105 protein-coding genes and 3 tRNA genes (2 of these 108 only partly in view) are annotated in these 115,343 nt (G+C 52.4%); 93 read left to right on the forward strand and 15 right to left on the reverse strand.

Annotated features, from left to right (window positions below):
* The 4 genes in view from flgK to ACZ481_RS08455 are tightly spaced (at most 28 nt apart) and all read left to right on the forward strand, a layout consistent with a single transcriptional unit that may run on beyond the window.
* On the forward strand, nt 1–710 hold the final stretch of the coding sequence (flgK, locus tag ACZ481_RS08440; RefSeq protein ID WP_464769708.1) for a flagellar hook-associated protein FlgK. The gene continues 739 nt to the left of window position 1, outside the view; 710 of the gene's 1,449 nt are visible here — the last part of the coding sequence; the start codon falls outside the window, past its left edge; its stop codon occupies nt 708–710.
* A gap of 10 nt (nt 711–720) precedes the next feature.
* The gene (flgL, locus tag ACZ481_RS08445; RefSeq protein WP_464769709.1) at nt 721–1,647 is read left to right on the forward strand and encodes a flagellar hook-associated protein FlgL; all 927 of its coding nucleotides are present in this window, start codon (nt 721–723) and stop codon (nt 1,645–1,647) included.
* A gap of 28 nt (nt 1,648–1,675) precedes the next feature.
* A complete protein-coding gene (fliD, locus tag ACZ481_RS08450) occupies nt 1,676–3,580 on the forward strand; it encodes a flagellar filament capping protein FliD (protein WP_464769710.1) in 1,905 nt (634 codons plus the stop codon).
* Between the two features lie 15 nt (nt 3,581–3,595).
* On the forward strand, nt 3,596–4,012 hold the full coding sequence (locus tag ACZ481_RS08455) for a hypothetical protein (RefSeq protein ID WP_464769711.1): 417 nt from the start codon (nt 3,596–3,598) through the stop codon (nt 4,010–4,012).
* 112 nt (nt 4,013–4,124) lie between these two features.
* Here ACZ481_RS08455 and ACZ481_RS08460 read toward each other — a convergent pair whose 3' ends face one another.
* From ACZ481_RS08460 to ACZ481_RS08475, 4 genes are all read right to left on the reverse strand, one after another.
* Nucleotides 4,125–5,942 (reverse strand): flagellin N-terminal helical domain-containing protein, encoded by a 1,818-nt coding sequence (locus tag ACZ481_RS08460; protein ID WP_464769712.1) that lies wholly within the window; start codon nt 5,940–5,942, stop codon nt 4,125–4,127.
* A gap of 241 nt (nt 5,943–6,183) precedes the next feature.
* Nucleotides 6,184–6,870, reverse strand: coding sequence for a response regulator transcription factor (locus ACZ481_RS08465; RefSeq protein ID WP_464769713.1), 687 nt, complete (start codon nt 6,868–6,870; stop codon nt 6,184–6,186).
* Nucleotides 6,871–7,302: 432 nt separating this feature from the next.
* Nucleotides 7,303–7,587: a DUF2325 domain-containing protein gene (locus ACZ481_RS08470; protein WP_211367480.1), complete on the reverse strand. Its 285-nt coding sequence runs from the start codon at nt 7,585–7,587 to the stop codon at nt 7,303–7,305.
* Nucleotides 7,588–7,688: 101 nt separating this feature from the next.
* Nucleotides 7,689–7,961 carry a hypothetical protein gene (locus tag ACZ481_RS08475; protein WP_464769714.1) on the reverse strand — a complete coding sequence of 91 codons (273 nt, stop codon included), beginning with the start codon at nt 7,959–7,961 and terminating at the stop codon, nt 7,689–7,691.
* An 89-nt stretch (nt 7,962–8,050) separates the two neighbouring features.
* Between ACZ481_RS08475 and ACZ481_RS08480 the strand changes: the two genes are divergently transcribed.
* From ACZ481_RS08480 to ACZ481_RS08675, 40 genes are all read left to right on the forward strand, one after another.
* On the forward strand, nt 8,051–8,461 hold the full coding sequence (locus tag ACZ481_RS08480) for an acyl-CoA thioesterase (protein ID WP_464769715.1): 411 nt from the start codon (nt 8,051–8,053) through the stop codon (nt 8,459–8,461).
* 79 nt (nt 8,462–8,540) lie between these two features.
* Entirely contained in the window at nt 8,541–9,371 is an 831-nt protein-coding gene (gene murI / locus ACZ481_RS08485; RefSeq protein WP_464769716.1) for a glutamate racemase, read from the forward strand.
* A 44-nt stretch (nt 9,372–9,415) separates the two neighbouring features.
* Nucleotides 9,416–9,958, forward strand: coding sequence for a hypothetical protein (locus ACZ481_RS08490; RefSeq protein ID WP_464769717.1), 543 nt, complete (start codon nt 9,416–9,418; stop codon nt 9,956–9,958).
* Nucleotides 9,959–9,969: 11 nt separating this feature from the next.
* Nucleotides 9,970–10,641: a coenzyme F420-0:L-glutamate ligase gene (locus tag ACZ481_RS08495; RefSeq protein ID WP_464769718.1), complete on the forward strand. Its 672-nt coding sequence runs from the start codon at nt 9,970–9,972 to the stop codon at nt 10,639–10,641.
* A gap of 123 nt (nt 10,642–10,764) precedes the next feature.
* Entirely contained in the window at nt 10,765–11,760 is a 996-nt protein-coding gene (locus ACZ481_RS08500) for a 2-hydroxyacyl-CoA dehydratase family protein (RefSeq protein ID WP_464769719.1), read from the forward strand.
* A 20-nt stretch (nt 11,761–11,780) separates the two neighbouring features.
* Nucleotides 11,781–12,536 (forward strand): acyl-CoA dehydratase activase, encoded by a 756-nt coding sequence (locus ACZ481_RS08505; protein ID WP_464769720.1) that lies wholly within the window; start codon nt 11,781–11,783, stop codon nt 12,534–12,536.
* A gap of 29 nt (nt 12,537–12,565) precedes the next feature.
* Entirely contained in the window at nt 12,566–14,239 is a 1,674-nt protein-coding gene (locus tag ACZ481_RS08510) for a hydantoinase/oxoprolinase family protein (RefSeq protein WP_464769721.1), read from the forward strand.
* Nucleotides 14,236–15,552 carry a histone deacetylase family protein gene (locus ACZ481_RS08515; protein ID WP_464769722.1) on the forward strand — a complete coding sequence of 439 codons (1,317 nt, stop codon included), beginning with the start codon at nt 14,236–14,238 and terminating at the stop codon, nt 15,550–15,552. Before ACZ481_RS08510 ends, ACZ481_RS08515 begins: the two co-directional genes overlap by 4 nt.
* 29 nt (nt 15,553–15,581) lie before the next feature.
* Nucleotides 15,582–16,325, forward strand: a complete 744-nt coding sequence (gene rph / locus ACZ481_RS08520; protein ID WP_464769723.1) for a ribonuclease PH — start codon at nt 15,582–15,584, stop codon at nt 16,323–16,325.
* 3 nt (nt 16,326–16,328) lie between these two features.
* On the forward strand, nt 16,329–16,937 hold the full coding sequence (locus tag ACZ481_RS08525) for an XTP/dITP diphosphatase (RefSeq protein ID WP_464769724.1): 609 nt from the start codon (nt 16,329–16,331) through the stop codon (nt 16,935–16,937).
* Nucleotides 16,934–17,410, forward strand: coding sequence for a metallophosphoesterase family protein (locus tag ACZ481_RS08530; RefSeq protein WP_464769725.1), 477 nt, complete (start codon nt 16,934–16,936; stop codon nt 17,408–17,410). Before ACZ481_RS08525 ends, ACZ481_RS08530 begins: the two co-directional genes overlap by 4 nt.
* Before the next feature lie 96 nt (nt 17,411–17,506).
* The gene (locus tag ACZ481_RS08535) at nt 17,507–17,881 is read left to right on the forward strand and encodes an RDD family protein (RefSeq protein WP_464769726.1); all 375 of its coding nucleotides are present in this window, start codon (nt 17,507–17,509) and stop codon (nt 17,879–17,881) included.
* A gap of 284 nt (nt 17,882–18,165) precedes the next feature.
* A complete protein-coding gene (locus ACZ481_RS08540) occupies nt 18,166–19,143 on the forward strand; it encodes a GntR family transcriptional regulator (protein WP_464769727.1) in 978 nt (325 codons plus the stop codon).
* Between the two features lie 5 nt (nt 19,144–19,148).
* On the forward strand, nt 19,149–19,559 hold the full coding sequence (gene glmS / locus ACZ481_RS08545; RefSeq protein WP_464769728.1) for a methylaspartate mutase subunit S: 411 nt from the start codon (nt 19,149–19,151) through the stop codon (nt 19,557–19,559).
* A 16-nt stretch (nt 19,560–19,575) separates the two neighbouring features.
* Nucleotides 19,576–20,958, forward strand: coding sequence for a methylaspartate mutase accessory protein GlmL (glmL, locus tag ACZ481_RS08550; protein ID WP_464769729.1), 1,383 nt, complete (start codon nt 19,576–19,578; stop codon nt 20,956–20,958).
* 27 nt (nt 20,959–20,985) lie between these two features.
* Complete coding sequence (locus ACZ481_RS08555; protein WP_464769730.1) at nt 20,986–22,437, forward strand: methylaspartate mutase subunit E; 1,452 nt, start codon at nt 20,986–20,988, stop codon at nt 22,435–22,437.
* A 101-nt stretch (nt 22,438–22,538) separates the two neighbouring features.
* Entirely contained in the window at nt 22,539–23,786 is a 1,248-nt protein-coding gene (locus tag ACZ481_RS08560; protein ID WP_464769731.1) for a methylaspartate ammonia-lyase, read from the forward strand.
* Nucleotides 23,787–23,864: 78 nt separating this feature from the next.
* The gene (locus tag ACZ481_RS08565) at nt 23,865–24,806 is read left to right on the forward strand and encodes an alanine-tRNA synthetase second additional domain-containing protein (RefSeq protein ID WP_464769732.1); all 942 of its coding nucleotides are present in this window, start codon (nt 23,865–23,867) and stop codon (nt 24,804–24,806) included.
* A gap of 199 nt (nt 24,807–25,005) precedes the next feature.
* Entirely contained in the window at nt 25,006–25,296 is a 291-nt protein-coding gene (citD, locus tag ACZ481_RS08570) for a citrate lyase acyl carrier protein (RefSeq protein ID WP_464769733.1), read from the forward strand.
* Nucleotides 25,296–26,171, forward strand: coding sequence for an HpcH/HpaI aldolase/citrate lyase family protein (locus ACZ481_RS08575; RefSeq protein ID WP_464769734.1), 876 nt, complete (start codon nt 25,296–25,298; stop codon nt 26,169–26,171). The genes citD and ACZ481_RS08575 overlap by 1 nt, the downstream gene beginning before the upstream one ends.
* A 5-nt stretch (nt 26,172–26,176) precedes the next feature.
* Nucleotides 26,177–27,715, forward strand: coding sequence for a citrate lyase subunit alpha (citF, locus tag ACZ481_RS08580; protein ID WP_464770598.1), 1,539 nt, complete (start codon nt 26,177–26,179; stop codon nt 27,713–27,715).
* 111 nt (nt 27,716–27,826) lie between these two features.
* On the forward strand, nt 27,827–28,873 hold the full coding sequence (gene citC, locus ACZ481_RS08585) for a [citrate (pro-3S)-lyase] ligase (protein ID WP_464769735.1): 1,047 nt from the start codon (nt 27,827–27,829) through the stop codon (nt 28,871–28,873).
* Nucleotides 28,874–28,993: 120 nt separating this feature from the next.
* The gene (locus ACZ481_RS08590; protein ID WP_464769736.1) at nt 28,994–30,223 is read left to right on the forward strand and encodes an NAD(P)-dependent malic enzyme; all 1,230 of its coding nucleotides are present in this window, start codon (nt 28,994–28,996) and stop codon (nt 30,221–30,223) included.
* Between the two features lie 14 nt (nt 30,224–30,237).
* A complete protein-coding gene (locus ACZ481_RS08595; protein WP_464769737.1) occupies nt 30,238–31,083 on the forward strand; it encodes a fumarate hydratase in 846 nt (281 codons plus the stop codon).
* Nucleotides 31,084–31,096: 13 nt separating this feature from the next.
* On the forward strand, nt 31,097–31,654 hold the full coding sequence (locus ACZ481_RS08600; RefSeq protein WP_464769738.1) for a Fe-S-containing hydro-lyase: 558 nt from the start codon (nt 31,097–31,099) through the stop codon (nt 31,652–31,654).
* A gap of 120 nt (nt 31,655–31,774) precedes the next feature.
* Nucleotides 31,775–31,851: transfer RNA gene (locus tag ACZ481_RS08605), tRNA-Pro, on the forward strand.
* Between the two features lie 9 nt (nt 31,852–31,860).
* Nucleotides 31,861–31,934: transfer RNA gene (locus ACZ481_RS08610), tRNA-Gly, on the forward strand.
* A 25-nt stretch (nt 31,935–31,959) separates the two neighbouring features.
* Nucleotides 31,960–32,035: transfer RNA gene (locus ACZ481_RS08615), tRNA-Arg, on the forward strand.
* Between the two features lie 287 nt (nt 32,036–32,322).
* Complete coding sequence (locus tag ACZ481_RS08620) at nt 32,323–33,090, forward strand: DUF4931 domain-containing protein (RefSeq protein ID WP_464769739.1); 768 nt, start codon at nt 32,323–32,325, stop codon at nt 33,088–33,090.
* Between the two features lie 454 nt (nt 33,091–33,544).
* A complete protein-coding gene (locus ACZ481_RS08625) occupies nt 33,545–34,486 on the forward strand; it encodes a Bug family tripartite tricarboxylate transporter substrate binding protein (RefSeq protein ID WP_464770599.1) in 942 nt (313 codons plus the stop codon).
* Between the two features lie 162 nt (nt 34,487–34,648).
* Nucleotides 34,649–35,596: a Bug family tripartite tricarboxylate transporter substrate binding protein gene (locus tag ACZ481_RS08630; RefSeq protein WP_464770600.1), complete on the forward strand. Its 948-nt coding sequence runs from the start codon at nt 34,649–34,651 to the stop codon at nt 35,594–35,596.
* Nucleotides 35,597–36,416: 820 nt separating this feature from the next.
* Nucleotides 36,417–37,433: an ABC transporter substrate-binding protein gene (locus tag ACZ481_RS08635; protein WP_464769740.1), complete on the forward strand. Its 1,017-nt coding sequence runs from the start codon at nt 36,417–36,419 to the stop codon at nt 37,431–37,433.
* Nucleotides 37,434–37,456: 23 nt separating this feature from the next.
* A complete protein-coding gene (locus tag ACZ481_RS08640) occupies nt 37,457–38,341 on the forward strand; it encodes an ABC transporter ATP-binding protein (RefSeq protein WP_464769741.1) in 885 nt (294 codons plus the stop codon).
* Nucleotides 38,325–39,107 carry an ABC transporter permease gene (locus ACZ481_RS08645; RefSeq protein ID WP_464769742.1) on the forward strand — a complete coding sequence of 261 codons (783 nt, stop codon included), beginning with the start codon at nt 38,325–38,327 and terminating at the stop codon, nt 39,105–39,107. The genes ACZ481_RS08640 and ACZ481_RS08645 overlap by 17 nt, the downstream gene beginning before the upstream one ends.
* A gap of 18 nt (nt 39,108–39,125) precedes the next feature.
* Nucleotides 39,126–41,414, forward strand: coding sequence for a pyruvate formate lyase family protein (locus tag ACZ481_RS08650; RefSeq protein ID WP_464769743.1), 2,289 nt, complete (start codon nt 39,126–39,128; stop codon nt 41,412–41,414).
* Nucleotides 41,415–41,467: 53 nt separating this feature from the next.
* Entirely contained in the window at nt 41,468–41,830 is a 363-nt protein-coding gene (locus ACZ481_RS08655) for a glycine radical domain-containing protein (RefSeq protein WP_464769744.1), read from the forward strand.
* A gap of 1 nt (nt 41,831) precedes the next feature.
* On the forward strand, nt 41,832–42,098 hold the full coding sequence (hpdC, locus tag ACZ481_RS08660; protein WP_464769745.1) for a 4-hydroxyphenylacetate decarboxylase small subunit: 267 nt from the start codon (nt 41,832–41,834) through the stop codon (nt 42,096–42,098).
* Entirely contained in the window at nt 42,074–43,066 is a 993-nt protein-coding gene (gene hpdA / locus ACZ481_RS08665; RefSeq protein WP_464769746.1) for a 4-hydroxyphenylacetate decarboxylase activase, read from the forward strand. Before hpdC ends, hpdA begins: the two co-directional genes overlap by 25 nt.
* A gap of 113 nt (nt 43,067–43,179) precedes the next feature.
* A complete protein-coding gene (locus ACZ481_RS08670) occupies nt 43,180–44,010 on the forward strand; it encodes a 4Fe-4S binding protein (protein ID WP_464769747.1) in 831 nt (276 codons plus the stop codon).
* A gap of 404 nt (nt 44,011–44,414) precedes the next feature.
* Complete coding sequence (locus ACZ481_RS08675) at nt 44,415–45,362, forward strand: Bug family tripartite tricarboxylate transporter substrate binding protein (RefSeq protein WP_464769748.1); 948 nt, start codon at nt 44,415–44,417, stop codon at nt 45,360–45,362.
* Nucleotides 45,363–45,836: 474 nt separating this feature from the next.
* Here ACZ481_RS08675 and ACZ481_RS08680 read toward each other — a convergent pair whose 3' ends face one another.
* Nucleotides 45,837–46,562 (reverse strand): L,D-transpeptidase family protein, encoded by a 726-nt coding sequence (locus ACZ481_RS08680; RefSeq protein WP_464769749.1) that lies wholly within the window; start codon nt 46,560–46,562, stop codon nt 45,837–45,839.
* 555 nt (nt 46,563–47,117) lie between these two features.
* Here ACZ481_RS08680 and ACZ481_RS08685 point away from each other — a divergent pair.
* The 4 genes from ACZ481_RS08685 to ACZ481_RS08700 all read left to right on the forward strand — a co-directional run bounded on the left by ACZ481_RS08685 (nt 47,118) and on the right by ACZ481_RS08700 (nt 49,792).
* Nucleotides 47,118–47,693 (forward strand): gamma-glutamylcyclotransferase family protein, encoded by a 576-nt coding sequence (locus tag ACZ481_RS08685; protein WP_464769750.1) that lies wholly within the window; start codon nt 47,118–47,120, stop codon nt 47,691–47,693.
* Nucleotides 47,694–47,914: 221 nt separating this feature from the next.
* Entirely contained in the window at nt 47,915–48,697 is a 783-nt protein-coding gene (locus tag ACZ481_RS08690) for an epoxyqueuosine reductase (protein WP_464769751.1), read from the forward strand.
* 138 nt (nt 48,698–48,835) lie between these two features.
* On the forward strand, nt 48,836–49,018 hold the full coding sequence (locus tag ACZ481_RS08695; protein WP_464769752.1) for a hypothetical protein: 183 nt from the start codon (nt 48,836–48,838) through the stop codon (nt 49,016–49,018).
* 249 nt (nt 49,019–49,267) lie between these two features.
* Nucleotides 49,268–49,792, forward strand: a complete 525-nt coding sequence (locus ACZ481_RS08700; protein ID WP_464769753.1) for a DUF2284 domain-containing protein — start codon at nt 49,268–49,270, stop codon at nt 49,790–49,792.
* Between the two features lie 310 nt (nt 49,793–50,102).
* Here ACZ481_RS08700 and ACZ481_RS08705 read toward each other — a convergent pair whose 3' ends face one another.
* Complete coding sequence (locus ACZ481_RS08705; RefSeq protein WP_464769754.1) at nt 50,103–50,945, reverse strand: prohibitin family protein; 843 nt, start codon at nt 50,943–50,945, stop codon at nt 50,103–50,105.
* Between the two features lie 384 nt (nt 50,946–51,329).
* Here ACZ481_RS08705 and ACZ481_RS08710 point away from each other — a divergent pair, with 384 nt between their 5' ends.
* On the forward strand, nt 51,330–51,656 hold the full coding sequence (locus ACZ481_RS08710; RefSeq protein ID WP_464769755.1) for a YnfA family protein: 327 nt from the start codon (nt 51,330–51,332) through the stop codon (nt 51,654–51,656).
* A gap of 295 nt (nt 51,657–51,951) precedes the next feature.
* Here ACZ481_RS08710 and ACZ481_RS08715 read toward each other — a convergent pair whose 3' ends face one another.
* Entirely contained in the window at nt 51,952–52,086 is a 135-nt protein-coding gene (locus tag ACZ481_RS08715) for a hypothetical protein (protein WP_464769756.1), read from the reverse strand.
* 641 nt (nt 52,087–52,727) lie between these two features.
* Between ACZ481_RS08715 and ACZ481_RS08720 the strand changes: the two genes are divergently transcribed.
* Nucleotides 52,728–52,886, forward strand: a complete 159-nt coding sequence (locus ACZ481_RS08720) for a hypothetical protein (RefSeq protein ID WP_464769757.1) — start codon at nt 52,728–52,730, stop codon at nt 52,884–52,886.
* Nucleotides 52,887–53,008: 122 nt separating this feature from the next.
* Entirely contained in the window at nt 53,009–53,323 is a 315-nt protein-coding gene (locus ACZ481_RS08725) for a hypothetical protein (protein WP_464769758.1), read from the forward strand.
* Nucleotides 53,324–53,773: 450 nt separating this feature from the next.
* Here ACZ481_RS08725 and ACZ481_RS08730 read toward each other — a convergent pair whose 3' ends face one another.
* Nucleotides 53,774–54,940: a glycerate kinase gene (locus tag ACZ481_RS08730; RefSeq protein WP_464769759.1), complete on the reverse strand. Its 1,167-nt coding sequence runs from the start codon at nt 54,938–54,940 to the stop codon at nt 53,774–53,776.
* Nucleotides 54,941–56,238: 1,298 nt separating this feature from the next.
* Here ACZ481_RS08730 and ACZ481_RS08735 point away from each other — a divergent pair.
* The 8 genes from ACZ481_RS08735 to uraA all read left to right on the forward strand — a co-directional run bounded on the left by ACZ481_RS08735 (nt 56,239) and on the right by uraA (nt 63,448).
* Nucleotides 56,239–56,676: an NUDIX domain-containing protein gene (locus ACZ481_RS08735; protein WP_464769760.1), complete on the forward strand. Its 438-nt coding sequence runs from the start codon at nt 56,239–56,241 to the stop codon at nt 56,674–56,676.
* Between the two features lie 116 nt (nt 56,677–56,792).
* Nucleotides 56,793–57,149 carry a hypothetical protein gene (locus tag ACZ481_RS08740; RefSeq protein ID WP_464769761.1) on the forward strand — a complete coding sequence of 119 codons (357 nt, stop codon included), beginning with the start codon at nt 56,793–56,795 and terminating at the stop codon, nt 57,147–57,149.
* Nucleotides 57,150–57,398: 249 nt separating this feature from the next.
* The gene (locus tag ACZ481_RS08745) at nt 57,399–57,896 is read left to right on the forward strand and encodes a hypothetical protein (protein WP_464769762.1); all 498 of its coding nucleotides are present in this window, start codon (nt 57,399–57,401) and stop codon (nt 57,894–57,896) included.
* Nucleotides 57,880–58,659, forward strand: a complete 780-nt coding sequence (locus tag ACZ481_RS08750; RefSeq protein ID WP_464769763.1) for a 6-carboxyhexanoate--CoA ligase — start codon at nt 57,880–57,882, stop codon at nt 58,657–58,659. Before ACZ481_RS08745 ends, ACZ481_RS08750 begins: the two co-directional genes overlap by 17 nt.
* Entirely contained in the window at nt 58,643–59,815 is a 1,173-nt protein-coding gene (gene bioF, locus ACZ481_RS08755; protein WP_464769764.1) for an 8-amino-7-oxononanoate synthase, read from the forward strand. Before ACZ481_RS08750 ends, bioF begins: the two co-directional genes overlap by 17 nt.
* A complete protein-coding gene (bioD, locus tag ACZ481_RS08760; protein WP_464769765.1) occupies nt 59,808–60,581 on the forward strand; it encodes a dethiobiotin synthase in 774 nt (257 codons plus the stop codon). Before bioF ends, bioD begins: the two co-directional genes overlap by 8 nt.
* On the forward strand, nt 60,556–61,935 hold the full coding sequence (bioA, locus tag ACZ481_RS08765) for an adenosylmethionine--8-amino-7-oxononanoate transaminase (RefSeq protein ID WP_464770601.1): 1,380 nt from the start codon (nt 60,556–60,558) through the stop codon (nt 61,933–61,935). The genes bioD and bioA overlap by 26 nt, the downstream gene beginning before the upstream one ends.
* Before the next feature lie 202 nt (nt 61,936–62,137).
* Nucleotides 62,138–63,448 carry a uracil permease gene (uraA, locus tag ACZ481_RS08770; RefSeq protein ID WP_464769766.1) on the forward strand — a complete coding sequence of 437 codons (1,311 nt, stop codon included), beginning with the start codon at nt 62,138–62,140 and terminating at the stop codon, nt 63,446–63,448.
* Between the two features lie 94 nt (nt 63,449–63,542).
* On the opposite strand, the gene ACZ481_RS08775 is transcribed toward uraA, so the two are convergent.
* Nucleotides 63,543–64,448, reverse strand: a complete 906-nt coding sequence (locus tag ACZ481_RS08775) for an RluA family pseudouridine synthase (RefSeq protein WP_464769767.1) — start codon at nt 64,446–64,448, stop codon at nt 63,543–63,545.
* A 490-nt stretch (nt 64,449–64,938) separates the two neighbouring features.
* Here ACZ481_RS08775 and ACZ481_RS08780 point away from each other — a divergent pair, with 490 nt between their 5' ends.
* The 5 genes from ACZ481_RS08780 to ACZ481_RS08800 all read left to right on the forward strand — a co-directional run bounded on the left by ACZ481_RS08780 (nt 64,939) and on the right by ACZ481_RS08800 (nt 70,986).
* Complete coding sequence (locus ACZ481_RS08780) at nt 64,939–66,921, forward strand: methyl-accepting chemotaxis protein (RefSeq protein WP_464769768.1); 1,983 nt, start codon at nt 64,939–64,941, stop codon at nt 66,919–66,921.
* Between the two features lie 170 nt (nt 66,922–67,091).
* Nucleotides 67,092–68,150, forward strand: a complete 1,059-nt coding sequence (gene mutY, locus ACZ481_RS08785) for an A/G-specific adenine glycosylase (RefSeq protein ID WP_464769769.1) — start codon at nt 67,092–67,094, stop codon at nt 68,148–68,150.
* A gap of 377 nt (nt 68,151–68,527) precedes the next feature.
* Nucleotides 68,528–68,803 carry a FeoA family protein gene (locus tag ACZ481_RS08790; protein ID WP_464769770.1) on the forward strand — a complete coding sequence of 92 codons (276 nt, stop codon included), beginning with the start codon at nt 68,528–68,530 and terminating at the stop codon, nt 68,801–68,803.
* A 3-nt stretch (nt 68,804–68,806) separates the two neighbouring features.
* A complete protein-coding gene (locus tag ACZ481_RS08795) occupies nt 68,807–69,583 on the forward strand; it encodes a FeoB small GTPase domain-containing protein (protein ID WP_464769771.1) in 777 nt (258 codons plus the stop codon).
* Nucleotides 69,580–70,986 (forward strand): nucleoside recognition domain-containing protein, encoded by a 1,407-nt coding sequence (locus ACZ481_RS08800; protein ID WP_464769772.1) that lies wholly within the window; start codon nt 69,580–69,582, stop codon nt 70,984–70,986. Before ACZ481_RS08795 ends, ACZ481_RS08800 begins: the two co-directional genes overlap by 4 nt.
* 33 nt (nt 70,987–71,019) lie before the next feature.
* On the opposite strand, the gene ACZ481_RS08805 is transcribed toward ACZ481_RS08800, so the two are convergent.
* Both ACZ481_RS08805 and ACZ481_RS08810 read right to left on the reverse strand, forming a co-directional pair.
* Nucleotides 71,020–71,451, reverse strand: coding sequence for a metal-dependent transcriptional regulator (locus ACZ481_RS08805; protein WP_464769773.1), 432 nt, complete (start codon nt 71,449–71,451; stop codon nt 71,020–71,022).
* Nucleotides 71,452–71,554: 103 nt separating this feature from the next.
* Nucleotides 71,555–72,304, reverse strand: coding sequence for an SDR family NAD(P)-dependent oxidoreductase (locus ACZ481_RS08810; RefSeq protein WP_464769774.1), 750 nt, complete (start codon nt 72,302–72,304; stop codon nt 71,555–71,557).
* A gap of 386 nt (nt 72,305–72,690) precedes the next feature.
* Here ACZ481_RS08810 and nifJ point away from each other — a divergent pair, with 386 nt between their 5' ends.
* Nucleotides 72,691–76,236 (forward strand): pyruvate:ferredoxin (flavodoxin) oxidoreductase, encoded by a 3,546-nt coding sequence (nifJ, locus tag ACZ481_RS08815; RefSeq protein ID WP_464769775.1) that lies wholly within the window; start codon nt 72,691–72,693, stop codon nt 76,234–76,236.
* A 143-nt stretch (nt 76,237–76,379) separates the two neighbouring features.
* Here the strand turns inward: nifJ and ACZ481_RS08820 are convergent, their stop codons facing one another.
* Complete coding sequence (locus tag ACZ481_RS08820) at nt 76,380–77,000, reverse strand: HutD/Ves family protein (RefSeq protein ID WP_464769776.1); 621 nt, start codon at nt 76,998–77,000, stop codon at nt 76,380–76,382.
* Nucleotides 77,001–77,239: 239 nt separating this feature from the next.
* Between ACZ481_RS08820 and ACZ481_RS08825 the strand changes: the two genes are divergently transcribed.
* From ACZ481_RS08825 to gltS, 8 genes are all read left to right on the forward strand, one after another.
* A complete protein-coding gene (locus tag ACZ481_RS08825) occupies nt 77,240–80,272 on the forward strand; it encodes an AAA family ATPase (RefSeq protein WP_464769777.1) in 3,033 nt (1,010 codons plus the stop codon).
* Between the two features lie 74 nt (nt 80,273–80,346).
* Nucleotides 80,347–82,374: a urocanate hydratase gene (locus ACZ481_RS08830; protein WP_464769778.1), complete on the forward strand. Its 2,028-nt coding sequence runs from the start codon at nt 80,347–80,349 to the stop codon at nt 82,372–82,374.
* A 23-nt stretch (nt 82,375–82,397) separates the two neighbouring features.
* A complete protein-coding gene (gene hutI / locus ACZ481_RS08835; RefSeq protein WP_464769779.1) occupies nt 82,398–83,678 on the forward strand; it encodes an imidazolonepropionase in 1,281 nt (426 codons plus the stop codon).
* A gap of 2 nt (nt 83,679–83,680) precedes the next feature.
* A complete protein-coding gene (gene ftcD, locus ACZ481_RS08840; RefSeq protein WP_464769780.1) occupies nt 83,681–84,571 on the forward strand; it encodes a glutamate formimidoyltransferase in 891 nt (296 codons plus the stop codon).
* A gap of 16 nt (nt 84,572–84,587) precedes the next feature.
* Complete coding sequence (locus ACZ481_RS08845; RefSeq protein ID WP_464769781.1) at nt 84,588–85,214, forward strand: cyclodeaminase/cyclohydrolase family protein; 627 nt, start codon at nt 84,588–84,590, stop codon at nt 85,212–85,214.
* Nucleotides 85,215–85,422: 208 nt separating this feature from the next.
* Nucleotides 85,423–87,021: a transporter substrate-binding domain-containing protein gene (locus ACZ481_RS08850; RefSeq protein ID WP_464769782.1), complete on the forward strand. Its 1,599-nt coding sequence runs from the start codon at nt 85,423–85,425 to the stop codon at nt 87,019–87,021.
* Nucleotides 87,014–88,378 (forward strand): sigma-54-dependent transcriptional regulator, encoded by a 1,365-nt coding sequence (locus ACZ481_RS08855; protein WP_464769783.1) that lies wholly within the window; start codon nt 87,014–87,016, stop codon nt 88,376–88,378. Before ACZ481_RS08850 ends, ACZ481_RS08855 begins: the two co-directional genes overlap by 8 nt.
* Before the next feature lie 221 nt (nt 88,379–88,599).
* Nucleotides 88,600–89,835, forward strand: coding sequence for a sodium/glutamate symporter (gene gltS / locus ACZ481_RS08860; protein WP_464769784.1), 1,236 nt, complete (start codon nt 88,600–88,602; stop codon nt 89,833–89,835).
* Nucleotides 89,836–89,999: 164 nt separating this feature from the next.
* Here gltS and ACZ481_RS08865 read toward each other — a convergent pair whose 3' ends face one another.
* On the reverse strand, nt 90,000–91,388 hold the full coding sequence (locus ACZ481_RS08865) for a sigma-54 interaction domain-containing protein (protein WP_464769785.1): 1,389 nt from the start codon (nt 91,386–91,388) through the stop codon (nt 90,000–90,002).
* Nucleotides 91,389–91,684: 296 nt separating this feature from the next.
* On the opposite strand from ACZ481_RS08865, the gene ACZ481_RS08870 reads away from it, so the two are divergent.
* From ACZ481_RS08870 to ACZ481_RS08960, 19 genes are all read left to right on the forward strand, one after another.
* Nucleotides 91,685–93,202: an HAL/PAL/TAL family ammonia-lyase gene (locus ACZ481_RS08870; protein WP_464769786.1), complete on the forward strand. Its 1,518-nt coding sequence runs from the start codon at nt 91,685–91,687 to the stop codon at nt 93,200–93,202.
* A gap of 93 nt (nt 93,203–93,295) precedes the next feature.
* Nucleotides 93,296–94,942: a BCCT family transporter gene (locus tag ACZ481_RS08875; protein WP_464769787.1), complete on the forward strand. Its 1,647-nt coding sequence runs from the start codon at nt 93,296–93,298 to the stop codon at nt 94,940–94,942.
* Between the two features lie 164 nt (nt 94,943–95,106).
* Nucleotides 95,107–95,586, forward strand: a complete 480-nt coding sequence (locus ACZ481_RS08880) for a (2Fe-2S)-binding protein (RefSeq protein ID WP_464769788.1) — start codon at nt 95,107–95,109, stop codon at nt 95,584–95,586.
* Nucleotides 95,583–96,428: an FAD binding domain-containing protein gene (locus ACZ481_RS08885; RefSeq protein ID WP_464769789.1), complete on the forward strand. Its 846-nt coding sequence runs from the start codon at nt 95,583–95,585 to the stop codon at nt 96,426–96,428. Before ACZ481_RS08880 ends, ACZ481_RS08885 begins: the two co-directional genes overlap by 4 nt.
* 29 nt (nt 96,429–96,457) lie before the next feature.
* Nucleotides 96,458–98,758: a xanthine dehydrogenase family protein molybdopterin-binding subunit gene (locus ACZ481_RS08890; RefSeq protein ID WP_464769790.1), complete on the forward strand. Its 2,301-nt coding sequence runs from the start codon at nt 96,458–96,460 to the stop codon at nt 98,756–98,758.
* A 742-nt stretch (nt 98,759–99,500) separates the two neighbouring features.
* Nucleotides 99,501–99,764, forward strand: coding sequence for a 4Fe-4S dicluster domain-containing protein (locus tag ACZ481_RS08895; RefSeq protein ID WP_464769791.1), 264 nt, complete (start codon nt 99,501–99,503; stop codon nt 99,762–99,764).
* Nucleotides 99,736–100,806: a 3-methyl-2-oxobutanoate dehydrogenase subunit VorB gene (vorB, locus tag ACZ481_RS08900; RefSeq protein ID WP_464769792.1), complete on the forward strand. Its 1,071-nt coding sequence runs from the start codon at nt 99,736–99,738 to the stop codon at nt 100,804–100,806. The genes ACZ481_RS08895 and vorB overlap by 29 nt, the downstream gene beginning before the upstream one ends.
* Before the next feature lie 2 nt (nt 100,807–100,808).
* On the forward strand, nt 100,809–101,561 hold the full coding sequence (locus ACZ481_RS08905; protein WP_464769793.1) for a thiamine pyrophosphate-dependent enzyme: 753 nt from the start codon (nt 100,809–100,811) through the stop codon (nt 101,559–101,561).
* Nucleotides 101,558–102,088 (forward strand): 2-oxoacid:acceptor oxidoreductase family protein, encoded by a 531-nt coding sequence (locus ACZ481_RS08910; protein ID WP_464769794.1) that lies wholly within the window; start codon nt 101,558–101,560, stop codon nt 102,086–102,088. The genes ACZ481_RS08905 and ACZ481_RS08910 overlap by 4 nt, the downstream gene beginning before the upstream one ends.
* Before the next feature lie 189 nt (nt 102,089–102,277).
* The gene (locus ACZ481_RS08915) at nt 102,278–102,991 is read left to right on the forward strand and encodes a YczE/YyaS/YitT family protein (RefSeq protein ID WP_464769795.1); all 714 of its coding nucleotides are present in this window, start codon (nt 102,278–102,280) and stop codon (nt 102,989–102,991) included.
* Nucleotides 102,963–103,901, forward strand: a complete 939-nt coding sequence (gene rarD, locus ACZ481_RS08920) for an EamA family transporter RarD (RefSeq protein WP_464769796.1) — start codon at nt 102,963–102,965, stop codon at nt 103,899–103,901. Before ACZ481_RS08915 ends, rarD begins: the two co-directional genes overlap by 29 nt.
* Nucleotides 103,902–104,020: 119 nt before the next feature.
* The gene (locus ACZ481_RS08925) at nt 104,021–104,329 is read left to right on the forward strand and encodes a 2Fe-2S ferredoxin (RefSeq protein WP_464769797.1); all 309 of its coding nucleotides are present in this window, start codon (nt 104,021–104,023) and stop codon (nt 104,327–104,329) included.
* Between the two features lie 233 nt (nt 104,330–104,562).
* Complete coding sequence (locus ACZ481_RS08930; RefSeq protein WP_464770602.1) at nt 104,563–105,714, forward strand: ABC transporter substrate-binding protein; 1,152 nt, start codon at nt 104,563–104,565, stop codon at nt 105,712–105,714.
* A gap of 66 nt (nt 105,715–105,780) precedes the next feature.
* Nucleotides 105,781–106,653: a branched-chain amino acid ABC transporter permease gene (locus ACZ481_RS08935; RefSeq protein ID WP_464769798.1), complete on the forward strand. Its 873-nt coding sequence runs from the start codon at nt 105,781–105,783 to the stop codon at nt 106,651–106,653.
* A 5-nt stretch (nt 106,654–106,658) separates the two neighbouring features.
* On the forward strand, nt 106,659–107,519 hold the full coding sequence (locus tag ACZ481_RS08940; RefSeq protein ID WP_464769799.1) for a branched-chain amino acid ABC transporter permease: 861 nt from the start codon (nt 106,659–106,661) through the stop codon (nt 107,517–107,519).
* Complete coding sequence (locus tag ACZ481_RS08945) at nt 107,519–108,298, forward strand: ABC transporter ATP-binding protein (protein WP_464769800.1); 780 nt, start codon at nt 107,519–107,521, stop codon at nt 108,296–108,298. Before ACZ481_RS08940 ends, ACZ481_RS08945 begins: the two co-directional genes overlap by 1 nt.
* Entirely contained in the window at nt 108,285–108,992 is a 708-nt protein-coding gene (locus ACZ481_RS08950) for an ABC transporter ATP-binding protein (protein WP_464769801.1), read from the forward strand. The genes ACZ481_RS08945 and ACZ481_RS08950 overlap by 14 nt, the downstream gene beginning before the upstream one ends.
* Before the next feature lie 381 nt (nt 108,993–109,373).
* Nucleotides 109,374–111,560: a DNA topoisomerase III gene (locus ACZ481_RS08955; protein ID WP_464769802.1), complete on the forward strand. Its 2,187-nt coding sequence runs from the start codon at nt 109,374–109,376 to the stop codon at nt 111,558–111,560.
* A gap of 15 nt (nt 111,561–111,575) precedes the next feature.
* Nucleotides 111,576–112,637 carry a glycosyltransferase family 9 protein gene (locus ACZ481_RS08960; protein ID WP_464769803.1) on the forward strand — a complete coding sequence of 354 codons (1,062 nt, stop codon included), beginning with the start codon at nt 111,576–111,578 and terminating at the stop codon, nt 112,635–112,637.
* A gap of 241 nt (nt 112,638–112,878) precedes the next feature.
* Here the strand turns inward: ACZ481_RS08960 and ACZ481_RS08965 are convergent, their stop codons facing one another.
* Together ACZ481_RS08965 and ACZ481_RS08970 are read right to left on the reverse strand one after the other, a co-directional pair.
* On the reverse strand, nt 112,879–114,177 hold the full coding sequence (locus ACZ481_RS08965) for a sensor histidine kinase (protein WP_464769804.1): 1,299 nt from the start codon (nt 114,175–114,177) through the stop codon (nt 112,879–112,881).
* Nucleotides 114,167–114,841, reverse strand: a complete 675-nt coding sequence (locus ACZ481_RS08970) for a response regulator transcription factor (protein WP_464769805.1) — start codon at nt 114,839–114,841, stop codon at nt 114,167–114,169. Before ACZ481_RS08970 ends, ACZ481_RS08965 begins: the two co-directional genes overlap by 11 nt.
* Before the next feature lie 315 nt (nt 114,842–115,156).
* Between ACZ481_RS08970 and ACZ481_RS08975 the strand changes: the two genes are divergently transcribed.
* Nucleotides 115,157–115,343, forward strand: partial view of an outer membrane beta-barrel protein gene (locus ACZ481_RS08975; RefSeq protein WP_464769806.1) — the beginning only. It continues 464 nt past the right edge of the window; only the first 187 of its 651 coding nucleotides appear in the window; the start codon lies at nt 115,157–115,159; its stop codon lies off the right edge, out of view.

The following is a 115,343-nucleotide window of genomic DNA, read 5'->3' on the forward strand; positions in this document are numbered from 1 at the left end:
TCAGCAATGACCAGGCCAAGCAACTGGAATGCTATGAGAACGAAGAAGGGGTGTACAGCATCCGCTGGCAGGATACCGGCGCCGATTTTGAACCGGCAGGCGGCCAGCTAAAAGCCTATTTTGATTTACGGGATGGCGATGGCACCGGCTCCCAGTATAAAGGGATCAGCTATTACAGCAATCTGCTGGATCAATTTGCCGCTACCTTCGCTGAGGCGTTCAATACTGTCCATAGCGGCGGCTATGGCCTGGATGGTTCAACCGGGGTTGCTTTCTTCGCCGCCAGTGATGCCGCCGCCGGTATTACGGCCGCTAACATCTCCATAGCGGCGGCGGTGCTTGCGGATACGGATAAAATTGCCGCTGCTTCCGCGGCTGACGGCGGCACCGATAATAATGAAAACATGAACGCCCTGATCGAATTATGTGAAGAAGGCAAAATGTTTGGCAGCAGTACGGCCGGAGATTTTATCAATTCCATCGTTTCGACCCTGGCAACCGCCAGCGAGCATGCCCAGACCATGACCAGCAAACAGAGTTCTTTTGTTACTAATATTGACACCCGCCGGCAATCGGTGTCAGGTGTTTCCATCAACGAGGAGACGGCCAATCTGACTAAGTATGAAGCGGCGTATAACGCCTCGGCCCAGATGATCAGTGTTTGGCAGGCGATTTATCAAACGACTATCAATATGGTCAATACCGAATAAAGGGAGGGATATGGTGCGTATTACGAACAGTATGATGACAAATGCCTCTGTCCGGAACATTAATAAGAATATGGAACGGCTGAGCAAGGCGCAGACGCAGGTATCGACCCAGTCCAAGATCCAGCAGCCGTCCGATGACCCGGTGGTGGCGTCACGGGCTATCCGCTATCGCAGTTATGTTGCCAGGGTCACCCAGTACCAAAAAAATGTAGACTATGTCACCTCCTGGCAGAAAGTGACTGACAGCGCAATGAGTGACCTGAGCGACATTATGCAGCAAGTCAAGGAATTAGTAGTCAAGGCGTCTTCGACGGGAACGCTTAGCAGCAATGATCTGTCAGCCATTAAGGAGGAGGTTGTCCAGTTGCAGCAGTCGGCGATTGATGCGCTCAATACAACCTATGGCGGGCGGTATGTTTTTGGCGGTTATGCCACCGCTGTGGCCCCTTATTCGCTGGATAGCGATGGCAATGTACTGTTTAAGGGCCAACTTGTCGGTGATTTTACCGACAATGGCGAAGCACAGGCCATCCAGGCCAACATTGGTTACGGCGCCAGTGTCGCTGTCAACATGGAAGGGCAGAATGTAACCGGTACGGGTGAGGACAACCTGTTTGCCACCTTTGCCAATGTCCTTGCCGGGCTGGACAGTGGCGACGCGGAGGAGCTGACAGGCTGCCTGGATGATATTGAGGCTAATTTTGATACCATTCTGGCCGCCCAGGCCGACCTGGGGGCGCGTATGAATTATGTAAATATGGTGGGCAACCGGCTTGATAACGACTATACAACCTATAAAAAACTAATGAGCGATAATGAGGATGCTGATGTAGCCGAGGCCAGTGCTGAATCGGCCACAGCTCAGGTTGTGTATGAAGCATCCTTGTCGGTCGGTGTCAAGGTAATGAGTAAATCGCTGCTGGATTATCTGGCATAAACCGGGCAGCAACAAAGGAGGGAGCTTCATGGCCAGTTCCAGCGGGACTGTCACGACAACCACGGTTAATGGCACAACAAGGCTTACGGGGTTGTCGTCCGGTATTGACGTAGATTCTATTGTTGAGCAGCTTATGACGGCTGAGAAAAGTAAACTAAACCGGCTTAATCAGCAGGCGCAGCTGCTGGAATGGAAACAAGAGGCCTATCGTGAGGTAATCAGTGATATCCAGACTTTCGCCAATACCTATTTTAATGTAACCTCTGCCAGCAGCATTATGCGCAAGAGCACCTTTCAGGCCTTTTCCGTTACCAGCAGCAGCAGTGCCGTTACCGCCGCTTACAGCAGTGACGCGGTTGCCGGTTCGCACTCGGTAACCGTCAGCCAGCTGGCTACGGCGGCGACCAAGCAGACCAGCGGCCGGCTGTCAAAAGACATTGAGGGAACGGCGGCCGCCGATTATACGGCAGCGGCCGGAAAAAGTTTTGTTATGACGGTTGACGGCACAGAGTACACGATTGACCTGGCGGCAACGGCAACGGATGCTGACGGGCTGCAGGCCGCCGTTGATACCGCTGTCGGCACCGGCAAGGTAACGGTCACAGCTGATGCTGACGGCATCCTGACAATCGCTGCGGCTGACAATAGCGGCGTCCAGTCAATCGTTGTCAGTGATGCGGACAGTAACAGCGCTTTAAGTGACCTGGGCCTGACCAGCGGGGCGGCAAACCGGGTTGATACCGCCAGCACGCTGGCGGAGCTGGCCGCCACGATGGCCGGCAGTTTTGCCTTTGACAGTGATGGCCAGGTGGCCTTATCGATTAACGGGGTTAGTTTTACTTTTGATCAGGATGTGACGCTGGCGGAGATGATGACAGAAATCAATGACAGTGATGCCGGCGTAACCATGAAATATGATGAGCTTGCCGATCAACTGGTGCTGACGGCCGATAAGACGGGGGCCGGCAATACCCTGGTAGTGACTGAGACCGGCAGCAGCTTTCTTACTGCTGCTTTGGGCCAGGAAACCGTGGCCGGGGTGGACGCCAAGCTGACGGTGGATGGGGTCAGCCTGACCCGCAGTTCCAATACGGTTACGGTTGACGGCATTACCTATACCCTGAACAAGGTAACGACTGAGGCGGAAGTAGCCACTGTCAATGTGACCCAGGACGTCGATGCGGTTTACAATAACATTACCAGTTTTGTTGATGCCTATAATGAGTTGATCAGCTCGTTAAACAGCCTGCTGTCAGAAACCTATGATTCTGACTATCCGCCGCTGACCGACGACCAAAAGGCGGAAATGTCGGAGGACGAAATAGAAAGCTGGGAGAAAAAGGCCAAGGTAGGATTGCTGGCCGGGGACACAACCATGCGCAGTTTTTTGAGCAATATGCGCAATGCGATCATTAACTCTGTTGCCGGGCTTTCCACCAGTATCACCAGCATTGGCATCACCACCGGCACCTATGATGAGAAGGGTAAGCTGTATGTTGACGAAGACACGCTAAAAAACGCTATTCAGAGTGAGCCGGAGAGTGTAATGACCTTGTTTACGCAAACCTCTGCCAGCTATCCCGGCACCACATCGGTGCGCAAGCTCAATGCCAGTGCCAGGGCGATACGCACCAGTGAAGAAGGGATTGCTTACCGCATCTATGACATCCTCCAGGATAGTATCTCCACAATCAGCGACAGTCGCGGCAATAAAGGGCTGCTGCTGGAGAAAGCGGGCATTGAAAACGACTCCTCCAATAGTGACAATATGCTTACCGAACAGCTGGAAGCGCTGCAGAAGCGGATTACTAAAGAAGAAAACAGACTGGACGATAAGGAAGACCAGCTTTATGCGCAGTATACCACCCTGGAGACCTATATCAACACCATGAATGCTCAGCTGTCGGCTTTGTCTTCCTATCTCTCGTCTTAACAGGAGGCGGACCGGATGCTTTACAAAGACAGCAAAGAGCTATTAGGCAGGAAACTGGCAATTATCAAGAAGCTGAATATCAACGCCGAAACGCAAGGCCGTTTTGTCCGCAGGCGGGAACTGCGGGGGCTGAACCGCCTGCTCAGAGAACGGGCGGTGTTGATTGACGAACTGGTCGCTGTCAGCGACAAGCTGCAAGGCAATAACCACTGGCAGTACTCGGCCGAACTGCAAGCAATGGCGGCGGCTATAGAAACGGAGCAAAAAGCGGCCCTGACTGTTTGTGACCAGGTGCTGAGGGAAGCGCTGGTCGAGCATCGGCAGATTGCGGCTGAACTTAATAATCTCAAGGTACTCCGGCAGGCTAAAGGCCGCTATCTGCATCAGTGGACCGTAATGGCGGCAGGGGCCAATTTTAATGCCAAGGGCTGAACAAAAATCTCACTTCCGCGCGAAGTGAGATTTTTTGTCCGGCCTTTATTTATCTGCCGCAACGGAAAAACTCCCCGCTTCTAAAGAAGGGGGAGTTTCGTGCTGTTACTGTTTATTTCAGGAGCGACAATACTTGCTGGGGCAGCTGATTGGCCTGAGCCAGCATGGCGGTGGCGGCCTGGTTCAGGGTGCTCAGCTTGGTGTACTCGGCCATCTCGGAGGCCATATCCACATCGCGAATGCGGGATTCGGCCGAGGTCAGGTTTTCACTGGAGGTTGTCAGATTGTTGATGGTGTGCTCAAGGCGGTTCTGCACGGCGCCCAGCTTGGAACGCTCAGCCGAAACGGCGCTGGTAGCGGCATCGATAACGCTGATTGCCGCTGTCGCTTTGTCGGCGCTGGAAACGTCAAGGGCATATTCGGTATTGGTATCTGAGGTTCCGTCAGTTACTTCCGATACGGCTTTATATGTGGCGATTACATCATTACCATCATTGTCCTTAACCGTAACCGTGCCGCCGGAGGTGGTCGAAGACACCAGCAGGGCCTGGGAACGCATGTCGTTAATGCTGAGGGACATGGTTTGTCCGGTATTGGCGCCGATCTGGAAGGTTGCTTTGAAGGCTTCCTGCACGCCGCCGTCTTTGACGGTAATGCTGTTGCCGGCTTCCCCCTTATAGTCGCTGCCGGCGGTAATGACCAGGGTGTCGGTGGCAGTAGTGTCCTGACTGAGGACAACACCGTCAATCTCGGTGCCGATCTGGGCGACGATATTTTTGACAAGCTCGTCGGCTTTGTCCGTATACGTGCCGGCGGCCAGGGCTGTGCTGATATTGACGCCGATGGCGCTGCCGGTGTAGGCGCCGTCATCGGCATTGTAGAACTCAATCTGCGTGCCGTTGATGGTCATGCCTGTCCCAACCAGGGCTTTGATGTTGGCATCGGTTGTAGCTGCATCAGTCTCTTCCAGAGAAGAAAAATCAATTGTTTTCGTTGCCTGGGTGTAGGTGGTGGTGCCGACACTGGCGGTGGCACCAGTCAAAGCAATACTACCGGTTGCAGTGGCGGCGGCAATATTGCCTTTGGCGCCGTCCAACGTGCCGCCATCATCAGTTTTCACTGCAGTAATGGTTACAGCATCGCCTGTAACTGAGACGGTGTAATTGCCTTTCAGCGTGCTGTTGGCGTTAATCATTTCCTGTAGAGCGCTGCCTAAACCGGTTGCGGTAGTATCCGCATCGGGCGAAGCATCAATAGCCACACTGGCGCTGTTGGCAGTCACGTCATAGCCGGTATTGTCGGCAGTGCTGGAGCCGCTGGCTGTAAAGGTAACTGTCAATGCCTGGCCGTTGATGGTAAATGTGGCGGTGTCGCCGGCAGCGGCAGCGGTTCCAACTGTAGCTGTCTGGGTTGCCTGCGTATAGACGGTTTCCCCTGCAGTGTTACCGGTTCCCACTCCCAAGGTTCCGTCCGTAACCAGCTTTGTTGACGTCAGATTTGTCTGGCCGTCCCCTTTTAACAGGTTTTTCGTATTAAATTCAGTCGTATTGCCAATGCGGTTCAGTTCTGAGGTTAACTGGGTCATTTCATCCTGCACGGCAGTGCGGTCATCATCGGTTAAGGTGTCAGTCGAAGCCTGGACGGCCAGCTCGCGCATCCGCTGCAGGATACTGGTGGATTCGTCCAGGGCGCCTTCCGCTGTCTGCACTAAGGAGATGGCATCCTGGGCATTGGCGCTGGCCTGATCGAGACCGCGGATCTGGCCGCGCATTTTTTCGGAGATGGCCAGGCCGGCGGCATCATCGGCGGCGCTGTTGATGCGGTAGCCCGAGGACAGTTTCTCCAGGGACGAGTTCATGAGGCTGTTGTTTTTGTTTAACTGATTGTAGGTGTTCAGAGCGGACATGTTGGTGTTGATAACCATTCCCATAATAAAATTCCTCCTTGAATTTTGTGTGTTAGCATCCGTGCCGGTTTAGCAACGGGGGAAAGCGGTGATTCACTCCTTTCGTATTTGTCTGCTATTTACATCGCCCCCGTTTGTTTGGCAAATGTTTATTAATATATTAAAAAAATGTTGGAAAACCGAAAAAGCAGCTTGAGGAAAAAGAAAAAGCCACCGGCGCGGGGCCGGTGGCCTGGAATGATGGTTGGCAGTCAGGGCTGGGGCGTTAATTGGCGGTGCCGGCCGCTTTGTCTTTGGCATATAAGGAATAACCGACACCCCAGATTGTTTTCAGATTAGGCAGGTTAAGCTTTTTGCGCAGATAATGAATATAGAGATTTACGGTGGTAAACTCCGCCTCCGAATAATAGCCCCATACCTTCTGAATAATCTGTTCTTTGGTCACTACCCGATCATAATTGCGGATTAAGAGCTCCAGCAGCTGCGATTCCTTCAGGGTGAGCTGAATCACCTCGCCGGCCTTTACTACCTGGCAGCGCATCGGGTTGAGCACCAGATCGTCGGCAGCCAGCACATTTTCCGTCAGTTCTTTGCCGCGGCGGCGGGAGAGGGCCTGCAGCCTGGCCAGCAGTTCAACCGAAAAAAACGGTTTGATTAAGTAATCGTCGGCGCCGGCATTCAGGCCTTCGGCCCGGTCGTCGGGAGAATCCTTGGCCGTTAGAAAAAGTACCGGCGTATCGTGGCCCAGACTGCGGAACTCTCTCAGGACAGTCAGGCCGTCCTGATAAGGCAGCATCCGGTCCAGGATAATAATGTCATACACCCCCGTGCAGGCCATATCAATCCCTGTCTGGCCGTCCAAAGCCGCATCGACCACATAACCGTTTCTTTTCAATAAATGGGATAACGAGTCTACTAATCTACTCTCATCCTCTACTAACAGCAGTTTCATCCAAAACATCCTTTTCATGCCACAACCTTGTGAATGATTCTCCGTCCCTGGATGTTTTTACTTATTTTGTTACCGGGAAACAGGGCTTTTATTATGCATCAGCAGCAAGCTCATGTAAGACAACTTCCTTTACGGCCACAACCTTGTGAAAGATTTTCCTTCCCTGGATACTCTTGCTAATCCTATTCTCGCAGATATTTATTGGAAATTTGTTTGGTTTCATAAAATATCTCTGTTAAAATAAATAAACAGTTAATATTTATGCCTTTACGGCGGCCGGAAGGAAAAGAAAAAATAAGCGTCTATCCCCGGGGGATAAACGCTTATCACTGACAAGCCATAAAAATATCAACGAATTAATTAAACATTGGCTGCTTACAGACGGCTTGCAAAGGGCAAGACCGCCTACAGTTCATTACGTTGTTGGCCATGCTATTTCACCATATAAGGTTGAATTTTTTCCTGCAGATGGCTCCAGGAGCGTTTGGAGAAGACAACCGGCAAGGAAGCCTCTTTCGCTTTGCGTTTAATTAATTCGGCGATATTATGGGATATGTAATCTGTTATAACCAAGACCAGATCCGTATTTGCCGGTATCTGAATATCCTCAGAAATCCGTTTGCGGCCTTTAAAATGCAGCAGCGTCTTGACACCTGCTTTGGAGAGATTGGAAGGTATATTGCCTAATACATCGGCACCTACGATAAACACTGACATAATATCACTCCTATCAATTGAAAATTATTCTCATTCTCAATTACATTATAGTGGACTTAGAGCCTCACGTCAATAGGACAATAGTGCTATATTAAAAAAATTTAGTCATAGATTTTAGGCAGGGCAGCGGCTGCTGTTGGCTGTTGCGGATTGTCGCTTGTTTGTTCGACGGCCACCAGTTTTACATCTGTCTGATAGGTAAGCGGCAGGACGCTGGCAACTTCAAAATAGGCGTCGGCATAATTGGCGGCAATGACCGGTTCACCGGTTTCCCGGCCGTCGATGATAACGCGGTAGATTGGCATCTGTTTTTTCACCTCCCTTAGTAGTTTGCCCCGTTTAATGGCTAATCCGCCATTGACAAAAATGTCCAAGAAAAGTACAATGAATACGTAAATTCTTCTACCAGCATGCTGATAGCGTGCTTTTTTTCTTATCAATTAATATAGGAACGGGATAACTAATGATTACAGTACGGGAAAAGGTCAGATTTGTTGAAACCGACATGATGGGAGTGGTGCACCATGCCAACTACTTTCGCTGGTTTGAGATGGCGCGGGTGGAGTATTTGCGGCAGGCCGGGGTATTGCTTAACGATCTAATGGCTGAGGATATCGTTTTTCCCATTACCGATGTGGAGTGCAAATATCGCCTGTCAGCCAGGTTTGACGATTATATACTTATTGAAGCGGTACTGGACGAGGTTTCCAAAGTAAAAATGGTGTTTACCTACCGGGTGCTGCGCGAGCATGACGGCGCCCTGCTGGCTACAGGACGCACGCAAAATGCCTTTACCAACAGGCAGGGGAAGATTGTCCGCCTGCCGGACCGCTATTTTAAAAAAATAAGCAGCCTGCTGCCAGCTAAGGGTTGATGATAAGGATGCATCAATCCCCGTCTTTTGCATATTATATATGGCGCCAAGGGAGACTAACTTGATAGGAGGTGGCGTCATGGGCGATAATGCGCCAATCGGGATTTATGATTCCGGGCTAGGCGGGCTGACGGTGGTCAGAGAGGTGCTCAGCCTGCTGCCTGGAGAAGATATAATATATTTTGGCGATACTGCCCGTACCCCTTATGGCTCACGGCCGGCAGCAGAAATTTTGGGGTTTATGCAGGAGATTCTGGCTTTTTTTTCGGCGCAAAAGATCAAAATAGCCATAACGGCCTGTAACACGATGACGGCCCTTGGTCTGGAGCAAGCCCAAAAGAAGTATCCGTTTTTGCTGATCGGAGTGAACAATGGCGCAGCGGCCGCTGTGGCAGCCAGCCGGAACCAGCATATCGGGGTCATTGCCACCGAGGCGACCATCAATAGCGGCAAACATGCCCGGGCCATTAAGGCCGCCGCGCCGGCGGCCCGGGTGGTGGCCCAGTCCTGTCCGCGCTTTGTTCCCCTTATCGAGCAGGAGAAACTATCCGGACCGGAGATAGAAACCGCAGCCCGTACGTATCTTAAGCCCCTTACCGACAGCGGGATTGATGCGCTGATCCTCGGTTGTACCCATTATCCGTTTATCAGCCCACTGATCCGGGAGATTATGGGACCTGGGGTTGTCCTTATCGATCCGGCCCGGGAAACGGCAGCCGAGGCGCGCACTCTGCTGGCCCATAACGACAAGCTCGCTACCCGGGCGCGGGGACGGCTGCGGTTGTGCTTTTCAGCCGACCTGCCGCGGGCGGAACGGGTAGCGGCCTGCGCTATCGGTTTTCCCCGGGCTCCTGGCCAGGTTCCGGATTTTGAACTGGTTCATTTGCAGGATTATTATTCAAAAGTTTAAAATACAAGGGTTTCCTTGCCGATACCCGATGCGGAGGCACTAGTATGGAAGTTTTAGCTGTTTTACTGATTCTTGTGGTAGGTGCAATTGTTGCTATATGGCTGTATATTGCCAAGCAGGGGGATGCTCATTTCCAATTTATTGTTGATCAGCGTACTGATTTTACTCTTACGGAAATTACTCAGGCGGCCGCAACCTTTAAGGCCACGGTGCCATTTGTTAATAATGGCACGCAGGATGGTACATTAATGGATGTTTTTCCCCGTCATTTTTTGCCGTGCGAGCAATTTGACGCCGTCGATACGGATGTCCGGCTGACGCTGGACAGTGCTAACCGCAGTGACGGGTACTGGGAAGCTTACATTGTTCCTTACAATACCGGCGGGGCCGTTATTGTAACCGTAACCTTCACTGCCAAGGACGGCAACATCCGGGAGGCCCTTACGGATATGGTGGATATGCCGATTGATATTATTTTTCAGGTAGTCGCCCGCAGCCCCTGGTATATGGATAAAAACCGGCTGGTTATGACCGCGGCTGAAATTCACAAGGCTCTGGCCGCCGGGCAGCAGGCTGCAGTCAGATAGGGGGAATAGATATGACAGAGCAGGCACTAGAGCTAAGACCGGTGCCAACCCGGATTCTTACAGACAAGGATGATATTGTTGATATAATCGAGCACTATGCACAAGCCGATATTGGCCCCAATGACGTTGTATCGGTGGCGGAAAGTGTTGTGGCGATTACGCAGGGACGGGTTGTGCGGCCGGAAGATATTAAGCCGTCGCTATTAGCCCGGATACTTTGCCGCTTTGTGCCGCAGAAAGGCAGTTTGTCTTCCGTATATGGCATGCAGTCGGCGATGAATGCCGAAGGCAGCTTCCGGGTTGCCTGGGCTATGTTCCTGGGTATGCTGGGCAAACTGGTAGGCAGGCACGGCCTCTTTTATGAGCTGGCCGGGGAGCAGGCGGCCCTGATTGATGATGTGACCGGTACGATGCCGCCCTTTGATAAGCATTTAGTATATGGTCCGGCTGACCCTGACGGTGTGGCTGAAGCCATCAAACAACGTCTGGGCTGTTACGGGGCGGTTGTAGCCGATGTCAATGATCTCAAGCGGGCGGCCGTACTGGGGGCTACCCGGGGACTTGAACCCAAGGAGATTGCCAGGATACTTATCGATAATCCGTTCGGTAATGCCAGTCAAAAGACACCGATTGTGATTATCAAAAACTACGGCTTAGCCGCCCAACAGGCAACAGGACAATAATTTTGGTTTTGACAGTAAACAGAGGGTAGGCAGACTATCCTCTGTTTTAAATATCTGTATGCCAGGCCGGTGCTGGTCCTTGTCACCGGTGGCGCCAACATACCAATAGGAGATGTGATTGTTATGGCCCGCATCGGCATTACGACTACTGTGCCGGTCGAGATTATTCTGGCCGCAGGGCATACCCCGGTTGACTTAAACAATATATTCATTACCAGCCCCGAGGCCGGGCGGATGGTGGAAACAGCCGAAGAGGCCGGTTACCCCCGGAATATTTGCGGCTGGATAAAGGGATTATATGCTGTTGTGGTTAATAAGGAACTAAATGCCGGTTTTGGCGGCATTGACAAGGTGATTGCCGTTACGCAGGGGGACTGCAGCAATACCCATGCGCTGATGGAGACCTATGAACTGGCCGGGGTCGAGACGATTCCCTTTGCCTATCCCTTTGACCGTGATTACGACCTGTTAAAGCTGCAAATGGAGAAACTTATGGCCGTCCTGGGGACAGACTGGGCGGCGGTTAACGCGGTTAAAAAGCAGTTGGATCAGCTCAGGCTGAAGGTGGCAGAGATTGACCGGCTGACCTGGCAGGCCAATACGGTCAGCGGCTTGCATAATCACCTGTATCAGGTGAGCTGCAGTGATTTTAACAGTGATGCCGGCGCTTTTGAACAGGATGTGGACAGGTTTCTGGCTGTGACCGGCAATGCGAGTGAATATGCGGACGAGCTGCGGCTGGGATATATCGGCGTGCCGCCAATTTTTACCGACTTATACCCTTATCTGGAAACGATGGGGGCCCGGGTGGTCTATAATGAGGTGCAGCGGCAGTTTGCCATGCCGTTTGCCGCCGCCGATATTGTGGAGCAATACCGGCTGTACACCTACCCCTATGGTGTATTTGGGCGGATTAAGGATATAGAGGCCGAGATCGAGCGCCGCAACCTGGACGGCATCATTCATTATGTGCAGAGTTTTTGTTTCCGGCAAATTGAGGATATGATCCTGCGGGAGAAACTGGCGGTGCCGATTCTAACAATTGAAGGCGATAAACCGGGGCGGCTTGACGCCCGGACCAGACTCCGGCTTGACAGCTTTCTGGAAATGCTGCGGTAAGCAGGTAAAGGAGGAATAGTATGCGGTGCGGCATAGATTTAGGCAGCCGCAGTGTTAAAGTGGTGGTTATGGCCGACGGCGCGCGGGAACCGGCCGCTGCCACTGTGTATGAGACGGCTGCATTCTACCGTGAGTACGGTCACCGGACGGCCAGCGGTTTGGCGGTGGATTTTGCCGCCCTTGGCCTGCCGGCGGTAACCCGGCTGACGGCCACCGGTTATGGCCGCAATACCATCAATATTGTGGGCGCGACAGTCATTCCGGAGTTGAAAGCGCATATGCTGGGCGCCATTGCCCAAACCGGCCTGAATGATTTTACTTTGCTGGATTTAGGCGGTCAGGACAGCAAGGTGATCAAGGTGCGCAACAGCCGGATGGTGGATTTCCAGACTAACGACAAGTGTGCGGCCAGTACCGGACGCTATCTGGAAAACATGGCGGCGGTGCTGGGGATTGGCCTGGAAGAGCTGGCCGGCTATAGCGAGCAGCCGGTCGAACTCAGCGCCACCTGCGCCATCTTTGGCGAATCCGAGCTGATTGGCCGGATCGTGGAGGGGTTTAGTGTGGCTGAGCTGGCGGCCGGCGTCAATTATACGATCTACAAGCGGATAAAACCGATGCTGAGCGCCCTGAAAAGCGATACCGTCGTTTTTACCGGCGGCGTGGCCTTAGGCGGGGCAATCAAGCGGTTTATTACCCGGGAAATGGGAGTGGAGGTTATCGTGCCGGTCTATCCCCAGCTTAATGGGGCAATTGGCTGTGCTGTGTATAAATAGCCGGCCGCAACGGTTGGGAGGCGAACATTGTGCTGTTGGGAATTGATGTGGGAGGAACCTTTACCGATGCCGTAATTATTGCCGGCGGCCAGATCATGGCGTCAGGCAAAACGCCGACAACGCACCCGGATTTGTTAAGCGGCGTTGTGACTGCTATTGATAAGGTGCTGGCTGGCCTTGGCGGGAGCCGGATCGAACGGGTGGCATTATCGACAACGATTGTGACCAATGCCCTGATCGAGGGGACAACCGACAAAGCGGCCTTGCTGCTTATGGCCGGGCCGGGGCTTAATCTCACCGGTCTGGTGCCGGCAGCGCCTTATTTTCTGTCAGGCTATACCGATCATCGCGGCCGGGAGCAGGCGGCACCTGACCGGGCCGAGGTCGCTGCCGCCTGCCGGGAGTTAAGCGGGACTGCCGCAGCGGCCGTGGCCGGCAAGTTTGCGGTGCGCAACCCGGCGCAGGAACAGCTGGTAGCCGGCTGGGTGGCGGAAGAGCTGAACCCGGCCTGTATATCACTGGGGGCTGAGGTCTCAGGCTCGTTAAATTATCTGCGGCGAATTAATTCGGCTTATTATAATTCAGCCGTATGGCGAATCTTTTCCCGTTTTGCTGCCGCCATTGAAACGGCGCTGGCTGAGCGGGGCGTTACCGCGCCTGTGTACATCCTCAAGGCGGATGGCGGCACGCTGCCGCTGGCGGCTGCCAAAGCCAGGCCGGTCGAGGCTATTTTTACCGGCCCGGCAGCCAGCGTGCTGGGCATTATGGCCCTGGCGGCGCCGGCCGGCCCTGTCCTGTCGCTGGACATCGGCGGCACAACCACCGATATCGCGTTATGGCAGCACGGCGTCCCGCTGCTGGCGCCAGGCGGAGCGGCTGTGAACGGCTATCCCACGGCAGTACGCTCGTTTTGGCTGCGGTCGGTGGGGATTGGCGGCGACAGTTATGTCCGCCGCGAACAGGGCAGCCTGGCGGTCGGACCGATGCGCTGCGGGCCGGCGATGAGCAACGGCGGTCCGGAACCGGCTGTCGCCGATGCATTGCGGGTGGCCGGCCTGATTGACTATGGCGACCCGGCGCTGGCCCGGCAGGCGATGATCCGGGTGGCGGCAGACGGCCAGACACCGGCAGACGCTGCCTGGGAAACACTGCGGGCGGCCACAGGCATTGTGTGCCGGACAATACGGGCGCTGTTGGCTGAACAGGCGGCCAAACCGGTCTATAAAGTGGAGGATATTATGGCCGGCGAAAGCTATCGGCCGGAGCTGGTTATCGGCGTGGGCGGCGCCGCCCTGGGGCTGGCGCCGCTGGTGGCCGAGCAGCTGGAACTGCCGTGGCAGGTGCCGCCGGGATATATGGTGGCTAATGCCGTGGGGGCGGCGGCAGCCCGGTCAACGACGGAAATTACCCTGCGGGCGGATACGGCCCAGGGCTTTTATACTGTGCCCGAGCTGGGCATCAAGCGGCCGGTTGATAAGAGGAATTTTACATTGCAGGCGGCCTGGGCGGCGGCGGCAGTCCATCTGGGCGAACGGGCGGCAGCCGGCGGCATGGCTGAGGCGGCGGTTCACAGTGAGCGGATCTACGAGGAAGAGTTTAATGTGATCCGCGGGTTCGCCACCATTGGCAAGATTATGACCTGCAGGCTGCAGGCAGCACCCGGTGTCTTGATGCCGGTGCGGGCGCGGGAGGCGGGATTATGAGCGGAAAATCGTTAGGACTGGTTTTTTTTCCGGCTTTTGACTGGGCGATAACCCCGGCTCATCCGGAACGGGAAGAGCGCCTGTTGTATACCCGGGACCAGATTGTCGAGGAAGGGCTGCTGGATTTGCCCAATATTAAGGAATTCCGGCCGCAGCTGGCCCGCTTGCAGGATGCCGAGCGGGTCCACATTGGTGTGCCGGGGCTTGCTCAGCTGATTACCGACGCTCACCTGGTGTCGGCCGGTGGGGCCATAACCGCCGCCGAGGCGGTTATGCAGCGGGAAGTAACCAGCGCCTTTGCCCTGGTGCGGCCGCCGGGGCATCACGCCATGCGGGTGGTCCATGGCACACGGGGTTTCTGCACTATCAATATAGAAGCCGTTATGGTAGAATATCTCCGACGCCACTATGGCCTCAACCGAGTGGCGATTGTCGATACTGACGTTCATCACGGTGACGGCACCCAGGATATTTTTTACCATGATCCGGACACACTGTTTATATCCCTGCATCAGGATGGCCGCACGCTGTATCCCGGGACCGGGGCCATGGCTGAGCTTGGCAGCCCCGGCGCCTTCGGCGCCACCGTTAACATCCCGCTGCCGCCGGGCACCACGGACCAGGGGCTGCATGTTGTGCTGGATCAGCTCGTGCTGCCGATGCTGGAAGATTTTAAGCCGGACATAATTATCAACTCAGCCGGTCAGGATAATCATTACAGCGACCCGCTGGCCAATATGGCGATTACCGCCCAGGGTTACGCGCGGCTGACGGAAAAGCTGCACGCCGATATTGCCGTGCTGGAGGGCGGCTATGCCATCGAAGATGCCCTGCCTTATGTAAATACCGGTATTATCCTGGCCATGGCCGGCCTGGACTACAGCCGGGTGGTGGAGCCGGACATTGCCCGCTGCCCGCGCCAGCCGGAAACCAATACCCGGTATATTGCCAAGTTGGTGGACGAATGGCGGGAAATCTGGCAGCGGCGGGCCGAACTGAAGCGTGAGGCTGTTGCCGGCGCCGGAGAATGTTGGCAGCGCCGGCGGAATATCTACTATGACGACAGCGGCATTCAGGAGCAGCAGCTGGAAACCGTACGGCAGTGTCCATTCTGCCAGGGCTATCAGACTGTGGCTACTCAGGCTGCCAGCCGGACCGGCAGCAGGTCGGCTTTTGCCGCCATTATTCCCCGCCACAGCTGCGGCGCCTGCCGGCGCCAGGCTCAGGCCGCCGTCCATAATGCGAAAAAAGACGGCCGGCACGACCACTACTACCTTCAGGATAAAGAGCAGGATACACTGGCAGAAATCTGATAAAATATCTATTCTTTGAGGAGGTCATTATGACCAGAACAGACGGACGGGCAGTGAACGAACTGCGGCAAGTCAACATTACCCGCAATTATTTAAAATATGCCGAAGGCTCGGTGCTGGTGGAGTTTGGTGATACCAAGGTCATCTGTGCCGCAACGATTGAGGATAAAGTGCCGCCCTTTTTAAAGGGATCAGGCGAGGGTTGGGTGAGTGCTGAATATGCGCTTATGCCGCGCTCTACCCAAAGCCGTAATGTGCGGGAGGCCGCCAGGGGCAAGCTGACCGGCCGCACTCATGAAATCCAGCGGTTAATCGGCCGGGCCCTGCGGAGTGTCATTGATCTTAAGGCCCTGGGGGAAAAAACCATATGGCTGGACTGCGATGTTGTGCAGGCCGACGGCGGCACCCGGACAGCAGCTATTACCGGTTCCTTTGTGGCGCTGGTTGACGCTGTCAACAGCATTTGGGGCGAGAGTACCAAGCCTTTTCCGGTGAAGGACTTTTTGGCGGCCGTCAGTGTCGGCATTCTGCCGGCCGGCGTTTATCTGGATTTGTGCTACAGTGAAGACTCCACCGCAATCGTGGACATGAACCTGGTTATGACCGGCAGCGGCCAGTTTGTCGAAGTCCAGGGAACCGGTGAAAAAGGAACCTTTACGCAGGCCCAGTTAAACGAGCTGCTGGCTGTCGGCGGTCAGGGCATCGAGCAACTGTTGGATATCCAGAAGGAAACACTGGGCAAGCTGGCCTGGAAAGTGGGGCGGGAGGGATAACAAATGCCGCAGGCAATCAAAGAAATTGTTGTTGCCAGTAAAAACGTCGGCAAAGTGGCTGAATTTAAGGTGGCGTTAAGCAGCCTGCCCTACCGGGTGATAGCCTTGGCCGAGTTAGGCAGTTTTCCCGAGGCGCCGGAAAACGGTCTGACCTTTGCGGAAAACGCCTGTGCCAAAGCGCAGTTTTACGCCCGGTTGACAGGTAAACTGTGCCTGGCTGACGACTCGGGCTTGGAGGTCGATTACCTAAGGGGGGACCCGGGCGTTTATTCAGCCCGGTATGCCGGCGATCATGCCGGGGATAAGGCTAACAATAACAAGCTGCTTGCCAATCTGGCCGGCGTGCCGGCGGCAAACCGCAGCGGCCGCTTCCGCTGCGTGCTGGCTCTCGCTGATGCCGACAAAGTGATTCTCACCAGCGAAGGGGCAGTGGAAGGCGTTATTCTCGCTGCTCCCCGCGGCACCCAAGGCTTCGGTTACGACCCGCTGTTTTGGCTGCCCGCATATGACCGGACGCTGGCGGAGATGAGCCATGATGAAAAAAATGCCATCAGCCACCGGGGCCGGGCCATCAGAGAATTGGTTAAACAACTGGCGGCGCCGGCAAAATGAGAATCGGCGTTGTCAGTGACAGTCATGGCGACGCCGGGGTGCTGCACCGGGTGATTGGCAGCGCCGGCACGGTTGCGTTTTGGCTGCACGCCGGCGATTACTACCGGGACGGGCAGCGGCTGGCTGAGCTGTCCGGCCTGCCGGTGACCGGGGTGGCGGGTAATTGTGACCGGACCGCTGCCGTACCTGCCGATGAATATATTGAAGCGGCCGGCAAGAAAATCTGGCTGACCCACGGCCACCGGCATGATGTAAAATATGGTGTCGATGAGCTGGTCTGGTGGGGCCGGCAATACGGTGCCGATATCGTGGTTTTTGGCCATACCCATATTCCGTACAATCACCGCCATCGCGACATCCTGCTCTTTAATCCCGGCAGTCCGGGAGCGCCGCGGGGCGGGTCGCCGCCAAGCTACGGCATCTTAGAGATTCATACTGATGGTAGTGTTGAGGGAGTTATCAAAGAATTATAGCCTTGCCGGCCGGCAGGGTTTTCTTTTTGCACTTACCCGACCGCCGCTGCATATAGTAGTACACAGCGGTGCCATAAGTATGGGAGGTGAACGGAGATGGAAGGAGCTGGTGTTGGCATTCGGGCCTTGTCCACCATTGTCGACGGGATTTTGCTGGCGGTGATCGGCGGGGCCGTCGCCGCGGCCCTCGGGGGAGCGCACTATCTATGGTCATTAGTTATCGGCTTTTGTTACTACACCTATTTTGAAAGCAGTTATGGGGCAACTCCCGGCAAAATGCTGTGCGGCCTTAAAGTTGTGAAAGCGGACGGGTCGGCCTGCGATCTGCGGTCGGCAGCTGTCCGTACTGCCTGCAGGCTTATTGACGGTCTGTTTTTCTATTTTATCGGTGCGGTGCTGATCTGGACCTCGGTGAATAATCAGCGTCTGGGGGACCGGCTGGCCGCTACGCTGGTGATTAGAGTACTGTAAATTATCCGCTAAGCCGGCAGCGATAACACGCGAATATATAAGGCATAATAAAGGGCAGAGCGAGTTCTGCCTTTTTATTATGCGTTCTCCCGGTGGCTGCCGCCCGGAGGCGCCGTGACCATGGCAGAAGAATTGGCAGAGAAGAGAGAAAAATACGAATTTTTTCTCTGTGTGATGGATTTTTTGCTAGAATGTTCTTGATTTTTGACACATGCTATGGGATAATAAGAGTGTAAAAGAAAATTGGATTAATCCATTAATCCAATTAATTAGGGATGATGGCTGTGATTGTACAAAAACTTGGCGTACCGATTTACCTGCAAGTGAAAGCGCACATTCTGGACAAAATAAAGACAGGCTGCTACAAACCCGGCGACAAGCTGCCAACAGAACGCCGGTTGTCGGAGCAGCTTGGCATTAGCCGGAATACGGTCAGCGCCGCTTACAAAGAACTGCTGCTGGAGGGGGTGCTTGAGGCCCGGCAGGGGCGGGGAACTTTTGTACGCGAGCAGGCGGCCGATCCCATGACGGCCGGTGCCGATATCGCCGGCAGCAGGCTCGAGCGGGCGCTCAAGGTGATTGATGCGGCTATGGTGCAGGCAGTGGAATTTGGTTTCACGGTGGAGCAGTTTGCGGCGCTTGTCGCTATCCGGGCCAAAGAAAGGGAGTTTGCCGTCAGAGAACTCAGGGTCGCCGTTATCGACTGCACCCTTGAATATGTGGAGCGGTTTGTGGCGCAGCTGGGGCAAGTGGCCAAGGTTCGCTTGGAAGCGCTTACGCTGGCAGAGGTACTGACAGGAGCTGTGAAGCCGGAGTTTCTTGCCGCCTGCGATTTGATCGTGACGACAATGGAGCATCAGGCGGCGGTGGCTGAACGCCTCGGCGGCAGCAATAAACTGATGGCTGTGGCTACTACGCCGAACCTTGAGGCCGTAATCAAGCTGGCCCGTCTACCGGCAGGCACAACCGTGGCTGTTGTTGCCAAAACCCCGGAATTTGTCACCGCCTTAAACCGGCTGCTGGTCAAAATCGGCTGCAGCGGTATTACGCTGAACTCGTGCGTTGGCCGGGTCGGGGAGCAGGTAAAGCAGTGTATTGCGGATCACAGCGTGGTTGTCGCCGCTGACTCGATGCAATCTAGCGTGCGCCAGGCAGCAGGTGCGGCACAGGACATCATCACCTTTTATTATGAAATCGACCAGGGATCACTCCAACAGGTTGTTAGCCGGTTGGTTACTGAGTCCGATAAAGCAAAGGAGTAGTGGAAATGACAAACAAGGTGAAGGTTATATTAGGTGTGATTGGTGCCGACTGTCATGCAGTGGGCAATAAAATCCTCAATCATGCGCTTACCGCTGCCGGATATGAGGTAATTAACCTGGGTGTGCTGGTTCCGCAGGAGGAATTTGTTAACGCCGCCATTGAAACCGACGCAAAAGCCATTCTGGTTGCTTCCCTGTATGGTCATGGCGAGATTGACTGCCGGGGGCTGCGCGACCGCTGCCGGGAAGCCGGCATTGAAGATATCCTGCTTTATGTTGGCGGCAACCTGGTCGTCGGCAAAACAGACTTTAAAGAAGTGGAAAAAAAGTTCCTTGCTATGGGGTATGACAAGGTTTATGAGCCGGGAACACTGCCTGATGTGGTTCTGGCCGACCTGCAAGCGGATTTAACATAAAAAGGGGTCTTGTATTTTGAATAATGTATTGCTCATCGATTTCGGCAGTACTTATACCAAAATCACAGCGGTAGATGTTGAACAAGAACAGGTACTAGGTACTGCCCGGGGGATTACTACTGTTACCACCGATATCATGGACGGTCTTAATCAGGCCCTGGACGCTTTGTTTGCCCGGACCGGCAAACTTGATTTCAGTCAGGTGCTGGGTTGTTCAAGCGCGGCCGGCGGGCTGAAAATGATCGCTGTCGGCTTAGTGCCGGAGATGACGGCCGAGGCTGCCAAGCGGGCGGCATTGGGGGCCGGCGCCAAAGTGCTGAAGGTGTTCAGTCATGAACTAAGTGAATATGAAATTGAAGAAATCGCCGGCTTAAAGCCTGATATCATTCTTCTGGCCGGCGGCACCGACGGCGGCAATCAAAAGGTCATTGTCCATAATGCCAGAATGCTGGCCGGACTGGACCTGGATGTACCGGTGGTGGTAGCCGGCAATAAGTCGGTAACGCCTACGGTTGTAGATATCCTGGCGGCGAAAATGACGGAGGTCCGGCCCACCGAAAACGTAATGCCCAGGCTGGATGAACTTAATATTGAACCGGCCCGGGTTGTTATCCGCGATATATTCCTGAAACGCATTACTGAGGCCAAGGGATTAAACCGGGCCAATAAAATGGTAGACCGGCTGGTTATGCCGACACCGGCCGCCGTGCTGAAAGCCGCCGAGCTGTTAAGCAAGGGCGGGGGCAACGAAAAAGGCCTCGGTGATTTAATGGTAATGGACATCGGCGGGGCCACCACGGATGTGTATTCCATCGCTAAAGGCGATCCCACCGTGGGCGGGGTTTCGTTAAAGGGACTGGCTGAGCCGTTCGGCAAACGCACCGTGGAAGGCGACCTGGGCATGCGCTATAGTGCCGGCGCCCTGTTGAAAGCAGCCGGGGCGGAGCTGATCGCCGGCTATGCCGGTGTGACGCCGGCCGCAGCCGCTGCCTATGTTGCCAAAGTGGAGGCCGATATTGATTATCTGCCGGCGACTGAGGCCGAAGCGGCCATTGAGATTGCGATGGGCAAAGCCTGTGTAAAGCTTAGTGCCGACAGGCATGTGGGGCATCTGGTTATTTACTACACGCCCTTTGGCATCAGCCATGTCCAGAATGGCAAGGATCTGACCAAGGTGGCCACGGTGATCGGCACCGGCGGGGTAATTGTCAACAACCCCAGGCCGGAGGAGATTTTGCAGGGGATATTATTTGACGAAAATAGCCCGGAAGTTCTCAAACCACAGCAACCGGAGTTTTTTATCGACCAGGATTACATTATGGCGTCGATGGGCCTGCTGGGCGAAGAATATCCTGCTACAGCGGTGCGAATGATGAAAAAATACATTATCAAGCAATAGATGAGATAAGAGGAGGCTTTTGTTCACATGGAACTTAAGAATAAAAAGTGGACCCATGACGAGTTTTATGCCATCCGCCAGGAAGTCCTTACCCACTGGCCGACAGGCAAAGAGGTTGATTTTGAAGCAGCGGTTAAATATCATGAAAATATCCCGGCCAAACGTCATTTCGCCAAACGCCTGGTAAAAGCCAAGAAAAACGGTGAAACCCTGACCCAGCCGCGCGCCGGGGTTGCTCTTATTGATGAACATATAAATTTGCTTAATTTCCTCAAGACAGAAGGCGAAGCCGACCTCCTGCCAAGCACTATTGACAGCTATACCCGGCAAAACCAGTACAAAGAGGCCCAGAACGGCATCGAAGAAAGCCTGAAGGCCGGGCGCTCCCTGTTAAACGGCTTCCCGGCCGTCAATCATGGCGTGGCCGGTGTACGCCGGGTGGTGGAGAGTGTGGAAGCGCCGCTGCAGGTCCGCCATGGGACCCCGGATGCCCGCCTACTGGGAGAGATTACGATTGCCGCCGGCTACACCTCTTACGAGGGCGGTGGTATTTCCTACAACATTCCCTATGCGAAAAGCGTGTCGCTGGAAAAAACGATCTACGACTGGCAGTATTGCGACCGGATGATTGGTATTTATGCCGAACACGGTATTGAGATCAACCGGGAACCGTTTGGTCCGCTGACAGGAACCCTGGTGCCGCCCAGTGTATCGCATGCAGTAGCGATTATCGAGGGAATTCTGGCGGCCGAACAGGGTGTAAAAAATATCACCCTTGGCTACGGCCAGTGCGGTAATCTGATTCAGGATATTGCCGCCATTCGCGCCCTGGAGCAGCTTGCCGACGAATATATGAACAAGCATGGCTACAATGACTGCGTACTTACCACGGTGTTCCATCAATGGATGGGGGGCTTCCCGCAGGATGAGGCCAAAGCCTTCGGGGTTATTTCCTGGGGCGCGGCAACGGCAGCCCTGGCTAAAGCCACCAAGGTGATTGTCAAGACCCCCCATGAGGCCTTAGGCATTCCGACCAAGGAAGCCAATGCCCAGGGGCTGCGCACCACCAAACAAATGATTAATATGCTGAAGGACCAGGCATTCCCGATGACCAGTGAGCTGGAGCTGGAAATCAATATTATTAAAGCCGAAACCCGCTGCATCCTTGACAAGGTATTCGCGCTGGGCGGCAGTGATTATGCCGTTGGCGCGGTGCGGGCCTTCGAGGCCGGTGTGCTTGATGTGCCGTTCGCGCCCAGCAAGTTCAGCCTGAACAAAATTCTTCCGGCCCGTGACAACAACGGGGCTGTGCGCCTGTTTGATGTCGGCAACCTGCCGTTCACGCCGGACCTTGTCGCTTTCCATCAGGACAAGATGGCTGAGCGGGCCAAAGCCGAAGGCCGTTCCCCCAGCTTCCAAATGGTTATTGACGATATCTATGCTATCTCTAAAGGCAACCTGGTAGGGCGCCCGCGCTAAGCCGGCCGGCTGCTGAACCGGATGCGGACGGCAGGCGGGTGATCAGCCTGACGCCCGCTTGCCGCTTGCTGTTGTTAATATGAATATTAAGGAGCGATACCATGAAAATAGTTGATGTAGTTTGCGCCAAAGGCCGTACCGGTTTTTACTTTGATGATCAGCGGGCCATTAAGGCCGGGGCCGCTCATGACGGTTTTACTTATATCGGCCAGCCTGTCACTGATGGCTTCAAGGCTGTCCGGCAGGCGGGCGAAGCCGTATCGGTTATGATTATTCTGGAAGACGGCCAGATTGCTTATGGCGACTGCGCGGCTGTGCAATACAGCGGGGCCGGTGGACGGGACCCCTTATTCCTGGCCGAGGATTTTATTCCGGTTATTGAGAAAATGATTAAACCCCGGCTGGTGGGCCGGGAACTGGCCTCTTTCAAACAGCTGGCCGAAGAGATCGACAACCTGAATTACGACAATGGCAAACGGATTCACACGGCTTTGCGTTATGGCGTTACCCAGGCGATTTTGGCTGCGGTGGCCAAAGCGAAAAAGCAGCTGATGTGCGAGGTTATTGCCGACGAATATAACACGCAGGTGAGCGAGCGGGAAATTGCTATCTTTACCCAGTCAGGCGATGACCGGTATAATAATGTTGACAAAATGATTATTAAGCATGCCGAGGTATTACCCCATGGCCTGATCAACAATGTGAAGGAAAAGCTGGGGGAAAACGGCGAACTGCTGCTGGAGTATGTGGGCTGGCTGCGCGACCGTGTGGCCCAGCTCAAGACCACGGCCGACTATGCGCCGGTACTGCATATTGACGTGTATGGCACAATTGGCCTGGCCTTCCACAACAATGTTGACCGGATGGTGGAATTTTTCCGCCAGCTTGAACAGGCGGCAGCGCCGCTGAAGCTCCGCATTGAAGGCCCGGTGGATGTTGAGGACCGGGAAAAGCAGATTGAGGTACTGGCCGAGATCACTTCCCGCCTGCAGGCCGAGCATATTCAGGTTGAGATTGTTGCCGACGAGTGGTGCAATACCTTCGAGGACATTAAGGATTTTGCCGATAAAGGCGCCGGTGATATGCTGCAGATCAAAACCCCGGACCTGGGAGGCATCAATAATATTATCGAAGCTGTCCTGTACTGCAAGCAGAAAGGCGTTGGCGCCTATCAGGGCGGCACCTGCAATGAGACCAACCGCTCGGCCGAGGTATGCGTCCATATCGCGATGGCAACCCAGCCTGTACAAATGCTGGCGAAACCGGGAATGGGCGTAGACGAGGGCTATATGATTGTATATAATGAAATGCAGCGCATTCTTGCAGTGCGCCGGAGTCGTAAACACTAAGAAACTGCTAGAGGGTTCCGGGTGCCGGGCAAAACCAGGACGCTGACAGGGGGTTAGCAGTTCAGAGGGGGACCTGTTATGAAATCCACCAGCACATTAGGTCTTGGCGACCAGCTTATGTATTCCAGCTATTTTGCTCCCCGCGGCCGCAACCGCATGTACATTCTGGGGCAGCAGCTGAGTGAACGCTATTTGTCGCCGCTTGACCGCCTTATCGGGATTATCGGCGATGCCGGCGCCGGCAAATCATCACTGGTCAAGGGAATGTTTCCCGGGCTGGAGCTTACTAACGATGACGACGGTGTCAATATCAGGCCGCTGCCATTGCTTAAGAATATCGACAGGGGATTTTTCTCCAGCCATACTTATCATATCGACATGCGGTTTGAGCTGGCATTTACGCAGATTCATGTCTTGGCGGAGGCTGTCCGGCAGGCCCTGGATCATGATAAACGGGTCATTGTCGAGCACTTTGATCTTCTGTATCCCTTGCTCAAAACCAATGCCGATGTCCTCATCGGCGTTGGCGGCGAGGTCATTGTTGTCAGACCAACCGTGTTTGGTCCTGTACCGCAGGAAATCAGGGATGTTGTTGTAAAAACCCTTCAATACCGGAAAATGGCGCATACCGCCGAAGACCTTACCACCAGTATCCTGGTTAACGACTACGGGGCTATCCTGGAGTTTCGCCATCGCGATGTTCATCACGGCTTTGTGCTGGAATACCCGCTGGAGTTGTCGGCCGCCCTGCCGGACGTGGAACGGAAGGTAAAAAAGCTGATTGATGAAGAGATAAATATCAGTTATTGCGATGAGGGCCATATTAAAATCGGCGATATGACCTGGTCCTGCTCCGGGCCGCGCACGCATGTGCGCAATACGGAAGAGATTGAAAACTTCCGTCTGATGCCGGAATATAAATTTGACCCCAAAACCCGGACCTATCTTATTATCGGCCTTGTCGGTCCCATGTCTGATACGCTTGATGGGTTTACCCTGTTAAACACTGTCAATTGTTAAAGGCTGATTACCTGCTGAGGCTGATCAGCCTTGTTTTTCTTGCACTGGAATTTATCCGATGACTAACCTTCAGATGGGGTTAAAACCCCTCTGAAGCTAAGTCTGCTTTATAAAAAATCTTTACCCTCAGGGGCCACGGCGGTTTTGCCGGCGCCCTGAGGGACTTGGCATAAGCCGGGTTTTCTAAAGGAGGGTTAGTATGAACGAGCTTAAGCCGGCGCAAGCCGGAACCTTGGAATCCAACGATATTATGATAACAGTGGCGCCCGGTGCCCAGGGCAGCGGCATAAGCATTGAACTGGAAAGCATAGTTTTTGCTCAATACGGCCAGGCTATCCAGAAGACAATTCGGGCCGTCATTGTAGAGCAGGACGTCATTGATGTATATATTAAGGCGGTGGACCGGGGGGCGCTGGACTGCACGATCCGGGCCCGGACGCTGACCGCCCTCACCCGGGCCGGCGTTGTGCCGGCAAAGGAGCTGATATAATGGATTTGCGCCGGACGATGTTATTTATGCCGGGCAATAACCCAGGCATGCTGCAAAACGGCGGTATCTTCGGGGCTGATGCCATTATCCTTGATCTGGAAGACGCAGTGGCGCCGCAGGAAAAGGACGCCGCCCGGCTGCTGGTTGCCGAAGCCCTGAGAACAATAGATTACCGGACAAGTGAGAAGGTCGTGCGGATTAATCCGCTGGACACATTTGCCCGGCAGGACATTAAGGCCATTGTGCCTTGCGGCCCTGATGCCATTTTAGTGCCGAAAGTGGAGTGCCCGGACGATATCCGGCAGGCCGCTCAACTGGTGGCTGCTGCCGAAACGCCGGGGCAGGCGCCGGTTAAACTGATTGCCCTGCTGGAAACCCCCAGTGGCATTGCCGAGGCCTATCCCATTGCCAGAGCGGATAAGCGGGTGGCCGGGCTGGCTTTTGGCGCCGAGGATTATACGGCGGCCCTGGGGGCTAAGCGGACTAAAGAAGGCACTGAGATATTCAGCGCCCGGACCATGGTGGTGAACAGCGCCGCCGCTGCCGGCATCCAGTCCATTGACACCCCGTTTACCGATGTCAATGACCGGGAGGGTCTGCTCGCTGATGCTGCTTTGGCCAAACAGCTGGGGTTTAAAGGCAAACTGGCCATTAACCCCCGCCAAATTGATGATATTCACCGCGTATTTGATCCAACCGCCCAGGAGATTGACTGGGCCCGGCGGGTCATAAAAGCGATCCGTAAAGCAGGGGCCGAAGGCTCAGGCGTGGCTTCGCTTGACGGCAAAATGGTCGATGCCCCGATTGTCGCCAGGGCTGAGCGGATTCTGCAGCTGGCCCGTTTACTGGGGCTGGCAGAGGGAGGCTTAGTATGAACCACATAACAAATGTAATCGGCCGCAGCCTGCCGGCCTATGTTGACGGCTACGGGCCGGTACAGCCCTTTGCCGGGGCCTTTGCCACCGTCCCTGATATGCGGCGGCAGGCGCCTAAGGTAAAACGGATTCTGCCGGGCGAGCAAAAGCTGACCGCAGACCTGACCGCAGTGTTCAAGCGTATCCCGGTTACCGACGGGATGACGCTGTCCTTTCATCATCACCTGCGCAACGGCGACGGGGTTGTCAATATGGTGTTGGCCGTGGCGGCCCGGCTGGGACTCAAAAACCTGACTGTTGCCCTGAGCTCGGTTTTTCCCGTCCATGCCCCCCTGGTTGAGCATGTTAAAAATGGCGTGGTAACAGGTCTTGATACCAATTACCTGTCCGGGCCGGTGGCCCAGGCGGTATCGGGCGGTGTGTTCCCCCGGCCGGTGGTGCTGAGAACGCACGGCGGGCGGGCCCGGGCGATTGAGTGCGGCCAACTGAAAATTGACGTTGCCTTTATTGCCGCCCCGGCGGCAGATGAGTATGGCAACCTCAACGGGGTCGAAGGCCCGGCAGCCTGCGGCTCTCTCGGCTATGCGGTTCCCGATGCTCAGTATGCCGACCATGTTGTGGCCATCACCGACCACCTGCGGCCTTTTCCGCTGTCACCGATATCGATTCCGCAAACGCGGGTAGACTATGTTGTGAAGGTGGAATGTATTGGCGACCCGAAAGGGATTGTTTCCGGCACCACCCAGATAACCAGGGATCCGGTCGGTCTGAAAATTGCCGAAACAACCGCCAAAGTAATTAAAGCCACCGGTCTAATCAAAGACGGATTTTCCTTCCAGACCGGCGCCGGCGGTGCGTCACTGGCAGCTGCCTACTACGTCCGGCAGATGATGGAGGAAGCCGGCGTAACCGGTAGTTTTGCCCTGGGGGGAATCACCGGTTACATGGTGGAAATGCTGGAAAGCGGGTTATTTAGCAAACTGATCGATGTTCAGGGGTTTGATCTTGAGGCGGTGCGTTCCTTAGCGGCCAACCCCAACCATCTGGAGGTGGGCGCCGATTTTTATGCCAGCCCGTTTAATCTGGGCGCCGCTGTCAATAACCTGGATGTGGTGGTTCTGGGCGCGACTGAGATTGATACCGGGTTTAATATTAATGTGGTAACAGGCTCGGACGGCGTGGTTATGGGTGGTTCCGGCGGCCACAGTGATGCGGCGGCAGGGGCGAAAGTGACGATTGTTGTTGCCAACCTGCTGCGCGGCCGTCTGCCCATTATTATGGACAAGGTGCTGACAGCGACCACACCGGGGGAGACAGTGGACGTACTGGTCACCGAGCGTGGTGTTGCCGTTAACCCGCGCCGCCGCGATTTATATGAAAAACTGCAGGCCGCAGGCCTGCCGCTGAAAACGGTAACCGAGCTAAAGGCCCTGGCTGAGGAAATTGCCGGCGTGCCTGAGGCTGTGACCACGCAGGCTAAGGTTGTTGCCATTGTTGAGTACCGTGACGGGACCGTAATTGATGTGGTCAGACAGGTCAAATAGATAACAGTAAAAATCGACGCAGCACTACTGTTGCAACCGGCTAGCGATGATCAAGGCGAAGAACTTTCAGCCGGCGGTCATCGCTAGTGCGGCTGAACGGGGAGGTATCGTATGTGGGCTGACTATGAGACAAGAGAGATTAACCTTGACAATAGCAGGGAAGTTGAGGCTGTCCGCACTTTTTTGACCGGTTTTGATCTGACCTATGACGGCAGTGTCGACTATACTGTTGCCTTTTATCAGCAGGAAGAGATGATCGCTACCGGTTCCCTGGCCGGCGAGGTATTGCGCAATATCGCCGTTTCCCCTAAGCTGCAGGGGGAGGGACTGACTGCCAGGGTCGTCAGCCAGCTTATGCAGCAGGCCGGGCAGCGCGGGCTTTACCACTATTTTATCTATACCAAACCTGCTGCCGCGCCGCTGTTTACGGCCTTAGGCTTTAAAGAAGTGGCTCGCTGTGAACCCTTTGCTGTTTTATTGGAGTCCGGACTGGGTTCCATTGAAAGTTACTGCCGGCAGGCGGCAGCTCAGGCCGCCGGCCTGCCGGCCGGAACCAGAGCCGCCCTTGTCGTTAACTGCAATCCCTTTACCTTAGGCCATAAAGCGCTAGTCTCCCGGGCGGCAAGTGAGAATCAGGGGGTTGTTGTCCTGGTTGTCAGTGAAGAAAAATCGCTGTTTCCCTTTGCGGTGCGCCAGCAGTTAGTCCGGGAGGGACTGGCGGAATACCCGAACGTTTTAGTATTGCCGGCCGGAAAATATATTGTTTCCGCAGCGACATTTCCCGGCTATTTTACCCGGGGGGCAGACACCGGGCAGGCACAGACCTGTCTTGATGCCACCATCTTTGCCCGGCATATCGGGCCGGCGCTTGGTGTGACCAGGCGTTATGTGGGCGATGAGCCTTATTGTGCAACCACCAATAGCTATAATCAGGCGTTAGCGGCGATACTGCCCCGGCACGGCATTGAGCTAATCATGATGCCCCGCATCACGGCCGGGGACGAGGCCATCAGCGCCTCGCGGGTGCGGGAGCTGATCCGCCGTCAGGACTGGGCTGCTGTTAAACAACTGGTGCCGGCAACAACCTACCGGTATCTGCTGTCGCCGGCAGCGCAGCCTGTCATTGACCGTATCCAGGCCAGCCGTTCGCGGCATTAACCGGGCGGCCGTTTCAGCACAGCCGCACAGGCTTTCCGGCATCTGTTTACGACCGCCGTTAGTGCCGGCCAATCAACTGGTACTGTCAGTCAAATCCAAATATGTTGAGGGGGGATTTATATGGACGTACGCGAAGCTGCTTTACAACTGCACCGGGCACATCAGGGCAAGCTGGCGGTTGCTCCCAAAGTGCCGCTTTCCACGCGCTATGATCTCAGCCTGGCCTATACTCCCGGCGTTGCCGAGCCCTGCAAAGATATCAAAGACAATAAGGATCTGTCCTTCGCACTCACCTGCCGGGGCAATATGATTGCCGTTGTTTCCGACGGGACGCGGGTGCTGGGGCTTGGCGACATTGGCCCGGAAGCGGCGCTGCCGGTTATGGAAGGCAAAGCGGTATTGTTTAAGGTATTTGGTGATGTGGATGCCGTGCCTATTTGTCTCGGCACCAAAGATCCGGACAAAATTATTGAGACGGTTACCTACCTGCAGCCTACTTTTGCCGGCATTAATCTGGAGGACTTTTCGTCACCCAAGTGTTATGACATAGAGGATCTGCTAAAAGAGAAAATGGATATACCGGTGTTTCATGACGACCAGCACGGCACCGCGATTGCCGGCGTGGCGGCTCTGATCAGTGCTTTGCGCTTTGTAAACAAAGACCTGGCTGCCGCCAAAATTGTCGTTAATGGCGCCGGGGCGGCCGGTACGGCCATTGGCCGTCTGCTTGTCAATGCCGGAGCGAAAAATGTAATCATAGTGGATGTCCACGGTGCCCTCTATCAAGGGATGCCTGGCCTGAACCGGGTTCAGGCCGAGCTTGCCAGAGTTACTAACCTGACAAAGCTGGAAGGTAAGCTCGAAGCTGTGGCCAGCAATGCGGATGCCCTGATCGGGGTGTCGGCGCCAGGTGCCTTTACCCAAGCAATTATTAAACAGATGAATACGGATGCGATTGTTATTGCCATGGCCAATCCTGTGCCGGAGATAAGCTATGCAGACGCAAAAGCTGCCGGGGCCAGAGTTGCCGGCACCGGCCGGTCCGATGCGCCTAACCAGGTAAATAATGTGACTGTGTTCCCCGGCGTATTCCGGGGCGCAATTGATGTAAGGGCCCGTCAAATCAATGAAGCGATGAAACTTGCCGCTGTGTATGCGCTGGCTGACCTGATTCCCCCGTCCGAACTGCGGGAGGATTATATTGTGCCTGATGTCTTTGACCCGCGAGTTGCCCCGGCGGTGGCGGCCGCCGTCGCCAGGGCCGCCATGGAGACCGGGGTGGCCAGGATTCAGGTTGATCCGGAAGACATCCGGAAAAAAACAGCAGCGCGCATTAAGCAGAACCGCTAAGTAAGGAGGAAAGCATGCGTACAATCGACGCCGCACAAATTACAGCCGCTGTCGCCAAACTGGCTGTTGACGCCAACTATTATTTGTCTGACGATATTCGCACAGCCTTAGAGTCAGGCCGCGAACGGGAGGAATCCCCATTAGGCAAAGCGATTCTCGGGCAACTGGTGGAAAACGCCTGTATAGCCCGGGACGAGCAAATGCCTATCTGTCAGGATACCGGTATGGCCGTGATCTTTATGGAGATTGGCCAGGATGTGCACATTGCCGGCGGCAGTCTGGCTGAGGCCGTCAATGCCGGTGTAGCCCGGGGGTATACGGAAGGCTATCTGCGCAAATCCGTTGTCGCCGAACCATTATTTAATCGCAAAAATACCGGCGACAATACGCCGGCTGTGCTGCATACCACCATTGTCGCCGGTGACAAAATAAAAATCATTTTAGCCCCCAAAGGCTTTGGCAGCGAAAACATGAGTACCCTTAAAATGTTCAAGCCGGCAGATGGCTTGCCGGCCATCAGGAAATTCCTTGTTGATACTATTTTTAACGCCGGATCCAATCCCTGCCCGCCCATCGTTGTCGGCATGGGTATTGGCGGCACGATGGAAAAAGCAGCCATTATTGCCAAGCAAGCCCTGCTGCGCCCGATTAATCAGCGTAATCCCCAGCCCGAGTATGCGCAGCTTGAACAGGAATTTTTAGAATTAGTCAATAAGACCGGTGTGGGCCCGCAAGGCCTTGGCGGCCGGGTGACAGCCCTGGCTGTCAATATAGAGTATTATCCTACCCACATTGCCGGGCTGCCTGTGGCGATTAACATCAACTGTCATGCCACCCGCCATGCCGAAGTGGAATTATAAGGGGGACTGGAAGATGGAAGAGGCAATTAAGCTTGTCACCCCGCTGTCGGCTGCCCAAGCGCGTCAGCTTAAAGCCGGAGACTTGGTATTGATTAGCGGTACGATTTATACTGCCCGCGATGCCGCTCACAAACGGATGGTGGAAGCATTGGCTGCCGGCGAACAACTGCCGGTGGATTTTACAGATCAAATTATATACTATGTCGGCCCGGCGCCGGCTAAGCCCGGCCAGGCGATAGGCTCGGCCGGCCCCACTACCAGCGGCCGCATGGATGCCTATACCCCATGCATGCTGGACCAGGGGCTGCGCGGCATGATTGGCAAGGGCTACCGCTCGCCTGAGGTAGTGGCAGCGATGCAGCAGCATGGCGCCGTCTACTTCGCCGCCACCGGCGGGGCTGCCGCCCTGATCGCCAAAACCATTAAGAAATACGAAATCGTAGCCTATGAGGACCTTGGCCCGGAGGCCTTGTCCCGCCTGACGGTCGAAGATTTCCCGGCCATTGTCGTGATCGACAGCGAAGGGCGTAATTATTATACAGAAGGCCAGTCCAAGTACCGCGACCTGTAAAACTGCCGTTGGTGCCGGCCCCTGACAGGGCCGGCACCGGCTTAACACAGAAGGGCAAAAATGGCCAAAATCCTCGCTTGACAAACATTCTAATAATAAGTATAATATATTTTGTGACTACGGGGCGTGGCTCAGTTTGGTAGAGTACCTGGCTTGGGACCAGGGGGCCGCAGGTTCGAATCCTGCCGCTCCGACCACTTAATTTTGCGGGTGTAGCTCAATGGTAGAGCACTAGCCTTCCAAGCTAGCTACGAGGGTTCGATTCCCTTCACCCGCTCCATTTTATTTTCAACAATATAAAAAATGCGCCTGTAGCTCAGAGGATAGAGCAACCGCCTTCTAAGCGGTTGGCCGTAGGTTCGATTCCTACCAGGCGTGCCAGAGAAATTGAGGCTTCCGGGGAATCGGGAGCCTTTTGTTATGTAAAGACGGCCTTATATTGGGCGACAGATGACACTAGAATTTGCGCGTGAATGCCCTTTGCCGGCGCGACCTTGCTGCTTATGAAATTTTTTTTGCAAACTGATAATGGTGTATATTTTTTTCCCGAATCTAATTACTGCCAATGGCGAACCTTCGCCGATAGCCCGAGCATGACCGTCTCAAGAATTTTGCCCGGTATGGTATAATAAGAAAAGCAAAACACTTAGCAGCAAGGAGACTTAGCCATGACCTTAAGGCAGATCCATCTCGTTTTTGACACTGAGATTGGCGGCACCAAACCAGTGACCGTTGTTGATAACGGCCATAAATGCCCCTTTTGCTGCCGTGACGAACTTGAGGCCATCATAGCCGAAGACGGGCCGATACTCCTTATCGCCAATAAATACCCGGTGCTCCGGGACACTTTCCCGACTGTCCTCATCGAAACCGATGACTGCGCAGCCGAACTGTCGTTATATCCAAAGGACCACCTTCACCGGCTCATCCGTTTTGGCAGCAAGAATTGGCTAGACATGATCGCCGGCGGCGAATTCGCTTCGGTCCTGTTCTTTAAAAACCACGGCCCCTGCTCGGGCGGCAGTATTCGCCACCCCCACATGCAGATCATCGGCCTCCGCCACCTCGACTACACCATCAACATCCCCCCGGCCAGCCTCGAAGGAATTATCATCAACCGCGATGGCGGCGTTGAACTTGCCATCGCCGACAAGCCGCTGGTCGGCTTCGTTGAGCTCAACATCAAGCTCGCTGACCTCGAGCAAATTGACCGCCTGGCTGACTACCTGCAAATTTGCGCCCACTACTTCCTCAACCACTTCAACCGCCACTGTAATAGCTACAATATTTTCTTCTACCATATAGGCGGCCAGATAACTGCCAAGATTATGCCCCGGTTCGTTACCTCGCCCATCTACATAGGCTACGCCATCCCCCAGCTGTCCACCCGTATTCCCGACGTCGCTGCTGACCTCAAGCGAATATACGGATTATAATTTCAGTCGCAGTGAGCGCAGCCCCGGGCGGGGCTGTATCGCCTGTTTATTTAAATTAGATGGTGCGGTAGCTGAAATGGCTAATGGTTATATCCTAATCAGAAATACTGTCTTTAGCGGGAGCGCAATTGTGTTGACTTCTGAGGTAGGGGAAAACTCTGCAGATGGTTTTTTGTTTAGCCTGTTGGTGTTGCTGGTGGGAATATGGCTTTATCTGAAGATGAAAACCCCTGTGTATAGATAGACTGTCTGCAAGTGAGCAGGCAGTTTTTTTGTTGCCATGCTCTAAATGACAATTTGTGACATGGAAATTGTCATATAATTTAGTTAATAATTGTCTGAATTGTAATATTTTGCAGAACGAGGAGGCAAGCGAGAAGTGCAAAAAAGAGTACTGGTCTTACTAGCAGTAGCATTCTTGGTAATTTCTATCATAATAGGGGGTTGTGGCGAGGTGGAAAACCTGGCAATACCTGTTCAAAAATATCCCGAGAAGCCTATTACTGTGATTGTTCCCTACAGTCCTGGCGGTGGTCTGGATCTGACGGTACGTTCATTAGAAAAATTCGCTATTAAATATTTAGGACAACCTTTAGTCATTGTTAATAAACCCGGAAGCGCCGGCGCCATTGGCTGGAATGAAGCAGTAGTCGCACCGGCTGATGGCTACACCACGGGCGCAACTGCAATTGATATGCTATTATTGTCACTATACGACACTGGTAAATATAATTACGTAACAGCATTAAGCCCAATTGCCCAAGTCACAGCAGTGCCGATGCTGCTGGCAGTTCAGTCTGGTCAGCTCTATCAAACAACTAATGAGCTAGTTGAATATGTAAAACAACACCCAGGTCAAATAAAATTTGGTAATGCAGGCACCGGCTCATTTGCGCATGTTTTATGCGAGATGCTTAATCATGAGGCCGGAATTAACATTGAGCAAGTTCCTTTTTCTGGCGGGGGTGAGACAATACCTGCCTTATTAGGTGGTCATGTTCAGCTTATATTTATTAATCCCGTATCCATCAAAGAGCATGTAAAAAATGGCACAGTAAGAATTTTGGCCGTAACTGGTGAACACCGGATGACTGACCCGGTATTGGCCCATGTGCCAACTTTAAAAGAACAGGGCTTTGACATCACTATAGACAATTGGCAGGGAATCGCAGTTCCCAAAGAAACGCCGGCTGCAGTTAAAAATAAGCTGTCAGAAGGAATAAAGGCTATTATCAATGACCCTGAATTTAAAGCAAATATGGAGAAAGTCGGGAATCAGGTTGAATATCTAGGACCCGAAGCGTCTGCAGACAAATGGTTTGCTAACAGCCAACGGCTCAAACAAACTCTAGAAGAGTCCGGAATATTAGAGCAGATTAAAACCCAGAAAAAATAATAACTTAGCGACACTAGTCGAATACTCCGCCCTATTAATGATTTGTCTGAGTGGTAGTATTTTGCAGAACGAGGAGGCAAGCGTGTAGTGTGGAAAAGAGTACTGGTCTTACTAGCAGTAGCATCCTTGGTGGTTGCTATCATCATAGGTGGTTGTGGCGAGGTGGAAAAAGTAGCGATACCAGTTCCCCATGAAAACTATCCCGAGAAGCCCATTACTGTTATTGTTCCATTCAGTCCTGGCGGAGGTTTGGACTTGACGGCACGTTCATTAGAAAAATTAGCTATTAAGCATTTAGGACAACCATTGGCCATTATTAATAAGCCCGGTAGTGCTGGAGCACTTGGGTGGAACGAACTAGCAGGATCACCTTCAGATGGATATACCATAGGTGCAACTGCGGGAGAAATGCTATTATTGTCTCATTATGATTCAGGTAAATACAATTACATAACTGCATTAAGCCCGCTGGCGCAAATAACAACAGTGCCGATGCTGCTGGCGGTCAAGGCAGATCAGTCTTATCAAACACTGAATGACTTAGTTGAGTATGCGAAAAAGCATCCAGGGCAACTAAAGTTTGGCAACCATGGCATTGGATCATTTCCACATGTACTATGCGAAATGCTTAATCGTGATGCCGGGATTGATATTACACAAGTCCCTTTTTCCGGCGGGGGTGAGTCAGTACCGGCGTTATTAGGTGGTCATGTTCAACTAATATTTATTAATCCCGTATCTATCAAAGAGCATGTAAAAAATGGTACGGTAAAAATTTTAGCCGTAACCGGTGAACAACGTATGAATGATCCGGTGTTTTCTCAAGTTCCAACTTTTAGCGAACAAGGCTTTGACATTACTTTAACCGGCTGGCATGGAATCGCAGTCCCCAAAGAAACGCCGGTTGCGATAAAAAATAAGCTGGCCGCAGGGATCAAGGCTCTCATAAATGACCCGGAATTTAAGGAGAATATGGAGAGGGTCGGCAATCAGGTCGAATATTTAGGCCCTCAAGAGTCAATCGATAAATGGATTGCTGATAGCAAAAAGCTGCAGAAAATATTACAGGAAAGCGGTATCTTGGAGCAGATTAAAGCCCAGAAAAAATAATATTGTTCTTAGGAACAGCCGAGCGCACCGCTCTCATCCCTTCAGAGAGGGTGGACAGAACGAATGTTTCGTGTTGTACTTAAACGAAATGTATGTTCTGGCGGGGGTGGAAAATGGCAACGCGCTAGAGAGCTTAAGGCAAAAGGGTTTGCAACATGGGAACCGACCAAAGGCCGGACTATTTAATTGGTTAGTCTACGCTAAAAATGCTATTGCAGGATAGAATTTATAATATATCTTGCGGACACTGAGACCGTTGATACCCTGAAGGGCTTTGGCGCAAACCAAGTTCTTTCTTATGTTATCTAGCGTACAACATCCGGTTATGAAGAGCCTCTTAAATTTTGCAACGACATATACTGATTTTTTCAGAAACAAGTGTACTGTTTTCCGGAATTGCCTGCCTTATAAATAGTAAGTGAGGTTGAGACTCGGAACATTTTATGTATACATTATATTGACATCATTAAAACGGTATTATATAGTATATATAGTTATTTATAATCTATATTTTAACTGCTTAGCAAAAGCTTAAGGTTAAAATGATATGAATAGCGTACAGCTATACCTGGTTTGGGCAATTTAATAGTTAATGAATGAATTTAGTTGGTCAGTAGAAAACTGAAGGCTAAAGATGCTTTTTTTGTGCATCTTTAGCCTTTTTTATTTGTCCCTGCAATACAGCAGCGCTATAAAGTACATAGTCAACATAGACAAGCATGTGCCTTACTGTGCGGCAGGACCATGCTGCTGTTTTTATTACCGCTACGGACCGCACCGCATGGTGTGTTTGTAAAAAATATTAAAGGAGATGAGAGGTTTGGCTGAAAAAAAATTAAGAGTAGTAGTATTGTTGGTTGTTATGGTGATTTTTGGCACGCTAATCGCTGGCTGCTCCAATAGCAGTAAGAATACAGCAACTCAAGGTCAGCAGCAGACGGCTGAGAAAAAAGTGGTGGAATTCAATTACCCTGAACTGGTGTATTATGATTATATTTACCTGGCCGATGAATTGGGTTACTTTAAAGACGCCGGCGTACGCCCCAAATATGTGGGGAAAATTGCGACCGGGCAGGTTATTCCATCATTGGTAAGCGGTTCAATTGACGTGGCAACCCGCCATACGCCTGTAGTTATCGCCGCCATTGCCAGCGGTGCAGATATTAAGATTATTGCCGCCGGCAGTAAATCGACGCAACAGTGGCCCCATATGAAATATTTCGTCCGTGCTGATTCTGAAATTAAATCGGTTAATGAATTTGCTGACAAAACAATTGGTTTGAATAGTTTCGGGGCATGTTCTGAATATGTGACAAAAAAATACCTGAAAGACAACGGGGTTGATCCCAGCACGCTTAAATTCAAAACAGCACCGGAAGATCAGCAGGAAATACCTCTGTCCAGAGGCGATACCGATATTGCCATCATCCATCCACCCACTTCGGGACGTACAGCTGAAAGTCCTAATTTTAAAATGTTGTTTAGCGACTGGGATATTGATGGCGGCTTAAGCGGCATGTGCCCCTATTCAGTAAATGGCAAATTCCTTACAGAGCATCCAGAAGCAGTCAAGGAATTAATGGAGATTCTTATCAAGACTTCAAAATGGAATAATGAGCATCCGGAAGAAGCAAGGGCAATTATGGCTAAGCGTTTTAATATCAAGCCAAGTCAGGCAGAAATGTATGAGTTTTATGAAGATCAGCTTGTTCCGGAAAAAGAAGTACAGTATTGGATAGATAGATTAGTTGAAGAAAACAAGTTAAGTCCCGGGCAAGTAAAGCTTGAGCAGATTTATACAAATGAATACAATCCTAACTATGCAAAAGCCAAATAAATAGATGGGAGAGCGAAGTTATAATGATTAAAATACAGGCCAGCCAAGTTCAGCGCGAATTCCAAGTGAAAAACACCTCCGGAAAACAGGAAAAGCTGGTAGTTCTGGATAATTTCAACTTGCAGGTTCGTGAGGGAGAGTTCCTGTCGATATTGGGGCCAAGCGGCTGCGGGAAATCAACCTTTTTAAATATCTTGGCCGGCTTGGATAAGCATGATAATGGGCAGATTTTGGTGGACAATGAGCCGATAAAAGATAGAAGTTTTGATCGCGGCATGGTTTTTCAGGGATATGCCCTGTTGCCCTGGCGCACGGTGTTGGAAAATCTGGAAATAGGGCTTGAAATACGGGGTGTGGGCAAAAAAGAACGTAAGGCCCAGGCACAATACTACTTATCACTGGTAGGTTTATCACCGTTTGCCAATCAGTATCCACATCAATTATCGGGTGGGATGAAGCAGCGTGTTGCTATAGCACGCGTGCTTGCCTACCGGCCCGATCTTTTACTAATGGATGAACCGTTTGCTGCCTTAGATGCTCAAACACGGGAAACGCTGCAAATCGAATTAATCAGAATCTGGGAAGCCGACAAAAAGACCATTGTGTTTATAACCCATAGTATTGATGAGGCTATTTTGTTATCGGACCGTGTAGCGGTAATGACCGCCAGGCCAGGACATATAAAAGAAATTATCGATATTGATCTGCCGCGGCCCCGGACTGAGGAAATTCGTAATTCGTCTGAGTTTGTAAAAATCAGGCAATATGCCTGGAACCTGATCAAAGATGAGGTTACCAAAGCTCAGAAATTACAGCAAAGTACCGAAGTGGCTGTTCCTTTACCGCCAAAAGAGGATATAAACATTGCTTTGCAAAGGACAGGTGAGCGTAGTGAAAAAGTTGGCTGATTTTTTTAGTAACTCATTTGAAAAAACGATTGGCCTTATCCTTTTCATTGCGTTATGGGAGCTGGCGCCGCGCGTGGGTTGGGTAGATTCCACTTATCTCAGTCCGCCTTCAGCCGTATTGAAAGCACTGGCTGCGCTTTTTAAAACAGGGGCTTTGAGTAAACATCTATTGATAAGCCTGCAACGGGCCCTAATCGGTATGCTGGTTGCGGTCGCTTTTGGTACAATATTTGGCTTATTTATCGGATATTTCAAGCGCATAGAAAGCTTTTTGGATGCTTTGTTTCAGTCTTTCAGGCAAATGTCAGCTTTTGCATTGTTCCCTGTTTTTATTTTGTTGTTTGGTGTTGGTGAACTTTCCAAAACCATCATCATTTTTTGGGCATCCCTTTGGCCGATCCTGCTAAATACAATTAGCGGGGTTAAAAATGTAGATAAATTAGTAGTTCAGTCAGTGAAATCCATGGGAGCATCGCAAGGATTCATCTTCCTGAAAGTAATATTGCCTGCTGCTGCACCTGATATTTTTACCGGCATCAGGCTGGGAGGGTCCTACTGTGTAATGGCGCTGGTGGCCGCAGAAATGATTGGAGCCACAGCCGGCCTGGGATATTTAATCATGTACTCCCAGGAAACATTTAATATTGCGGAAATGTACGCAGGTATTGTGGGCTTGGCCGTCATGGGCTTGGGAATTAACTATGTGTTAAGGCTCATTGAAGGGGCGTTTACCACTTGGAAGCAGGGGACTTCGGTCGGAGAGTAAACAGAAAGAAGGAAGACGATGGCTATTAGTAAGAAAGTGCTGGAAGTCTTGCAGGAAAGAGAATCTGCGCATCATAATAAATACGCTGCCAAGCGGCAGGGAATATTCACAGACAGGGAGATAAAAAAGGCGCCGACACCCCGGACTAAAAAGCTGCTGGAGTTATATTACGCCACATTATCTTCTATTGATACTGAATTCTCCTACTGGTACACGCGGAAATGGGATGAACTTGACGGTGATATCCCTACTATAAAAAGGGCGGAGGCATTAAAAAGCGCCTTTTCGCATCTAACCCCTAACATTATTCCGGGAGAAAAACTGGTTATGCAAAAGACTAGTTTTTACCGGGGATCTTTTCCAATGCCCTGGGTTGCGGGCAGCTTTTTGCTGGAGGATGAGACGAAACCGGCAAATGCCAGTGCTGTCAGCAGTGGTGACAAGGTTATGGGTACCGGTGGCGGCAATGTGGTCAGCAATTTTGGCAAAGTCGTGTCGATTGCCGGTAAATTCGGTCTTAGGGAAGAAGAAGTACCGAGTCTGAAAAAGCTTGCCCGGACTTGGGTGGGTAAGTCGGTTGAGGCTTTGGGGCACAAGTATGAAGCCCTCATTCCTGATTATGAACTGAAACAAAAATTATTGAGTACAAAAATTTCGTTTGATGATAATGGTTATACACTGGTGCAGGGCAGAGAAACCATGAATTTTTACTTTCCTCTGCAATACGGCTTGGAAGGGGTTAAGCAATTAGCCATTGAGAGCAAGAATGCGGTAGCTGGCAAGGCCGATGGCGACGGTGTACTCGGGATGGACCGCTTTTACTATTATGAAGCGGTACGGCTGGTGATTGAAGGACTGCAAGCCTGGATATTGAATCATGCCAAACTGGCCAGAAAGCTGGCAGGCCGGACCGAATCGCCCGAACAAAAGCAGGAATATGCTGAAATTGCCGAATGCCTTGAGTGGATTGCCTATAATAAACCCAGGACGTTTAGGGAAGCATTTCAATTGATTCACACCTTGCATATTGGTGCCTCAAATGAAGATCCGATCTGTGGTGCGGCACCCGGCCGCATCGGCCAGGTGCTTTATCCTTGGTTTGAGCAGGATATTGAGGCTGGCCGTACAAATGAAGCGGAAGTTCTTGAACTTCTCCAATTGCACCGGGTTAAGGTGACTTGTATGGATATCTTTGCTTCGCCTAACATTGTTGGGGGCGCTAATTCCGGCAATACCTATAATAATGTTGCCGTTGGCGGCTTGAAAAAAGATGGGGGCTCGGCAGTCAATCGTCTGGAGCATCTTATTGTGGAAGCCGGTATCACCTGCAATACACCGCAGCCTACCTTGACCTGCTTATATGATGAAAAGCTGCCGGAAGATTTTCTGCTGCAATGCGTAGCTTGTAATAAAACCGGCGTAGGATATCCGGCATGGATAAATAACCGCAATTCGATAGATATATTGCTTAAACAGTTTGCTGAGGAAGGCATGACTGTGGATGATGCGCGGGCGATAGCCATTGGCGGCTGCCTGGCGATTGCACCAGGAGGCTTCCAGGAAGTAGAACTGAATGGAAAGAAATATGATATAACCGGCGGTGCAGGACTGACATCTCTAGGGGGAGTGGCTTCATTAGCCAATCCCAAGATTTTGGAATTGGTTTTAAACAACGGATTTGACCATAAAGCAGGAATTCAGGTATATGAACCGCACAATAAAAAATTGGCAACATATGAACAATTATTTGCCCAGTTTCAGGAATACTTCGATAAGACCTGCTCTGTGCTGGTGCGTTTCAACAATATTCATCATGATATTGCCAGAAAAAATAATATGTCCATCCTCAATTCCTTTATGAAACCTGACTGCCTCACCCTAGGGCGGCATAACGGACAGGCCGGCTACCGTTATAATGGCACCATGATGGTGGTGAACTGCGGTACAGGTACGTTAATCAATTCGCTGGCAGCCATCAAAAAGCTGGTGTATGATGAACAAAAATATACGCTGCAGCAATTGACAGCAGCACTTGTAAATAATTTCGGCTTTAAAACCGCCGAGGAGATCGGCAGTTTTTCGCTGACAGAACAACAAAAGCGTGCTGGTGTCGACCAGTATGACGTAATTTACCAGGATTGCCTGAAAGCACCTAAATATGGCAACGATGACTGGTATGTGGATCAAATCTTGGCTGATTATGAAAAATGGCTATGCAAGGCAGTACACAATTATGAGTCGCTGTATGGCCGGAAATTGCAGGCGGGACAGTTTATTACCGCCCATCATGGCCCGCAGGGGATGTAACGCTGGCCACTGCAGACGGCAGGTTGTCAGGAACCACTTATTCTGATGCCTCCATGTCGGCTTATCCTGGCACAGACAAAAATGGTCCTTATGCCCTGTTTAGCTCAGCCACTGTCTGGGACCATAGTGACTCGCAGAGCTCGCAAATGAATTTGAAGCTTCATCCTGCCGCGGTGGCGGGACAGGAAGGTTCCCGCAAACTGCTGGAGCTGACCCGGGCTTATATGCGCAAGGGTGGACAGCATATCCAGTATAATGTAGTTGATTCAGATGTGCTTAAGGATGCACAGCAGCAGCCCGAGAAATACCGGGACTTACTGGTGCGCGTAGCAGGCTTTACCCAGTACTGGTGTGAACTTAGCAAGCCCATTCAGGATGAAGTGGTCGCCAGAACCGAATATGAAGGAGTATCATAGTATGGCAGCGTTATTAGAAAAGCATAATGACTGTGAAAATTTTGCCCCGGTAGACGTTACCAAAGGTATTTGCCGCTTAACAAATGAGTTGGTGCTGATTGATTCCCCGGTTTGCGTAAAGTTTGCGGCCATCCCCAGATGCCGCGGCTGCAGCTTTTTTCGGCATCCTGATAAGGAAGGCATTGGCACCTGCACCGGGCTGCAAAAAGAATATTGGACGGCAGCGAATTATAGTGCAGCCTTATGCCAAGGCTATGTCGGGAAATAGTGCCGCCCGTCTCGTCGTCAGCTCTCGTGGCTAGCCAGGCAGGGTTGGTCTTTGCTATTCAAAGTTATTCGGTGCATGACGGCCCGGGGTGCCGGACTACGGTTTTTCTTGCCGGCTGTTTTTTGCAATGCCCATGGTGCGCAAATCCGGAAAGCTGGGATCTGCAAGAAAAAATAATGTTCGCTAAGTCCAAGTGCCAGTGTCAAAAGGGCTGCAGGCGATGTGCAACGGCTTGTGAAAAACGGGGAATAAGTGCCGCTGAGGCAGGTTATCCAGCAGTAGATTGGCAAAAGTGCCGGCAGTGCACAGATTTTGGATGCGCCGCTGCCTGCCCTGTGGAAGCGTTAAAAGTCTGTGGCAAGCGATATACGCCTAATGAGCTGATGCGCATTATTAATCGGGATAGAAATTTCTGGGGGCCGGCAGGCGGTGTTACTTTTAGCGGCGGCGAACCCTTTTACCAACAGGATTTTTTGGCTGAAATGGTGACAAGGTGCCACGAAGCAAATATCCATACTGCCATTGAAACAACGGCTCATGTGCAGACCGCAGTGTTTCTGAACATAATGAGTTATATTGATTTTGCTTTTATCGATGTTAAAAATATGGATTCGGACCGGCACCGCGAACAGACGGGAGTTGGCAATGGGCTGATCCGGCGCAATATTGCCGCGTTGGTGAAAAATGACTGGCCGGGAAGGCTGGTGCTTAGAATGCCGATCATTCAGGGATTTAACGACAGCATAGGCAACATTACCGCAACTGCCGCGTTCATGGATGAGCTGGGCTTATACGAAATAAACATTTTGCCTTTTCACCGTTTGGGTAATTCTAAATGGGAGCAGTTGGGCAAGCATTACGCCTACAAAGATTATGCGGCTACGCCGCAACAAAAGCTGGAAGAATTGCAAAGTATCTTCTTGAACCGGAAAATTGTTTGTTATATCGGCAGTGATACTGCTTTTTAGGCTATTTATGTATGAAAAAGGGTTAGGATTGCAGGCCGGCACGCTTAATCCCTTTAGCTATACACACGCCAGGCTGCTGTTAAATTTGTAGTATTTATTGTTAGGAAGGTGTTATGATGCAGATTAGCAAACAACAGATTGCCAAATATGCTAAACGTTTGGGAGCTAGTTTGGTTGGTTTCGCTCCGGCATCGCGGTGGGATGAATATAATGAAGTGGAAGAAAATTACCGTCCGGCGTCTATTTGGCCTGAGACAAACACTGTGATTGTTTTGGGTGTGCCTGTGCTGTTGCCGATTATTGAGACGACACCGTCCATCAATTACGTGGAATTATACAGTACCAGTAATATTTTACTTGACCAAATTGCTTATCGCCTGTCAGTTTATTTAACTGAAAAAGGCCATGGATCCATTTTTTTGCCCCGTGATGCTTATGGTGATATTCAGATATTGCTAAAAAAACCAGTAGCAGCTTTTAGTCATGTGTTTGCGGGTAAATACGCCGGCCTGGGTACGATTGGCTATAGTCATGTACTGTTGAATAAACAATATGGACCCCGCGTGCGTTATGTTTCAGTTTTTACAAACTTAGAGCTTAAACCGGACGACGTGCTGGAAAAGGACGTGTGCACTAAATGCCGTGTATGTCAGAAACTTTGTCCGACGCAGGCCTTTACAACTTGCGAAGACCGGATTATTGCTATAATGAATAAGGATGCTTGCGCGCAGCATCATGCGCAGCTGCGGGCGGAACACCGCTACCCCTGTGGCGTATGTGTCAAAGTCTGTCCGGTAGGGGAAGACCGAAAAGTGTTTAACAGCACTGACATCAGTCTGTATTTGCAAGAGAAAGAGGCTATTAGTAACAATCCGGAGCATCCGGACTATAGAAGATGGGTACATATCCGTCAGCATGGTTCGGATGGCGAGCGGATAGTTTGAACAATTCAAAATATGACCTCAGCCTTGCGATATTCCGAGGCTGAGGTCATTATTTTTACCGTGCTGGCCCGCAAGCGGTGATATAACCTGAGTTTTGCAACATAGCAAATTAGCGCAAAGAAAACAATATGCTGCCTCTCTCCGGGAGCATATGGCCGTTTGTTGTCGTTGTCAGCAGCCTGTTTCACGGTCTGCAGGTAGTTCTTAGTAACCTGAATTAATAGGTTTCCATACTCTAAATGACAATTTATTACACGGGAATTAGTATATAATTTGGTTAATGGCTGTCTGAATTGTAGTATTCTGCAGAACGAGGAGGTAAGCGTGGCGTGCGGAAAAGAGTACTGGTCTTACTGGCAGTAGCATCCTTGGTGGTTTCTATCATCATAGGTGGTTGTGGCGAGGTGGAAAAAGTAGCGATACCAGTTCCCCAGGAAAAATATCCCGAGAAGCCCATTACGGTAATTGTTCCATTCAGTCCTGGCGGAGGTTTGGACCTGACGGCACGTTCATTAGAAAAATTAGCTATTAAGCATTTAGGACAACCTCTAGCCATTATTAATAAACCAGGGGCTGCTGGCGCGCTTGGCTGGAACGGACTGGCAGAATCACCGGCAGATGGCTATACCGCAGGTTCGACTTCGGGTGAAATGCTATTATTGTCCCTTTACGGTTCAGGCAAATATAATTATGTAACCGCCTTGAGCCCGATTGCGCAAATATCATCAGTACCTATGCTGCTGGCAGTCCCGGCAGACCAGCCTTATCAAACGCTGGATGACTTAATAGAGTATGCCAAAAAACACCCGAACAAACTAAAGTTTGGCAATGCAGGTACAGGTTCATTTGCGCATATTTTATGCGAGATGCTTAATTATGAGGCCGGAATTAGCATTGAGCAAGTTCCTTTTTCCGGCGGGGGTGAGATGATATCTGCACTGCTAGGCGGCCATGTTCAAATTACATTTATTAATCCTGTATCCATCAAGGAGCATGTAAAAAAAGGCACAGTAAAAATCCTTGCCGTAACGAGTGCACACCGCCTGGCTGATCCGGTATTTGCCCCTGTGCCAACTTTTAAAGAGCTAGGCATTGACATTACTATAGATAACTGGCATGGAATCGCAGTCCCCAAAGAAACGCCGGTTGCGATAAAAAATAAGCTGGCCGCAGGGATCAAGGCTCTCATAAATGACCCGGAATTTAAGGAGAATATGGAGAGGGTCGGCAATCAGGTCGAATATTTAGGCCCCCAAGAGTCAACCGATAAATGGATTGCTGATAGCCAGAAGTTAGAGAAAACATTGCAAGAAAGCGGTATATTGGAGCAGATTAAAGCTCAGAAAAAATAATAGCCTATGGACACTACTCGGATACGCCGCCCTCATCCTTCCGGGTAGGGTGGCTTTTTAATTATACCTTTAATAGGTTTCAGGCCTGCTCAGGCCTGAAATAAAAAACGCCGCCCTGCGATTCGCAGCTTAAAGCCAGCGCCGCAGCGGTAGAAAGCTTAATCCGGCCGCTTAGCAAATTGTAGCTTCGGAAAACCGAGGCTTTTTTATTTTCAAGGCATCAAAAAAGCTCTTTCGTCATAGACTGTAATATTCTTTGTTTTGGAGGGGTAGTATGCTTTTACATTTTGTATATGCCATGATGGCTGTCGGGGTTATTACTTTAGGTTCTTTGATTTATATGTATTATAAGCTGCCTTGAGTTAGCCCCCGGGAACCCGAGGGCTTTTCAAGTAGGGATTTATTCAGGAAAAATTTCTTCAGTGCATATAATTTAGTGAAGCAGGGAATGCCTTGCCATCATTGGCGTGTTGATTATATTTCAGACTTTATTTCCAAAGCCTCAAATATTTTTTTAGTCACTAGACCAGTAGCCTCAAGCCCTTTATCAGCCTGAAATTGCTTTACCGCTTTATCCGTATTGGCTCCAAACAAACCATCAGCCCGGTCGGTTAAATATCCAAGCTCTTTTAGCCTAAGCTGAAGGAGAACCACATCCTGGCCTGCCATATTCTGCTTAAGTGTCCGGGAAAAATTAATCTTGGCCCCCTCAATTTTTACCGTTGTATTGATGGGAACCCATTCAAACAACTCTTCCACATCTTTATTGCGCATCCGAATGCAGCCATGACTGGCAAAAGAGCCGATTGACCAGGGCTTATTGGTCCCATGAATACCATAAGTACCCCAAGGGACATTTAAGCCCATCCAGCGTGAGCCAAATCCTGTTCCCCAGTTATAATCCTTCCAGACAATAGTCCATTCACCGATGGGCGTTGGCGTCTCTTTTTTACCCACAGCCACTCGATATACTTTATACACAGAACCATCATTATATAATTCTAGCATCCGGGAGGCTACATTAATTTTCATGCTGACATTGCCGTTGGGAGGTATTGTCGGCTGATTAGGTAGTGCAGCCAGATCCAATTCATCTATATAATCAAGCACCCAAAAACTGGCCAGCAGAGCTACAAAGATCAGTGAGCTGACTCCCAGGTAAAAGTGTTTTTTCCGTAGAAATAAAGAAATATTCCACACACATACCACACCCCTAGTAATTGATTGAGATATTTTAACTATATGGTAGCAAGTATTAAAACATGTCTATAATGTTACCGCCGGGTTATATCCGAACAAGAGGTAAATAACTCTGAATTTAAGGAAAATAGCGGAAATCAAGCAGAATATTTAGGTTTTCAGTCCGCGGCCAAATGGATTGCTGACAGACAAAAGCTACAGCCAACATTGCCGGCAAGCGACAGGTTAGAACAGATTAAGCCCGGAAAAAATAACTTATCGGCACTAGGCGAATACGCTGCCCTCGTCCTCGCCGGATAGGGTGGCTTTTTCAAAAAAAAAGTAAAAGTGACTCAAAAGAACCGTCCCCGTGAGTCAGCCGGCATATTTTATGTGTTGACTTAGCCTAAGTTATATGATAAGTTTTAGTCATAGATTTAGTAAAATTCTTGAAAGCTTGTCAATAATGTCTAGTGAGGCATAAGCAATGAGGCTGTAATTATTGCTTGTGCTTTTTGTTTTTGGCAAAGGTTGCGGCAGGGAATTCAATGATTTGTCTCGAAAGGAGCGAAGCATATGCAACAAATGGAACGGCCTCTGCTTTATTTTGCTTACGGTATTAACCTCAATTCGCAGCAGCTGCAGCGGAAGTGCTCGTATTTTCAAAAGGTAGCCAATTCTCGGCTGCCAGGCTACAGAATGGATTTTTTTGAGTATTCCCCTGTATGGGACGGCGCTATGGCGACGCTTGTTCCTGATTCGCAGTCAGAGGTATGGGGCGTTCTTTACCGGCTGACCGACTACAGCTGGGATGAACTGGACAATTGTGAGGATGCCCGGCTGGATGGTACGGGCGCCTATTTCCGCTATCCGGTTGAAGTCCTTAGTAATGATGGTATTACCAGGCTGTCGATGCTTTATCTCAAGAGCCGGTTGGGAAAAGCCACACTCGCCAGTGCCGAGTATATGGCGCTGGTGCTGCAAGGGGCAGCGGAGCAGGGCTTGCCCGCTTCGTACCTTGAAAAACTGCAGGCAATCCCGACAAAACCTGCTTCGTATCCGGTGCCAAGGCGGCCCGCTTATGAGCGCAGCGGTTGCAGCCCGACAGGGTGCGAGGCTTGCGGGGCCGGTTGTGACGGCAGTCCTGCCTGATATAGATACAGCCATTGCCGGTCAAGCCGGCCATTTCCTGCAGAACGGGATGGTCGGCTGACGATTGTCAGAGCAGGCGCCGGCAAGTGGCCGTAAATATCTGCGGCGGGCTGCAAGCTGCCCTTCTTCAGGCCAGGCATGGTAAGCCAGTGTAAAAGCGCCTGGTGCACCGGTGTAACCGCTCAGCCGGCTTTTTTTACAAATGGTAAGGAAGTGAATGTATGCAACAATGGATAAGTACGCTTATTAAAGACTATGTAAGTGCGTATTCACGGCAAAACGGCTGCAAAAGCGAGTGGCAGGAGCCGCTGGTCGGGTTCGTCAGTGCTGCTGATGAGCGGTTTGCCGGCCTGAAAGAAAGTGTCAGCCCCACGCATGCATTGCCGGGCGACCTTCTGTCTGATGCCCGCACGGTGATTGTCTATTTTTTACCTTTTGTTGAGCCTATAGTGGCCAGCAATATTCAGGGGACGGCATGTTCCTACGAATGGGCGGCGGCGTACATAGAAACCAACAAGCTCATTTTTGATCTTAACACCTATTTGCACAGGCAGCTGAGCCAGCAAGGCCATGCAAGCTGTATTATTCCGGCCACCCATAATTTTGACAAAGAAAAACTGATCAGCGACTGGTCCCATCGGCATATTGCCAATTTGGCCGGTTTGGGCACATTTGGCCTGAATAATATGCTGATAACGGAAAAAGGCTGCTGCGGACGGGTTGGCAGTCTGATTACCAACGCCGTCGTGGAACCTACGCAGCCGTTTGGCCAGGAAAACTGTCTGTACAAACACGGGGGCCTGTGCCAAAAATGTATCAACCAGTGCCCGGAGCAGGCACTGACCTTAGCCGGGTTTGACCGTCATAAATGTTATTCGGCCAAATGCCTTGAAAATGCTAAAATTTACAGCGAACTGGGTATGGCCGATGCCTGTGGCAAATGCCTGGTTAATGTTCCCTGCTCTAAACGTAATCCGGCCCGGAGACTGTCTAGTATTATTTAATTCATATCAGTTGGACATGTCTGTCGATAGTTTAATTGCCGACCCTTGATACACGGCAACAGATTGGTTATACTGGAATTACAAAGGGGGGATGGCTGGAAGTGGATGGTATTCGCTGTAAATGTCCTACTTTCATCATTGAATATGCAATGGCTTAAAAAGCTCCTGTGGTCTGACTTCACGATGGTTATAGTGGCCGCGCTGTATTTCCTTACCCGCACACCGAGAGAGAGTCAATTGCAGGTTATAGCAGATACGGTAATCGTTGCCGCGTTGCTTGTTATCGGTATAAAATGGGCGCTAAAGAAGGGGCGGCCGTGAATTACTGTTTTTATGACCAAGACGCTCTGCCGGCGTTTAGCGGGAATGGAAATAAGTGGCCCACAAGAACCGGCCCCCTGAGTCTGGAAGATTGACAGCTTAAGCAGTTGGTGCTAATATATTTTTAATAAAAAGCTGATTGGAAAACCAAAGGCTCGATTTTTTTCCCTTGGAAAAAATCGAGCCTTTCTATTTTTAAATCAGCTAAATTTAATTCTATTGCTATTTAAATTAAAGGAGCTGGAGAAAATGACGAGGATTCTAACAAGCGAACAACAGTATTTTTTGGAAAAAGCATTGGCAAAAGGGGCTGAGCATGCTGTCATCTTTGATATCAATGATATTGAATTTGATTCCCGTACGTTTCTGAAATGTCGCTATGGCTGTGCCAAATATGGACATGGTCATTTGTGCCCTTCAGCGGAAAACTTTTTAAAGCCCTGGGAATACGAGCAGATATTCAGAAGGTACAAATGGGGGGTGATTATTCATTCACCTGTGGACAAGATTGCTCAGGATGTTTCCTATGAACTTGAACTGGAAGCCTTTTTCCGGGGCTACCATCTTGCTTTTTCGCTGAGTAATTGTGCTCTTTGTGCCGAATGTCTCGGCTTTCAGAAAAAACCATGTGCCAATACTGTCAAGACCCGGCCGGAATTCCATTCTGTCGGCATTGATGTGTATAAAACCGTGCACAAATTTGGCCTGCCGCTGCAGCCATTGAAAACAACGGCGGAAAAGCCTGATTGGTATTCGGCTGTTTTTGTGGAATAGTACAAAAATCGGGCTGTGCCTGTACCAAGCCTGTTCGGCTGGGCCCAGGCACAGTTGTTTTTTCATGAGTAATTAGCTCCTGCCCGCACTTTCTGAAACTAAGACAATATTCAGGACAACGCACGGCAAGAAGTGACTCAAGAGAACCGTCCCCGTGAGTCACCCGTGAGTCATGCAGGGCAGCACCGTCGCCAACTTTTTTTCAGGGGGAAATCAAAAAGCACATGCGCGATTTTTTATCCTACACATGTGCTTGGCTTGATGGGCTAAATCCCGCTTGTTTCCGGGGATTTGCAAGGAAGCTCAGGGGCTATTTCGTTTGCTTGATATCAATGAACGGGGTTGCTCCCCCTGTGACGGAAGGCATTTTGCCATCCCATTTCTCAATGGCCCGCATTTGTGTTTCTATTCTTCTTAATTCAATCAATTCCTGCGTAACCTCTTGTTTTTGCAGGCGCAGGGATTCAGCCTCCGCTTTGGCCCGTTCAATTGTTTGCTGGGACTCAACTTCGATCCGCTGCAGGTCAAGTTTCGCTTTTAAGGCGTTTTGTTCGGCGATCTGTTTTTGCTCAATGGCATTATTGTATTCTGCACTAAACTTGAACTCGGTAATGTTGATTTCGTCAAGTGCGATATAGTAGGTTGACAGCTTGGCGGCCAGGGTTTCCTTGACCTTGGCGCTGACCTCGGACCGTTTGGAAATCAGTTCTTCCGCGGTGTACTGGGCGGCAACGGCTTTAACGGCTTCGCCGATAGCCGGGGCCACGATGCGGTCTTCATAGGCCAACCCGACATTTTGGTAAAGCTTGTTGACCTCGTCCGGCACCAGGTGAAAGTTTACGGCAATCGTGGTGGTCACAGTTTGCAGGTCCCGGGAAGCGGCAGTCTGATCTGACTGGGCCTTGCCAACCCGCACGTCAACGGGAATCACTTTTTGGACGAACGGCATTTTAAAATGGAGTCCTTCATTCAAGACCAGCGGCTGCACTGCCCCCAGCTGGAGTACGATACCGCGGGTACCGGCTTGGACAATAACAACCGCGTTGAAAGCCAGGAACAGGAGAATAATTCCCGCTAACGCCAGCGGAATTAATACCTTAGTCACCTTTTCGCCAGGTTTGAGATTCATTTTTATTACATTATCTTTGTCCATTATTCAGCCTCCTTAATAAATTTTGTTTCCCCAATTATAACAGCATTATGCAGAATATGCAAAAAGTTCTGCTGTTTTATGCAAAAATTATTCTTGAACACCAATAAGGCAGGCTAAAAATGCATAAACGAGGCTAGCGGCTGTGTTAGGGCCATGCTAAAATAACAATTTTTTACAGTGGGATTGTCCTGTAATGTACATTAGCAGCAGTAGCATTGTGGAAAGTTGGTAAAATATTGCCGAACAGGGGGAGGAAAGATCATGCGGCCGTTTCAGCTGTCACGGTGGGGGCGGTTTTGGCTTATAATCGCCCTTTTCTGCCGGCAACTGCCTTTTAATGCTATAATTAGGGTAAATAAAAGAAATTCTCAATTGGAGGCAGTTATGGAATTATTAAAATCAATGGGGTATTTTGTTCTTGCCGGCTTATTTGAAATTGGCGGCGGCTATTTGATCTGGCTCTGGCTGCGGGAGGGAAAAGGGATTACCTATGCCATTGCGGGGGCGGTGATACTGATTATGTATGGCGTGATTCCCACCCTCCAGCCGGCCAATTTTGGCCGGGTTTACGCCGCCTATGGCGGTGTGTTCGTCGTCCTGTCCATTTTATGGGGCTGGGGTATAGATAAGGTTGCCCCGGATAAATTTGATCTGATCGGCGGCTTTATTTCGTTAATTGGGGTATTGATTATCATGTACTGGCCCCGATAAGTCCGGACAAAAGCTAAGCGGCGATAAGTGAACGCCTGTAAGGAAAATAAAGTCTTTCCAGTAAATCTTTAACAAACCTTTACGTTGCGCCAGCCCGGCTTTGCTATAATTAGTATGACAAATCAATCTGGCAAAGTATTGTTAATATCAAAAATGTCCAAGGCTTAAAGGACGCCGTCGTTTCTGCCTTACGCAATGCAGGCGCCAAAGGAAATTTGGCCTCATACAGTAATTCAGACCGGGATTTATTAGGATAATTAATCCCCCCGGGCCTTCGCCCGGGGGGATTAAGAGGTTAGTCGCGGTCATGGTGCCAGCGATGCATCGTTTTGAACCCGACATACATCAGGGCGCCTACGGCCATGACTTTTAATAATGAGGAGCCTCCCATGTCGCAGCGATGACGGCGTGAATGCTTGTGACAGGACATTATTAACCACCTCCTACGCTAGTTTGCCAATTATCGTGAGAATTTATTGCTGGATGAGCCTGGTTGAAGCTGCAAATGGCAGGCGGCAGCAATTTTATAACCATCATGCCTGGTACTGCATACATTGCAATAAAAAGCAGTCGGTACTGGGAGGGTGACATTATGGCCAGGCTTGTTGACAACGTGTATATTGCAGTGGTAATTGGCGTAATTTCCTACTGTGCGTACGGTTTGGCACAGATGATAAGCGTCTGTGGCGGCTGAGGGCTGCCGGGCAGCAGGGGCGGCCTGGAAAAAAAGTTTTTCTGGTGATTAGAAAGCTGTTTTTTATCGGCAAAATATAGTATAATAGTATTGTTGCAACGGAGTGATGGGGGGCCTGCAAGGTTGTGGAAGGCTTTGCAGGCTGGGTGGAGCTCCGTTGCTCGGATGATAGGCAGGCCTTCGCTTCGGCGGGGGCTTTTTTACATGATCAGAAGTATATCGGTTTCTGATCATAAGTAAGAACGACTAAGGCTTCTGCCGGCGTCCTGCGGGACTTGGCACAAGCCAAGTCTTTTCTTATATTGCCTGCTTTACAAGCCAAAATGACACGGGAGTCATAGTATATATAACTCATCAATAAGCAAGGGGCTGGTTATATGGCGTTCCTTTTTGACAAGTGTAAGGGGGCATTCCCCTGCGATTTCGGCGATTGCCGCTGCCGGTGCCGTCACAATAACGGCCGGACGATTATTATCATTATTGTTGTTGTTTTACTGTTCCGTTGTTTGGAGGACACCTGCAGTCCGGTATGTTAAAAAAAAAAAAACAGGGCTGTGACAAATCAATCCATTATTTCTAAATTTATTCTAAAAATAGAGGGGTATGATTAAGTCAGTTGCTACCGCTATCCAGATAACGGCAAAAAGGAAGGATTATAATGAAGAGTATTGCAAAAAAAATAATTGTTTTTTCCATGGTAGGGCTTATGCAAGTCGGCTTATTTGCCACTGTGGCTGAGGCGGCAAGCCCCAGACAGCCTGAGCGGCCACGTTATGAGCAGCGCCATGATCACCAGCGGCAGGAGCGGGAAAAAGAAAAACAGCGCAAAATCAAGCAGGAAAATGAGCGTCATGAAAAAGAAATGAAGCGGCGCCCGTTTGAATCGCAGAGGAAATGGAAGGAACGTCAAAGAATTGAGATTGAACGCCATAAGCGCGCGATCCATGAAATAATGAAGATGGGCCACAGGTAGCTTACTTTTGTACATAAATCAGCCCCTGGCCAACGCCAGGGGCTGATTGCAGCCTGAGTTTTTGTAAAGATGTGTTTGTAAAAAAAAATTGGATAAAAATAGAAATTTTAATGTAATTTTAAGAAAATAATGGTATAATAATATTAGTTATTTAAGAATTAATGGCAATTAATATAAAAAATATGTTCAGGGGGTGAGAAAAATGCCGTATAATGGTAAAGTGCCGGAGAAGAATTCGTGGCCGGTAAAAGGCAGTATCGCTGTGTTTGCCAGTATATTGTATTTTGTCCTGCTGCTGGTATAATAAGCATGCCGCCGTTGGGGACAAGCCTTAAAAATACTCAGCCGCTCTTTGTGAACAAGAGCGGCTTTTTTTGCTGCTTATGCCTGCGCCGGTTTGCTTATCAATTTTTAAATGCAAAAACAAAGGGACTAAGTGGGATAAGCAATTTATTTACCGCCGGCTTTGGGAGTGCCGCCAATGCGGATGCCCATGTCGACCAGGCGGCATACTCGGGCCGTTGCCGCCTGAATCAGCTCCGCCGCCGCCGCGATACACTCATTGAGGGACATTGGACCGGGAACTATGCTCATCAGGCCTGTGACTCCCTGCTCGAGCACTTGCTCGGCCCCCTGCCCCAGGCCCCCGGACAGACAGACGGTGGGAATGTTATAGCGGCAGGCCACTTTAGCCACCCCGACCGGCGCTTTGCCGCAGGCGGTCTGGAAGTCTGTGGCACCCTCGCCGGTAATCACAAAATCGGCCTGCTGCACAATAGCGGCAAACCCGGTAGCGTCAAGGACAATCTCTACACCCGGCTTTAGCTCCGCCTTGGTAAAGAAAAGCAGGCCTGCCCCCAGTCCGCCTGCTGCGCCTGCCCCTGGCAGCAGGGCCACATCTTTGCCTGTTGCCGTTTTGGCGACAGCAGCAAATTGCGCAAGGGCCTGGTCCAATTCAAGGACCATCGCCGGGGTGGCGCCTTTCTGGGGACCATAAACGGCCGAGGCTCCCTGCGGGCCGCAGAGCGGATTGTCGACATCGCAGGCTACCAGGATGGAAGCCTCAGCCAGACGGCAGTCCAGGCCGGTCAGGTCAATGCTCGCCAGTCCGGCCAGGGCAGCCCCTCCGGGTCCGAGCAGGCTGCCGCCGCTGTCGAGGAAGCGGACGCCTAAGGCCTGGGCCATGCCGGCCCCCCCGTCATTTGTTGCACTGCCGCCAATCCCGATAATGAGCTTGCGGATACCCCGGTCCAGGGCGGCTTGGATGAGCTGGCCGGTGCCATAGGTCGTTGTCGTCCGGGGATCGCGTTTATCTTTGGCTAGTAACGTCAGGCCTGAAGCGGCGGCCATTTCGATTACAGCTGTTTTGCCATCGCCCAATATTCCCCAGCAGGCTTCGACATTGGTGCCCAATGGACCTGTTACCTGCTGTCTGATAATTTGTCCGTTTGTGGCTGTGACTAAGGCCTCCACCGTTCCTTCGCCGCCGTCGGCAATTGGTACTTTAGACACTTTGGCTCCGGGGTAAACAGTAAGAATGCCCTGCTCCATGGCTGCTGCCACGGCAACAGCCGTCAGGCTGCCTTTATAGGAGTCCGGCGCTACGACGATATGCACTTGACCACATCCTTCTTTGGGTTATTAATAATCTACACTCATTGTACTCATTACTGCGTTTTTTTTCAATTAGCTAATTACAGGGCTGGTTTAAGTCAGGCTGAGACTGAACAGCGGATAAAAGAAATATCCCCGGGACGGATACTCGCCGGGGATTGCAAAGGAGAGAGAGAATAGATGTTACCTTACCAGTATGCCCGCCTGCAGACAAAATTAACCTTAGAATATTAAATATTTATAAATAATTAATATTGACAAACTCTAGTAATTGAGGTAGTATTTAGTCAAGAAAGCAAATGCCGCTTTCTCCTCTCCTTCTGAACATACATATTTAAGTTAAACCCTTTGCTGCCTGCAGAGGGTTTCTTTTTGTGCCGGCGACGGCCCAGCACCGCCTGTTAATTAATAGCAAGCCCGGGTAGCAAAATTCCGTACTCCATCATACTATACAATATCTCCCCCTACTATACAGTAAAGGAGGTCTACCTATGGGATTTGGATTTGGTGGCGGTTGTGGTGGCCGCGGTGGTGGCAGTTGGATTATCATTATCATTATCATTATTCTGCTGTTCTGCTGCTTTGAGGATGATTGCAGTCCAACCTGCTGATAAGTGTTCTGTCCGCGTTAAACACGACTAATCTGTAAGTACCGCCCGCGTAGTTATTTAGTTGTGTCAAAAGCCGTCTGCCTGCAGGCAGACGGCTTTTTGCGGCGGCGGCCCGGTTTTCCGGTTTCCTGTTATCCCGGATATGACCAGTGGCAAAATACCGCAGTAGTTCATACTATACAATATCTCATCCTACTACATAATAAAGGAGGGTATATCTATGGGCTTCGGATTTGGTGGCGGTGGCGGCGGCCGTGGTGGCAGCAGCTGGATCATCATCATAATTATTATTATCCTGCTATTTTGCTCATTTGACAATGATTGCAGCCCGACTTGCTAATAAGATAAAGGATTAGCAGACTAATCACGCTGGCCGTCTACCTTGGGTAGGCGGCTTCTGATTTTCCGGCCGGTTCTTAGGCAAAGGGGGCAGATTAGATAGAAATATAGGGCCTGAGGAAATTTGGCAGGATAAATCGGAACAGACAGCCAATACGTATATGAGCATATTCTAATAAATACACCCTGGTCAATGGAGCTGGAAATGGAAAACAATGTACCGGGCCGCCTTTTATCTTGAAAAGCATGCCTGGCACAAGTTGCTGACCGTATATCCTGAAACAAAATAGCTGTTACGGCGCTAAAATGCCGTGAACTGCCGGGAATCTTGAGAATTGCAGGTGGAGTCAGATGAATTTTGTGGTGCATGTCAGTACGCTCATCGAACGCAACGGTAAGATTCTGTTTGTGCGGGAAAAAAAGCCCCAGGCCTATGGCAAATATAATTTGCCAGGCGGGCATCTGGAACTGGGGGAGGAGATCATCGCCGGCGCCAAACGGGAGGTTATGGAAGAGGTTGGCTTTGCGGTCGAGCCGGCCGGTTTTCTGGGGGTTTTTGAGGGGGCCAGTGACAATCATTATATTAACTTTGTCTTTTATGCCCGGGCCCAAGCCGGTGATACGCCACGGCCCCAGGCTGATGAAATTCTCGATTGCCACTGGTTATCGGCTGCCGCCATCGAAGCCATGGCCGATACGGAGTTCCGGAATGCGAGGCGAATAAGGCTGATTGTCCGGGAGTTTCAGCAGGGCAGGATCTATCCTCTGCCGCTACTTCACCGAATTTGATAAGTCCGTACCAGGGATATTTTCCCTGGTACTTTTTTATATAATGTATTCAGAAAATTCAATATATGTAATATAATAAATAAAGAAAGTTTTTTTCACCGACAGGAGGGGCGGATATGCAACTGGAGCAGATCAGGGAAAAAGCCTGCCAATATGCCCGGGAATACTGGGGGCTGGATTTTGATGCCGTCATTGTTGTGAACCCGCAATTCTCACGTATTCTCGGCCAGGTATCGCTGTCCGACCAAGGGTACCGGATAGAATTCTGCCCGGGGTTTATCAACGGAATCTACTCTGAACTGGCTATTGACAAAATTGTTAAGCATGAACTATGTCATTGGGCTTTGATGAAAAAGGGTCTCCCTTATTATGATGGAAATCCGATCTTTGAAGCCGAGCTGGAAAGAATCGGGGCCGGCAGCTGGACCAACCCCCTTAGTGCCAATTGTATCCGGAATTTTATATATGCCTGACGCTTGCACCATATTTTTTTATTAACACACCGGCCGGATAAGATAAAAAGATAAATCTGTTCGGTTTTTATTTACAGAAAGGTCGAAACCATTGTATAATTTCAATGTTAACTGTTTTTTTTGAAAGAGTTAACGAATAGGTAAATGGTTAACTGATTTTTATAATTAGGTTAACAATTTGATTTTGCAAGCTATGCCGGACTGGGTTGGGGTAGGCCGGGCAATAGTTGGGCAAGAGAGGGGACACCGATGCAGAAAAAGGTTGCCTGGATCACAGAAGCCGGTCTGCTGGCTGCTTTTATCACAATTACCGGGACATTTAAATTGCCGGGACTAATACCGGGAACGGAGTTTCAGCTGTCAGCCCCGCTGGCTGTCGCGATTTGCGCGGTGTTCGGGTTTGGCAAATATATGGCGGCCGGGCTGCTGGCCAGCACGGCCGGTCTGATTCTTGGCACTCAGTCATTACTGAATGTGTTTATTGCGATGGTATTCCGGGTGACTGTCGGCTTGATCGTAACACTCTGCGGGCGCTCCTGGCCGGTACTGGCTCTGGCCGGCCCGGCCGGTTCGGCAGTTGCCAGGCTGGCGCTGGGCGGAGTGCTTGGCAAGGCTGCGATACCGCTCCTGCTGGCGGCTGTGCCGGGAATGATTTACACAGCCCTGCTGGCCTGGCCTCTGACAGCCGTGCTCCGCCGGGTGAGAGAACAGAAAGGTAAGGTCACACGTTATGTTGTACAGCGTTAGAATGCGCGCCGCCCAAGGGGGGCCCCATGAACGGGGCGGCAAACATATTTCGGGGGCTGAACGGCTGGTAAGGCCGGCCCTGCTGGCTGCCACAGCGGCAGCCCTGCTGGAGCGGGCCTTGTCACACAGCCGGGGAACTGCCGATTTTGTCAACCTTGTTGTGGAAGCGATCCCGGCCGCGGGTATCCAGGCGGTAAACTGCCTGCCTGTTACTTCGGTGGCCGCCGCCGATGTAAAGGCCGGCCGGGCGCTGGCGCTGGCGGCGCTGCTTAAGGCCGGGGTTACGCCGGCGGCAGCGGCAGCCGGTCTGCAAATATTGCAGACTATGGATACTCTGCGGGGGGCAATGCTGGCCGATGCCTGCACAGGCCGCCGGCTTGATACGAGCGGCGAACGCGGTGTTCGCGTATCACGGATGGACAGTGCCGATCAAGCGGCCTATTGGCGGTGGCTGGAGCGGCAGGGGTATACCAATGCCCACATCCGGGAAGCCCTTATTCTGGCCTCCAAGGTTATGGCGGCACCGGGGATGGTGGCGGAACTGTGCTGGTCGGACGACCCCGAATATACGGCCGGCTATGTGGCCACACCAGCCGGGTACACCCGGTTTACCAAGTTAAAGCCCTACGGCAGTGAGCGGGGCGGCCGGATTTTTTTTGTAAAACAAGATGCCAATGTGGCTGAGCTTATCCGGTACCTGCGGTTGCAGCCGGTACTTGTCAGGGTTCCGGCAAAGGAGGGGGCAGATGCAGTTTCTCGCTGATTATTTGGAGCAGGCAAAAGCAGCCGGGTTATATCGTCAGACCGTAGCCTGCACGCCGGTCAGCGCTGTCCATGCCCGGCTTGACGGACAGACCTGCCTGGTGCTGGCCTCTAACAACTACCTGGGCTTAACCCATAACCCGGCAGTGCAGCAGGCTGCTGCCGACGCCATCAAACTGTATGGCACCGGAGCGGGTGGCGCCAGGCTGACAACCGGGACTTTTCCGCTATATGAACAACTGGAACAGGAACTGGCGGCTTTTAAGGGGGCCGAAGCGGCGCTGGTGTTTAACTCCGGTTATATGGCCAATATCGGTATTATCAGTGCGCTGGCGGGGCCGGCTGATGTTATCTTCAGTGATGAGCTTAATCATGCCAGTTTAATTGACGGGTGCCGGCTGGCCAGGGCCCGGGTCGTTATCTACCGGCATGCGGACATGGACCATCTGGCCTGCTTGCTGCAAATGACAGCCTGTACCGGCAAGCGGCTGATTGTCACCGACGGCGTTTTCAGTATGGATGGCGATATAGCGCCGCTGGCGGCAATTGCCGGCATTGCGGCGCGGCACAAGGCTCTGCTTGTTGTCGATGATGCCCATGCAACCGGCGTGCTTGGCCCGGGCGGCCGGGGTACGGCCGCCTATTGGGGCGTGGCCGATAAAGTACATGTCCAGATTGGCACTCTGAGCAAGGCCCTTGGCGCTGAAGGCGGTTTTGTCACAGGCAGCGGGGAGTTGATCGCTTATCTGAAAAATAAAGCCCGCAGCTTTATTTTCTCAACCGCCCTGGCGCCGGCGACGATAGCGGCGGCGCTGGCGGCGCTGCGGGAGCTGGCAGCCAGGCCGGAGCTTGTCGCTAAATTAAATGAAAATGTGCTGTATGTCCGCACCCTGCTGCAGGCGGCAAAGCTGGCGGTGCCGGCGGGAATAACGCCGATCATCCCGGTAATCGTGGGCGATAGCGGCGCCGCTGTACGGATAACCGCCGCACTACAGCAGCAAGGCCTGATTATTAGCGCGATCAGGCCGCCGACAGTACCGGCAGGCACCAGCCGCCTGCGGCTGACGGTAACCGCTGCCCACACGCGGGAGGAACTGGCGGCTGCTGTTGCTGCTATCAGCCGGACGCTCGCCCAGTTCGGGAACGGAGGTGAGTAAGCTGGAAACAGGTTTATTTATTACGGCCACAGATACAGATACGGGAAAAACCTTTATTACCGGCGCTATTGCGGCGGCATTGAAGGCACGGGGCCTCCGGGTCGGCGTTGTCAAACCGGTGGCGTCAGGCGGCATAACCGATAGCAACGGCAGGCTGGTATCGGCGGATGCCACATTCCTGATGGGGGCAGCCGGTATTGGGGAAGAGCGGCGGCAAGAGGTTAATCCTGTCTGCCTGGCACCGGCCCTGACCCCGGCGGCGGCCGCGGTGGAGAGCGGGGTAACGCTTGATGTTGCTCAGCTTATCGGCATTTCCCGGGCAATGCTGGCCCGCTCGGCCGTTACCCTGATCGAAGGGGCCGGCGGGCTTGCCGCGCCACTCTGGCAGGACTATCTGGTTGCCGATATGATGCTTGAACTCAGGCTGCCGGGGCTGCTTGTCACCAGGCCCGGCCTGGGAACTATTAACCATACCGTGCTGACTGCCGAATATGCCAGCAAGCGGGGGATACCGCTGGCCGGTCTGATTGTCAATTTCTGGCCGGAAGCAGCGGTTACTGTGCTGGAACGGAGCAACCTGGCGTACATGGAACGCCTGACCGGCCTGCCGGTATTGGCCAGATTTCCTGTGGTGCCGGGGGTTATTGACGGCCAGGCGGCAATGGGCCGGCTGGCGGCAATGGCGGAAAAGTATTTGCCGATTGATTATTTAATAAAATTGATGACAGGAGGGGGCAGGCCTGCAGACCGCAATACGGAAAGATAACCAATATGTCTGGCATCCCTTTACGCAGATGCAGGATTGGGTGTCAAGACCGCAAACCATGATTGCCGCTGCCAACGGCATAAAACTTATTGATACGGAAGGCAACGAGTTTTTTGACGGGGTATCGTCGCTCTGGGTCAATCTGCACGGCCATCGCAAAGCCGAGATTGATGAGGCCATAGTCAGGCAGCTTGGTCAGGTAGCGCATACGACCATGCTGGGATTAGCCAATCAGCCGGCTTACGAATTGGCTGAGCAACTGGTCGGCATTACGCCGGCTGGTTTAAATAAAGTGTTTTATTCAGATGATGGTTCAACCGCGGTGGAAGTCGCCCTCAAAATGGCCTTTCAGTACTGGCAGCACCGGGGTAAGCCGGCTAAGCAAAAGTTTATCTCGCTGGAACAGGCTTATCATGGCGACACGGTGGGGACAGTCAGTGTCGGTGGCATTGATTTATTTCACCGGGTGTTCAAGCCGCTGTTGTTTACACCGGTTCACATTCCGGCTCCATCCTGTTATCACTGCCGGCTGGCGGCCGGACCGGCCGGGTGCGGTTTACAATGTGCAGCCCTGCTGGAGCAGGTACTGGCAGAACAGCATGAGGAGATTGCCGGCCTGGTTATCGAACCCCTGGTCCAGGCGGCTGCCGGCATGCTGATGTCGCCGCCGGGCTATCTGGCTGCAGTGCGTGAAATTACCCGCAAATACGATGTTCTACTGATTGCTGATGAAGTGGCGACAGGTTTCGGCCGTACAGGCCGGATGTTTGCCTGCGAGCACGAAGCCGTGGCGCCGGACCTGATGGCCTTGTCCAAAGGCATCACCGGCGGCTATATGCCCTTGGCAGCAACGCTGACTACCGATGAAATCTACAATGCCTTTTTAGGTGATTATGCGGCTAAGAAGACGTTTTATCATGGCCACTCCTATACCGGCAATCCGCTGGCCTGTGCGGCAGCGCTGGCCAATCTGCGGATATTCCGGGAAGAAAATGTTATCGCCGGGCTGGGCCCGAAGATTGCCGCCGCCGCGGAGAGGCTGGCCGGGATTGCCAGCCTGCCCCATGTGGGTGAAGTGCGCCAATGCGGTCTGATCGTCGGTATTGAGTTAATGCAGGATAAAGGCCGCAAGGTTCCTTACCCCTGGGAACAGGCCGCAGGCGCCAGTGTCTGTCTGCAGGCCCGCAAGCACGGACTCATTATCCGGCCGATCGGCGATGTTGTTGTTTTTATGCCGCCGCTGGCCAGCACGGTGGCTGAGATTGATACGATGCTGGCTATTATCAAACAGTCTGTCACTGCGGTTACTGCCGCCGGCTGGGCTGACGGGGGGATTCAGCCTACTGATTTATAGAGCCGTAGGTAAGCAGGGAATTTTGGATAAGCAATTGACAAAGTCAGCAGCGTTTACTATACTGGAGTAAATGAACCTTTAAGACGGTCCAGAGAGGCCGGCAAGGTACGCAATGACAGTCTCTTTATGCGACTTTGCAGCCTCTCGCCTATGCGAGAGGCTTTTGTATTGTGTACCGGGGTGAGAAAAAGGAGGAATTCCCATGTCCAGGCGCATTATTCAGGTTGAAGACAAGCTGCCCCTGCTCCAGTCCATTCCCCTGAGCTTACAGCACTTATTTGCCATGTTTGGCGCCACTGTTTTAGTTCCGTTTTTATTCCAGGTTAATCCTGCTACCTCGCTGCTCATGAATGGTATTGGCACCCTGATTTATCTGTTTGTGTGCAAGGGGCGGATTCCGGCTTATCTTGGCTCCAGCTTTGCTTTTATTTCGCCGGTGTTTCTGATTATGTCACAATATGGCTATGCGGCGGCCCAAAGCGGCTTTATTATGTTTGGCATCTTCTTTATGCTCATGGGCCTGCTTGTGAAAAAAGTAGGCGTCAAATGGATTGACGTCGTCTTTCCGCCTGCCGCCATGGGAGCCATTGTGGCCACGATTGGCCTGGAACTGGCGCCAACTGCCGCCGGGATGGCCGGACTGACCGGCGATTTAATGCAGCAATTAAATATACCTGCCGATAAGGCGGTGATGGTATCGGTCTTTACGCTGGCAGTTACGATCCTGGGGTCGGTTCTGTTTCGCGGCTTCCTGGCCGTTATACCGGTACTGATCGGGGTTCTGGCCGGATATACTTTATCCCTTATCCTTGGCATAGTTGATCTTAACAGCGTTATGAACGCGCCCTGGTTTGAGGTCCCCACCCTCTATACGCCTGAATTCAATCTCCAGGCGATCATTATTATCCTGCCGGCGATGCTGGTGGTACTGGCCGAGCACATCAGCCACCTTGTTGTTACCGGCAATATTGTAGAGCGGGATCTGATAAAGCAGCCCGGCCTTCACCGGTCGTTGTTCGCCGACGGGGTGTCCAATGTCCTGTCAGGGTTTGTCGGTGCCACCCCCAATACCACCTATGGCGAGAATATTGGCGTCATGGCCATTACGCGCGTCTACAGCGTCTGGGTTATTGGCGGCGCTGCCGCCTTTGCGATTGGCCTGTCCTTTGTCGGCAAGCTGGCGGCCCTGATCCGCAGCATCCCGGTGCCGGTCATGGGGGGCGTATGTCTGCTCCTGTTTGGGGTAATCGCCGCAGCCGGCATCCGCATGCTGGTAGAGAAAAAAGTCGATTACACCCAGGCGAAAAACCTGATTCTGACCTCAGTCGTGCTGGTTCTGGGGCTGAGCGGCGCCGCCGTTAAGCTGGGCGCCGTTGAATTGAAAGGCATGGCGCTGGGGACGGTGGTTGCCGTACTGGTCAGCCTGGCCTTTGAACTGTTTGACAAGCTGGGACTCCTGACCGATCAAAGCAAGGCTGGTGCTGGGGACGCTGTTCAGAAAGCCAAAGCCTGATAACAATTCGGCCAACCGGCTTGTGCCGGTTTTTCCGGGATTAAAAAGTGCCGCTGTAACAAGCGGCACTTTTGGTGCTGGCGGGAAAATGGTTTCAGAGTGATACACTGGCGTCAAAGGCTTGGAGAGCCCGGGTAAAATCGGCAGGCAGCGGGGCTTGGACCGTCATCTGCCGGTTATCTTCCAGCCGTTCAAACGTGACCGCAGCGGCATGCAGGGCCTGCCTGGGCATAAGCGGCGAGCGGACCCCGTACATGCGGTCGCCGATAACGGGGTGCCCGAGGTGGGCCAGATGCACACGGATTTGATGGGTCCGGCCGGTATCCAGCATTAGTTCCAGTAAAGCCGCCCCGGAAAAAGAGCGGAGTGTCCGGTAATGTGTCACCGCCGTTTCCCCGGTTGGACTGACTGTCCGGCGATTGGCTAAACCGGGGTGGGGGCCAAGGGGAGCGTTGATTATGCCGGCCGGGGGCGCAATGCTGCCTGTAACCAAGGCCCAATAGGTGCGTTTTAATACCCGGGCCTGCAGTTGTTGTTCAAGCAGGAACTGGCTGCGGGCATCCTTGGCGCAGATGATACAGCCCGATGTATCCCGGTCCAGGCGGTGGACGGCGCGTATGGTGCTGACGATGCCGCGGCCGGCTAAATGGCAGGCCAGATAGTTGGCCAGGGTGCCGCTTGTGGTCCGGCCTGCCGGATGCACAAGTTGGTAAGGGGGCTTGTTTAAGACCAGCAGGTAGTCGTCCTCATACAGAATTTCAATCTGTCCCGGTTCAGGCTGAACGCCGTAAGCCGAGTCTTCTATAACCAGAACCCGCAATGTGTCCTGCGGCTTAAGCGGCTTTTGCAGAAAAGCCGCTTTGCCGTTTAGGTAAATGCCTTTTTGACGGGTTAATTTCTGGATCTTGCGTCCCGAATAATGCAGGACCTGTTTCAGATAGTTTTCGATAGTGAGGCCGCTGTGATCCGGCGTAATTTTATGGGTCTGAAATGATTTCATGAGCTGCCTTCTTTCCTGAGGAGTACAAACTGAGCCTTAAGCAGCGTGCCCGTTGCCTGTTAAAGGCTAATTCCGGGGACGTGCTTTTTCTTGCTAAACTTAATATAGAGGAAAAAGACACAAATGGCAAATTCATTTGCCTTTTATAGTTTGCACAAAATTAATTTAAAGTTAAATTTTGAAAAGAACAGTAATTTGTTGGTGCTGATTATTGACTTTTAAAAGGTAAAATGGTAATATTTTCACAAACACCTAATGTGCTGCCGGGGCTGCTGGTTCAGGGGCAACAGGCCAACTTAATCCAATATATGCAGAGCTTGCCTGCAGGAGGCTTTTTTCGTCTGCCAGAATTATAGATAAATTCAGCGGACATAAGAACGACTATACCCTTAAAGGACACAGGCGGCTTGTGCCGTCGTCCAAAAGGACTTGGCACAAGCCAAGCCTTTTCTTATTTTGACAGGGTTAGCCGGAAAAGGAAGGGAATTTTATGTCATTTAAAGTGTTGTTTAACAGTTTGCAGGGTAAAATGACGGCTGTATGTGTGCTGATGGCGCTTGTGCCGGCGATTATTATCGGGCTTGTTGCCAGCCAGAAGGCGAATGCGTTATTGGACACTTCCGGCAGAATGACCCAGGCCAGCAAGGCGACCCGGGTAGCAGACCGTTTAGACCAGTATTTGCTGGATGGCCAGGCTAATATCAGTGCCCTGGCCAAAACCCCGTTTATCGCCGCCATGGGTTCGGCCGAGCAGGCAAAAACATTGCGGGCTTTTTACGAGGGCAACGGCATGTTTGAATTGCTGTTCTGTGTTGATCCCCAGGGAGTGATCCAGGGAACCTGGCCGCACGCCGACTTTGGCGGCAAGAAGGATTTTTCCGACAGGCAATGGTATAAGGATGTTGTCAATGGTAAGAAAACTATTATTTCCGATACCTATGTGTCGGCCTTTACCCAGCAGGCGACGGCGCCGATTGTGGCCCCAGTTTTTGATGAGCAGGGCCAGCTGCTTGGCTATGTTGGCGGCAATATCAGGCTTGACAATGTAGCAACACTGGCTAAAGAGCTCAACGAGGGCGATACAGGCAAAGCCATTGTCCTTGATAAAAAGTTCTTTTATCTTACCGACAGCCGTGATGAGGACAAAGCGAAAGCCCATGAGTTGTTTCAAAATGAGCAAATTCTGCCGCTCGTGGCCAGCGGCACCGGCCAGGTCACGGTGGTTGGCAATGAGCTGGTCAGTTATGCCCCCATCGGCCAGACCGGCTGGTCGGTGCTAAAGCTGCAGGACACAGCTGAAGCAATGGCCAGTGCCGGCGATTTGCAGAGGTTTATTATCGTGGTGCTGCTGATTTCCGGTTTAGGCATCGGTCTGGCCGGTTTCTACCTGGTAAAACGAATTAGCAGGCCGATTACCGCCATTGCCGCCACGGCCGAACAGATTGCCGCCGGCCGGATTGTTAAGGCCGCTATTGACTATCAGGGCGAGGATGAGTTAAAGCGTCTGATCGACTCTTTCGGCACCATGACGGAAAACCTCCAGTCCTTATTGCAGCAAACAAGCCGGTCGACTGTACTGGTGACTAATGCCACCGGGTTTCTGGCTGCCAATGCCGAGCAGTCGGCCCAGGCTTCCAGCCAGATTGCGGTAGCAATCAGTGAGGTGGCGGCCGGTTCGGAAAAACAGATTTACGCGGTACAGAACACGGTGGATGTTGTGGATGCCATGGCCCAGGGGCTGAACGGGGTGGTTGCCAGCATGAATGAAGTGGCTGCCGCTTCCCGGCAAACGGCTCTGGCGGCTAATGCCGGCAATAAAGAAATTGTTTCGGCCGTCACGCAGATGCAGCATATTGAACATACGGTAACCAATCTCGCCCAGGTCATTGCCAAACTTGGCGAACAGTCCCAGGAAATCGGCCAGATCATCAATACCATTTCCGGTATTGCCAGCCAGACCAACCTGCTGGCCCTTAACGCCGCTATTGAGGCGGCCCGGGCCGGTGAACAGGGGCGGGGGTTTGCCGTTGTTGCCGAAGAGGTGCGCAAGCTGGCAGAACAAGCGGAGGACGCGGCCAAACAAATCGCCACTCTAATCAGGGATGTCCAGCTTGATACGGACAGGGCCGTTGCGGCCATGAGCGACGGCAGTCAGCAGGTGCAGGTCGGCTCAGCGATGGTTAACGCGGCCGGGCAGGTTTTTAATGAGATCGAAACCTTAATTGAAGCGGCTACCGGCAAGATTCATACAGTTGCTGACGAGGCGCGGCAAATGGCCGCCCAGGGCGGTCAGATTGTGGCGTCCGTAAGGGAAATCGAGGCGATCAGCAAGGAGAATGCGATGCATACCCAGTCTGTGTCGGCGGCCACCGAAGAGCAGACGGCGGCTATGGAGGAGGTTGCCTCATCCAGCCAGGGGCTGGAAAACATGGTGCAGGAGCTCAATGCCGTAGTGAAGCGCTTTGAAATCTAGAGCGGTGTCAGCGGGAAGGATAATGGTCAAAGCAGGTATAGCCCGGTCCGGGCTGTACCTGCTTTTGTGCAGCGGCTCTTTTATCTGCTGCTGCAAGTATGGTATGATAAATAAAAGACTTTTGATTTTAGTAGATAATTATTTTCTGAAACAGGGAAAGGAAGAAGAAAATGACGTTGGCGGCCCAATTATTGGCCTGGTATTACAAGCAGGGCCGAGACCTGCCCTGGCGCCGGGACAAGGATGCCTATAAGATCTGGGTTTCCGAGATTATGCTGCAGCAAACGCGGGTAGAGGCTGTAAAAGGCTATTATGCGCGGTGGCTGGACCGGTTTCCGACGCCGGCGGCGCTGGCGTCGGCCTCTGAGCAGGAGGTTCTTACCTATTGGCAGGGGTTGGGCTATTACAGCCGGGCCCGGCATTTACTGGCCGGCGTGCGGGAGGTTTGCGCCGAATATGGCGGCAGGGTGCCTGATGACCCTGCTCTGATTCAACAGCTGCCGGGGGTTGGAGGGTATACGGCCGGGGCGATTGCCAGCATTGCCTATAATCAGGTGGCCCCGGCTGTTGACGGTAATGTGCTGCGAATCTTCAGCCGGCTGTTCTGCCTGGAGGGCGATATTGCCAAGGCGGCCACCAAGCGGGAGGTGGAGCGCCTGGTTATGCAGCATATCCCCAGGCAATGGCCGGGTGATTTTAATCAGGCCCTGATGGATCTGGGCGCCATGGTCTGTATTCCCCGGCGGCCGCGCTGCGAGGTGTGCCCGTTAGCCGCGCTGTGTGAGGCGTACCGGCGGGAGGTCCAGGATATGCTGCCGGTGCGGGCGCCGAAGAAGGCGCCGCAGCGGGTTACCCTGGCGGCGGGGGTTGTGCAGCGGGCCGGGGCTTTCCTGGTGCAGCAGCGGCCGGCAACCGGCCTGTTGGCCGGGATGTGGGAGTTTCCGGCGACAGAAATTGCGGCTGGCGATATGGCGGCTGAGCAGTTGAGGGAAAAATTCCGCAGTGAACTGTTTCAGACTGTGAGTATCGGCGAAAAAATATTTCATTGCCAGCATACGTTCAGCCATCGCCACTGGGATATTGCGTTTTACCGGTGCCGCTGGCTGGCTGGCGCTGAACCCGGGAATCAGGCCTGCTGGCTAAGCAAGACCGCATTGCTCTCTGTACCCTGGGCAGGTCCTCATCATAAAATGGCGCTGGCGCTAGGTGAAAGCCCAGCTAATCAGTAAAAGCTACTCCCTGGTCTGTGATCAGGGAGTAGCTTTTACTAGTACCTTGGGGGTCTGCTAGAAGGGGCTGACGCCGCCATTGGCCATTTTGGCCGTCATCAAACTAACAAGATAATGTGGTCAAGATACCAGGGGAAGGACCGGCTTTGTCCCGGCCCGCAAGCCCCAAGCCGGCGCATTCCTGCCGGGCTGCGCAAAGAATGGCGGCCCCGGAAAAAATAATAGCCGCTGTGTAACCGATAAAGCAGCCCGGTCATAGCATATAGCAGATGGCCTGATTGTTAGCTGAGGCTAAAAGCTATATTGGCCTGTTAGCTGTAGCTAACTTATATTTTTTGTCCATCTGTTAGCTAAGGTTAAGTTGGGGAGGTTTGAATATGGATACACAGCCTATGTCAACAATTGCTCTGTCTGAATTAGCGGTGGGGGCATCCTGCTATGTGGCCAGTGTGGAGTTGGAAGGGTTATTGCGGCGGCGGATCCTGGATTTAGGCATGGTGCCGGGAACAACTGTCCGCTGCGTACGGAAAAGTCCGGCCGGTGATCCGATTGCGTATGCGGTCCGGGGCAGCACAATTGCATTGCGGAATGACGATGCCCGGCTCATCCGGGCGTATGTGGCAGCTACTACCAAGCGGGACGGGAGGGATTAAGCTGTGGCTCAGGCGGCAGATTCGTCTAAACGGGTGTTGCGGGAACATTTCGGGATTTATGCCCAGCCCGGCCAATTCGTTATCGCCCTGGCCGGCAATCCCAATGTTGGTAAAAGCACGGTGTTTAATGCCCTGACCGGCCTGCGCCAGCATACCGGCAACTGGCCGGGAAAAACAGTTGACAATGCGCAGGGAACCTTCACGTATCATAATAAATCATTTTTGCTGGTGGATTTGCCAGGTACTTATTCGATATTGGCCCATACTGTGGAAGAGCAGATTGCCCGGGATTTTATCTGCTTTGGCCGCCCTGATGTTACCTTGGTGGTGGTAGATGCGACCTCGCTGGAAAGAAACCTGAATCTGGCGCTGCAGGTCATGGAAATGACGCCGCAGGTTGTTGTTTGTGTCAATCTGATTGATGAGGCCAGAAAGAAAGGGATTGAAGTCAACACCGGCGCTTTGGCAAAAGAACTTGGCGTGCCGGTGGTAGCAACAGCGGCACGCCAGAATGAAGGCCTTGATCACCTTTTATACACATTGCATCGTGTAGCCACAGGTGAATGCAAGACCAAACCAAGCCAGTTAAAGTATTCACCGGAAGTCGAGCAGGCAGTGCAATTGCTGCTGCCAGGTGTCGAGCGTCTGATCGGTTCCAGGCTTAATTCGCGGTGGGTGGCCCTCCGTCTGCTGGATGGCGACAGAGCGTTTATAGAGCGCATCGGCATGCATGTAAACCTTACGGATATAAGCGCTGTCAGGGAGGCCGCAAGCAGATGAAAGACAATGTAAAACCAATGAGTACGCTGGCCCAGTTGTGTGCGGAGGCTGATTCCATCCGTCTCCGCCATAACAACACATTAGGCGATAAAATAGTCGAGGATATTTACGCCAATGCCGAAAGCATCGCCCGGAAAACGGTTACATCACCGGCTGCAGACAAGTCGCAGTGGGATAACAAGCTGGACGATATTCTAACATCCCGCATTTTTGGTTATCCGATTATGCTTATGCTGCTGGGACTGGTTTTCTGGATTACGATTGAAGGGGCCAATGTCCCTTCGGGCCTGCTGGCCGACATGTTTTTTAGTTTCCAGGAGCAGTTAACTGTATGGTTTCAGGCCGCAGGTGCTCCGGACTGGCTGCATGGTGTTCTGGTCCTTGGCCTGTATCGGGCCCTGGCCTGGGTTATTTCCGTTATGCTGCCGCCAATGGCGATATTCTTTCCTTTATTTACCCTGCTGGAGGATTTGGGGTATTTGCCCCGGGTGGCCTTTAATCTGGATAACATGTTTAAGAAATGCAAGGCTTGCGGCAAACAGATTTTAACGATGTGCATGGGGTTCGGCTGCAATGCCGCCGGGGTGGTGTCCTGCCGGATTATCGATTCGCCCCGGGAGCGGATGATTGCTATCCTGACCAATAGTTTTGTTCCCTGCAACGGGAGGTTTCCGACCCTGATCGCGATTGCGACCATCTTTGTGGGCGGGGCTTTGGCACCGCAATACGAAACCGCGGCTGTCACCCTTTTCATGATCGGCCTGGTGATACTCGGGGTAGGGTTTACCTTTGCCATGTCCTGGCTGCTGTCGCATACTGTCCTCAAAGGCGAGGCTTCCTCTATGGTGCTGGAACTGCCTCCCTACCGCAAGCCGCAGATCGGGGCCGTAATTTACCGGTCAATGATTGACCGCACCCTGTTTGTGCTGAAGCGCGCGGTGATTATGGCAGCTCCGGCCGGTGTGATTACCTGGGTGTGTGCCAATGTGTACATAGGTGATACCAGTATTTTGCTGCATCTGGTCGGCTGGCTCCAGCCGGTTGCTTATGCCATCGGCCTTGACGGCTATATCCTGCTGGCCTTTATCTTAGGACTGCCGGCGAATGAGATTGTTGTGCCGATTCTGCTGATGAGCTATCTGTCCACCGGCTATATGATTGAACTTGATGAGTTGTCGCAGCTGCACCAAATATTTATCAGCCATGGCTGGACCTGGCTGACGGCATTGAATATGATGCTGTTCTGCCTGCTGCACTGGCCCTGCACTACGACCTTGCTGTCAGCCTACAAGGAATCAGGCAGCGTCAAGTGGATGCTGCTGGCTTTCTTACTGCCGACGGCAGCAGGTTTTGCCGTGTGCTTTGCGGTTGCCCAGACGGTTCGTTTTTTCGGTTTGGTATAATATTTTCGGCAGGGGGCAGGCCCCCCTGCCTTGTTATTTGGAATCCAGCAGCTGACAGCTGTCAAGAAATGCGTAGAATTGCTGGTACACATCGGGATTTTTCCGCATAAACACCACCAGGGCCTGAAATGACCCGATAGTCGATTTTGACAAGTAGTGCTCAATCGCTTCTGCTTCGGCGGCAATATTGCAGTTTGCCCGCAGCATTAGCAAGAATTCCTGAATGATCTGGTTGCGCCGGACAAGAAATTTGCCGGTTTCGCTGCCGGTTGCCGTCAGGCCGATATGGCCGTATTTCTGGTAGGTGATGTAGTTGAGGGCTTTGAGTTTGCGCAGCGCTTTGGTGACGGAAGGCAAAGAAACATTGAGTTTATGGCTGATATCTGTCACTCTTACAACACCGAGACTGGTGTGAAAACGGTATATTTCCTCAAGATAGTCTTCCAGGCTTGGTGAAAGCAGCATCCACACCCCCTCCGCATGTTCACTGAAGACCGTAACAGTCAGCAGGACTATTTTGACAACTACTATATACTATGATGGACGGTGCAATTATAAACCGCCTGTTTTATTCTGCATATATCATTTTTTTGGTAATACCGCCGTCAATGACAAAGACCTGACCGGTGATAAAGGCCGCCTCCGGCGACAGTAAAAAAGCGGTGGCATGGGCGATGTCATCAGGGCGGCCGACCCGGCCGACCAGATGCTGGGCATGGTCTTCCGGGCGCAGGGCCGCCGGCGGCAGGCTGACGTCAATCCAGCCCGGGCAGATAGCATTGACCCGGACCCTGGGGGCCAGAGAATTAGCCAGGGCATGGGTAAGTCCCAGCAGGCCGGCTTTCGCGGCAGCGTAACCCTCATTATGCGGTTCGCTCATGAGCGCCCGGGTGGAGGAAATGTTGACAATAGCCGCCTGCCGCGACCGGTTGAGCAAGGGCAGGCCAAACTTGGCAAACAGGAAAGCCGCTCTGAGGTTGACCGCCAGGATCCGGTCAAATTCTTCTATCTTTATCTTCTCAATCGGTTGGAACCAGGAGACGCCGGCATTGTTGACAAGCCAGTCCAGGCGCCCGTAGCGGCTGGCGGTCAGGCTGATCACCTTCTCAACATCAGCCACAACACCAACATCGGCTTTGATAAATTCCCCAGTCAGGCCTGCGGCCCGCAGGCTGTCGGCACATTCCATACCGCCGGCCTCATTCCGGTCGACGGCGATAATCCGCGCGCCCTGCCCGGCCAGCTTGCGGGCAATAGCCCGGCCAATGCCCTGGGCGGCACCGGTTACGATTACGACAGGGTTGTCTTGATTGTTCATTCTGCATTCCTCCCGGCTGTATAAGCACTTCGGCTGATATAACTGATCTTACATTACCTTGCAGCGCCAGTCAAAATACATCCGTCCAACCTGGCCAAGCGGTTCAGGGCCGCAGCAAAGAAAATGTGTGGGTTTTGATTAATTCGACATAAATCGACTGTGTATTCAAAATAATTTATGCATTTATCATAAAAATTTGATAGGCAAGCAGGATTAAGGGTGGTCTGACCAGAAGATATAAAAACACAAGAATTTTTAACTGTAAAAGCTTCAAAAACAGGGTTCTTGTTTTTTTTCCGCAGCGGGAGTTAATTAGCGTTACGGGACTGCCACAGCCCGGCCCAGACGCTGATTCCAATATAATTTTTAAAAAGGAAGGGATCCCGATGGCAAAAATGAAGACTATGGATGGCAACACGGCAGCGGCTCATGTAGCCTATGCGTTTACAGAAGTTGCAGCAATTTATCCCATCACACCCTCATCCAACATGGCAGAATCTGTTGACAGTTGGGCAGCGGAAGGCCGCAAAAATATTTTTGGGCAAACCGTACGGGTTGTAGAAATGCAGTCTGAAGCCGGTGCAGCCGGCGCTGTGCACGGTTCACTGCAGGCAGGGGCATTGACGACTACTTTTACAGCCTCCCAGGGTTTATTGCTGATGATTCCCAATATGTACAAGATTGCAGGGGAACTGCTGCCAGGGGTATTGCATGTAAGCGCCCGGGCGGTGGCCGCTTCGGCCCTGAATATTTTTGGCGATCATCAGGATGTTATGGCAGCGCGTCAGACCGGTTTTGCCCTGCTGGCCGAGAGCAGTGTGCAGCAGGTAATGGATTTGGCTGCGGTTGCCCATCTGGCGGCGATTGAGAGCCGTGTTCCGTTTCTAAGCTTCTTTGACGGCTTCCGGACTTCCCATGAGATTCAAAAGGTTGAAACCTGGGATTATGACGATCTGGGCAAGCTTGTTAATCAGGATGCTTTGGCTGCTTTCCGCCAACGGGCGCTCAATCCCGACCATCCGGTAACAAGAGGCACCGCCCAAAACCCTGATATTTATTTCCAGGGACGCGAGGCGGCCAATGAATACTATCTGGCCCTGCCGGACATTGTGGAAAAGTATATGGAAAAGGTCAAAGCGGTTACCGGCAGGGAGTATCACCTGTTTACTTATTACGGCGCACCGGATGCCGACCGCCTGATTGTGGCCATGGGTTCTGTCTGTGAAACCATCGAGGAAACCATTGATTATCTGAATGCCAACGGGGAAAAGGTCGGTTTGCTTACCGTCCATCTCTACCGGCCGTTTTCCATTGAGCACTTCTTTAAATATATCCCGAAAACAGTTACTAAAATTGCGGTGCTTGACCGTACCAAAGAACCGGGCAGCGCCGGCGAACCTTTATATCTTGATGTCCGGAACGCCTTTTACCGTCAGGCCTGGCAGCCCCTTATTGTCGGCGGCCGCTACGGACTGGGCTCAAAAGATGTGGTGCCGGCCCAGATTATTGCCGTTTATGAAAACCTCAAAGCCGATGAACCGAAAGACGGTTTTACTATCGGGATTGTCGATGATGTTACCAATACCTCCCTGCCGCCCGGCGCAGATATCGATACCACCCCGGTCGGCACACGGGCCTGTAAGTTCTGGGGCCTGGGATCTGACGGCACGGTCGGCGCCAACAAGATGGCCATCAAGATTATTGGTGATAAAACCGACCTGTTTGCCCAGGGCTATTTTGCCTATGACTCGAAAAAGTCAGGCGGCATAACGGTATCCCACCTGCGTTTCGGCAAGAAACCGATCAAGTCTCCGTATCTGATCAATAAAGCGGACTTTATTGCCTGCCACAACCAATCCTATGTCGCCAAATATGATGTGCTGGCAGGATTAAAGCCCGGCGGCACCTTCCTGCTCAACTGCATCTGGGATGCGCAGGAACTGGAGGAAAACCTGCCGGCCGGCCTGAAGCGCTTTATTGCCAACAACGATATTAAGTTTTACACCATTAATGCGGTACAAATGGCCAGAGATGTAGGTCTCGGCGGCCGCATCAATATGATCATGCAGTCGGCCTTCTTCAAACTGGCTGACATCATTCCGGTGGAAGAGGCGATGAAGTACCTGAAGGATTCGGTTGTTGACGAATATGGCCTTAAAGGTGAAAAAATCGTCAACATGAACTTTGCCGCTATCGACCAGGGTGTCAGCGCCATGGTGCGGATTACTGTTCCTGCCGCCTGGAAAGAGGCGCAGGATGTCGCCGTGGCTGAAAAAGAAGTGCCTGAGTTCATTAAAAAGGTTGTCATTCCCATGAACCGTACGGAAGGCGACAAGCTGCCCCTGAGTGTGCTTAAAGAAATGGGCATAACCGACGGTACCTTCCCGATGGGCACCGCCGCTTATGAAAAACGCGGCATTGCCGTGGATGTTCCCGCCTGGGAAGTGGATAAATGTATTCAATGCAATCAGTGCTCCTTTGTCTGCCCCCATGCGGCTATCCGGCCTGTGCTGGTAAACGAGGCGGAAGTCAAAAACGCGCCGGACGGCTTTGTGACCAAGAAGGCGCTGGGAGCCGAGGGGCTGCAGTTCCGGATTGCCGTATCCCCCTATGACTGCACCGGCTGCGGCAATTGCGTCCAGGTGTGCCCGGCCAAGGAAAAGGCCATCACGATGCAGCCGATCGGCAGCCAATTGGCGGAGGCCGATCTGTGGGACTATGCGATGACCGTCTCGCCTAAGCCGAATCCGGTCAAAAAAGAAACTGTCAAAGGCAGCCAGTTCGAGACTCCCTATCTTGAGTTCTCCGGTGCCTGCGCAGGCTGCCTGGAAACAGCTTATGCCAAGCTGGTCACCCAATTGTTCGGTGACCGGATGATGATAGCCAATGCCACCGGCTGCTCCTCCATCTGGGGCGCCTCGGCCCCGGCAACTCCTTACTGCACAGATAAGCTCGGCCGCGGTCCGGCCTGGGCCAACTCGCTCTTTGAGGACAACGCCGAGTTCGGTTTTGGCATGCAGGTTGGCGTAAAGCAAATCCGTGAGCGGCTGGCGGCGAAAGCCGGCGAGGCGCTTGCCGCAGCTGACGGTGAGGTCAAAGCGGCCCTGGCCGAGTGGCTCGATAAAAAGGATGTTGGCGCCGGTTCCCGGGACCGCGCTGATAAGCTCAGCGCCGCGCTTGAGGCTGTTAAAGGCTCGAATGCCCTCCTGGACGAGGTTTACAGTTATAAGGATTTCTTTGTTAAACGCTCACAATGGATCTTCGGCGGCGACGGCTGGGCCTATGATATCGGCTTTGGCGGCCTGGACCACGTCCTGGCTTCCGGCGAAGACGTTAATGTGTTTGTTTTTGATACCGAGGTCTATTCCAATACCGGCGGCCAGTCTTCAAAAGCCACGCCCAGCGCGGCCATTGCCCAATTCGCAGCCAGCGGCAAACAGACTAAGAAAAAAGATCTTGGCATGATGGCGATGAGCTATGGTTATGTTTATGTTGCTCAGGTCTGCATGGGATCTGATAAAGCCCAGACGCTGAAGGCTATTGCTGAAGCCGAGGCTTATCCCGGACCTTCGCTTATTATTGCCTACTCGCCTTGCATCAACCATGGCTTGAAACTGGGCATGGGCAACAGCCAGCTGGAGTGCAAACGGGCTGTTGAGGCCGGTTACTGGGCAATGTACCGCTATAACCCGGCGCTCAGAGAAGTGGGCAAAAACCCGTTCAGCCTGGATTCCAAGGCGCCTACCGCCGACTTTAAGGAATTCCTGATGGGCGAAGTCCGTTACTCTTCCCTCAAAAAGCTGTTCCCGGAACAAGCCGAGGCGCTGTTTGACAAAACGGCTAAGGATGCCGCCGAACGCCTGGACGGCTACCGGCGTTTGGCCAAGATGTATGATGAAGCGGTAGCTGAAGCTGCTGCCGCCAAGGAATAAATGCCACAGGCGTAAGATAACACAGAAGCACCATTTGCCGATGAATTGGCAAATGGTGCTTCTCTTTTTGGTCTACAGAATTTATTTATAAATTCTGTAGACATAAGACGCCTATACCCTAAAGGGCACAGGCGCAAGGTTTGCTAATAGTTAATCGTGGCTTTGATAAGCTGAGCCTGGGTGCTGCCGGCATTGAAGATGGTTACAGGCAGCGGCGGGGCATCGCCGGGGGTGCTGAGCAGCAGCAAGTCGCCGGGCTGTAATTCGTACAGTGCCCGGCTGTCGACGGCAATGCGCACCCCGCCGGCAACACAATACAGGGCTGAAGTCTGGTGGGAGAAATCGGTGCCGGCCGGTTGATGGGCGGCCTGTTCCCGGCTGTTTTCCTGCAGGCTGATTGCCGTTAATTCACCGGCGCAGCCTGCCGCCAGCATCAGGTTGAAATCACGCACTTTGCCATAGCTTGTGGTTGTCCAGCCGCCGCTGAAACTATCCTGCTCAAATGGACGCAAATGGACAGTGTGATGGCCGGCATGGGTAAGCTCCAGCTCGCCTTCAATGACCATAATCAGCCGCCAGAAGCCGGGCAGGGGGGTAAAAGCCGTTTCCTCCTGTTCAACGCGGGCTGAACTGAGGCGCCAGAGAAAGTTTCTGTCGCTGTAGCTTGCAGCCGGCGGGTAGATGGCAATCTGCGTTGTTGTGCCGCCCGACCAGTTGCTGGTAGTTTGCTCGGTTTGTCTGATGAGCTTGACTGTATATGCCATGTTTTCTCCTCCCGATTAACCAATATACAGCTTGATTGTACCAATATTTCAATAACTTGGCTATTAGTAAATCAGTAAATAACAAGGAGTTGCCTCTGTTTTTGTCGAAAAGTCTGTACAAATGCAGTAAGAACGCGGAGGGGTACGAGGTTGATAAGATGAATGAGTTGTCTGCGGTTTTGTTGGGAAGCCCTGAGGTTTATTGGAACGGAAAGCGGGTATTTTTCCCGTTTGCGAAGATGGAAGCGTTATTGTATTATTTGCTGGTTAAAAGGAATTCCAGCCGCGAAGAGCTGGCGGCTTTGCTGTGGCAGGATATGACGGACGGGGCGGCCAGAAAAAATCTGCGCAATACACTTTATTTGCTGAAAAAGCTGACGGCAGAAAACCTAATACTGACCCCTTCGCGCGCTAATGTGTTACTGAATACGGAAGCGGTCAGCATCACCACCGATTTGCAGGAATTCAGCGAGGTCTCCCCGGCGGAATCGCTGGTATTATACCGGGGGGAGTTTCTGGAGGGGTTTGCCTGCAAGGATGCCGAGGCCTTTGAAAACTGGGTAAACCGCCGGCGGGAGAGCTGCAAAGAGGACATGGTCGCCCGGCTGACCAAGGTGGTTGTTGACCGGCTTAATGATAAAGATTACAGTGCGGCCGAACATTACCTTAAGCAGCTTATCGGGCTGGACGAATATAATGAGAGTGCGTACAGAGCCCTGATGAAGGTGTACGAGCGGGCCGGGGCTTTAAATAAATCGATTGCCGTCTATGAGGGCTTACAGGCAAAGCTTAGCAGCGAACTGGGCGTCGGCCCCCAGGAAAAAACCCGGGAAGCGTATGAACGTGTCAGGGCGAAGCTGGGCAACCAGCTGATAGTGCCGCCCGAGCAGGCGGCAGAGAACTTTTTTGGGCGCCAGCGCGAGTTGCTCTGGCTGCAGCGGCTTGTGGCCGGCTTTTGTGCCGGCAGCTCACCCTACGTATGGGCCATTATCAGCGGCGAGCAGGGAGTGGGAAAAACGGAAATTGTCCAGCGGCTGGAGGAAACGCTGGCCGACGGCTGTGTAACTGTTTTGCGGACCCAGTGTTATCAGGCTGAACAGGATTATCCCTATAAAGCCTGGAATCAGATTTTTTGTCAGATAATGGAGCTGCTGGCGCAGCGCGGTGTGGCATTGCCTGCTCTCTGGTATCAGGTTATTGCCTATGTGTTTCCGGCAGTTCTCGGCAATCAGGCCGTTGCCTGCCAGAGTCAGGCCGCCAGCGGCTACAATATTCATTCCGGCATGATTGAAGATGTTATGGGCAGTATTTTAGACAAGGCTGCCGCCGCCAGAAAAATACTCTTGCTTATTGACGATGTGCAATGGCTGGATATGCAGGGCTGGTCAGTATTGCGCCAACTGCTGCGTTCAGGGCGGCAGCGGCTGTTATGCATAACAACCTGCCGCAGTGAATATCAGGAACAAATAGAGTTGTTTACCGGCAATGCCGGGCGGGAAGGGCTTGTTGAAACCCTGGTGCTCGAAAATTTCAGCAGAGAAGAGGTTGTCCGGTTTTCGGAGCTGATGCTCCCGGCGGATAAGCTTACTGCCGATTTGCAGCAAAAACTGTATGAGTATACGGACGGCAACGCCCTGTTTTTAGTGGAAAGTTTTAAGTTAATCAAGCAGGGCCAAAATGTGAACTGCCTGTCGCCGCGCCTGCGGAGCGTGCTGCAGGAGCGGGTCAGCACGCTGGCGGACAATGCCCGGAAAGTGCTTGATGTCATGTCGGCATTTTTTAATAACGTTGGCTATAACGAGTTGCTGGCTGTTTGCGGGATGAATGAGTTTGAAGTTGTGGAAGCCATTGAGGAACTGCAGCATAGGCGGCTCATTCAGGCAGTGGCGGGAGCAGCCCCGGGGCTAAGGGGGCCTGTATACAAATACAGCCATATCCGGATCAGGAGCTATGTTTATGCCGAATTGTCTTCCTCCAGAAAACAGTTGATCCACAGGCGGGCCGGCCGCCATCTGGAGGAGCTGATGGATAAAGACGCCTGGGGGCGGGACCTATATTCAGAAATCCTGTACCATTATTCGCAGATTGACGAAAAAATAAAGATGCTGGAATATACAATTAAGCTTGCCGAAAGATTTTGCTGCCCCCAATATGAGTTGTTTCCTGAATTTAATGATATGCAGCGAAGAAACGGCTTTATTCTGGAAAACAAACTCCAGATTATGAATTATTTGGATAAGATCAAAGAGCTGCTGGCCGCTGTGGAGGCGGAACAGGTGCCGCAGGCGAATTTAAGCCGGTTCCGGGCCGCCTATCTGGAAATGCTGGGGCGCTATTATATCTGGCGCGGCGAGCATTTGCCCGGTCTGCGGGCCATCCATCAGCTGCTGCGCCTGTCGGCAAAAAAAAGCTTTCTTGATTATACAATCAAAGGGTATCAGCAAATTATATATTGTGGCATCCAGATCCGTAAGCCCCGGCTTATCGAGCTCTTTGCCAATAAGCTGTCACAGACGGCTCAGGCCGCGAAGCTGGGGGAAAAGCAGGCCGTGATCCAGCGGTTCCTGGGGATCGCTTATGCCCTGCGCCGGCAAACAAGCCGGGCCGAGCAATGCTACCGCCAGTCCATTGCCCATTATAAGCGTTTGGGGGAACGGCCGGGGGAATTCAATCTGCATGTCGCGGCCGGCTACAACTATATCGGGGATTTACGGCGGCTGGAGGGCAACCTGGCTGAGGCCCTTTATTATTATGACCAGGCCATCAGGCTTGCCGGGCGCAACCAGAGCAGCGCCGGTGTTGTTATTTTTCTGGTTAATGCCGGTCATGCCGCCTATGACCTGGAGGAATACGGCAAGGCTTTTGCCTATTTGTCAGAGGCTTTGGCCCTGGAGGCGCAGTTTGGCGAGTATCAGGGCTACTGGTGCCTGCGCAGCTACTGCACGCTGCATTGCCTGCTGGCCTTGCTGTCGGTCAGAGACAACGACCTGCAGCAGGGGCGCAGCTATCTGGCGCAAGCCGATGCATTCCGGCAGCGGTATCATGATTTGTATCAGGCCGGGCTTATTGCCAGGACCAAGCTGGAGATCCGGGTCAGGATGCAGCAGGATATCCGGCTGCAGGCGGTTTTTGCCGGTGATTTGCCGCTAGCGGCGGGGGAATACTACCGTCAGGGCCAGGGGTTCTTTAATAAAACGGGAAATTCACTGGAACAAAAAATCCTGGATAAACTGTATGCTGCCGCAGCCGCTGGCGGGCCAGGGCCTATTTGACGTTTCGTTGACGCAAAGGTGATACAGTAATGGTAAAGTAAGGTATACTAGAGGAGACACATGGAGGGATAATTATGGTTCGCAATTGTGAGATTGGCAGTGCCATGACAGTTAAATTGGACAATGTGCTGCCTGAACTGCCGGTGTTTGCACCCGGCATTCGCCGCGCACCCAACCGGGGGTTCCGCCTGACCCAGGAACAGACAAAGGTAGCTTTGAAAAATGCGCTGCGCTATGTGCCGGAAGAGCTGCATGACGTGCTGGCGCCTGAATTTATGGAGGAACTGCGCACGCGCGGCCGGATTTACGCGTACCGCTATATGCCGCAAGAGAAGCTGGCCGGCAAGCCGATTGATGCCTATCAAGGCAACTGTGTGGAGGGCAAGGCCTTTCAGGTAATGATTGACAATAATCTGGACCCGGCTGTTGCGCTTTACCCGTATGAGCTTGTTACTTACGGGGAAACCGGCAGTGTGTGCCAAAACTGGCTGCAGTACCAGCTTATTAAAAAGTACCTGGAGGTCATGACAGACCGGCAGACCCTGGTAGTCGAATCAGGCCATCCGCTGGGGTTATTTCCGTCCAAGCCGGAGGCGCCCCGCGTAATTATTACGAATGCGCTCATGATTGGCATGTTTGACAACCAGGATGACTGGGAAATTGCCGAGCAGATGGGCGTGGCCAACTACGGCCAGATGACAGCCGGGGGCTGGATGTATATCGGGCCGCAGGGCATTGTGCACGGCACGTTTAACACCCTGCTTACTGCCGGCCGCAAACGGCTGGGCGTGGCGGCAGACGGCGACCTGCGCGGGCATTTGTTCGTTTCCTCCGGCCTGGGCGGCATGAGCGGCGCCCAGCCGAAAGCGATTGAAATCGCCGGCGGGGTCGGGATTATCGCCGAGGTGGATTATTCCCGGATTAAAACCCGTTATGACCAGGGCTGGGTCAGCAAAATCTCGGCCGACTTGGACGAGATATTTCAGCTGGCAGAAGAATATCAGCTGAAGAAACAGCCGATTTCTATTGCCTATCATGGCAATGTTGTGGATTTGCTGGAGTATGCCGTCAAAAACAACAAGCATATTCCGCTGCTTTCCGACCAGACTTCCTGCCATGTTGCCTATGATGGCGGCTACTGCCCGCAGGGGCTGAGTTTTGAAGAGCGGACAAACCTGCTGGCAGCCGACCGGCAGCAGTTCCGCCACCTGGTTGACAAAAGCCTGCAGCGCCATTTTGCGTTGATTAAAATACTGGCCGAACGGGGCACCTATTTCTTTGATTACGGCAACGCCTTCCTGAAGGCTGTGTATGATGCCGGGGTTAAAGAGGTTGCCAGGAATGGCTATGACGAGCGGGACGGCTTTATTTTCCCTTCTTATGTTGAGGATATTATGGGGCCCGAATTGTTTGACTACGGGTACGGACCCTTCCGCTGGGTTTGCCTGAGCGGTGATCCGGCGGACCTGCGCAAAACCGACCAGGCGGCCATGGCGTGTATTGATCCCAACCGGCGCGGCCAGGACCGGGATAATTACATATGGATCCGGGATGCCGAGCAAAACAAACTGGTCGTAGGGACGCAGGCGCGGATTCTGTATCAGGACGCGGAAGGACGCCTCCGGATTGCCCTGAAGTTTAATGAAATGGTGCGCAAGCAGGAAATCGGGCCGGTCATGCTGGGCCGGGACCATCATGACGTCAGCGGCACGGACTCACCGTTCCGGGAGACTGCCAACATTAAGGACGGCAGCAATATTATGGCCGATATGGCCGTACAGTGCTTTGCCGGCAATGCGGCCAGAGGTATGAGCCTGGTTGCTTTGCACAACGGCGGCGGTGTCGGGATCGGCAAATCGATCAACGGCGGCTTTGGCATGGTGCTGGACGGCAGCGAACGGGTTGATGAGATTTTGCGCCAGGCGATGTTATGGGATGTTATTGGCGGGGTAGCCCGCCGGGCCTGGGCCAGAAATGAGCATTCGATCGAAACGATTGTGGAATTCAACCAGCAATACGCCGGCAAAGGCCAGGCGACACTGCCTTATATTCCTGCGGACAGCCTGATTGACAGCATTGTCGCCAAAGTGTTTGCAAAGTAGGAAAGACGGGAAGGAGCAAAAAGATGGCAGGTAAAAAATTGCTGATTAAACATGCGGCAGAATTGATTACTTGTGCCGGACCGGCCCCCAAGCAGGGGCCGGCGATGGGGGATATCGGGATTATCCCCGACGGGGCGCTGCTGGCTGAGGACGGCCGGATCAGCTGGGTAGGACCGACGGCGGACCTGCCGGCCCTTGATGAAAGCCAGTGGGAGGTCATTGATGCCGCCGGGCAGTGCGTGCTGCCGGGGTTTGTTGATTCGCACACCCACATGGTATTTGGCGGCTACCGGGCGGAGGAGTTTTTCTGGCGCTTGAGCGGCACCCCCTACCTGGAAATTCTGGAACGGGGCGGCGGCATCCTGAACACCGTTGAGGCGACCCGGGCGGCCAGTCTGGCGGAGCTGAAGGAATTGGCCGGGCGGCGGTTGCGCAGTATGCTGGCGATGGGTGTCACTACGGTGGAAGGCAAAAGCGGCTATGGGCTGGATAAGGAGACCGAGTTGCGGCAGCTCGCCGTGATGGCCGAACTTAACCGGGAGCAGCCGGTGGAGATTGTACCGACTTTTATGGGCGCCCATGCCGTCCCGCCCGAATATAAAGGACGTGCCGACGCCTATGTGGATTATCTGATTGCCGAGGTATTGCCGGCCGTGTCCGCCCAAGGAATCGCCGAGTTTTGTGATGTGTTCTGCGAACAGGGGGTTTTCTCGCTGGCCCAGTCGCGGCGGCTGCTAACCGCGGCCAAAGGCCTGGGGCTGAAAGCCAAGCTCCATGCCGATGAAATTGTTGCCCTGGGCGGGGCTGAGCTGGCGGCGGAGCTTGATGCCTGTTCGGCTGACCATCTGCTGCAGGCCTCTGATGCCGGCATTGCAGCCTTGGGCAAAAAACGCACCGTGGCTACGCTGCTGCCCATGACCGCTTTTTGCCTGCGCGAGCCCTATGCCCGGGCCCGGGACATGATCGACAGCGGGGCGGCGGTAGCCCTGGCAACAGATTACAACCCCGGCAGCTGCTTTAGTCATTCTATTCCGCTGGTGGCAGCTTTGGCCGCGATTCAACTAAGGATGAAACCGGCCGAGGTTGTTACAGCCCTGACCATTAATGGCGCCGCCGCGGTTGACCGGGCCGACCGGGTAGGCAGCCTGGAAGCGGGCAAGCAGGCCGATGTGGTCATACTGGAGTATCCGTCCCATCTGTATCTGGTCTACCATGCCGGTATGAATATTGTCGACAAGGTGATTAAACAGGGACAGCTTAGCTGGAGTAAAGCCGATAATATACATAGAGAAGGGAAGTTATAACTGTGGCAAAACTAGTGGAATGCGTACCTAATTTCAGTGAAGGCCGGCGGCCGGAGGTCATTGCGGCGATTGTCAATGAAGTAAAGAGTATTGCCGGCGTGTCCTTGCTTAATGTCAATTCAGACGCCAGTCATAACCGGACGGTGGTGACTTTTGTCGGTGAGCCCCAGGCGGCGAAGGCGGCTGCCTTTAAAGCCTGCGCCAAGGCGGCCGAGCTGATCGACATGGAACAGCATCAGGGGGAACATCCCCGTGTCGGCGCGACAGATGTGATTCCATTTATTCCGGTAAGTGAGGTCACGATGGAAGAATGCGTGGCGCTGGCGAACGAGCTGGGCCGGGAAATCGGGGAAAAGCTTGATATCCCCGTATATTTGTACGAAGCGGCTGCCAAGCAGGCGGCGCGGGTCAAACTGCCGGATGTCCGCAAAGGCGAATACGAAGGCCTGAAGACCGCGATTGCCACCCCGGAACGCCGGCCTGATTACGGCCCGGCCCGGATGCATCCGGCGGCGGGGGCCACCGTTGTCGGCGCCAGGCAGTTTTTAATCGCCTATAACATCAATCTGAGCACAAGTGACGTCAATATTGCGAAAAAGATTGCGTCGGCCATCCGGGAGGCAAAGGGCGGCTATAAATTCTGCCGGGCGATGGGGGTTATGATTGAAGAGCGGAATATGGCGCAGGTAACGATCAATATGGTCGACTATACGGGCACCCCGCTGCACCGGGTATTTGAAACGGTTAAGTCAGAAGCGGCCCGATATGGCGTACATGTCATCGGCAGCGAGATTGTGGGCATGGTGCCGCTGCAGGCGCTGATCGACACGGCCGATTTCTATCTGCGCCTGGAGGGGTTTGAGCGTAAGCAGGTATTGGAAGAAAACCTTTAATAAGGGGCTTGATGATATGTTAATTGAAATGAAAATTACCGAGTTTCTTGAGGAACTCGGGTCAAACTCACCGGCGCCGGGCGGCGGCAGTATTTCGGCTCTGGCCGGGGCGCTCGGCGGCGCGTTGACGGCTATGGTCTGCCGTCTGACTGCCGGCAACAGCAAATATGCCGAAGTGGAAAAGGAAGTAACGGACCTGCTGGCGGAAGCTGATCAATTGTCAGGTGCACTGACCCGCTATGTTGATGCCGATACGGAGGCCTTTAACAAAGTCATGGCTGCCTACAAGCTCCCGAAAGCAACGGAGGCCGAGAAGCTGGAACGCAGTGCGGCTATTCAGCAGGCAATGATGTTTGCCACCAACCTGCCGCTGGAGGTTGCCTCCTGCTGCCTGCAGGTATTGACAATGGCGGTGCGGATTCTGGCCATTGGCAACAGCAACGCGGCCAGTGATGCCGCTGTGGCCGGACTTATGGCCCATGCCGGCCTGCATGGCGCCCTGTATAATGTAAAGATTAATTTAGGCAGTATAAAAGACCCGGGCTTCCAACAGGATGTGCAAACGAAAATGGCCCATATCGTAAAAGAGGACGAGCGCCTGCACAGCGAGCTTATCGCCGTTGCCGGCAGGGTGATCGGCTAATATTTTACAGCAAACAGGACTGGTCCCGGCGACGGGACCAGTCCTGTTTTGGCGTGCGGGCAAGACCGGCACAGGCAGTGCCGGTTCATTGCTGCCAAGGTCTGCTGTGCCTGCTGGCTGTGTTTTACCGGCAAAGAGAGCAGCAAGTACAGGATTTAAACTCAGGCATGCCGAAAATAACAGATATCTAGATTGCGGAGGCCGTGGGATGTACAGAATATGGCTGGTTGTATTGCTGGTGAGCAGTGTTGTCTGCGGGGGCGCTGCCCAGGCGGCGGACGGTCGGGAACACCGGCTGTTAATCGTGGCCGGGGACGAAAACTTTCCTCCCTACGAATTTGTTGATACGATTGACGGGGCCGAAGTTTACCGGGGATTTAATGTTGATTTACTAAAAGCAGTTGCCCTCAGCACCGGCTATGAGATTCAATTCCGTCCCCTGCCGTGGGCTGATGCTGTTAAAGCGCTTGAACGCGGCGAGGTTCATGCCGTAGGCGGGATGAAGTACAACTCAGAACGGGAAAAGTTATACGATTTTTCGGAGGCATATATGGTAAATTCGTTAGCTATATTTGTCTTAAAAGATATGCAGGCGATTGCCTCCATTGCCGACCTGGCAGGACACAAGGTTGCCGTACAGAAAGACGCGATCGGCAATTACAGTCTTAAAAATCAGCCCGTGAAACTGGTGCCCACCACCAATCAGGAAGAGGCCCTGGCGCTGCTCCTCAACGGGAAAGTGGATGCTGCCCTTGGCAATAGTCTCACAGGCCAGTATATCCTGCAGCGTACCAAACAGCATGAATATATAAAAATTGTAGGCGGGGCGATTGATCCGGAGGGCTACTGTGTAGCTGTACAGAATGGTAATCCGCTGCTGGCGGTGTTTAATACCGGGCTGAAGGATATTAAAAAAAATGGCACCTATGATAAGATATATGCAAAATGGTTTGGTGAGCCGCTTGATTATCCGGCCCAGTATTATAAACGTAATTTTGGTATTGCTGTTACTGTAGTTGTGATTTTAATTGTGTTTGGGGTAGTGACGCTGCTGATCAATTTTTATTTACAGCAGGAGGTCAAGAAACGTACCCGGGAAATTGAAACAATCAATGAAGAACTGCAGCGCAAGGATAAACTGGAGGCCTTAGGCAAGCTGGTTGCCTGCCTCGCCCACGAAATCCGCACACCGCTAACGTCAATTAAGACCTTTACCGAATTGCTGCCCTCAAAGTACGATAATCCCCGCTTCAGAGAGCAGATAAGCCATTTCGTGCCGCAGGAGATTGAACGTCTCAATCATATTGTCAACGACCTGTTAACCTATGCCAGTCCGCGAAAAGTGGAGCGGGAATCTGTTCCTTTGAAGCGGCTTATCGACAATAGTCTGGTGTTTTTTGCCGATAATATGGCAAAGCAGAGCGTTAATTTACAGATGGATATTAGAGAAGATTTAATGGTATATGTCGACATTCAACAAATAAAGCAGGTAATGATTAATATCTTGCTAAATGCCCTCCAGGCGCTGGAGGGGCAGAGCAAGCCGGTGCTTGCCATTGCCAGCGAGCTGCGGGAAGGGGTCCCCTGCCTGGTGATCTCAGATAATGGCGCCGGGATCGAACCAGATAACCTGAAATTCGTATTTGAACCGTTTTTCTCGACGAAAGCAGGTGGGACCGGCCTGGGGTTGTTTGTCAGCTATCAGCTGTCCCGGCAAAGTGGGATAGACATAAGTATTGACAGCCAGGCAGGTGCAGGCACTACTGTGACTTTAAAGTTTAATTTTGAGGAGAAACAGGATGCATAAGCTACTCATTGTTGATGATGAACCGGCCATCTGCACCTCGCTGGCCTTTGCCCTGGAGGACAGATATGCTGTCGTAACGGCGGGCTCCGCCCAGGAAGCCATGGCCGCTGTTTCCCGGCAGGAATTTGATATTGTGTTGCTTGATCTGAAACTGGGCAATGCCGACGGCATCGATGTGCTCCGGCAGATTAAAGCGGTTGATGGCAGTATAATAATTATTATTATGACTGCTTACGCCAGTATAAAGTCGTCTGTGACGGCGATTAAAGCCGGGGCATTTTACTATCTGACCAAGCCGATAAACATGGATGAACTGGAAATGCTGCTGGCCAACGCCACCGACTATATTGGGATGAGGACTAAAGTCGAGTACCTGAACGGCAAACTGACAGAACGCCAGGAAATTGCAGGCATGATTGGCACTTCCGCGCCGATGCGGCAAATCCTGCATGATATCGACCGAATAAAAGACGGCGAGTTTAATGTTCTCATCCGGGGCGAGAGCGGTACCGGCAAAGAGCTTGTTGCCAAGGCCCTGCATTACTTAAGTGTACGCAGGCAGGAACCGTTTGAGGTGGTAAATTGTGCCGCCATTCCTGCCGAATTGCTGGAGAGTGAGCTGTTTGGCCATGAGAAGGGAGCCTTTACCGGCGCTGTACAGAGGAAAAAGGGGATTTTCGAGCTGGCTGATAAAGGCACACTGTTTCTGGATGAGATTGGCGAGATGGATGTCAGACTGCAGGCTAAGCTGCTGCGGGTTGTTCAGGAAAAAGAGATAACGCCTGTAGGCGCCGGCGGCAGGAGAAAAATTTCGGTACGGATCATTTGTGCCACCAACCGTAATTTAAAACAGCTGGTGGCCGAAGGAAAGTTCCGGGAGGATCTGTATTTCCGGCTCAATGTGGTGTCTGTTATACTGCCGCCCCTTAGGCAGCGCCGTGAAGACATTCCCTTGCTGGCCGAGCATTTTGTTGCCAAATATAATAAAAAAATGGCCAAGCAGATCAGGGAGATTGAGCCCGGTTTTTTGGCAAAGCTGCAGGGCTATGAATTTAAGGGCAATGTCCGGGAACTGGAGAATATTATTGAGCGGGCCATGGTGTTTGCCGACGACGGGGTATTGCGGGCCGGCAATTTGCCTGGCGATAATCAGCCTCCGGGCCCTGAGGCCCTCAGTCAGGCCGGCACACCTGCCCTGATTCCTGTCTATATCGGTGAGGACCTGGATTTGATCGAACGCAAAGTCATTACCGGAACCCTGCAGTATTATGGCGGTGATAAAGCCAAAACAGCGCAGATACTTAAGATCAGCGAACGGAAGCTATGGTATAAAATCAAAGAATATCAGTTGCGTTAACGTGCAACTTTTACGGTTACTGCAAATTTTTCAGGAAAAATTTGCAGTAACCGCTTTTTTTATTGCTGCCATTGACGATATTCCGGCAGTTATAAGCCTTTCTAACCTGGCACAGTATTTGCGTTAGCTTGAAGCGAAATAGAAAGCCTGGCTTTACTAGAAGGGAGGCAGTTTTACCAGCAGGCAAGGGCTTATCAACAAAAACAGCAGGAGGGAAAGTTGTGAGTTTTGAACTGGTCAATCAGGTTATGGTTATGAAGCTGGATATTGTGGCAACAGTTGCTATTGCCGTATTACTCTTAATGTTTGGCGCGTGGGTACGGCGGATATTCCCGGTTATTGCCCGTTTTTGCATTCCTTCAGCGGTTATCGGCGGTTTTACTTTTTCTATTCTGGCCTGGCTACTTAAAGCGGCCAATATGCTAACGTTTAACATGGATACTACTTTGCAAATGCCTTTTATGATTGCATTTTTTACTACTGTTGGCTTAGGCGGCAGCTTTGGCCTTATTAAAAAAGGCGGCAAATCGCTGATTGTATATCTTGTAGGCTGCTGGCTTTTAGCCATTATGCAAAATGTTGTCGGCGCGGGAACGGCTATATTAACCGGCATCCACCCGGTCCTGGGGGTTATGGCCGGTGCGGTTTCGCTGGAAGGCGGCATGGGAGCGGCCTCGGCCTTCGGCCCTACGGCCGAGCAACTGGGAGTTCAGGGGGCGTTTGTGGTCGCAGTAGCGGCGGCTACCTACGGTTTAATCGCCGGTGGCTTAGTAGGGGGCCCGCTGGCGAAATGGCTTATTGAGCGCTATAAGCTCCCCATTGAAACCAGTCAGGAGCAATTTGACGCCTTGAATAAAGCGACAGCCGCTGAACAGGACCGGATTGTCACAAGTGATAATGTTATGTCGATGCTGGCGGTGATTCTTGTTGCTATGGTCCTGGGGGCAATGGGGTCTGCTCACATTAGAAACGTTACCGGCTTTGTTTTGCCGGGGTATGTGGGGGCAATGTTTGTTGCTGTACTGATAAGGAATCTTAATGATGTTAAACCACTGGTTAAAATGCAGGAAAAGACTATTGATCTGATTGCTGATGTCAGTCTGGGCATCTTCCTGACAATGGCAATGATGTCCTTGAAAATCTGGGAGATATCCAACCTGGCAGGGCCGCTGTTAATTATACTGGCTGTCCAAACCGTCTTTATGTTTGTATTTTGTATTTACTTTTTGTTTCCTCTTTTGGGAAGAAATTACGATGCGGCGGTCATGTGTGCCGGTATGATCGGCCATGGGCTGGGGGCCACGCCTAATGCCATCGCCAATATGGGGGCCGTTACTGAACGCTATGGGGTAATATCCCGCAAGGCTTTTCTGATAGTGCCGCTCTGTGGTGCCGTCCTTATTGATATTGTTGCCATACCTAACATTGTATGGTTTATAAACTACTTTACAAAATAATATAACGGAAGGAGAAGGGCAATGAGTAGACTTGTAGGGGGTTGAGCGTAAGCCGGTATTGGAAGCAAACCGTTAATAAGGGGTACTTACAGCAAAACAGGACTGATCTCGCAGCTGAGACTCAGTCCTGTTTTGTTTATGGCAGGGAGGAAACCGGCATGTGCTTATGATCCGGCCGCAAAACACACATTTTTAGTGATTTTTAATTTTTTTATACGGACCTGCAGGTTCTGCCGGTGTATGCCAAGGGCCAGGGCGGTTTTGGTGATGTTGCCGTTATTCCGGGTAAGGGCGTCGATAATCAGGCGGCGTTCCACCTCGGCCAGTCTTTGGGGCAGGGGCTGGGCCGGCAGCGGGGCGGCAGCGGCGGGGCCGTGAACGGCAGTATATTGTTTGTGAAAATAATCGGGCAGGCAGCCGGCTGTTATTATTGTTTCATTCTCAGAGAAGCTGATGGCGGTTTCCAGTACATGGCATAACTCCCGGACATTGCCTGGCCATTTATGCTGGCGGAAAATGCTTTCCACATCGGCTGCGAGCTTTGTCATCTGCTTGCCATACACCTTGTTAAAGCGGTTGATAAAATGCCCGGCCAGCAGCAGAATATCTTCGCGCCTGTTCCGTAAGGGCGGAATTGTCAGGTTAACCACGGCGACACGGTAATAAAAGTCCTCGCGCAGCTTGTTTTCTGCCAGCAGCCGGTGGCAGTCAAGATTGGTTGAGCTGATGATCCGGCAGTGAACGGGCTCTTCCACGCTGCTGCCAAGGCGGCGAAATTTTTTCTCTTCGAGTATGCGCAGCATTTTGGCCTGCAGCACCAGGCTCATGCTGTTTATTTCATCCAGGAACAAAGTGCCTTTACCGGCCTGTTCCAATAATCCCGGCGTGTTTTCCGCGCCGGTAAAAGCCCCCCTGACTGTGCCGAAAATCATACTTTCCAGCAAAGTCTCCGGTATGGCCGCACAATTGACGGCAACGAACGGGTGGGCTGCGGCCGGCCCGTAATTGTGGATGCTTTGGGCAAAAATCTCCTTGCCGGTACCGGTTTCGCCTGTTAACAATAGCGGGGCCGCGGTAAGGGCCGATTTTTTTGCTTTGTTAATGACCTGAAGAAATTGAGGATCTTGGCCGACCAGGCAGGCAAAATGATAACTTGTGCCATTCTCCAGCTTATTATTGCTGTGACGGTAGGTTTGCAGCTGTTCCTGCAGCTTGTAGACGCGGTTGAGCAAAGTGGCCATTTCGGTAATATTTTTGTTAATCGAGCAGACGGCAACAATTTCGCCGTCCCGTTCCACCGGCACTACGGTCGAGAGCATATGTACCTCCCGGTGATCCAGGGTGCGATATTTATTGTACTGATCAAAGGAAGGCTTGCCGGTAAGAAATACGCGGCGCAGCTCCTGGAGCATCGCCTGGCGCTGCGACGGCTCAAAGCGTTCAATTTTATTGTTGTAAAACAGTTCATCGCCGTGTTTGTTGATCACATATACTGCATCCTGGATAAAATTGGCTATCGTTTCCAGATATAATGTTTTGTCTATAGCAGTCATTTTTTCACTCACCATCTGCCGAATGTTAACAATATTTTAACTAATAATCAGGCTGGTGTAAAGATGTAACCTGCAATAAAATATTGCGCAAAAGATTAATGCAGTTGCTGTTTATACACCTGCGGCCGGATGAGAAGGAGTTTCGGCGGCAGCAGAAAAAGCCTGCTGGCCGCGGAAAAACGACCGCTGTGGAAGCAGGCGGCAGTTGGCATGTTTTTTGCAATCAATATAAATATAAGAACCGATGCGTTATAATATAGAGCGCAAAGCGACAACAGTCAGGGAGGGGCAGGATTTTGGGCAAGCATGTAATTGAACTAACCGGCAGCAGCCTTACCATCGCCGACGTGGCCAAAGTAGCGCTCAAGGGTGCGCCGGTTGTTATCGCGCCGGCGGCGCTGGCCAAAGTGGCAGAATCGAGAGCGTTTGTCTATAAACTTGTTGACGGCAATGTTCCCGTCTATGGTTTTAACACCGGGGTCGGCGCCAATAAAGATACCAGGGTTGAGGCAGAACGGTACAATCAATTTAATGTCAATATGGTCAGATCCCATTGTGTGGCCGTCGGCCCGGAGGCTTCGCCGGCAGAGGTACGGGCAATGATGGTGATCAGGCTGAATACGCTGCTGCTGGGACATACGGGCATGAGCCCCGGGATTGCCGGCATGTACCGCGATCTGCTTAACAACCAGATTACGCCGGTTGTGCCGGAACGCGGTTCCATCGGCGAAGCCGATATCGCCTGTCTGTCGCACATTGCCCTGGCTATGATTGGCGAAGGCGACGCCTATTGTCAGGGCAAAAGGATGCCGGCCGGGGCGGCGCTGGCGCAGGCCGGCCTGAAACCGCTGGTCCTGGGGCCGAAGGACGGGCTGGCGCTGGTCAGTTCCAACGCCCTGGCAGCCGGCCAGGGGGCGCTGGTTTTGCATGAACTCCGGCAACTGATTAGGCTTGCCGATATGATTTACAGTTTTAGCCTGGAGGCCTTTAAGGGCAATGTCAGTCCCCTCAATGCGGAGATCAACCGGGTACGCCGGTTTAGGGGCCAAAATGAGAGCGCCGCCCATGTCCGGCACCTGCTCCGGGGCAGTTATCTGTGGCGGCCCGGTATTGCCAATGCCCTGCAGGACCCGCTGTGTTTCCGGTGCGCCTGCCATATTCACGGGGCTGTCCGGGACTCGCTGGCTTATCTGGAAGAACTCATGGACCTGCAGATAAATTCTTCTGATGACAACCCCTGCGTGTCTATGGAGCAGGAGGCGATCCTGTCCTGCGGAAATTTTGAGGTTGTCAACTGGGCGGTAGCCTTTGAGATGCTGGGAATAGCCCTCAGCCACCTGTCAAGAGCAGCCTGTTTCCGCACTATCAAGCTGAGTACCGGTCACTTTACCGGCTTACCGCGGTTTTTGACGCCTGACCCGGAAAATGTCATTGCTTTTGGCACCATGCAAAAACCATTTACCGCTCTGGATGCTGAAATCAGACATCTGGCCAATCCGGTGAGTATGGATTTTTACGCTGTTGCCGGTGATATAGAAGACCATTGCAGCAACACCCCGTATGTTGTGCAAAAGACCCGGAAAATCGTGGATAACCTCTATTACATCCTGGGGATTGAGGCCATGCATGCCGCCCAGGCCTGCGACCTGCGGCCGGAAGAACAATTTCAGCTTGGCGCGGCCGGGCGTGTTGTACATCAGAAAATCCGCGAGGTTATCCCTTTTCTGGCCCAGGACCGCAATCTTACCGCCGATATTGCCACAGCCTATGAACTGTTAAAATCCGGTGTCCTGTTAACGGCCGTCAGCGACTAAATACTCAGCAGCGACTGGCAGGGAGGAGGCGATGGGGGCCACACTTCCAGACGGCTGGAAGATTCTTTCCGTAGCAAATAAGGAGGTACATTTGTGATTGTTGCAAACAAGAAAAAAATCCGCTGGGAAATTTTTGGGCCGATGACGGCCATTATTGCCGCCTGCGTCCTGGCCGCCATCACAATTCCCCAGCAGTTTTACAATGCGGAGAATGCCCTGGTTGAAAGCGCGATTGCCAACCTTGGCTGGTTGTTTAACCTGTTTGGCATGGGAGCGGTATTGTTTTGTTTTTATCTAATGTTTTCCCGCTATGGCGATGTGCGGCTGGGGGGGCCTGAGGCCAAACCGGAATACACCACCTGGAGCTGGTTTGTGCTGACCTTAAAATGCGGCATTGCCATCGGTATATTATTCTGGGGCATTGCCGAGCCGCTGTATCACTTTTGTACGCCGCCCCAGGTTCTGGGGATTGAGCCTTACAGTGAAAAGGCAGCCATTTTCTCTTTATCGACTGCCACCCTGCACTGGACACTGACGCCTTATGCCATGTACACGCTGGCCGGCTTGGCCGTTGGCCTGGTCCATTATAATCTCCGACTGCCCTATACCCAGGGGGCGACGCTATACCCCATTTTCAAAAACCGTTCTTTCGGGTTTGTCGGTACGGTGCTTGACAATCTGTGCCTGTTCGCCATTGTTGGCGGCGTGGCCGCCGTAATGGGCGTCCTGGCCATGCAAATCGGCAGCGGCCTGCACATTCTGGCGGGGATTGAAACCGGGCCTCATATTTGGGCTGTTGTTATTATTATCGCCACAATCGCTGCCGTTGGGTTAAGTATCAGCGGTATTAAACGCGGCATCAGCATCATGGCGAAGATCAATACCAACATCTTTATTTTCCTGTTGCTGTTTGTTCTTGTGTTTGGGCCGACGGCCTTTATTCTGAAGCTGGGAACAGCCTCGCTGGGAGACTATCTGCAAAATTTCTTTACCAAATCGCTGTTTTTAAGCCCGATTGACCAGTCGGACTGGCCGCGCTGGTGGACTGTTTATTACTGGGCAATCTGGCTGGCCTATGCGCCGATGAGCGGCATGTTTTTTGCCCGGGTGGCCTATGGCCGGACAATCCGTGAATTTATCCTGTGCAATCTTGTTGCCACCTCGATTTTCGGTATGATATGGTTCTGGATTTTCGGCGGTTCGGCCGTGTTCTTTGAATGGCAGACCAAAGGTCTCTGGACAATTATTTCCTCGCCCCAGGGCGGTCTGGAAGCATCCCTGTTTGCCTATCTGCAAAATCTGCCGCTTTCCACGGTGCTTAGCTGGGTCATGCTGGGCACTATTATTACCTCGTTCAGCACCATGGCCGACTCGATGACTACTACGGTCGCGGCTATGAACACGACCGGCAACACGAAGGACGACCCTGAGCCTCCTTCGTATATGAAAATTGTCTGGGGTGTGCTGATGGGCGGGATGGCGCTCATTACTCTGACTGTTGGCTCAGGCGGTAAAATTTCCGGGATTGATGCAACCAAAATGATTGCCACTGTAGCCGGAATACCAATCCTGTTTTATGCCATTGCCCAGGGCTACTCCATTTTTACGATCTTGTTCAACCATAAGAAATATGACATAACTTATTATCCCGAGACGGCTGAGAAGATTGTTGTGCCTGCTCACCTGCGGGAGGGGGAGCAGGACATGGATAACCCTGCCGGCAAGAGTGTCGGTACCTGATTCATATCCGGCATACCCGGCAATCAGACTGGCTTTTGATTGCCGGGTTGTTTTTACCCGGAGCATTTATTCTATTCCAGGCCGCGGCTGCAGAGAAAACATCTGGCCTGAGGCCGGCTTGGGGCGACACATTCAAGTCAGATGTAGATAAAGAAGGTGATTGGATGCTTATCGACCTTACTGTAAATGGCAAGCGCCATGTTTTACTGGATGCCGCACCACAGGAGCGGCTGATTGACCTGCTGCGGGTCAGGCTGAAGCTCACGGGGGTCAAGGAAGGCTGCAGTGAAGGCGAATGCGGCGCCTGTACCGTCATTATGGATGGCAAGGCCGTTAACTCCTGCCTCGTGCTGGCCTATCAGGCCCGGAATGCGGACATTACCACAATTGAAGGGCTGGCTGCCGGTGGCGGCACTGATCCTATCCAGCAGGCCTTTGTCGAGCAGGGGGCTGTCCAGTGCGGTTATTGCACCCCCGGCATGATTATGAGCACCAAAGCCCTGCTGCTGCATAATCCCCGGCCGTCAGAAGCCGAGATCCGGGAGGCGCTGGCGGGGAATCTTTGCCGCTGCACCGGGTATGTGAATATTATAAAAGCAGTGCAGGCGGCTGCCGGCCTGGTGAATGGGGGACAGGACAAATGACCGGCTATGAGATTGTGGGTTTTACCAGGCTGGATGACGTATTGCAGCAGTTGCGGAATACCGGCGCCAGGACGGCATTTCTCAGCGGGGGCACCGATTTTATCAACAACCGCGGGGGGGAAGCGGCGGAACTGGTCATTGATCTTTCCCAGGTTGCGGATTTAAACTATATTGCCGATCACGGTGCCGCGGTGAGGATCGGAGCGGGCACAACCTTTAGCACGATTGCGGCCAGCCCGGTTATTAAGGCTAAAGTACCGGCCCTGGCGCAAGCGGCACGCCAGGTGGGGTCGGTACAAATCCGCAACCGGGCCACGATTGGCGGCAATATTGCAAGTGCCTCGCCGGCCGGCGACAGCCTGCCCGTACTTGCTGCCTATGGTGCCGGCGTAAGCACTGCCGGCAGTGCCGGGCCCCGGCTTTTGACTCTGGCAGAAGCCTTGCAGGGGCTGCGGGCTAAGGAATTAATAACAGAGGTTGTTGTGCCCACGCCGGGCGCAAGCCGCAGCGGGTTTGTAAAAATCGGCAGCCGGTCCCAGGTGACTATTGCCAGGCTCAGTCTGGCGGTGATGATTCGTTACAACCGTGAGCGCCGGTTGATTATTAATGGGAAAGCAGCGCTGGGAGCCCTGGGAAAAATGCCGGTATGTCCGGCCAGTGTCCAGAAATTTTTCACGCAGCGGCCTGTTAACCGGGACTTTGCCGATACTTTGGGCAGGCTGCTGGCTGCGACTGTGGATGAAGCTATACCCGGCCGGGCCTCCCAGCCTTATAAACGGGAAATTGTGCGAGGGCTGGCCCATGATTTGAGCGGACAATTGTTTGGCGCTGGCAGCAAATAAAGCAAGCAAAGGGGGCGGGAGGGATGACAATGGAGGCTAAGCCGCAACGGGCTTTTAAATATGTAGGCCGGTCCATCCCTATCGAGGATGGAGCCGCCAAAGCAGGCGGGCAGATCAAATATACCGGCGATATGGTGCTGGACGGGATGGTTTATGCCCAACTGGTATTTAGCCAGGTGCCGCACGGGCGGATAAAAAACATTGACATTTCTGAGGCCATGGCTGTGCCTGGCGTTATCAAAATATATACACATGCTAATACACCCAAAATAAAATTCAATTCCCAAATGTGGTTTGCCGGGCAGAATACAATCGAGGACCAGCAGCTTTTTCCGGCGGTGGTACGGTATATTGGCGACGCCATCGCCGCCGTGGTCGCTGATAATAAGGCGGCGGCGGCCCGGGCGGCGGCCCTGGTTAAAGCCGAATACGACCTGCTGCCGGCAGTGATTGATCCGGAAGCGGCGCTCAGCGGCCAGGTGCCGGTCCATGACAGCGGCAATCCCTTCTTTACAATGGAAGCAGGCTGTGGTGATGCCGCGGCGGTTTTTGCCAGCGGTGAGGGGCTGATGGTGGAGGACCGGGTGGTTACGCCCAAGATCCATCATGCGGCCATGGAACCCCATGCCTGCATTGCCGCCAGCGACCACCGGGGGCGGATTACGGTATACAGCCCCTGTCAGATTGTATATTCGGTGCGCCTCATTGTCGCCAAGATTCTGAGCCTGCCTTATCATAAAGTGCGGATTATCAAGACACCCAGCGGCGGCTCCTTTGGCGGTAAGCAGGAGATAATCCTGGAGCCTTATTGCGCTTTTTTTGCCAAAGAGCTCAACCGGCCGGTGAAAATAGAGTTTGACCGCCAGGCCTGTATTCTTGCTACCAGGACCAGGACCCAGACAATTGGCTATGTGAAAACAATGGTAAGCCCGGAAGGCCGGATTCTGGCCCGCTCCATGCGGCAGATTGTCGATACCGGCGCCTATACCTCCAATGGCCGTGTTATCTGCTATGCCATGGCCAAGAAGCTGTTCAGGCTGTACCGTATTGCCAACCAGCACTACCAGGCGGTGGCCGTCCATACCAATACGGCCATCGCCGGCGCTGCCCGCGGTTATGGTTCGCCGCAGGTGCAAACCATTGCGGAAATCAATCTGGAGAATGCCGCCCGCCGTTTGCAAATGGATCCGGTCGAATTTCGCCTGCGGAATTTAGTCCACCCCTATGATGCCGACCCCAGCGGCGGGCCCGGTTTAGGCAATGCCCGGATTATCGATTGTGTTCGCCAGGGGGCGGCCGCTTTCGGCTGGAGTAAAAAATGGAATCAGCCCAAGCGGGCGGGACGCTGGCAAACCGGGGTCGGCATGGCCTGCGCTACTCATGTCAACGGTTACTACGGCGCCTACCAGGAGTTTGGCACAATGACGATCCGGATGCTGGAAGACGGCAGTATTATGCTGAATGCCGGTTTACACGATCTGGGCAATGGCACAGTAACCGCCATGAAGCAGATTGTGGCTGAGGTTCTGGATATCCCGCCGGCGATGATTGAGGCGCCTGAGGCTGACACCGATGTCAGCCCTTATGATATTGGCTGCCAGGCCAGCCGGGTTATCCATGTTTGCGGCGCCAATGCGCTGCAGGCGGCCGAGGAGCTGCGCCGTATGTTTATCCAGCAGGCCGCCAGGGTTTTCCAGTGCGATGAGGAAGACGTGGCAGTTGCCGGCAGCGAGGTATGGAATCACTGCGAACCTGACCGGAAATGGAGTTTGGGGCAGATGGCGGCAGTAATTCAACAAAAAAATCAGGTTGAGTTGATCCGTACCATTACCTATCAAGCGCCGGCTAATCCCGGTTCCTATGGGGTGAATTTTGTGGAAGTGGCTGTGGATACCTATACCGGCCTGGTTAAGGTGCTTGATGTTGTGGCGGTCCATGATATTGGCCAGGCCATTAACCGGGGGTTTGTTGAAGGCCAGATACATGGCGGTGTGCAAATGGGATTGGGGATGGCCATTGCCGAGGACCTTGCTTATGATGACAAGTCCGGGGTGGCCCGCAACAGCAGGTTTAGCAAATACCATCTTATCAATGCGCCGGATATGCCGCCGGTCCGGGTAATTCTGATTGAAGAAGGCGACGACTATGGGCCGTACGGGGCGAAAAGCATCGGTGAGATTGCGACAATTCCCAGCACGGCAGCTACTGTGAATGCCATCAATGATGCCCTTGCCGCCAATTTTACCGTTTTGCCTGTTACCCCGGATAAAATTATGGCAATGCTTACAGCAAGGCAGGCTGAGCCAAATGAGGAAACACCAGGCCGGTAAAGCGCCTCCCTGCCGGGAGGCGTTTTTTAATATATTAGTATTTATAAGTTTTGAGAGGCTGAAAGTCTTTATAAAATAAGGGGAACCAAGGTCAATGTCCAGCTTGAGCAGAGACGGTTCCCCGCACCCCGGTAACCCCCCGGCCCTTTGCCGGAAAAAGCGTTCCGCAGGAGAAAAGCCGGGCGGTATTCCGTAAAGAAATCCGCACTGTTTGAGCGGAGCGAGTTTGCGGATTTTAGGAATAGCGCCCGGCTTTTCAGCTTTTGGAGGCTCTGGGCCTAGACTTTTTGCTTACTTTTGTGGCGATGACAAAAGTAAGACACGGCCCTTGCATTCTAGATCAACTGACGTATGCAAAGCCAAAGGACTGCGCTAGCGGTTTTTCTAACCCCGGCAGATTAGCCGGATGAGATCCCAGGGATAAAAAAATCTATACCCTAAAGGGCACAGGTGGCTTCTGCCGGCGTCCTACCGGACTTGGCACAAGCCAAGTTTTTCTAACCCCATCAAGATTTGTAAGCTTCAAAGCTGTGACCCCAGGGATAAGAAAAATCTATGGCTTCTGCCGGCGTCCTACCGGACTTGGCACAAGCCAAGTTTTTCTAACCAGTTTACTTTTCCCTGCAGGCCGGCAGGATAATATTCCCTGGCGGCGAATGTACTACTAAGGCAATATTGCGATGATTTATAAGCGTTCTGTAACATATGCAGAACGTATGATTTTTTGCGGAGAACAACAAGTGTGCGGGGGGTGAATGAGTTGGCGGAAGTCCAGGTGTTTGGTGAAAAATGTAAGAGCTGTGGTCTCTGTGTGGCAGTGTGCCCGCGGCAGGTGCTGGCGATAGGCGATAAAGCGAATTCCCGGGGCTATTATCCGGTCGTTGCTGCCGACCAGGAAAACTGTGTGGGCTGTGCCCTATGCGGTCTGATGTGTCCTGATATTGCGTTAGAGGTGTATAAGGAAGGAGCAGGAGTGTATGAAGAAAAAATTGATAAAAGGAAATGAGGCCATTGCCGAGGCCGCCATAAAGGCAGGCTGTAAGCTGTTTTTTGGTTATCCGATTACCCCCTCTACCGAGATCGTGGAATATTTGTCAAAACACTTGCCGAAAGCCGGCGGCACCCTGCTGCAGGGCGAAGATGAGATTGCCTCCATTAATATGTGCTACGGCGCAGCCTGTACAGGGGCCCGGGTTATGACCGCCTCCTCCAGCCCCGGCTACAGTCTGAAGCAGGAGGGCTTATCTTATCTGGCCGCAGCTGAACTGCCTGTGGTTGTCGTCAATATCAACAGGACGGGCCCCGGGCTTGGCGGGCTTGGACCCTGCCAGTCCGATTATTTCCAATGTACCAAAGGCGGTGGCCATGGCGACTATCGCCTGCTGGTGCTGGCTCCGTCCAAGGGCCAGGAAATGTATGATTATACGCTGGCGGCTTTTGATCTTGCCGATAAGTACCGGAACCCGGTATTGATCCTGGCCGACGGCTTTTTAGGGCAGATGATGGAGCCAATTGAGCTTAAAGACCGGCCTGCGGCCGAACTGCCGGTCAAGGACTGGGTGACGGACGGCTGTCTGGGCCGGGCTAAGCGCAAGATTGCCAGCTATTCTTTGACCAACGAGATCGGGGAACAAAATAATCTTTATTGGGAAAAAAAATATCAGCTGATCAGAGAACAGGAACAGCGCTGGGAAGAATTCCACACTGACGACGCCGATTATCTGATCGCTGCCTACGGCACCTGCGCCAGAATTGCCAAAACGGTCGTGTTGAAAGCCCGGGCCAGGGGGATCAAGCTGGGTCTTGTCAGACCCATTACGCTGTGGCCGTTTCCGGAGAAAGCCTTTGCGCCTTACAAGGGGAAAGTCAAAGGTGTTCTTACGGTCGAACTGAATACAGGCCAAATGATTGAGGATGTGAGACTGGCGCTGGCCTGCAGTGTCCCGGTCAGTCTGCACCGGCGTTTGGGCGGTATGCTGCCCCATGAGGATGAGGTTCTGGCGGCGCTTATCGGGCAATTCAATATTCCCCTGGACCGGGAGGTGTAGTTATGGAGAAGATATTCGGCAAAACCACAGGCCTGACTGATATACCCTTTCACTATTGCCCTGGCTGTACCCATGGCATCATCCACCGCCTCATCGGTGAAGTTCTGGAAGAGCTTGATATTATTGGCAAAACCATCGGTGTGGCCCCGGTGGGCTGTGCCGGTTTTTCCCTCGATTTTTTCAGCTGCGACTTTGTCGGTGCGGCCCATGGCCGGGCTCAGGCTGTAGGCACAGGCATTAAACGGGCGCAGCCTGACAAGCTTGTGTTCACCTATCAGGGTGATGGCGATATTGCTGCCATTGGGACTGCCCATGCCATTCATGTGGCTGCCAGGGGCGAAAAGATCACCTCGATTATGGTTAATAATGCGGTTTTTGGCATGACCGGCGGCCAGATGGCACCTACCACCGTGACCGGCCAGGTAACGACAACAAGCCCTTATGGCCGTGACCCGGGCTTAGTGGGGACACCCATAGACCTGCCGAAAACCATTGCCACGCTGCCTGGCGCCGTGTACGTGGCGGCCGTTGCGGTAGACTCTCCCAAGAACATTATGCAAGCCAAAAAAGCGCTTAAGCGTGCCTTCCAGGTACAGCAGCTGGGGCTGGGGTTTGCTTTTGTCAGCATCTTATCCACCTGCCCGACGAACTGGGGCCTGTCGCCGGTCGACAGCCTTACCTGGCTGCGGGAAAACATGCTGCCTATTTATCAAATGGGAGAGCTTAAAGTGCCGGAGGAGGTAAAAGGGCTATGATTGACAAAATACTCTTGGCTGGTTTTGGGGGCCAGGGCGTCATGTTTATCGGCAAGGTTCTGGCCTATTCGGGCCTGGCGGGGGGACGCGAGGTCTGCTGGATTCCCTCCTATGGGCCGGAGATGCGGGGCGGAACGGCCAATTGCTCGGTACTCATTGCCGACGCAGAAATTCATTCACCGGTTATAAATCAGGCTGATGCCGGGATTGTCTTAAATCAGCCGTCCTATGACCGGTTTCTGGCGCGGATCAAGCCGGGCGGCACCCTGGTGGTCAACAGCTCGATTGTGGAGTTAACCCCTAAGCGGGAGGATATTACGGTCATTGCTGTGGGAGCCACGGAACTGGCGAATGAAATTGGCAATTCCAGTCTCGCCAATATGGTGTGTCTGGGGGCTTTGCTGCCGGCGCTTTCGCTTGTCAGCCTCGATAATGTGCAAAAAGCTATGGATGAGGTGATTGGCAAGAAAAAGCCGGCGTTATATGATTTGAACGTCGCCGCCATCAGCAAAGGCATGAACAGGTAAACGCAAGACACCCAGGGCTTGCCCAGGCAACGGGTTTTACCGAACAAGGGCTGAACTCCCAACCGGAGCTCGGCCCTTTTCTGCATGAATGGAATACTGTAAATGTACAGGTAATAATACTTGTGGAGGCTTTTGCATCTGTGATAAGATTAAAAAATATAGATATTTCGCGATCAGGGAGCTGGTGAGATGATAAAAAGAATCATCTTTTTATTATGGGGCCTATTTTTATTTGCCCTGGGCATTGTTTTGACGGTGCAAAGTAATCTGGGAGCCTCTCCCTGGGATGTTCTGCACCTGGGGCTGATTAACTATTTCCCGGTAACCCTGGGCGAGGTGTCCCAAATAACGGGGCTGATTGTTATCCTGCTGAGCTGGCTGCTGGGAGTCAAGCCAGGCTGGGGCAGTATTGCCAACATGTATTTTATCGGGCTGTATATTGATATTATCGTCGGCAGCGGCTGGATTGCCGGCCAACACCAATGGCCCGCCCAACTGGCCATGCTGCTGGCCGGCGTGGGGCTGATCGGCTGGGCCAGCTATTTTTATCTGACAGCGGCTTTTGGCGCCGGTCCCCGTGACAGCTTTATGGTTGGAGCAGTGCAAAAAACAGGCTGGCCGGTTTGGCAGGTGAGGACGATACTGGAGTCCGGGGTGGCTGCAATCGGCTATTGCCTGGGCGGGCCTGTCGGCTTGGGCACGATTGTTATTGCCGTTACGCTGGGTCCCTCTATCCAAGGGGCGTTTGCCATTATGGGCCGGCGGCCGCAGGATATTGAACATGAGCCGTTTGTGCTGCGGCGGCCCCGGGCTGTTGCCGGCCGGGAACAGGCGGGGGCGGCTAGGGATTTTACGGAAAAAGGCGGAGAAGCAAGTGGCAGAGAATGCAAAACAACACAGTGAACACGTTACCGGCGTAGTGTCAGCCGCCGGAGCTTATTTATTATGGGGCATACTCCCGGTTTACTGGAAGCAGCTGGCTTATGTGCCGGCTTATGAAATCCTGGCCCATCGTGTGATCTGGTCGTGTGTTTTTATGTTTGCGATTTTGCTGGCAACACGGGGTCTCCAGCAGTTTGCAGAGGAAACACGGGCAATTATGCACAACCGGAAAAAGCGTTTAGGCTTGCTTGCCGCGTCGCTGCTGATCAGTGTCAACTGGCTTATTTATATTTGGGCCGTCAATGCGAACCGTGTTGTGGAAACAAGCCTCGGTTATTATATTAATCCGCTGGTCAGTGTGCTGTTAGGCATTCTGGTCCTTAAGGAGAGCCTGTCCTTGTGGCAAAGCATCTCGTTTGTGCTGGCCGCCGCCGGGGTGGCCACCCTGGCGATAAGCTACGGGTCCCTGCCCTGGGTATCCGTGTCGCTGGCCTTGTCGTTTGCCTTTTACGGCATGGGCAAAAAAATGCTGGGAATTGGCGCTATCACCGCCACTACCCTGGAGACGCTGCTTGTCGCCCCTATTGCCCTGGGGTATTTGCTGTATATAGCAGGCCGGGGCGGCGGCGCTTTTCACCCGGACTCCTTGCTTACGGACGCCCTGTTAATGGGGGCCGGGGCGGTGACAGCCGTCCCCCTGCTGCTGTTTGCCAGCGGTGCGAACCGCCTTTCGCTCAGCCTGCTGGGGTTTATTCAGTATATGTCGCCCACAATTGCCCTGGCCTTAGGCGTACTTTTATATCATGAGCCGTTTACCAGTGCCCACCTTGTGGCCTTCAGCCTGATCTGGGCGGCGCTGGCCGTGTTTTCGCTGGCCAAGACCCGGTTTTTCACCACGGCGGAAGGCTGGCTGAAGAAAGCAGCCTCTTGACACTGGCAATAACTTTACTTATAATGAAAACAATCAAATTTATGTTGTGACGCAGAAGTCGCTTCCCATGGGCACCATGGGAGGCGGCTTATTATTTTTATTAAAAAAGGGGGATTTTTATGAACAAGCCTAAGCGTCATATTTTTGTCTGTACCAGCTCCCGGCCCAATGGCCAGCAAAAAGGTCATTGCCACACGAAAAACGGGGTCGAGATTGTCATGAAATTTATGGAGGAGATTGAGGAAAGGGAGCTGGGCGGCGAGGTATTTGTGACCAATACCGGCTGTTTCGGTATTTGCGAAAAAGGCCCGGTTGTAGTGGTCTATCCTGATAATGTGTGGTATGGGCCTGTATCACCGGCCGATGTCGAGGAAATTATGGAAAATCATATCGAAGGCGGCATATCTGTGAAAAGATTAGAGATTTAAAAAAACAGCGGGATTTTGCCAAAAGGCCTGTTAATAGTTGACAATAGTTGAAAACTTATGTTAAATTTAAAAAAATGCAGGTGTAACAATGTAATCTTTCTGTAAATATGAGCCTATTTAGATTATGTCTAAATAGGCTTTATTTAAGGCCTGAATTGATTGAAAGGAGGCAAAAATCAGACTATAATGGTGAGTATTGAAAGTAATTACTAAAGGGAGGATTTTTTGTGAAAATGAGATGGTTAGCCCTGGTTATGCTGGCGATTTTTGCGGCAGTGGCTGCCGGCTGCGGTGCGGCCGGCGATGCCGATGTTATTAAGATCGGCAATGCCGTAGCCCTGACCGGCGACAATTCGACCTGGGGGCAGGCGGAAAAAAACGCCCTGGAAATGGAGATTGAAAAGATTAATGCCAAAGGCGGCGTATTAGGCAAAAAACTGCAATTGGTGGCTTATGATACCCGGGCCGATGCCACCGAAGGGGTCAATGTAACCAAAAGATTAATCAGTGATAAAGTGGCAGGCATTATCGGACCGGGACAGAGCGGTGTGGCTATTGCCATGAGTTCGGTTGCCGAACCGGCCAAAGTGCCTTTTATTGCCACTTCGGCGACCAACCCCAAAGTGACGGTTGACGATAAGACCAACAAAGTCCGTAAATATGCATTCCGCACCTGTTTCATCGATCCTTTCCAGGGAACGGTGGCGGCCCAGTTTGCGACCACGGAACTGAAGGCTGCCACGGCCGCCATTGTTTATGACGTCGGCTCCGACTATTCCGCCTGGCTTGGCAAATATTTTATCGCTGAGTTTGAGAAGCAAGGGGGAAAAATTGTCGCCAATGAGGCATTCCGCTCCGGCGAACTTGATTACCGCGCTATATTAGGTAAAATCAAAGGCACAAACCCTGAGGTCATTTTTATTCCTACGATGCAGAAAGAGGCGGCTCTGGTGATGAAGCAGGCGGCCGACCTTGGCATTAAAACCAAGTTTGTAGGCGGTGACGGCTGGGGCAGCCCTGATTTGCTCACCCTCGGCGGCTCGGCCGTAGAAGGCTCTTATTTTGTAAATCTGGCCAGTATGGATGATCCTGATATTCAGAACTTTATCAAAGAGTACCGGGAAAAGTATAAAGCCGACCCGATCATGCCCAACCCGGTTATGGCGATTGATGCCCTGTATGCGCTGATTGACGCTATGAATAAAACCAATAGCACCGAGCCGGCGAAAATAGCGGAACAACTGGAGAAAACCAAAGACCTCCCGGTACTGAGCGGTAAGCTGACAATCGACCCGAATACCCATGATCCGTTGAATAAGCCAGCCATCATCCAGGAAGTTAAAGATGGCAAATTCATCTTTAAATCCAAATTTGTTACCCAGTAATTTGGCGTGCAGGACGGCGCGGGACTCACTCCCACGCCGTCTTTACATACTTAAGGAGATGGCATAATGTTTATTCAAACACTGGTTACAGGCCTCGCTATCGGCGGCATATACGCACTTATGGCAGTTGGCTACTCCCTGGTATTCAGCATCCTTAATTTCAGTAATTTCGCCTATGGCTCAATTATTATGCTGGGGGCATATATTGGTTACTTTCTGCTAATGGAAATGGGGGTGCCTGTATATCTGGCAATTATCGGCTCGATAGCCGGTGCGGCGCTGTTATGTTTAGCAAATGAACGGTTAGCCTATAGTACACTCCGAAAACGTAATGCGCCTGCGCTGTATTTCATGATCAGCGCTATGGGGACCTCTATTTTTTTAGAGAACTTTGTATACGCGACAATCGGTTCAAGATTCTATGCCTTTCCGGAGGTTCTAACCCAGCAGAATTTTAGTTTTGGCGGGGTCTCGATCGGCATGCTGGATGTTTTTGCCATTGTTTTCTCTTTTGCAGCAATCTATGGACTGCATTATTTTTTACAGAACAGCAGAACCGGTATCGCTATCAGGGCGGCTTCTTATGACATGCAGGTCAGTCAGCTAAACGGCGTCAATATTACGAAAACGATTGGCTGGGTATTTCTGCTGGCCGGGGCCCTGGCCGGGATTTCCGGCATGTTTTTGGGGATGAAATATATGGTCTATCCCACCATGGGCTGGATTACCAATAAAGCCTATATTGCCGCCGTCATTGGCGGACTGGGCAGTTTGCCGGGGGCCGTGGTCGGCGGACTGCTGCTGGGTGTCCTGGAAACCTTTGTCTCGGCCTATGTATCATCGGTTGTCCGCGATGTATTCAGCTTTTCGCTGCTGGTCGTGCTGTTATTGGTGCTGCCAACAGGTCTTTTCGGCAAATTCCATGAGGAAAAGGTATAGCAGAGATGGCAGAATATATTAGCGGGGTTATAACTTTTAGCCTGATTTACGTCATTGCCACCGTTGGCCTGGCTGTTTTTACCGGCTTTACCGGTCTTTTTTCCTTAGGGCATGCCGCTTTTTTTGCTGTTGGCGCCTATACGGCCAGTATTCTTACATATTTTTATGATGTCAATTACTATCTGGCCCTGATAGCCGGTATGGCGATGGCCGCCCTGGTGGGCACCCTTATCGGCTATCCCACGCTGCGGGCCAAGCTGCGCAGCGATTACTTCGCCATTGCCACGCTGGGGTTTGGCGAAGCTGTCCGCGTGCTGCTGGAAAATCTGGAAATTACCCAGGGCGCGCGCGGCCTGCCCGGCATTGCCAATGAAACCACACTGCCGGTTGTAACCGTGGCGGCGGTTCTGGTGATCTGGGTTGCCCGGAACTTCGTCTATTCCCGGTATGGGCGGGCCGCCATTGCGGTGCGGGAAGACTTTGTTGCCGCTGAAATGATGGGGATTAATCTGTTTCAGGTACGGATGCGCTCCCTGTTGTTCAGTGCGATGACTGCCGGGTTGGCCGGCGGCTTGTTTGCCCATTATGTTTCGTTTATTCAGCCAGGCATGTTTACCGCCTACTTGTCGACCCAATTGACGGCAAGTGTTGTGGCCGGCGGTATGGGCAGCATCACCGGGCCGGTTGTCGCCGCCATCCTGTTCGTTGCTATCCCCGAGGCTCTCCGGGTGGCAAGTATGTGGCGGCTGGTGGCCTATGGCTTTCTGCTGGTGGCAATTATGGTATTCAGGCCACAGGGGTTATTTGGTTATAAAGAGATCTCCCTGCACAGTGTTCGTCGCTTGTTCAGAAAAGAGGTGGCCTGATGAATCTGCTCGAATTAAAGGGAGTAAGCAAGGCGTTTGGCGGGATTATGGCCTGCCGGGATGTCAGTTTTGTCACTAAACAGGGACAAATCATGGGTTTGATCGGACCCAACGGGGCCGGAAAAACCACGATGTTCAACCTGATTACCGGCGTGTACGCTCCTACTGGCGGCAGTATTTTGTTTCAGGGACAGGAGCTTGCCGGTATGGGGCCGGACCGCGTTGTGCGCCGGGGGATTGCCCGGACCTTTCAGAATATCCGTTTATTCCGTAATCTGTCCGTGCTGGACAATGTATGTATTGCCGTCGATCAACATGTCAAGTATTCGTTCGTAACGTCCCTGCTCAGACTGCCGTATATACTGCAGCGGGAACAGGATATACGGAATCAGGCCCTGGGGTATTTAGCCGAGGTGGGACTTGCGGACAAAGCCGGGGCCCAGGCGGACAGCCTGCCGTATGGCCTGCAGCGGAAGCTGGAGATTGCCCGGGCCCTGGCCCTGCGGCCGAAGCTCTTGCTGCTGGACGAGCCGGCGGCCGGCATGAATCCGGAAGAATCTCTGGATTTGGCCAAACTCATCCGCCGGCTTCATCAGCGGCACAACCTGACAATATTATTGATAGAGCACCATATGGATGTTGTTATGGAACTGTGTGACTCTATTTTTGTGCTTAATTTTGGCCTGAAGCTGGCAGAGGGAACAGCGCAGGCGATCCAAACCAATCCTGACGTACTCAAGGCTTATCTCGGGGAGGGGTATAAACGTGTTAGAAGTTAACGGCTTGAACGTGAAGTATGGGCAAATCCACGCTCTCCGCGATGTGACCCTGACCGTGCCGGCCGGCCGGATTGTGGCTGTGATCGGCGCCAACGGCGCCGGCAAATCCACGCTGATGATGACCCTGGCCGGTCTTTTGCAGCCGGCGAGCGGAACGATTAGGTATGAAGGCCGTCCCTTAGCCCGCAAAGCCTATGAGGTTGTCGGCCAGGGATTGTGCCTGGTGCCGGAACGGCGGCGCCTCTATGCCAACCTTACTGTTAAAGAGAATTTGCTGATGGGAGCTTTTTTGCGCCAGGACAAAGCGGGAATTCAGGCTGATCTGGAAAAGATGTACCAGCTTTTCCCGATCATGCGGGAACGGCTCAAGCAATATGCCGGAACGTTAAGCGGCGGTGAGCAGCAGATGGTGGCGATCGCCAGGGGCCTGATGTCCCGCCCGCGGTTACTGCTCCTGGATGAGCCGTCACTGGGACTGGCGCCGCTGATGGTTGCCAATATGTTTGCGGTTATCCGCGGCATCCGGGCCCAGGGAACGACGATACTGCTGGCCGAGCAGAATGCCTTTGAGGCGCTGGAGATGGCGGACGAGGCGTTTGTTCTGGAAACAGGGCGGGTCATTCTGGCGGGGCCGGGTAAGGCTTTGCTTGATGACCCGCTGGTGCAAAAAGCCTATTTGGGAATAACTCACTAATTTTGCTTCCCGGCTGCTGCTGGGGGAAACCCCTGAGCCTGCGGCTGGACAGACAAGCCCGCCAAGCCGGGATACTGGCGGCCTGGAACCGGAACCGGCGTCTGGCCGCCTGCCGGCCGGCACCCTGCAGACCCGGCCGCTATGATCGCTGCTTGTGAACAGGCTATGAGCCGGTAAAATCAGTGCAGACTGCCAGCGCAAATGCCTGGCGGTTTTTTTATCCTGACAGCAAGGTTAACTTTCCCTGAATAAGGGCGGCACCGGCTGCCGCTTTCGCCCAAGGGCCGGCGCCAGCCGTGTTTTTTTATTTGCTTTAAAAACTGCCGGTTTGCGGGTATAATAATAGCTGTATTATTTTTAGTATGTTTAGTGAGGTCGCAGATGAGTAAAATTGTGGTATTAGCGGAAAAACCGTCAGTGGGACGGGATTTAGCCAGGGTTCTCCAGTGCAACAGCAAAGGCAATGGCTATCTGGAAGGACCCAAATACATTGTAACCTGGGCGCTGGGGCATCTGGTAACCCTGGCCGACCCCGAAGCTTATGACGAAAAATATAAAGCCTGGCGGCTGGAGGACCTGCCCATGCTGCCCCCGGAGCTGAAGCTTGTGGTTATCAAGCAGACAGGGAAACAATTTAGTGCGGTGAAAGAACAACTGGGCCGCAAGGATGTCAGTGAGATTGTCATTGCCACTGATGCCGGGCGCGAAGGGGAGCTTGTAGCCAGATGGATACTGGAAAAAGCCCATATTAATAAACCGGTTAAGCGTCTCTGGATTTCCTCCGTGACCGATAAAGCCATCCGGGACGGTTTTAACAATCTGAAACCAGGCCGGGAATACGAAAATCTGTATGCCTCGGCGGTGGCCCGGTCGGAGTCGGACTGGCTTGTGGGCATCAATGCCACCAGGGCCTTGACTACTAAGTACAATGCCCAACTATCCTGCGGGCGTGTTCAAACTCCGACACTGGCTATTATTGCCGCCAGAGAGGCAGAGATAAAAAACTTTCAGCCCCGTACCTATTATGGGATTACAGCAACTGCCGGGCAGATGAAGCTGACCTGGCAGGAGGCTAAATCCAGAGAAAGCAGAACCTTTGAAAAAGCGGTTTGTGACAAAATCATTGCCGCGATAACCGGGAAACAGGCAGAGGTGCTTGAGGTACATAAGGTGAGCAAGAAAGCGTTTTCCCCGGCCTTGTATGATCTCACCGAGCTGCAGCGTGATGCTAATAAAATGTATGGCTTTTCGGCCAAAGAAACATTGTCAATTATGCAGAAACTATATGAAACCCATAAAGCGTTGACCTATCCCCGTACCGACTCGCGCTATCTATCGACAGATATTGTTGAGACCCTGAAGGAGCGGGTGAAAGCCTGTGATACAGGCCTGTACGCCCGACAAATTCTTAAAATCTTAAAAGCTCCCATCAAGGCCGGCAGCCATTTTGTTGACAATAGCAGAGTGTCGGATCACCATGCGATTATCCCTACTGAGCAAGCGGTTGTACTTAACTCTTTACCAGACAAAGAAAAAAAGATTTATGAGCTTGTTGTCAGGCGCTTCCTGGCGGTGCTTTGCCCGCCTTGCGAATATGAAGAGACGACAGTCAAAGCCCAAATTGGCAATGAGCTTTTTAGCGCAAAAGGCAAAACCGTAAGCTCCCTTGGCTGGCGAGAGCTATATAACAATAATCTGGATGAGGAGGAAGCGGCTGATGACCATGGTGTGGAGCAAACGCTTCCCCGCGTAAATAAAGGTGATGTCTTGCCGATAAACGCAATTGCCTTGACTAAAGGCGAGACTAAGCCGCCGGCATTTTTTACCGAAGCCAGCCTATTATCGGCAATGGAGAATCCGGCGAAATATATGTCAGGCGAAAGTCAGGCGCTTAAACAGATCATCGGGCAAACAGGCGGGTTGGGCACGGTAGCGACCAGGGCCGATATTATCGAAAAACTTTTTAGCAGTTTTGTCATTGAAAAAAAAGGCAAGGATATTTTTATCACCTCTAAAGGCCGGCAATTGCTGGAGCTGGCGCCTGCCGACCTGAAATCACCGGCGTTAACGGCGCAGTGGGAACAAAAGCTCAGCGCCATTGCCAAGGGACAATTAAAGAAGCAGGCCTTTATTGCTGAGATAAGAGAATATACCCGGGCAATTATCCGCGAGATAAAAAACAGCCAGGAACAGTTTAAGCATGATAATGTAACCCGTACGCGCTGCCCCGAATGCGGCAAGTATCTGCTGGCGGTAAACGGTAAGAAGGGCAAATCGCTGGTTTGTCAGGACCGGGAATGCGGCTACCGGAAAAATGTGGCCCAGGCAACTAATGCCAGATGTCCCAACTGCCACAAGAAACTGGAATTGCGGGGCGAGGGTGAAGCCCGCGTGTTTGCCTGCGGCTGCGGCTACCGGGAAAAGCTGGCCGCCTTTACGGAGCGGAAACAGAAAGAGGGCGATACCCGGGTCTCGAAAAAGGATGTTTCCCGTTATTTGCAAGAGCAAACAGACAAACCAATTAATAATGCACTGGCAGAAGCACTGGCTAAGCTTAAGCTGCACTAAGTAGGCGGTGGCATTTTGAACAAGGAAATACTGATTATAAGGCTTAGCTCGATCGGCGATGTGATTCATTGCTCACCGGTAGCCGGGGCACTTAAGGCTGCCTGGCCTGATTGCAAAATCACCTGGCTGGTGGGAGAAGTTTGTGCTGATTTGATAAGATATAATCCCTTCGTTGACGAGGTGATTGTCTGGTCCCGCGAGCGCTTTGAAAAACACCTGCGGGCCGGGGAGTTAAAGCAGGCTTTGTCCCTCTGGCGCAGCTTGCAGGCTTGTTTGCGGTCCCGGGTGTTTTATGCGGCCCTGGATATTCACGGGCTGCTCCTTACGGGGCTGATCGCCAGGCAGGTACATGCCGGCCGGCGTATCGGCCTGCGCGGGGCCAGGGAGTGTAATCCGCTGTTTATGACCGAAACGGCCGGGCCGCTGGGGCCGCATATTACGGAAAAATATCTTGGTGTATTGACGGCGCTGGGGATTATTCCCCACAGCCGGCAGATGACCCTGGCAATATCACCGGCGGCCGCGGATTTTGCCGATCAATTTATAACAGGGGCCGGCATTACCCGGCAGGACCGGATCGCCGTTCTGGTCCCGGGAACTACCTGGCCGGCGAAGAACTGGCCGCCTGAACTCTTTGCCCGCACGGCGGCGCTTTTGGCCCGGGATTTTACAATTGTCCTGTGCGGGGGAAAAAACGAAGTGGCTATGGGACAGGAGATCGAGGCTAAGGCAGGCAGCCCTGTCATCAATGCCATCGGCAAAACGTCATTGCTGGAGATGGCCGGCATTCTTGCCCGGGCGGCCGTCGTGGTGGCGGGCGACACCGGACCGCTGTATATGGCCGCTGCCCTGGCAACGCCGACAGTGGCCGTATTCGGTCCAACCAACCCGGAGACCTATGCGCCGCCCGGCCCGCATCACCGGGTTGTGGTGAATAAGCAGACCTGTTCTTTTTGCCATAAAATGAAGTGCCGCTATGGGCGAAACGACTGCATGAGCAGTATTACACCGGCGGCAGTAGCGGAGCAGGTATACCAGGCGCTGGCCCCGGCCGTGCCGCCCCTTACAGAGGGCTGAAGCCAGAAAAACAGTGTGTTGCCGGCAACACACTGTTTTTTTGCGCTGTTTTTGCAGGGGCGGCCCCAGCCGGATTTCAAGTTAGGCTAGTGTCTTGGCCATGTTATTTAGGGCGAGACAAAATGGCCAAGGGCAAGGAAGCGCCGACGACGCACACGGGAAGGGGTCTGCAAGGAGGGGCTGACGCCGCCATTGGCCATTTTGGCCGTCAGCAAACGAAAAAGATAATGTGGTCAAGACACTACACTAATGGCAGCGTAACTGTAAACGTAGCGCCCGCTCCCGGGGCGCTGTTTACCTTAATTGTTCCGTTATGGCTTTCTACAATGAGTTTTGCGATCGATAAGCCCAGACCGGAACCGCCGTCGGTGCGGGCCGGGTTGGCCTGGTAAAAACGGTTGAAAATTTTTGGCAAATGCTCGGCCGCGATGCCTTCCCCGGTGTCACGGACAATGAGGATAACCGAATCTCTGGTCTGCTGCAGGCTTATTGTTATCATGCCGCCGGCAGGCGTATTGCGGATCGCATTGTCGGTTAGGATGGCGACTACCTGGCATAGCTTGCCTTCATCACCAAAATAGGTGACTGGTGCAGTGGAAATGCACAACCTGACCGCTTTGCGCTCGGCGGCGGGGATAAACGGGGCTCCGGCCGCGCAGACCGCCTGGCTAAAATCGAAGTTGCTTTTGTTGAGAATTTGCTGGTGCGAATCAGCACGGGCCAGCAACAGCAGGGAATCGACCAGTTTTGTCATGCACGAAACCTCTGTCTGAATATTTTCCAGCCAGTGGTCCTGGTCTTTAACCATATCCTCCGGGGCAGAGCGCACGACCTCCAGATTGGTCTGAATGACGGCCAGCGGGGTTCGGAGCTCATGGGAGGCATCGGCCAGAAAATCCCTTTGCTGCTGCCAGGCCTGCTGAATGGGAATCATGGCTTTGTTGGCCAGATAGCGGCTGCCAAAAAAGGAGAGAAAAATACAAATCAGCCCAATGAGAATAAGGGCTGTAATGACAATCCGCAAGGCGTTTTTTTCCCGGGAGAAATCCTGAAACAGGAGATAATAGTCGGTTTGACCGGGTATTTGGGCTTTTAAATAATTGTAATCTACCTGGGCAAAGGTGAGTGTGCCCTGGTCTGAATGTAAACGGCGTGTTTCCGCCAGCAAGAGGGCTAAGTCCTCGGCCGCTAAAGACAGATTGGATGAATTGGCGGTTATTTCACCCTGCTCGTTTACCCGGACAAAAAAAACGGACGGACCGGGTCCAAAGCCCGGACCGAGAATAGGAGCCGGACCTGGTCGGGGGCCGGGGGCAGGCTCCGGCTCCCGATTCATACGCTCTTCCGGATTCGGGCGCGGCGGCAGGTCGTTAAGTTTGCCGCTGATTAAATCGGTGGCGACTCTTTTTAATAAGAACGCCGCGCCTGTGGTCAGCCGGTCCTGCGCAAATAAGTAGCTGCCGGTTGTCAGAATCAGAAAGAGGAGGGCCATTATGGCCATGTTTACCAGGGTTAACCGGCGGCGTAATTTACGAAACATGATCTTCACCCCTTAAATAATAGCCAATGCCTCTGACTGTTCTAATAAAGGATGTATTGAGCTTACGGCGCAGATAATGAATATAAAGATCAACATTGGCAATATCAATGTTGGCCTGAAAGCCCCAGACTTTTTCCCAGATCCGCTCTTTGCTGACAACCAGGCCGTAGTTGCGCATTAATAGCTCCAGCAGCAGCGTTTCCTTGGCTGTCAGCTTGATAATCCCGTTATCTTTGGTTACTTCACACCGGAGCGGATCCAAGATCCAGCCGGCAGCTTCCACCGTTTCGCTTGTTAGCAGCTTGGTCTGCCTGCGGGCCAGGGCCCGCAGACGGGCCATCAGCTCTTCTGACGAAAAGGGTTTTACCAGATAATCGTCGGCGCCGGCGTCCAGGCCTTCCACCCGGTCTTTGGTCGAGTCTTTCGCCGTCAAAAAAATCACGGGGGTCTCAAAACCCAGGCCGCGGAATTCCTTTAAGACGGAAACACCGTCCCGGACCGGCAGCATCCGGTCTACAATGAGAATATCATAGACACCGGTGGCCGCCATATCCAGGCCAGACTCGCCGTCTAAGGCCGTATCGACGGCGTAGCCGTGCTTGCGCAGGATATGGGATAACGCTTCGGCCAGCCGGCGTTCGTCTTCAATTAAAAGCAGTTTCACAATAGGACTCCTTTAAAACAATGTAGACATAGCCCACAGCAGCACAATAGCTTGCTACTTATGATTGTAAAGGAACAACCTTGGAAAATCATTTGTTTTCAAAGAAAAATCAAAGGAATTTCCAAGAAATTTTTGGTAAGCCTGAGCTTGCCGGAGAAGCGGGCCTGGCAAAAAAAAAACGGCTGATCAGCCGGTTGATTAATAGGGTGGCTTCAGTCAGGGGGTTGATCGAATTATTATCTTTATATTGGAATATTAGAGGAATTGGGAAAATTTTGTCTAATTTTATGGTTATAAATAAGTCCGGAGGATATTATGAAAAAAATTTCAGCAATCGTAGCGGCAGCGATGACCATAACATCTGTGTCATTTGCTTCACCCCTGGCAGACTATACCAAGGGAAAGGCGGCCATCGACTTAAATCCCAACATCAACAGTGACAGCACCAAAGACAATATCAGCGGTGGTATCACTTATGGCATCGGCAACAAATTTGCACTTC

The organism is Sporomusa intestinalis (genome assembly GCF_055383785.1).

Bases quoted from the DNA above. Each gene is read 5' to 3' on its own strand.
- flgL (WP_464769709.1), top strand. From the start codon at position 721: ATGGTGCGTATTACGAACAGTATGATGACAAATGCCTCTGTCCGGAAC.
- fliD (WP_464769710.1), top strand. From the start codon at position 1,676: ATGGCCAGTTCCAGCGGGACTGTCACGACAACCACGGTTAATGGCACA.
- ACZ481_RS08455 (WP_464769711.1), top strand. From the start codon at position 3,596: ATGCTTTACAAAGACAGCAAAGAGCTATTAGGCAGGAAACTGGCAATT.
- ACZ481_RS08460 (WP_464769712.1), bottom strand. From the start codon at position 5,942: ATGGGAATGGTTATCAACACCAACATGTCCGCTCTGAACACCTACAAT.
- ACZ481_RS08465 (WP_464769713.1), bottom strand. From the start codon at position 6,870: ATGAAACTGCTGTTAGTAGAGGATGAGAGTAGATTAGTAGACTCGTTA.
- ACZ481_RS08470 (WP_211367480.1), bottom strand. From the start codon at position 7,587: ATGTCAGTGTTTATCGTAGGTGCCGATGTATTAGGCAATATACCTTCC.
- ACZ481_RS08480 (WP_464769715.1), top strand. From the start codon at position 8,051: ATGATTACAGTACGGGAAAAGGTCAGATTTGTTGAAACCGACATGATG.
- murI (WP_464769716.1), top strand. From the start codon at position 8,541: ATGGGCGATAATGCGCCAATCGGGATTTATGATTCCGGGCTAGGCGGG.
- ACZ481_RS08490 (WP_464769717.1), top strand. From the start codon at position 9,416: ATGGAAGTTTTAGCTGTTTTACTGATTCTTGTGGTAGGTGCAATTGTT.
- ACZ481_RS08495 (WP_464769718.1), top strand. From the start codon at position 9,970: ATGACAGAGCAGGCACTAGAGCTAAGACCGGTGCCAACCCGGATTCTT.
- ACZ481_RS08500 (WP_464769719.1), top strand. From the start codon at position 10,765: ATGGCCCGCATCGGCATTACGACTACTGTGCCGGTCGAGATTATTCTG.
- ACZ481_RS08505 (WP_464769720.1), top strand. From the start codon at position 11,781: ATGCGGTGCGGCATAGATTTAGGCAGCCGCAGTGTTAAAGTGGTGGTT.
- ACZ481_RS08515 (WP_464769722.1), top strand. From the start codon at position 14,236: ATGAGCGGAAAATCGTTAGGACTGGTTTTTTTTCCGGCTTTTGACTGG.
- rph (WP_464769723.1), top strand. From the start codon at position 15,582: ATGACCAGAACAGACGGACGGGCAGTGAACGAACTGCGGCAAGTCAAC.
- ACZ481_RS08525 (WP_464769724.1), top strand. From the start codon at position 16,329: ATGCCGCAGGCAATCAAAGAAATTGTTGTTGCCAGTAAAAACGTCGGC.
- ACZ481_RS08530 (WP_464769725.1), top strand. From the start codon at position 16,934: ATGAGAATCGGCGTTGTCAGTGACAGTCATGGCGACGCCGGGGTGCTG.
- ACZ481_RS08535 (WP_464769726.1), top strand. From the start codon at position 17,507: ATGGAAGGAGCTGGTGTTGGCATTCGGGCCTTGTCCACCATTGTCGAC.
- glmS (WP_464769728.1), top strand. From the start codon at position 19,149: ATGACAAACAAGGTGAAGGTTATATTAGGTGTGATTGGTGCCGACTGT.
- ACZ481_RS08555 (WP_464769730.1), top strand. From the start codon at position 20,986: ATGGAACTTAAGAATAAAAAGTGGACCCATGACGAGTTTTATGCCATC.
- ACZ481_RS08560 (WP_464769731.1), top strand. From the start codon at position 22,539: ATGAAAATAGTTGATGTAGTTTGCGCCAAAGGCCGTACCGGTTTTTAC.
- ACZ481_RS08565 (WP_464769732.1), top strand. From the start codon at position 23,865: ATGAAATCCACCAGCACATTAGGTCTTGGCGACCAGCTTATGTATTCC.
- citD (WP_464769733.1), top strand. From the start codon at position 25,006: ATGAACGAGCTTAAGCCGGCGCAAGCCGGAACCTTGGAATCCAACGAT.
- ACZ481_RS08575 (WP_464769734.1), top strand. From the start codon at position 25,296: ATGGATTTGCGCCGGACGATGTTATTTATGCCGGGCAATAACCCAGGC.
- citC (WP_464769735.1), top strand. From the start codon at position 27,827: ATGTGGGCTGACTATGAGACAAGAGAGATTAACCTTGACAATAGCAGG.
- ACZ481_RS08590 (WP_464769736.1), top strand. From the start codon at position 28,994: ATGGACGTACGCGAAGCTGCTTTACAACTGCACCGGGCACATCAGGGC.
- ACZ481_RS08595 (WP_464769737.1), top strand. From the start codon at position 30,238: ATGCGTACAATCGACGCCGCACAAATTACAGCCGCTGTCGCCAAACTG.
- ACZ481_RS08600 (WP_464769738.1), top strand. From the start codon at position 31,097: ATGGAAGAGGCAATTAAGCTTGTCACCCCGCTGTCGGCTGCCCAAGCG.
- ACZ481_RS08620 (WP_464769739.1), top strand. From the start codon at position 32,323: ATGACCTTAAGGCAGATCCATCTCGTTTTTGACACTGAGATTGGCGGC.
- ACZ481_RS08640 (WP_464769741.1), top strand. From the start codon at position 37,457: ATGATTAAAATACAGGCCAGCCAAGTTCAGCGCGAATTCCAAGTGAAA.
- ACZ481_RS08650 (WP_464769743.1), top strand. From the start codon at position 39,126: ATGGCTATTAGTAAGAAAGTGCTGGAAGTCTTGCAGGAAAGAGAATCT.
- ACZ481_RS08655 (WP_464769744.1), top strand. From the start codon at position 41,468: ATGTCGGCTTATCCTGGCACAGACAAAAATGGTCCTTATGCCCTGTTT.
- hpdC (WP_464769745.1), top strand. From the start codon at position 41,832: ATGGCAGCGTTATTAGAAAAGCATAATGACTGTGAAAATTTTGCCCCG.
- hpdA (WP_464769746.1), top strand. From the start codon at position 42,074: ATGCCAAGGCTATGTCGGGAAATAGTGCCGCCCGTCTCGTCGTCAGCT.
- ACZ481_RS08670 (WP_464769747.1), top strand. From the start codon at position 43,180: ATGATGCAGATTAGCAAACAACAGATTGCCAAATATGCTAAACGTTTG.
- ACZ481_RS08685 (WP_464769750.1), top strand. From the start codon at position 47,118: ATGCAACAAATGGAACGGCCTCTGCTTTATTTTGCTTACGGTATTAAC.
- ACZ481_RS08690 (WP_464769751.1), top strand. From the start codon at position 47,915: ATGCAACAATGGATAAGTACGCTTATTAAAGACTATGTAAGTGCGTAT.
- ACZ481_RS08700 (WP_464769753.1), top strand. From the start codon at position 49,268: ATGACGAGGATTCTAACAAGCGAACAACAGTATTTTTTGGAAAAAGCA.
- ACZ481_RS08705 (WP_464769754.1), bottom strand. From the start codon at position 50,945: ATGGACAAAGATAATGTAATAAAAATGAATCTCAAACCTGGCGAAAAG.
- ACZ481_RS08710 (WP_464769755.1), top strand. From the start codon at position 51,330: ATGGAATTATTAAAATCAATGGGGTATTTTGTTCTTGCCGGCTTATTT.
- ACZ481_RS08715 (WP_464769756.1), bottom strand. From the start codon at position 52,086: ATGTCCTGTCACAAGCATTCACGCCGTCATCGCTGCGACATGGGAGGC.
- ACZ481_RS08720 (WP_464769757.1), top strand. From the start codon at position 52,728: ATGGCGTTCCTTTTTGACAAGTGTAAGGGGGCATTCCCCTGCGATTTC.
- ACZ481_RS08725 (WP_464769758.1), top strand. From the start codon at position 53,009: ATGAAGAGTATTGCAAAAAAAATAATTGTTTTTTCCATGGTAGGGCTT.
- ACZ481_RS08735 (WP_464769760.1), top strand. From the start codon at position 56,239: ATGAATTTTGTGGTGCATGTCAGTACGCTCATCGAACGCAACGGTAAG.
- ACZ481_RS08740 (WP_464769761.1), top strand. From the start codon at position 56,793: ATGCAACTGGAGCAGATCAGGGAAAAAGCCTGCCAATATGCCCGGGAA.
- ACZ481_RS08745 (WP_464769762.1), top strand. From the start codon at position 57,399: ATGCAGAAAAAGGTTGCCTGGATCACAGAAGCCGGTCTGCTGGCTGCT.
- ACZ481_RS08750 (WP_464769763.1), top strand. From the start codon at position 57,880: ATGTTGTACAGCGTTAGAATGCGCGCCGCCCAAGGGGGGCCCCATGAA.
- bioF (WP_464769764.1), top strand. From the start codon at position 58,643: ATGCAGTTTCTCGCTGATTATTTGGAGCAGGCAAAAGCAGCCGGGTTA.
- uraA (WP_464769766.1), top strand. From the start codon at position 62,138: ATGTCCAGGCGCATTATTCAGGTTGAAGACAAGCTGCCCCTGCTCCAG.
- ACZ481_RS08775 (WP_464769767.1), bottom strand. From the start codon at position 64,448: ATGAAATCATTTCAGACCCATAAAATTACGCCGGATCACAGCGGCCTC.
- ACZ481_RS08780 (WP_464769768.1), top strand. From the start codon at position 64,939: ATGTCATTTAAAGTGTTGTTTAACAGTTTGCAGGGTAAAATGACGGCT.
- mutY (WP_464769769.1), top strand. From the start codon at position 67,092: ATGACGTTGGCGGCCCAATTATTGGCCTGGTATTACAAGCAGGGCCGA.
- ACZ481_RS08790 (WP_464769770.1), top strand. From the start codon at position 68,528: ATGGATACACAGCCTATGTCAACAATTGCTCTGTCTGAATTAGCGGTG.
- ACZ481_RS08800 (WP_464769772.1), top strand. From the start codon at position 69,580: ATGAAAGACAATGTAAAACCAATGAGTACGCTGGCCCAGTTGTGTGCG.
- ACZ481_RS08805 (WP_464769773.1), bottom strand. From the start codon at position 71,451: ATGCTGCTTTCACCAAGCCTGGAAGACTATCTTGAGGAAATATACCGT.
- ACZ481_RS08810 (WP_464769774.1), bottom strand. From the start codon at position 72,304: ATGAACAATCAAGACAACCCTGTCGTAATCGTAACCGGTGCCGCCCAG.
- nifJ (WP_464769775.1), top strand. From the start codon at position 72,691: ATGGCAAAAATGAAGACTATGGATGGCAACACGGCAGCGGCTCATGTA.
- ACZ481_RS08820 (WP_464769776.1), bottom strand. From the start codon at position 77,000: ATGGCATATACAGTCAAGCTCATCAGACAAACCGAGCAAACTACCAGC.
- ACZ481_RS08825 (WP_464769777.1), top strand. From the start codon at position 77,240: ATGGAAGCGTTATTGTATTATTTGCTGGTTAAAAGGAATTCCAGCCGC.
- ACZ481_RS08830 (WP_464769778.1), top strand. From the start codon at position 80,347: ATGGTTCGCAATTGTGAGATTGGCAGTGCCATGACAGTTAAATTGGAC.
- hutI (WP_464769779.1), top strand. From the start codon at position 82,398: ATGGCAGGTAAAAAATTGCTGATTAAACATGCGGCAGAATTGATTACT.
- ACZ481_RS08845 (WP_464769781.1), top strand. From the start codon at position 84,588: ATGTTAATTGAAATGAAAATTACCGAGTTTCTTGAGGAACTCGGGTCA.
- ACZ481_RS08850 (WP_464769782.1), top strand. From the start codon at position 85,423: ATGTACAGAATATGGCTGGTTGTATTGCTGGTGAGCAGTGTTGTCTGC.
- ACZ481_RS08855 (WP_464769783.1), top strand. From the start codon at position 87,014: ATGCATAAGCTACTCATTGTTGATGATGAACCGGCCATCTGCACCTCG.
- ACZ481_RS08865 (WP_464769785.1), bottom strand. From the start codon at position 91,388: ATGACTGCTATAGACAAAACATTATATCTGGAAACGATAGCCAATTTT.
- ACZ481_RS08880 (WP_464769788.1), top strand. From the start codon at position 95,107: ATGCTTATCGACCTTACTGTAAATGGCAAGCGCCATGTTTTACTGGAT.
- ACZ481_RS08885 (WP_464769789.1), top strand. From the start codon at position 95,583: ATGACCGGCTATGAGATTGTGGGTTTTACCAGGCTGGATGACGTATTG.
- ACZ481_RS08890 (WP_464769790.1), top strand. From the start codon at position 96,458: ATGGAGGCTAAGCCGCAACGGGCTTTTAAATATGTAGGCCGGTCCATC.
- vorB (WP_464769792.1), top strand. From the start codon at position 99,736: ATGAAGAAAAAATTGATAAAAGGAAATGAGGCCATTGCCGAGGCCGCC.
- ACZ481_RS08905 (WP_464769793.1), top strand. From the start codon at position 100,809: ATGGAGAAGATATTCGGCAAAACCACAGGCCTGACTGATATACCCTTT.
- ACZ481_RS08910 (WP_464769794.1), top strand. From the start codon at position 101,558: ATGATTGACAAAATACTCTTGGCTGGTTTTGGGGGCCAGGGCGTCATG.
- ACZ481_RS08915 (WP_464769795.1), top strand. From the start codon at position 102,278: ATGATAAAAAGAATCATCTTTTTATTATGGGGCCTATTTTTATTTGCC.
- ACZ481_RS08925 (WP_464769797.1), top strand. From the start codon at position 104,021: ATGAACAAGCCTAAGCGTCATATTTTTGTCTGTACCAGCTCCCGGCCC.
- ACZ481_RS08930 (WP_464770602.1), top strand. From the start codon at position 104,563: ATGAGATGGTTAGCCCTGGTTATGCTGGCGATTTTTGCGGCAGTGGCT.
- ACZ481_RS08935 (WP_464769798.1), top strand. From the start codon at position 105,781: ATGTTTATTCAAACACTGGTTACAGGCCTCGCTATCGGCGGCATATAC.
- ACZ481_RS08940 (WP_464769799.1), top strand. From the start codon at position 106,659: ATGGCAGAATATATTAGCGGGGTTATAACTTTTAGCCTGATTTACGTC.
- ACZ481_RS08945 (WP_464769800.1), top strand. From the start codon at position 107,519: ATGAATCTGCTCGAATTAAAGGGAGTAAGCAAGGCGTTTGGCGGGATT.
- ACZ481_RS08955 (WP_464769802.1), top strand. From the start codon at position 109,374: ATGAGTAAAATTGTGGTATTAGCGGAAAAACCGTCAGTGGGACGGGAT.
- ACZ481_RS08965 (WP_464769804.1), bottom strand. From the start codon at position 114,177: ATGTTTCGTAAATTACGCCGCCGGTTAACCCTGGTAAACATGGCCATA.